Annotated in this window: 99 protein-coding genes, 2 tRNA genes and 1 pseudogene (1 of these 102 only partly in view); 42 read left to right on the top strand and 60 right to left on the bottom strand. The window is 70.7% G+C overall.

The genetic code is table 11. The features are described from left to right. Nucleotides 1–338: 338 nt before the first annotated feature. The 4 genes from E3328_RS16145 to E3328_RS16130 form a co-directional block, all read right to left on the bottom strand. Nucleotides 339–1,073, bottom strand: a complete 735-nt coding sequence (locus E3328_RS16145) for a hypothetical protein (RefSeq protein WP_135365638.1) — start codon at nucleotides 1,071–1,073, stop codon at nucleotides 339–341. Next, the gene (locus E3328_RS16140; protein WP_135365637.1) at nucleotides 1,063–2,613 is read right to left on the bottom strand and encodes a protein kinase domain-containing protein; all 1,551 of its coding nucleotides are present in this window, start codon (nucleotides 2,611–2,613) and stop codon (nucleotides 1,063–1,065) included. Before E3328_RS16140 ends, E3328_RS16145 begins: the two co-directional genes overlap by 11 nt. 104 nt (nucleotides 2,614–2,717) lie before the next feature. Then, nucleotides 2,718–4,190, bottom strand: a complete 1,473-nt coding sequence (locus E3328_RS16135; RefSeq protein WP_135365636.1) for an MATE family efflux transporter — start codon at nucleotides 4,188–4,190, stop codon at nucleotides 2,718–2,720. Continuing rightward, the gene (locus tag E3328_RS16130) at nucleotides 4,190–4,957 is read right to left on the bottom strand and encodes a TetR/AcrR family transcriptional regulator (protein ID WP_135365635.1); all 768 of its coding nucleotides are present in this window, start codon (nucleotides 4,955–4,957) and stop codon (nucleotides 4,190–4,192) included. The genes E3328_RS16135 and E3328_RS16130 overlap by 1 nt, the downstream gene beginning before the upstream one ends. Nucleotides 4,958–5,124: 167 nt before the next feature. Between E3328_RS16130 and E3328_RS16125 the strand changes: the two genes are divergently transcribed. Next, entirely contained in the window at nucleotides 5,125–5,433 is a 309-nt protein-coding gene (locus E3328_RS16125; protein WP_135365634.1) for an Hsp20/alpha crystallin family protein, read from the top strand. A gap of 78 nt (nucleotides 5,434–5,511) precedes the next feature. Here the strand turns inward: E3328_RS16125 and E3328_RS16120 are convergent, their stop codons facing one another. After that, a complete protein-coding gene (locus E3328_RS16120) occupies nucleotides 5,512–6,474 on the bottom strand; it encodes a C-terminal binding protein (protein ID WP_135365633.1) in 963 nt (320 codons plus the stop codon). A gap of 153 nt (nucleotides 6,475–6,627) precedes the next feature. On the opposite strand from E3328_RS16120, the gene E3328_RS16115 reads away from it, so the two are divergent. From E3328_RS16115 to E3328_RS16100, 4 genes are all read left to right on the top strand, one after another. Continuing rightward, nucleotides 6,628–7,902 carry an AGE family epimerase/isomerase gene (locus E3328_RS16115; RefSeq protein ID WP_135365632.1) on the top strand — a complete coding sequence of 425 codons (1,275 nt, stop codon included), beginning with the start codon at nucleotides 6,628–6,630 and terminating at the stop codon, nucleotides 7,900–7,902. 130 nt (nucleotides 7,903–8,032) lie between these two features. After that, nucleotides 8,033–9,364, top strand: a complete 1,332-nt coding sequence (gcvPA, locus tag E3328_RS16110) for an aminomethyl-transferring glycine dehydrogenase subunit GcvPA (RefSeq protein WP_135365631.1) — start codon at nucleotides 8,033–8,035, stop codon at nucleotides 9,362–9,364. Between the two features lies 1 nt (nucleotide 9,365). Then, entirely contained in the window at nucleotides 9,366–10,820 is a 1,455-nt protein-coding gene (gcvPB, locus tag E3328_RS16105; RefSeq protein WP_135365630.1) for an aminomethyl-transferring glycine dehydrogenase subunit GcvPB, read from the top strand. A gap of 84 nt (nucleotides 10,821–10,904) precedes the next feature. Then, complete coding sequence (locus E3328_RS16100; protein ID WP_167837430.1) at nucleotides 10,905–14,030, top strand: PAS domain S-box protein; 3,126 nt, start codon at nucleotides 10,905–10,907, stop codon at nucleotides 14,028–14,030. Nucleotides 14,031–14,106: 76 nt separating this feature from the next. Here E3328_RS16100 and E3328_RS22125 read toward each other — a convergent pair whose 3' ends face one another. Continuing rightward, entirely contained in the window at nucleotides 14,107–14,280 is a 174-nt protein-coding gene (locus E3328_RS22125; RefSeq protein WP_167837429.1) for a DUF7838 family putative zinc beta-ribbon protein, read from the bottom strand. Nucleotides 14,281–14,395: 115 nt separating this feature from the next. On the opposite strand from E3328_RS22125, the gene E3328_RS16095 reads away from it, so the two are divergent. Then, entirely contained in the window at nucleotides 14,396–14,932 is a 537-nt protein-coding gene (locus E3328_RS16095; RefSeq protein WP_135365628.1) for a cob(I)yrinic acid a,c-diamide adenosyltransferase, read from the top strand. Between the two features lie 22 nt (nucleotides 14,933–14,954). Here E3328_RS16095 and E3328_RS16090 read toward each other — a convergent pair whose 3' ends face one another. After that, complete coding sequence (locus E3328_RS16090) at nucleotides 14,955–15,905, bottom strand: MBL fold metallo-hydrolase (protein ID WP_135365627.1); 951 nt, start codon at nucleotides 15,903–15,905, stop codon at nucleotides 14,955–14,957. A gap of 232 nt (nucleotides 15,906–16,137) precedes the next feature. Between E3328_RS16090 and E3328_RS16085 the strand changes: the two genes are divergently transcribed. Together E3328_RS16085 and E3328_RS16080 are read left to right on the top strand one after the other, a co-directional pair. After that, entirely contained in the window at nucleotides 16,138–16,404 is a 267-nt protein-coding gene (locus E3328_RS16085; protein WP_135365626.1) for a DUF7553 family protein, read from the top strand. Nucleotides 16,405–16,450: 46 nt separating this feature from the next. Next, a tRNA-Val gene (locus E3328_RS16080) sits at nucleotides 16,451–16,525 on the top strand. 246 nt (nucleotides 16,526–16,771) lie between these two features. Here the strand turns inward: E3328_RS16080 and E3328_RS16075 are convergent. From E3328_RS16075 to E3328_RS16070, 3 genes are all read right to left on the bottom strand, one after another. Next, the gene (locus E3328_RS16075; protein WP_135365625.1) at nucleotides 16,772–17,689 is read right to left on the bottom strand and encodes a hypothetical protein; all 918 of its coding nucleotides are present in this window, start codon (nucleotides 17,687–17,689) and stop codon (nucleotides 16,772–16,774) included. Between the two features lie 152 nt (nucleotides 17,690–17,841). After that, entirely contained in the window at nucleotides 17,842–18,018 is a 177-nt protein-coding gene (locus E3328_RS22120) for a hypothetical protein (RefSeq protein ID WP_167837428.1), read from the bottom strand. A 326-nt stretch (nucleotides 18,019–18,344) separates the two neighbouring features. Beyond that, the gene (locus tag E3328_RS16070) at nucleotides 18,345–19,565 is read right to left on the bottom strand and encodes an MFS transporter (RefSeq protein ID WP_135365624.1); all 1,221 of its coding nucleotides are present in this window, start codon (nucleotides 19,563–19,565) and stop codon (nucleotides 18,345–18,347) included. Between the two features lie 147 nt (nucleotides 19,566–19,712). Here E3328_RS16070 and E3328_RS16065 point away from each other — a divergent pair, with 147 nt between their 5' ends. Beyond that, nucleotides 19,713–20,900: a pyridoxal-phosphate-dependent aminotransferase family protein gene (locus tag E3328_RS16065; protein ID WP_135365623.1), complete on the top strand. Its 1,188-nt coding sequence runs from the start codon at nucleotides 19,713–19,715 to the stop codon at nucleotides 20,898–20,900. Between the two features lie 384 nt (nucleotides 20,901–21,284). Here E3328_RS16065 and E3328_RS16060 read toward each other — a convergent pair whose 3' ends face one another. Continuing rightward, on the bottom strand, nucleotides 21,285–21,635 hold the full coding sequence (locus tag E3328_RS16060; protein ID WP_209452215.1) for a hypothetical protein: 351 nt from the start codon (nucleotides 21,633–21,635) through the stop codon (nucleotides 21,285–21,287). A gap of 192 nt (nucleotides 21,636–21,827) precedes the next feature. Between E3328_RS16060 and E3328_RS16055 the strand changes: the two genes are divergently transcribed. After that, a complete protein-coding gene (locus E3328_RS16055) occupies nucleotides 21,828–22,949 on the top strand; it encodes a DUF7350 domain-containing protein (protein WP_135365622.1) in 1,122 nt (373 codons plus the stop codon). Between the two features lies 1 nt (nucleotide 22,950). Next, nucleotides 22,951–24,000: a DUF7282 domain-containing protein gene (locus tag E3328_RS16050; RefSeq protein ID WP_135365621.1), complete on the top strand. Its 1,050-nt coding sequence runs from the start codon at nucleotides 22,951–22,953 to the stop codon at nucleotides 23,998–24,000. Here E3328_RS16050 and E3328_RS16045 read toward each other — a convergent pair. Next, entirely contained in the window at nucleotides 23,991–26,219 is a 2,229-nt protein-coding gene (locus E3328_RS16045) for a glycoside hydrolase family 3 N-terminal domain-containing protein (RefSeq protein WP_135365620.1), read from the bottom strand. The genes E3328_RS16050 and E3328_RS16045 overlap by 10 nt on opposite strands. 133 nt (nucleotides 26,220–26,352) lie before the next feature. Here E3328_RS16045 and E3328_RS16040 point away from each other — a divergent pair, with 133 nt between their 5' ends. Next, a complete protein-coding gene (locus E3328_RS16040) occupies nucleotides 26,353–27,258 on the top strand; it encodes a HEAT repeat domain-containing protein (protein WP_167837427.1) in 906 nt (301 codons plus the stop codon). A gap of 30 nt (nucleotides 27,259–27,288) precedes the next feature. Here the strand turns inward: E3328_RS16040 and E3328_RS16035 are convergent, their stop codons facing one another. The 5 genes from E3328_RS16035 to E3328_RS16015 form a co-directional block, all read right to left on the bottom strand. Further along, nucleotides 27,289–27,492: a hypothetical protein gene (locus tag E3328_RS16035; RefSeq protein WP_246023028.1), complete on the bottom strand. Its 204-nt coding sequence runs from the start codon at nucleotides 27,490–27,492 to the stop codon at nucleotides 27,289–27,291. Between the two features lie 193 nt (nucleotides 27,493–27,685). After that, on the bottom strand, nucleotides 27,686–29,926 hold the full coding sequence (locus E3328_RS16030; protein WP_135365617.1) for an ABC transporter ATP-binding protein: 2,241 nt from the start codon (nucleotides 29,924–29,926) through the stop codon (nucleotides 27,686–27,688). Then, nucleotides 29,927–30,955: an ABC transporter permease gene (locus E3328_RS16025; RefSeq protein ID WP_135365616.1), complete on the bottom strand. Its 1,029-nt coding sequence runs from the start codon at nucleotides 30,953–30,955 to the stop codon at nucleotides 29,927–29,929. Further along, the gene (locus tag E3328_RS16020; RefSeq protein WP_135365615.1) at nucleotides 30,933–31,937 is read right to left on the bottom strand and encodes an ABC transporter permease; all 1,005 of its coding nucleotides are present in this window, start codon (nucleotides 31,935–31,937) and stop codon (nucleotides 30,933–30,935) included. Before E3328_RS16020 ends, E3328_RS16025 begins: the two co-directional genes overlap by 23 nt. Before the next feature lie 114 nt (nucleotides 31,938–32,051). Next, nucleotides 32,052–33,896, bottom strand: coding sequence for an ABC transporter substrate-binding protein (locus tag E3328_RS16015; protein WP_167837426.1), 1,845 nt, complete (start codon nucleotides 33,894–33,896; stop codon nucleotides 32,052–32,054). Between the two features lie 524 nt (nucleotides 33,897–34,420). Here E3328_RS16015 and E3328_RS16005 point away from each other — a divergent pair. After that, complete coding sequence (locus E3328_RS16005) at nucleotides 34,421–35,779, top strand: DUF7405 family protein (protein WP_135365614.1); 1,359 nt, start codon at nucleotides 34,421–34,423, stop codon at nucleotides 35,777–35,779. Continuing rightward, nucleotides 35,776–37,497, top strand: a complete 1,722-nt coding sequence (locus E3328_RS16000; protein WP_135365613.1) for a CRTAC1 family protein — start codon at nucleotides 35,776–35,778, stop codon at nucleotides 37,495–37,497. The genes E3328_RS16005 and E3328_RS16000 overlap by 4 nt, the downstream gene beginning before the upstream one ends. 34 nt (nucleotides 37,498–37,531) lie before the next feature. Here the strand turns inward: E3328_RS16000 and E3328_RS15995 are convergent, their stop codons facing one another. The 3 genes from E3328_RS15995 to E3328_RS15985 all read right to left on the bottom strand — a co-directional run bounded on the left by E3328_RS15995 (nucleotide 37,532) and on the right by E3328_RS15985 (nucleotide 38,511). After that, nucleotides 37,532–37,894 carry a hypothetical protein gene (locus E3328_RS15995; RefSeq protein ID WP_135365612.1) on the bottom strand — a complete coding sequence of 121 codons (363 nt, stop codon included), beginning with the start codon at nucleotides 37,892–37,894 and terminating at the stop codon, nucleotides 37,532–37,534. Between the two features lie 70 nt (nucleotides 37,895–37,964). Further along, the gene (locus E3328_RS15990) at nucleotides 37,965–38,231 is read right to left on the bottom strand and encodes a type II toxin-antitoxin system RelE family toxin (protein WP_135365611.1); all 267 of its coding nucleotides are present in this window, start codon (nucleotides 38,229–38,231) and stop codon (nucleotides 37,965–37,967) included. Then, entirely contained in the window at nucleotides 38,224–38,511 is a 288-nt protein-coding gene (locus E3328_RS15985; RefSeq protein ID WP_135365610.1) for a ribbon-helix-helix domain-containing protein, read from the bottom strand. Before E3328_RS15985 ends, E3328_RS15990 begins: the two co-directional genes overlap by 8 nt. Nucleotides 38,512–38,662: 151 nt before the next feature. Between E3328_RS15985 and E3328_RS15980 the strand changes: the two genes are divergently transcribed. The 3 genes from E3328_RS15980 to E3328_RS15970 all read left to right on the top strand — a co-directional run bounded on the left by E3328_RS15980 (nucleotide 38,663) and on the right by E3328_RS15970 (nucleotide 42,062). Then, nucleotides 38,663–39,616 (top strand): M48 family metallopeptidase, encoded by a 954-nt coding sequence (locus tag E3328_RS15980; protein WP_135365609.1) that lies wholly within the window; start codon nucleotides 38,663–38,665, stop codon nucleotides 39,614–39,616. 151 nt (nucleotides 39,617–39,767) lie between these two features. Continuing rightward, a complete protein-coding gene (gene gap / locus E3328_RS15975) occupies nucleotides 39,768–40,787 on the top strand; it encodes a type I glyceraldehyde-3-phosphate dehydrogenase (RefSeq protein WP_135365608.1) in 1,020 nt (339 codons plus the stop codon). Between the two features lie 60 nt (nucleotides 40,788–40,847). Then, the gene (locus tag E3328_RS15970; protein ID WP_135365607.1) at nucleotides 40,848–42,062 is read left to right on the top strand and encodes a phosphoglycerate kinase; all 1,215 of its coding nucleotides are present in this window, start codon (nucleotides 40,848–40,850) and stop codon (nucleotides 42,060–42,062) included. 285 nt (nucleotides 42,063–42,347) lie between these two features. On the opposite strand, the gene E3328_RS15965 is transcribed toward E3328_RS15970, so the two are convergent. Next, nucleotides 42,348–43,184, bottom strand: coding sequence for an NAD-dependent epimerase/dehydratase family protein (locus E3328_RS15965; protein WP_135365606.1), 837 nt, complete (start codon nucleotides 43,182–43,184; stop codon nucleotides 42,348–42,350). 124 nt (nucleotides 43,185–43,308) lie between these two features. On the opposite strand from E3328_RS15965, the gene E3328_RS15960 reads away from it, so the two are divergent. Beyond that, entirely contained in the window at nucleotides 43,309–43,836 is a 528-nt protein-coding gene (locus E3328_RS15960; RefSeq protein ID WP_135365605.1) for a metallophosphoesterase, read from the top strand. Nucleotides 43,837–43,857: 21 nt separating this feature from the next. Here E3328_RS15960 and E3328_RS15955 read toward each other — a convergent pair whose 3' ends face one another. From E3328_RS15955 to E3328_RS22760, 3 genes are all read right to left on the bottom strand, one after another. Beyond that, complete coding sequence (locus tag E3328_RS15955; protein ID WP_135365604.1) at nucleotides 43,858–44,940, bottom strand: type II glyceraldehyde-3-phosphate dehydrogenase; 1,083 nt, start codon at nucleotides 44,938–44,940, stop codon at nucleotides 43,858–43,860. A 144-nt stretch (nucleotides 44,941–45,084) separates the two neighbouring features. Continuing rightward, the gene (locus E3328_RS15950) at nucleotides 45,085–46,089 is read right to left on the bottom strand and encodes a DUF7537 family lipoprotein (protein WP_135365603.1); all 1,005 of its coding nucleotides are present in this window, start codon (nucleotides 46,087–46,089) and stop codon (nucleotides 45,085–45,087) included. Further along, nucleotides 46,086–46,964 (bottom strand): DUF7537 family lipoprotein, encoded by an 879-nt coding sequence (locus tag E3328_RS22760; protein ID WP_135365602.1) that lies wholly within the window; start codon nucleotides 46,962–46,964, stop codon nucleotides 46,086–46,088. Before E3328_RS22760 ends, E3328_RS15950 begins: the two co-directional genes overlap by 4 nt. A gap of 142 nt (nucleotides 46,965–47,106) precedes the next feature. On the opposite strand from E3328_RS22760, the gene E3328_RS15940 reads away from it, so the two are divergent. Both E3328_RS15940 and E3328_RS15935 read left to right on the top strand, forming a co-directional pair. Further along, entirely contained in the window at nucleotides 47,107–47,850 is a 744-nt protein-coding gene (locus tag E3328_RS15940) for a ribonuclease H-like domain-containing protein (protein ID WP_135365601.1), read from the top strand. A 134-nt stretch (nucleotides 47,851–47,984) separates the two neighbouring features. Then, nucleotides 47,985–49,658 (top strand): aryl-sulfate sulfotransferase, encoded by a 1,674-nt coding sequence (locus tag E3328_RS15935; RefSeq protein ID WP_135365600.1) that lies wholly within the window; start codon nucleotides 47,985–47,987, stop codon nucleotides 49,656–49,658. 616 nt (nucleotides 49,659–50,274) lie between these two features. On the opposite strand, the gene E3328_RS15930 is transcribed toward E3328_RS15935, so the two are convergent. From E3328_RS15930 to E3328_RS15915, 4 genes are all read right to left on the bottom strand, one after another. Continuing rightward, nucleotides 50,275–52,218: an archaea-specific SMC-related protein gene (locus E3328_RS15930; RefSeq protein WP_135365599.1), complete on the bottom strand. Its 1,944-nt coding sequence runs from the start codon at nucleotides 52,216–52,218 to the stop codon at nucleotides 50,275–50,277. A 127-nt stretch (nucleotides 52,219–52,345) separates the two neighbouring features. Next, the gene (rdfA, locus tag E3328_RS15925; protein WP_135365598.1) at nucleotides 52,346–52,966 is read right to left on the bottom strand and encodes a rod-determining factor RdfA; all 621 of its coding nucleotides are present in this window, start codon (nucleotides 52,964–52,966) and stop codon (nucleotides 52,346–52,348) included. Nucleotides 52,967–53,443: 477 nt separating this feature from the next. After that, the gene (locus E3328_RS15920; RefSeq protein WP_135365597.1) at nucleotides 53,444–56,053 is read right to left on the bottom strand and encodes a heavy metal translocating P-type ATPase; all 2,610 of its coding nucleotides are present in this window, start codon (nucleotides 56,051–56,053) and stop codon (nucleotides 53,444–53,446) included. A 102-nt stretch (nucleotides 56,054–56,155) separates the two neighbouring features. Continuing rightward, nucleotides 56,156–56,404, bottom strand: coding sequence for a DUF7996 family protein (locus tag E3328_RS15915; protein WP_135365596.1), 249 nt, complete (start codon nucleotides 56,402–56,404; stop codon nucleotides 56,156–56,158). Between the two features lie 112 nt (nucleotides 56,405–56,516). Between E3328_RS15915 and E3328_RS15910 the strand changes: the two genes are divergently transcribed. The 3 genes from E3328_RS15910 (at nucleotide 56,517) to E3328_RS15900 (ending at nucleotide 59,634) form a co-directional block, all read left to right on the top strand. Then, a complete protein-coding gene (locus E3328_RS15910; protein WP_135365595.1) occupies nucleotides 56,517–57,758 on the top strand; it encodes an ornithine cyclodeaminase, nickel-pincer nucleotide-dependent in 1,242 nt (413 codons plus the stop codon). 107 nt (nucleotides 57,759–57,865) lie between these two features. Beyond that, complete coding sequence (locus E3328_RS15905; protein ID WP_135365594.1) at nucleotides 57,866–58,306, top strand: hypothetical protein; 441 nt, start codon at nucleotides 57,866–57,868, stop codon at nucleotides 58,304–58,306. Nucleotides 58,307–58,503: 197 nt separating this feature from the next. Then, nucleotides 58,504–59,634: a BGTF surface domain-containing protein gene (locus E3328_RS15900; protein WP_135365593.1), complete on the top strand. Its 1,131-nt coding sequence runs from the start codon at nucleotides 58,504–58,506 to the stop codon at nucleotides 59,632–59,634. A gap of 223 nt (nucleotides 59,635–59,857) precedes the next feature. On the opposite strand, the gene E3328_RS22370 is transcribed toward E3328_RS15900, so the two are convergent. From E3328_RS22370 to E3328_RS15865, 7 genes are all read right to left on the bottom strand, one after another. Further along, entirely contained in the window at nucleotides 59,858–60,988 is a 1,131-nt protein-coding gene (locus E3328_RS22370; protein WP_209452214.1) for a hypothetical protein, read from the bottom strand. Between the two features lie 252 nt (nucleotides 60,989–61,240). Continuing rightward, nucleotides 61,241–61,504 carry a DUF7553 family protein gene (locus E3328_RS15890; protein WP_135365591.1) on the bottom strand — a complete coding sequence of 88 codons (264 nt, stop codon included), beginning with the start codon at nucleotides 61,502–61,504 and terminating at the stop codon, nucleotides 61,241–61,243. 57 nt (nucleotides 61,505–61,561) lie between these two features. Then, nucleotides 61,562–61,870, bottom strand: coding sequence for a hypothetical protein (locus E3328_RS15885; protein ID WP_135365590.1), 309 nt, complete (start codon nucleotides 61,868–61,870; stop codon nucleotides 61,562–61,564). A 130-nt stretch (nucleotides 61,871–62,000) separates the two neighbouring features. Beyond that, entirely contained in the window at nucleotides 62,001–62,405 is a 405-nt protein-coding gene (locus tag E3328_RS15880) for a universal stress protein (RefSeq protein WP_135365589.1), read from the bottom strand. Nucleotides 62,406–62,511: 106 nt separating this feature from the next. Continuing rightward, complete coding sequence (locus E3328_RS15875) at nucleotides 62,512–63,072, bottom strand: NAD(P)/FAD-dependent oxidoreductase (RefSeq protein ID WP_135365588.1); 561 nt, start codon at nucleotides 63,070–63,072, stop codon at nucleotides 62,512–62,514. A 125-nt stretch (nucleotides 63,073–63,197) separates the two neighbouring features. Beyond that, complete coding sequence (locus tag E3328_RS15870; RefSeq protein WP_135365587.1) at nucleotides 63,198–63,593, bottom strand: DoxX family protein; 396 nt, start codon at nucleotides 63,591–63,593, stop codon at nucleotides 63,198–63,200. Between the two features lie 2 nt (nucleotides 63,594–63,595). Continuing rightward, nucleotides 63,596–64,636 carry a WD40/YVTN/BNR-like repeat-containing protein gene (locus E3328_RS15865; RefSeq protein ID WP_135365586.1) on the bottom strand — a complete coding sequence of 347 codons (1,041 nt, stop codon included), beginning with the start codon at nucleotides 64,634–64,636 and terminating at the stop codon, nucleotides 63,596–63,598. A gap of 195 nt (nucleotides 64,637–64,831) precedes the next feature. Between E3328_RS15865 and E3328_RS15860 the strand changes: the two genes are divergently transcribed. Next, nucleotides 64,832–65,842, top strand: a complete 1,011-nt coding sequence (locus E3328_RS15860; RefSeq protein WP_135365585.1) for a TatD family hydrolase — start codon at nucleotides 64,832–64,834, stop codon at nucleotides 65,840–65,842. A 67-nt stretch (nucleotides 65,843–65,909) separates the two neighbouring features. Here E3328_RS15860 and E3328_RS15855 read toward each other — a convergent pair whose 3' ends face one another. From E3328_RS15855 to E3328_RS15840, 4 genes are all read right to left on the bottom strand, one after another. Then, nucleotides 65,910–67,394 (bottom strand): glycoside hydrolase family 43 protein, encoded by a 1,485-nt coding sequence (locus E3328_RS15855; RefSeq protein ID WP_135365584.1) that lies wholly within the window; start codon nucleotides 67,392–67,394, stop codon nucleotides 65,910–65,912. A gap of 120 nt (nucleotides 67,395–67,514) precedes the next feature. After that, the gene (locus E3328_RS15850) at nucleotides 67,515–68,357 is read right to left on the bottom strand and encodes an alpha/beta fold hydrolase (protein ID WP_135365583.1); all 843 of its coding nucleotides are present in this window, start codon (nucleotides 68,355–68,357) and stop codon (nucleotides 67,515–67,517) included. Between the two features lie 165 nt (nucleotides 68,358–68,522). Continuing rightward, entirely contained in the window at nucleotides 68,523–69,404 is an 882-nt protein-coding gene (locus E3328_RS15845; protein ID WP_135365582.1) for a fumarylacetoacetate hydrolase family protein, read from the bottom strand. Between the two features lie 82 nt (nucleotides 69,405–69,486). Beyond that, nucleotides 69,487–70,842: an amidohydrolase family protein gene (locus tag E3328_RS15840; RefSeq protein ID WP_135365581.1), complete on the bottom strand. Its 1,356-nt coding sequence runs from the start codon at nucleotides 70,840–70,842 to the stop codon at nucleotides 69,487–69,489. A gap of 127 nt (nucleotides 70,843–70,969) precedes the next feature. On the opposite strand from E3328_RS15840, the gene E3328_RS15835 reads away from it, so the two are divergent. Continuing rightward, nucleotides 70,970–71,599 carry a TetR/AcrR family transcriptional regulator gene (locus E3328_RS15835; protein WP_135365580.1) on the top strand — a complete coding sequence of 210 codons (630 nt, stop codon included), beginning with the start codon at nucleotides 70,970–70,972 and terminating at the stop codon, nucleotides 71,597–71,599. Between the two features lie 12 nt (nucleotides 71,600–71,611). Here E3328_RS15835 and E3328_RS15830 read toward each other — a convergent pair whose 3' ends face one another. Then, complete coding sequence (locus E3328_RS15830) at nucleotides 71,612–72,820, bottom strand: CaiB/BaiF CoA transferase family protein (protein ID WP_135365579.1); 1,209 nt, start codon at nucleotides 72,818–72,820, stop codon at nucleotides 71,612–71,614. Between the two features lie 255 nt (nucleotides 72,821–73,075). On the opposite strand from E3328_RS15830, the gene E3328_RS15825 reads away from it, so the two are divergent. Further along, nucleotides 73,076–74,038 (top strand): alpha/beta hydrolase, encoded by a 963-nt coding sequence (locus E3328_RS15825; protein WP_394345914.1) that lies wholly within the window; start codon nucleotides 73,076–73,078, stop codon nucleotides 74,036–74,038. A gap of 3 nt (nucleotides 74,039–74,041) precedes the next feature. Here E3328_RS15825 and E3328_RS15820 read toward each other — a convergent pair whose 3' ends face one another. Together E3328_RS15820 and E3328_RS15815 are read right to left on the bottom strand one after the other, a co-directional pair. After that, nucleotides 74,042–75,160, bottom strand: coding sequence for an NADH:flavin oxidoreductase/NADH oxidase (locus E3328_RS15820; RefSeq protein WP_135365578.1), 1,119 nt, complete (start codon nucleotides 75,158–75,160; stop codon nucleotides 74,042–74,044). A gap of 159 nt (nucleotides 75,161–75,319) precedes the next feature. Further along, nucleotides 75,320–75,592, bottom strand: a complete 273-nt coding sequence (locus E3328_RS15815) for a DUF7571 family protein (RefSeq protein ID WP_135365577.1) — start codon at nucleotides 75,590–75,592, stop codon at nucleotides 75,320–75,322. Nucleotides 75,593–75,746: 154 nt separating this feature from the next. Between E3328_RS15815 and E3328_RS15810 the strand changes: the two genes are divergently transcribed. Continuing rightward, entirely contained in the window at nucleotides 75,747–76,403 is a 657-nt protein-coding gene (locus tag E3328_RS15810) for an HAD family hydrolase (protein WP_135365576.1), read from the top strand. On the opposite strand, the gene cruF is transcribed toward E3328_RS15810, so the two are convergent. The 3 genes from cruF to E3328_RS15795 are packed head-to-tail and all read right to left on the bottom strand — an operon-like array spanning nucleotide 76,404 to nucleotide 79,779. Then, entirely contained in the window at nucleotides 76,404–77,327 is a 924-nt protein-coding gene (gene cruF / locus E3328_RS15805) for a bisanhydrobacterioruberin hydratase (RefSeq protein ID WP_135365575.1), read from the bottom strand. Then, nucleotides 77,317–78,195, bottom strand: a complete 879-nt coding sequence (locus tag E3328_RS15800; RefSeq protein ID WP_209452224.1) for a prenyltransferase — start codon at nucleotides 78,193–78,195, stop codon at nucleotides 77,317–77,319. Before E3328_RS15800 ends, cruF begins: the two co-directional genes overlap by 11 nt. A gap of 30 nt (nucleotides 78,196–78,225) precedes the next feature. After that, nucleotides 78,226–79,779, bottom strand: coding sequence for a phytoene desaturase family protein (locus E3328_RS15795; RefSeq protein ID WP_135365573.1), 1,554 nt, complete (start codon nucleotides 79,777–79,779; stop codon nucleotides 78,226–78,228). Between the two features lie 112 nt (nucleotides 79,780–79,891). Between E3328_RS15795 and E3328_RS15790 the strand changes: the two genes are divergently transcribed. Both E3328_RS15790 and E3328_RS15785 read left to right on the top strand, forming a co-directional pair. Further along, nucleotides 79,892–80,767 carry a ZIP family metal transporter gene (locus E3328_RS15790; RefSeq protein ID WP_135365572.1) on the top strand — a complete coding sequence of 292 codons (876 nt, stop codon included), beginning with the start codon at nucleotides 79,892–79,894 and terminating at the stop codon, nucleotides 80,765–80,767. Nucleotides 80,768–80,857: 90 nt separating this feature from the next. Next, nucleotides 80,858–81,721: a hypothetical protein gene (locus tag E3328_RS15785; RefSeq protein WP_135365571.1), complete on the top strand. Its 864-nt coding sequence runs from the start codon at nucleotides 80,858–80,860 to the stop codon at nucleotides 81,719–81,721. Between the two features lie 76 nt (nucleotides 81,722–81,797). Here E3328_RS15785 and E3328_RS15780 read toward each other — a convergent pair whose 3' ends face one another. Next, nucleotides 81,798–83,663 carry a receiver/sensor box histidine kinase gene (locus tag E3328_RS15780; RefSeq protein ID WP_135365570.1) on the bottom strand — a complete coding sequence of 622 codons (1,866 nt, stop codon included), beginning with the start codon at nucleotides 83,661–83,663 and terminating at the stop codon, nucleotides 81,798–81,800. A gap of 102 nt (nucleotides 83,664–83,765) precedes the next feature. Next, nucleotides 83,766–84,221, bottom strand: coding sequence for an SHOCT domain-containing protein (locus E3328_RS15775; RefSeq protein ID WP_246023027.1), 456 nt, complete (start codon nucleotides 84,219–84,221; stop codon nucleotides 83,766–83,768). 132 nt (nucleotides 84,222–84,353) lie between these two features. Here E3328_RS15775 and E3328_RS15770 point away from each other — a divergent pair, with 132 nt between their 5' ends. Next, the gene (locus E3328_RS15770) at nucleotides 84,354–84,614 is read left to right on the top strand and encodes a MarR family transcriptional regulator (protein ID WP_135365569.1); all 261 of its coding nucleotides are present in this window, start codon (nucleotides 84,354–84,356) and stop codon (nucleotides 84,612–84,614) included. A 33-nt stretch (nucleotides 84,615–84,647) separates the two neighbouring features. Here the strand turns inward: E3328_RS15770 and E3328_RS15765 are convergent, their stop codons facing one another. The 5 genes from E3328_RS15765 to E3328_RS15745 form a co-directional block, all read right to left on the bottom strand. Then, nucleotides 84,648–84,971, bottom strand: coding sequence for a transcription factor S (locus E3328_RS15765; RefSeq protein ID WP_135365568.1), 324 nt, complete (start codon nucleotides 84,969–84,971; stop codon nucleotides 84,648–84,650). 114 nt (nucleotides 84,972–85,085) lie between these two features. Continuing rightward, a complete protein-coding gene (locus E3328_RS15760) occupies nucleotides 85,086–85,919 on the bottom strand; it encodes a DUF8135 domain-containing protein (protein ID WP_135365567.1) in 834 nt (277 codons plus the stop codon). Nucleotides 85,920–85,923: 4 nt separating this feature from the next. Next, complete coding sequence (locus E3328_RS15755; protein ID WP_135365566.1) at nucleotides 85,924–86,853, bottom strand: hypothetical protein; 930 nt, start codon at nucleotides 86,851–86,853, stop codon at nucleotides 85,924–85,926. 123 nt (nucleotides 86,854–86,976) lie between these two features. Further along, nucleotides 86,977–87,819, bottom strand: a complete 843-nt coding sequence (locus E3328_RS15750) for an RAD55 family ATPase (protein WP_135365565.1) — start codon at nucleotides 87,817–87,819, stop codon at nucleotides 86,977–86,979. Between the two features lie 84 nt (nucleotides 87,820–87,903). Then, nucleotides 87,904–88,872 carry a beta-ribofuranosylaminobenzene 5'-phosphate synthase family protein gene (locus E3328_RS15745; protein ID WP_135365564.1) on the bottom strand — a complete coding sequence of 323 codons (969 nt, stop codon included), beginning with the start codon at nucleotides 88,870–88,872 and terminating at the stop codon, nucleotides 87,904–87,906. Between the two features lie 176 nt (nucleotides 88,873–89,048). On the opposite strand from E3328_RS15745, the gene E3328_RS15740 reads away from it, so the two are divergent. Beyond that, nucleotides 89,049–90,137, top strand: coding sequence for a hypothetical protein (locus E3328_RS15740; RefSeq protein WP_135365563.1), 1,089 nt, complete (start codon nucleotides 89,049–89,051; stop codon nucleotides 90,135–90,137). Between the two features lie 19 nt (nucleotides 90,138–90,156). Here E3328_RS15740 and E3328_RS15735 read toward each other — a convergent pair whose 3' ends face one another. After that, entirely contained in the window at nucleotides 90,157–91,155 is a 999-nt protein-coding gene (locus tag E3328_RS15735) for a glutathione S-transferase family protein (RefSeq protein ID WP_135365562.1), read from the bottom strand. Between the two features lie 677 nt (nucleotides 91,156–91,832). Between E3328_RS15735 and E3328_RS15730 the strand changes: the two genes are divergently transcribed. Further along, on the top strand, nucleotides 91,833–94,136 hold the full coding sequence (locus E3328_RS15730; RefSeq protein WP_135365561.1) for a hypothetical protein: 2,304 nt from the start codon (nucleotides 91,833–91,835) through the stop codon (nucleotides 94,134–94,136). Between the two features lie 98 nt (nucleotides 94,137–94,234). Further along, entirely contained in the window at nucleotides 94,235–94,765 is a 531-nt protein-coding gene (locus E3328_RS15725) for a 50S ribosomal protein L16 (RefSeq protein ID WP_135365560.1), read from the top strand. Between the two features lie 57 nt (nucleotides 94,766–94,822). On the opposite strand, the gene E3328_RS15720 is transcribed toward E3328_RS15725, so the two are convergent. Further along, entirely contained in the window at nucleotides 94,823–95,254 is a 432-nt protein-coding gene (locus E3328_RS15720) for a universal stress protein (protein WP_135365559.1), read from the bottom strand. A 211-nt stretch (nucleotides 95,255–95,465) separates the two neighbouring features. On the opposite strand from E3328_RS15720, the gene E3328_RS15715 reads away from it, so the two are divergent. Next, nucleotides 95,466–96,329, top strand: a complete 864-nt coding sequence (locus tag E3328_RS15715) for an ATP-grasp domain-containing protein (protein ID WP_135365558.1) — start codon at nucleotides 95,466–95,468, stop codon at nucleotides 96,327–96,329. Nucleotides 96,330–96,335: 6 nt separating this feature from the next. Here the strand turns inward: E3328_RS15715 and E3328_RS15710 are convergent, their stop codons facing one another. Next, nucleotides 96,336–96,842 carry a macro domain-containing protein gene (locus tag E3328_RS15710; RefSeq protein WP_135365557.1) on the bottom strand — a complete coding sequence of 169 codons (507 nt, stop codon included), beginning with the start codon at nucleotides 96,840–96,842 and terminating at the stop codon, nucleotides 96,336–96,338. A gap of 101 nt (nucleotides 96,843–96,943) precedes the next feature. Between E3328_RS15710 and E3328_RS15705 the strand changes: the two genes are divergently transcribed. Further along, nucleotides 96,944–97,018, top strand: a tRNA-Ile gene (locus E3328_RS15705). Between the two features lie 88 nt (nucleotides 97,019–97,106). Here E3328_RS15705 and E3328_RS15700 read toward each other — a convergent pair. The 4 genes and pseudogenes from E3328_RS15700 to gcvT form a co-directional block, all read right to left on the bottom strand. Continuing rightward, nucleotides 97,107–97,469 (bottom strand): hypothetical protein, encoded by a 363-nt coding sequence (locus tag E3328_RS15700; protein WP_135365556.1) that lies wholly within the window; start codon nucleotides 97,467–97,469, stop codon nucleotides 97,107–97,109. Nucleotides 97,470–97,592: 123 nt separating this feature from the next. Next, a pseudogene (locus E3328_RS15695) lies at nucleotides 97,593–100,135 on the bottom strand (DUF5059 domain-containing protein). Nucleotides 100,136–100,402: 267 nt separating this feature from the next. After that, the gene (gene gcvH / locus E3328_RS15690; RefSeq protein ID WP_135365555.1) at nucleotides 100,403–100,786 is read right to left on the bottom strand and encodes a glycine cleavage system protein GcvH; all 384 of its coding nucleotides are present in this window, start codon (nucleotides 100,784–100,786) and stop codon (nucleotides 100,403–100,405) included. Continuing rightward, complete coding sequence (gcvT, locus tag E3328_RS15685; RefSeq protein ID WP_135365554.1) at nucleotides 100,783–101,877, bottom strand: glycine cleavage system aminomethyltransferase GcvT; 1,095 nt, start codon at nucleotides 101,875–101,877, stop codon at nucleotides 100,783–100,785. Before gcvT ends, gcvH begins: the two co-directional genes overlap by 4 nt. A gap of 550 nt (nucleotides 101,878–102,427) precedes the next feature. Between gcvT and E3328_RS15680 the strand changes: the two genes are divergently transcribed. Beyond that, on the top strand, nucleotides 102,428–104,956 hold the full coding sequence (locus E3328_RS15680) for an efflux RND transporter permease subunit (protein ID WP_135365553.1): 2,529 nt from the start codon (nucleotides 102,428–102,430) through the stop codon (nucleotides 104,954–104,956). A gap of 34 nt (nucleotides 104,957–104,990) precedes the next feature. On the opposite strand, the gene E3328_RS15675 is transcribed toward E3328_RS15680, so the two are convergent. Next, entirely contained in the window at nucleotides 104,991–106,472 is a 1,482-nt protein-coding gene (locus E3328_RS15675; RefSeq protein ID WP_135365552.1) for an aryl-sulfate sulfotransferase, read from the bottom strand. Between the two features lie 193 nt (nucleotides 106,473–106,665). Here E3328_RS15675 and E3328_RS15670 point away from each other — a divergent pair, with 193 nt between their 5' ends. From E3328_RS15670 to E3328_RS22105, 6 genes are all read left to right on the top strand, one after another. After that, complete coding sequence (locus E3328_RS15670; RefSeq protein ID WP_135365551.1) at nucleotides 106,666–107,217, top strand: NYN domain-containing protein; 552 nt, start codon at nucleotides 106,666–106,668, stop codon at nucleotides 107,215–107,217. Between the two features lie 255 nt (nucleotides 107,218–107,472). Further along, nucleotides 107,473–108,339 (top strand): CAP domain-containing protein, encoded by an 867-nt coding sequence (locus E3328_RS22110; RefSeq protein WP_167837425.1) that lies wholly within the window; start codon nucleotides 107,473–107,475, stop codon nucleotides 108,337–108,339. 57 nt (nucleotides 108,340–108,396) lie between these two features. After that, nucleotides 108,397–109,245 carry a TatD family hydrolase gene (locus E3328_RS15655; RefSeq protein ID WP_135365548.1) on the top strand — a complete coding sequence of 283 codons (849 nt, stop codon included), beginning with the start codon at nucleotides 108,397–108,399 and terminating at the stop codon, nucleotides 109,243–109,245. A gap of 38 nt (nucleotides 109,246–109,283) precedes the next feature. After that, entirely contained in the window at nucleotides 109,284–109,505 is a 222-nt protein-coding gene (locus E3328_RS15650; RefSeq protein ID WP_135365547.1) for a hypothetical protein, read from the top strand. Between the two features lie 455 nt (nucleotides 109,506–109,960). Next, a complete protein-coding gene (locus tag E3328_RS15645) occupies nucleotides 109,961–110,542 on the top strand; it encodes a DUF2150 family protein (RefSeq protein WP_135365546.1) in 582 nt (193 codons plus the stop codon). Nucleotides 110,543–110,645: 103 nt separating this feature from the next. Then, nucleotides 110,646–113,284, top strand: partial view of a beta strand repeat-containing protein gene (locus E3328_RS22105; RefSeq protein ID WP_167837424.1) — the 5' portion only. It continues 250 nt past the right edge of the window; only the first 2,639 of its 2,889 coding nucleotides appear in the window; the start codon lies at nucleotides 110,646–110,648; the stop codon falls past the right edge of the window.

Raw genomic sequence — 113,284 nt, 5'->3', positions numbered from 1 at the left:
GCGCCCGCTAGCTGGAGGGTCAACCGCGGGAAACAGTTAGCGATGAAAGCCCTCGGCGCGCTCGCGGTCGCTGAGCGACATATCCTCGCGGCCCAAGGGCCGCTTCGGATACGGGTCGCTCAGACGACTGAACTGCACGCGAGCGCGCCTCGCCCGTTCAGTCCACCAGAACCGCACGGCACCGCGACCGCCCCGCACAGCACCGCAGGGGGCCTCACGCCTCCCCAGCCTCTTGCGCTCCGCGCGCCTGCGGCGTGCGGTGCTCATCCCTCGCGCGGCTACGGTCGCGCGCATGAACGCGCGCTCCAGCGCGCGCCGATTCGGCAATCCACTGGCAGTCACAGACCCGCGAGGTTCTGTCGGAGTTTGATGGTGGCGGTCATGAGGGCGGTGGCGGTCATGATGACGAAGACGACCTGGACGTGCACGACGACGACGCGGTCGAGGCCGGCGACGGTAGCCAGGTCGACGGCGGGGACGAGCGTGGCGAACGCGAGGACCGGCAGGAGGTGGCGCAGCAGCGAGTCGATCATCGTGCCCTGGACCATCGCGGCGGCGGTCTGCTTGCGGCCGAACCAGAAGCCGTAGCCGGCGAAGGCCAGCGCGCCGACGCCCTGGAGCGCCAGCAGCGGCCGGCGGAGGCCGAAGACGGCGACCCCGAAGACGACGGCGGCGACGACGGCGACGAAGGCGACTTCGACGAGGCGCCGCCCCGGGAACACGCGGTCGGCGCCGGTCGTCGAGAGCGCGGCGTTGAAGTAGACCTCCCGGACGGCGAGCGCGAGCAGGAGGACGACGGCGAGCATGAGGCCGGTCCTGTAGGGGGTGCGGACCGAGGAGACGATCTCGAGGACGCCGACGACGCCGTACAGCGCGGCGACGAGGCCGACGTACAGCAGGTACTCCCAGAGGACCCGCTGGGCGTCGACGCCGGTGGCGCGCATGTTCAGGTAGGCGTAGGCGCCGAACCGGGCGGCGATGACCGTCAGGAGGACGAGCCCGACGAAGGCGACGAAGGTGAGGCTGGGGTCGTCGGCGAGGAGGTAGAGGCCGAACTCGACGTCACCGGCCATCCCCGACCACCCCCTGCAGCTCCCGCCGGAACGCCGTGACCGTCTCGTACCTGGTGAGCTTCCCCGTCGCCGTCGCCTTGCGGACCACCTGGTCGAGCCCGCCGGGGAGGTCGGGGTCGACCTCGCCGGGGACCGGCGTCCGGTCGGAACACACGCCCGCGCGGATCTCCTCGATGGAACCGTCGTAGGGCGGCTCGCCGGTGACGAGCCGATAGAGCAGGGTCCCGAGCGCGTACACGTCGGTCGCGTGGTCGACGCTGCCGAAGCGACCGGAGTAGTGCTCCGGCGCGGCGTAGCGGGGGTCGACGACCTCCGGGAGGCCGAGGTGGTCGGCGTAGACGCGTGCGAGGCCGACGGCGGTCACGCGCGGGCGCTGGCGCTCGCGCTCGGTGAGCCGGGCGCCGGGGTAGGCGACGGTCGCGGGGTCGAGCGCGCCGTGGACGACGCCGCGCTGGTGGGCGTGGGCGACGGCGCCGGCGATCTCGACGGTGCTCGCGACGGCCTCCTGCGGGTCGAGCGCCTCGCCGTCGCGGTCGGCCAGCGCGGTCCCGGTGTGTTCGAGCGCGGCCCACGGCCGCGGTCGCAGGCCCCAGTCGTGGACGCTCAGTACCGAGTCGTGGTCGTCGACGCCGGCCCAGGCGTCGAGGGCGTCCCGGAGCGCGCGGGCGAACGCCGCCCGGTCGTCGTCGGGCACCCGGAAGACGACCAGCGCGAGCGGCGCCTCCTCGTCGGCGACGGTCCCGACGGCGCGGTAGCGGTCGCCGAACCGCCACTCGGCCCGGTCCGAGCGCACCGACAGGTCGTCGAAGCGGCTCCGCTCGATCACCGCCGAGAGCCGGCGCGTCACGAGCGCCAGCCGCCCCCGCGTCAGCTCCCGTCGGTCGTCGCCGCTCCCCCCGTCGGTACCGTCCGCGTCTCCGCCGTCGTCTTCGGTTCCGTCGCCGCCCTCGGCGAGCGTGGAGGGGTCGAAGTCGGCGCCGGGCGAGCGGTCGGTGTAGACGCGCTGGCCGCCGGTGCGGTCGCCCTCGGCGCCCGCCGCGCGGGTCCGGCCGACGCCGCGGTCGCCGGGGGACGGCGAGAGGTACTCGCTGCGGGCGAACCCCCCGCCGGACCGGTAGAGGTGCTCGCGTGCGCGCAGTTCCCGCTCCTCGTCGAGGTCGGTGACGGCCTCGTCGACGGCTCTTGGCCGGCGGCCCGCGAGGTAGTCGAGCGCGTGGGGCACCTCGACGGGCGGGTCGCCGTCGAGCCGGTCGACCAGCCGGCGGACGACGGGGTCGAGCAGGTCCGGGTCCGCCTCGACGGCGAGACAGAGCGCGAGCGCCGCCCGCAGCCGCTGGGAGCGGTCGTCGGCGTCGAGCGCGCCGAGCAGCTGCGGCAGCCGCTCGCCGCCGCGGTCGGGGTCGGCGACGACGGCCACGAGCGGGTCTTCGCGCCCGGGTCTCTCGCCCGGGTGACGACCGCCGTCGCGGTCGTCGCCGTCGCGGCCGCTCCCGTCGGCTCCGGTCCCCGCTCGGCTCGCTTCGTCGGTGTCTTCGGCCATGTGGTCGGTCGCCGCGCCCGCGCGGTACGTCTCGGATAGTTTACCGGTCGTCTACCAAGACTGTTTGGGTCCGCGCGAGGCCTGGAAGCCCGCGACGGGCGTCGTCAGTCGTCGGTGGCGGGTTCGGCCTCGGGGTCGGGCGAGGGGCCGACGCCGGGGGCGGTGTCGGTGAGCGAGGCGTCGCGCCAGGTACCCCGAGAGTACCACGCGAAGGCGATGGCGGCGCCGGCGACGTTCGAGACGGCGAACGCGAGCCAGATGCCCTCGTAGCCCATCTCGCCGGAGGCGAAGTAGGCGACCGGGAGGCGCACGAGCCCGAGCATCGTGATCGAGATGGCGGCGGCGGTCAGCGTCTTGCCGGCGCCGCGGAACCCGCCCTTGTACGAGTGGAAGATACCGGTGAATCCGAACGTCGGAGCGACGTACCTGAGGAACAGGCGGCCGATCTCGACGACTTCGGGGTCGTCCGAGAAGATGGCGACGATGTTGGGGGCGCCGAGCCACGTCAGCACGCCGACGGCCGCGAGGGTGCCGAACATGGCCTTGGCGGCGAAGTTGGTCGCGCGGCCGGCCCGCTCCTGCTCGCCGGCGCCGATGTTCTGGCCGGCCATCGTCTCGACGCCGCGGCCGACGGCGATGGCGGGCAGGAAGATGACCGAGAACATCCGGACGCCGACGGTGTAGGCGGCGATGACCGTCTCGCCGAAGGGGGTGACGATGGTCAGCATGAGCACGACGGCGATGGAGTTGCCGGTGTTCTCGATGGAGGCGGGGACGCCGACCCGGAGGATCTTCCGCAGGTACCCGAGGTCGGGCCACATCTCCGAGAGGTGGATCTGGACGCCGCGGTTGCCCCGGAACATGATCGCCATGCCGATGACCGTCGCAAGCGCCCGCGAGAAGATGGTGGCGTAGGCGGCGCCCTCGATGCCGAGCTCGGGGAAGACCCACCAGCCGAAGATGAGGAACGGGTCCAGCACCATGTTGACGACGACGGTGACGAACATGACCAGCATCGGGGTGATCGTGTCGCCGTAGCCGCGCATCAGCGACATGAACACGAAGAACGCGAACATGAACACCATCCCGAGCGAGATGATCTGCAGGTAGCCGGTCGCGCCGGCGACGACGTTGGCGGGCCCGCCGATCAGGGCCAGCAGCCGCCCGACGTTGAGGTAGCCGAACGCGCCCAAAAGCAGCGACGCGACGATGGCGAAGGTCACCGTCTGGGAGGCGGCGAACTCCGCCTGGTCCTCGTCGCCGGCGCCGATGTTCTGCGCGACGAGGATGCTCCCGGCGATCGATATCCCGAGCCCCAGCGAGATGAGGAAGAAGACGAGCGGGAACGCCATCCCGATGGCGGCCAGCGCCGTCTCGCTGTACTGGCCGAGCCAGATGGTGTCGACCAGGTTGTACGCCGTCTGCAGCAGGTTCGTGACGACGATGGGCAGGGAGAGGTAAAAGAGTGGCCGGGGGATGTCGCCGGAGGTGAGGTCGAACTCCTCGCGGTCCTTGAACACCATGTTCACCCGCCTGCGGACGCCCGCGACGAGGCGGTCGAGCGGCGAGTCGGCCATCAGTCGTCGCCTCCCGTGGCGGCCGCCCGAGTGTCGCCGTCCGTGTCGCCCGCCGATGCACCGTCGGTGTCGTCGCCGCCGAGGTCGACCGCCACGTCGGCACCGGGGGCGACGAGGTTCTCGCGGACGTACGCGAGGAAGGTGTCGCGGACGCTCCCGTCGGTCTCGCCGAGGGCGACCCGGCGCGTGTTCACGCCGTCGACGAGCGTCGCGACGAAGGCGGCGGTGTCGTCGGGGTCCACGTCCGCGCGGACCGTCCCTTGCTCGATCCCGTCGGCGACGATATCCCGGACGCGCCCGCGGACGAACGCGTCGACCCGCTCCAGTTGCTCGCGGTAGGACTCGACGTAGGGTCCCTGAGCCTTGATCTCCAGCAGCGCCGTCTGGAACTCCTCGAACTCGTCGGTTCCGTCGTCCGTGTCGTCGGCGTCGTCGGGGGCCGATCCGCCCCGGGGCTCGTCCGCTCGCTCGGCCGGGCAGAGCAGCTCGTCGACGAACGTCACGAGCCGCGCGACGGCGTCGTCGCCGTCGGTCTCCCCGACATCGTCGGTGAACGCGTCGTAGAGGTGGTCGAGGAAGGCGAGCAGCAGCTCCTCCTTGGTGTCGTAGTGGTAGTGCAGCGACGCCTTGCTCTTGTCCGACTGGTCGGCGATGTCCTGCATCGTCAGGTCCGCGTAGCCGTGTTCGCACAGCGCGCGGTAGGTGGCCCCCATGATGGCCTCCGGCGTGGAGCCGTCCGCCGCGGCGCTGTCCGTCGTGCCGGTCATTGGCGATCTTAACTGACCGGTCAGTCAAAAACGTTCCGAACTGACTGACCGGTTAGTCAACGGATCCCACGGCGGGCGGAGGCGACGGGTGACTCGCTCCCGGCGGACGGGAATCGCTGTGGAGATTGAAATAGCTCGGCGCCGTCGTCTGAAGTGGAGGGAATCCCGTGACACACCACCCGGACCACGAGGTCGAACTGTTCAGGGACGAGGGCGCCTACGAGGTGTACGTCGACCTGCCGGGGTACGACCGCGCCGACGTCGACCTGCGCTGGCACGACGGGCGGCTCCACGTCACCGCCGAGCACCGGACCGACGAGGGCGAGACGCGCGTGTTCAACCGCCACGTCTCGGTCCCGCGGCGGATCGACGCCGACGATATCACGGCCACCTACCGCGACGGCGTGCTGAACGTACGTCTTCCCGTCTCCGAGGACGACGCCCGGCCCGGGACGCGGATCGAGGTCGAGGAGTAGGGCGCGACCGTCGGACGACCGACCGGCGACCGCGGGTGACCGCCCGTCGGCCCCCCCGCCCGCGCCCGCCGGCCCGTCTCACACCCAGTCGAGGTCGGGGTCGATCCGGTCGGGCGGCCGCTCGCCGGCCAGCGCCGCCCGGACGTTGGCCGCGACGGTCCCGTGGAGGTCCGCGCGGGCCTCCTCGGAGTACCACGCGGCGTGTGGCGTCAGGACCGCGTCGTCGCGCTCGAACAGCGGCGAGCCCTCGGGCGGCTCCTCGGCGAACACGTCCAGCCCGGCGGCCGCGACCTCCCCGCGTTCGAGCGCGTCGGCGAGTGCGGCCTCGTCGACGACGCCGCCGCGCCCGGTGTTGACCACGACCGCGTGGTCGGCCAGCCGCTCGAAGGCCGCCCCGTCGACCAGACCGCGGGTCTCCCCGGTCAACGGCGCGTTCACCGAGAGGAGCTCGGTCCGGTCGAGCAGTTCCTCGAAGTCGACCTTCTCGACGCCGTCGGCGGCCATCTCCGCGGCGTCGACGTACGGGTCGTAGGCGACGAAGTCGGCGTCGAACCCCTCGGCCAGCTCGCGGACGCGGCGGGCGATGGGGCCGTAGGAGACGAACCCGAGCGTGAGCCCCGACAGGCGGTGGATCTCGCCGCCGGCCCGCCAGTCCCACCCGCCGGACTTCACGTCGCGGTCGTACCGGCCCAGCGACCGGAGCGCGGCCAGCGCGAGCGCCACGGTGTGGGTCGCCACCTCCTCGGTGCAGTACTCCGGGACGTTCGTCACGACCACGCCGCGCTCGGCGGCGGCGCCCACGTCGACCGTGTCGATACCGACGCCCGCCCGCGCGACGATCCGCAGGTCCGGGCACGCGTCCAGCACGTCGGCGGTCACCGGCGTCGACACGTTCGCGACGAGCGCCTCGGCCTCGCTCGCGGCCTCGCGGACTGCCTCCTCGGAGTCCGTCTCGGCGACGGTGACGGTCACGTCGTCGCCGAGTCCCTCGGCCAGCAGTTCCGCGTCGATCATCGGGTCGTCGCTCGCGACGACTTCCATACCGGGACACGGGACCGGACCGAAATAAGGGGGTCGGCCGTTCCCGCCCGCTGGGTCGGCACCGGCCGTCGTCGGTGGTGGGGATCGGGGAACTCGAACCCGCTTGCTTCCGCGTTGAGAGCGTTCAAGTGCCGGCCGGGAGAACCCCGGACCATGACACGGGACCCCGACGCACTCGCCGAGGCGTACCTGCCCCGACTCCGGGAGAACCTCCGGGAGACGGTGATCGACTTCTGGTACCCCCGCGCGGTCGACACCGAACACGGCGGCTTCCTCACCAGCTACGACGCCGAGGGGGAGTTCGCCGGCAACGACCGCAAGATGGTCGTCACCCAGGCGCGGATGCTCTGGTTCTCCGCCCGGCTCTACCGGGCGGGCTACGGCGACGAACTGCTCGACGCCGCCGACCGCGGGTTCGACTTCCTCACCGAGGAGATGCGCGACGACGACCACGGCGGCTACTACTGGGAGGTCGAACGGGACGGCGACGTGGTGAAGCCGAACAAGCACATGTACGGCCAGTCGTTCGTCCTCTACGGCCTCTCGGAGTACTATCGGGCCAGCGACGACGAGGCCGCCCGCGAGGCCGCCGTCGACCTGTTCGAGCGGTTCGAGGCCGAGGCCTACGACGAGGACCACGGCGGCTACGTCGAGTACTTCGAGCCCGACTGGACGCCCATCACCGAGGGCGGCACCTACCTCGACAACATCGAACCGGACTGGTCGCCCAAGGAGGACGTGGACGCCGACCTCGACCCGACGACGAAACTGATGAACACCCACCTCCACCTCATGGAGGCGTTCACGACGTTCTACGAGGCCACCGGCCACGACGTGGCCGGAAAACGGCTCTCTGAGCTGCTGACGATCAACACCAACACCGTCGTCCGCAAGAAGCTGGGCGCCTGCACCGACAAGTACGCGCCCGACTGGCAGCCCCTGCTCGACGACGAGGACTACCGGGTCGTCTCCTACGGCCACGACGTGGAGAACGTCTGGCTGACGATGGACGCCGCGACGGCGCTGGACCAGCCCCTCTCCTACTACCGCGACCTGTACGAGACGCTGTGGGACTACTCGCTGGAGTACGGCTATGACGACGACCACGGCGGCTTCTACTTCTACGGCCCCTTCGAGGAGCCCGCGACGAGCCGGATCAAGGCGTGGTGGGTCCAGGCGGAGGCGCTGACCAGCGCGCTCCGGATGTACGAACTCACCGGCGACGACCGCTACGCCGACGTGTTCGCCGAGACCTACGACTTCGTCGACGAGTACCACGTCGACAGGGAAGTCGGCGAGTGGCACTCCGGCGTGACCGAGGACCTGGAGCCCGTCGGCCGCAAAGGCGCGATGTACAAGGGCGCCTACCACAACGGCCGCGCCCTGCTGGAGTGCATCGAGGCGCTGGAACGGCTGCAGGACGCGTAGCGGGCGACCGCCGTCGCTCTGGGGAACGGGTGACCACCTGCGGTACGCCGAAACGGGAGGCTCATGTGCGAGCGTCCGATAGGGTCGTCCATCCCCGACGGGAGCCTACTATGACACGCGAGGGACGACGATGACACGAGAGACGCGCGGGAGCCCGTACGCGCCGGGCGACGCGGCCGACACCGAGGCGATGCTGGACGCGGTCGGCGCCGACGATATGGAGGCGCTGTTCGACATCCCCGAGCCGGTCCGCTCCGACGGCGAGTTCGGCATCGACGCGCGGAGCGAGCGCGACGCCGCCCGCCTGGTCGAGCGGACGCTGGGGCGCAACGACGACCTGACCGAGTTCATGGGACGCGGTCACTACGACCACTACGTCCCGGCGCTGGTCGACGACCTGGCGAGCCGCCAGGAGTTTCTCACCTCCTACACCCAGTACCAGCCCGAGGTCGCCCAGGGCTTCCTCCAGGCCCTCTTCGAGTACCAGTCGATGCTGGTCGAATTGACGGGGCTGGACGTGGCGAACTGCTCGATGTACGACGCCGCGACGGCGCTGGGCGAGGCCGCGACGCTCTCCCAGCGGGTGCGGCCGGTCTCGGGCGACAGGATCCTGGTGCCCGACCATCTCAGGGAGGGCAAACGCGAGGTGCTGGAAGCCTACGCCGACGGTCCCGGCCTCTCCGTCGAGGCGTATCCGACCGACGAGGGAACCGTCGACACCGAGGGACTGGCCGACGCGCTCGACGACGACGCGGCGATGGTCTACGCCGAGAACCCGACTATCTGCGGTGCCATCGAGCCCGAACTGGACGCGGTGGGCGAACTGGCCGACGAGCACGACGCGCTGTTCGTCCTCGGGTCGGACCCGGTCGCGCTGGCGCTGCTGGAGCGGCCCGCCGATGTCGGTGCCGACGTGGTCGTCGGCGAGGCGAGCGCGCTCGGCGCCGGCACCGCCTACGGGATGGGCGCCGGTCTGTTCGCCACCCGCGAGGCGTTCCTCCGGCAGGTCCCCGGCCGGCTCGTCGGGGTTGGCGAGGACGCCACCGACCGGCGGGCGTTCACCCTCACTCTGCAGACCCGCGAACAGCACATCCGGAAGGAGCGGGCGACGAGCAACATCTGCACGAACCAGGCGCTGCTGGCGCTGCGGACGGCGATCCACGCCGCGACGCTCGGGCCGGACGGTCTCGTGACCCTCGCGGAGGACTGCGTGACCCTCGCCCGCGACCTCGCCGCCCGGCTGGACGAGGTGCCGGGCGTCCGCGCGCCGGTCAACGACCGCCATCACTTCCGGGAGTTCCAGGCCCACACCGACCAGCCCGCCGCCGCGGTGGCGAGCGACCTCGAATCGGAGGGGTTCGCCGTCCACGTCGTCGGCGAACACCGGGTCCAGGTCTGCGTGACCGACGCGAACGAGCCCGCCGTCGACCGGTTCGTCGACGCCGTCGCGGAGGTGGCCTGAGATGAGCGAGGAGGACCACGCCCCCGAGGCGGGGACGCTGTACGACCAGGCGCGCTGGACCGACGACGGCGAGTACGAGCCGCTGCTGGCCGAGAAGGGCACCTCCGAGGTCGAGATCGGCGACGACTCGCCGCTGCCCGACGAGCTGACGCGCGACTCGCTGGAACTGCCGGACCTCGCCGAGCCCGAGCTGGCGCGCCACTACACCCGCCTCTCGGGGATGAACTACGGGGTCGACAGCGGGCCGTTCCCGCTCGGGTCCTGTACGATGAAGTACAACCCCAAGTTCACCGAGCGGGCGGCTGCGGACCCGAACGCCGCCGTCCACCCGGACCGCTCCGCCGAGAGCGTCCAGGGGACCCTGGAGCTGCGGGCGACACTGCAGGACTACCTCGGACGCATCGGCGGGATGGACGCGGTGACGCTCCAGCCGCCGGCGGGCGCGGCCGGCGAGTTCACCGGCATCCGGATCGCCGCCGCCTACCACGAGGAAAACGGCGAGGACAGGACCGAGGTCGTCATCCCGGACAGCGCCCACGGGACGAACTTCGCGACGGCGGCGATGGCGGGGTTCGACGTGGTCGAACTCCCCAGCGGCGAGGACGGCCGCGTCGACATCGACGCCCTGGAAGCCGCCGTGGGCGACGACACCGCGGCGCTGATGCTCACCAACCCCAACACCCTCGGGCTCTTCGAGCGCGACATCGAGGAGGTCGCCGATATCGTCCACGACGCGGGCGGGCTGCTGTACTACGACGGCGCGAACCTCAACGCCCTGCTCGGTCGCGCCCGGCCCGGCGACATGGGGTTCGACGTGATGCACTACAACGTCCACAAGACGTTCGCGACGCCCCACGGCGGCGGCGGCCCGGGCGCCGGCCCCGTCGGCGTGACCGGGGAGCTGGCCGAGTTCCTGCCGACGCCGCACGTGCGCGAACAGGCCGACGGGAGCGGCTACGAGCGCTACGAACCGGAGCAGTCGATCGGCAAGGTCCACGGGTTCGCCGGCAACTGGCTCGTCCTGGTGCGCGCGTTCGCTTACATCGCGCGGCTGGGCGACGAGGGACTGGCCGACGCCAGCGCGCGGGCGGTGCTGAACGCCAACTACCTCGCGAGTCAGATCGACTACGAGGTGCCCTACGGCCCCTTCCACCACGAGTTCGTCGCGAGCGCGGGCGAGCAGGACGCGGCCGACGCGGCCAAGCGGATGCTCGACTACGGCGTCCACCCGCCGACGACCAAGTGGCCCGAGATCGTCGACGAGGCGCTGATGACCGAGCCGACCGAGGCCGAGACCAGGGAGTCGCTCGACGACCTCGCCGCGGCGTTCGATGCCGTCGCCGGCGAGGACGACGCGACCCTGGAGGCGGCGCCCGAGCGGACCGCGGCCCGGCGGATCGACCAGGTGCGGGCCGCACGCGAACCGCGGCTGTCCTGGCAGGCGCTGGACGACTGAGCCGCGCCGTTCCCGTTCGCGCCTCAGTTTCGATAATCGGGGGGAAGCGGATATATGGGGGGATTTCCTTGGTTCGGGTCACGAATGGGAGCGACGGTGCTGGCTGTCTGTCCGGTGCGCGAACGGCCGTGGGTGGACGGGCTCGAAGCCGAGGGCTGGGAGGTGGAGTGCGCCGGCTCGACGCGGGCCGCGCTGTCGGTGCTGGGGCAGACCGACGTGCGCTGTGTCGTCGTCGGCGGGGGCGATGGTAGCGACAGCGGTGACGGGGGTGTCAACCCGCTCGACGTACTCGCCGGCGTCCGGGAGTTCGGCTACGACCAGCCCGTCCTGCTGACCTCCGCGGAGCCCGACGGCGAGCTCGCGGCGGGCGCGACCCGGCTCGGCGTCACCGAGTACGTCCCGCGGTCGGCTGTCGAGGAGTCGCTCGCCGACCGCGTCAGGGCCAACACTCACGGCGAGACCGACGCGTCGACCGACCGGGCGGGCGACAGCGACCCGGGCGACGACGGCGCGGGCGACACCACGGGGGACGGTCCCCTGAAGACCGTCCCCTCGAGGAGCGACGCGAGAGCGGGCGGCGGCGGGGAGAGCGGCGCCTCGACGGCGGCCGTCGAGGCGGCGGCGGCGCTCGACGCCGTCGACGACGGGCTGTACGTGCTCGACCTGCGGGGCAACTTCGCCGTCGTCAACGAGTCGCTCGCGCGGATGACGGGCCGCGACGCCGACGCGCTCGTGGGCGAGCACGTCTCGGCGATCACGACCGAGGCGGCCGCCGAGCGCGTCTTCCCGGCGGTCCGGCGGGTCGTTCGCGGGGAGACGACCGCCGAGACCGTCGAGACGACCGTCGTGCCCGCCGACGGCGAGCCGTTCCCCGCCGAGGACCACCTGACGGCCGTCGAGGACGGCGGCGAGGTGGTCGGCGTCGCGGGCGTGCTCCGGGACGTGACCGACAAGCGCGAGCGGACCCGCGAGCTCGAACGCTACGAGTCGATCATCGAGGCGGTCGACGACGGCGTCTACGCGCTCGACGATGAAGGCCGCTTCGAGGTGGTCAACGACGCGCTGGTCGAGCTGACCGGCTACGACCGGGCGGAGTTGCTCGGCGAGCACACCTCGATCGTCAAAGACGAGCAGACCGTCCAGCGGGCGGAGAACAAGCTCCGGGACCTGATCCACGGCAACGCCGTCGAGACGACCTTCGAGCTGGACCTGGTCCCGGAGTCGGGCGAACCGGTCGACGCCGAGGACCACATGGTGATGCTGACCGACGAGGACGGGGAGTTCGCGGGGACGGCGGGCGTCATCCGGGACATCACCGACCGGAAGGAGCGGGAGCGACAGCTCCGGGCGGCCCGCGAGCAGTTCGCCGAGCTGCTCGACACCGCGCGGGCGCTGCTGGGCGCCCACAGCCCCGAGCGGGTCGGCGAGATCGTCGTCGACGCCGTCGCGCACACGCTCGGGTTCGACATGAACGTCGTCCGCAGATACGACGCCGAGCGCGACCTGCTCGTCCCGCTGGCGGCCTCCGACAGCGACGCGGTGTCGGTCGCCGACCGCCCGGACTACGCCGTCGGGGCGGGCGGGCCCGGGCGCACCTTCGAGGCCGGCGAGATCCGCCACGCGCCGAGGGACCTGGCGATCCGGCCGGACGAGATGCCCGGCGACGCCGTCGAGACGCTGTACGTCCCGCTGGGCGACCAGGGAGTCGTGAGCATCGGCGCGACGGAACCGGGCGCGTTCGACGGTCGGGCGCGCGATCTGGCGGAGATCCTCGCCTCGAACGCGGCGGTCGCGTTCGACCGCGTCGCCTACGAGGCGGAGCTCGCCCGCTACCGGACGGTCATTGAGAACGTCCAGGACATGGTGTACGTCGCCGACGAGGACGGGCGGTTCTCGCTGGTGACCGACCCGCTGGCGACGTGGCTCGGCGTCGACCGCGCGGACCTGGTCGGGCGGCCGGTCGGCGCGGCCCTGGCCGACCCGGGCGCGCTCGACGAGGCCGTCGACGCCGTCGGCGACGACGGGATCGACAGCCGCGTGCTGGAGGCCGACTTCCAGCGGACGGACGGCGTGTCGCTCCCGGCGGAGGTCGAGGTGTCGTCGCTCCCCGCCGACGAGGCCGCCGGCACCGTCGGCGTGGTCCGCGACCGGACGGAGCTGGTCGAGACGCGCGAGCGGCTGGAGACCCAGCGCGACCGGTTCACCTACCTCTTCGACAACCTCCCGGACGCCGTCGTCGAGGCCACCCACGTCGACGGCGAGCCGGTCGTCACCGCCGTCAACGACGCCTTCACCGACGTGTTCGGCTACGACGCCGCGGCGATCACCGGCGAGCCGCTCAACGACTTCGTCCTCCCGGACGACGACTACGAGAACGGCCGCGCGCTCGACCGGCAGGCCGCCGACGGCGAGACCGTCCAGAGCGAGGTCCGCCGCCGGACCGCCGACGGCTACCGCGACTTCCTCTTCCGGGGGATCCCCTACGACACCGGCGACGGGACGGTCAACAGCTTCGGCATCTACACCGACATCACCGAGCAGAAGGAACGGGAACGCAGGCTCCAGGTCCTCAACCGCGTCCTCCGGCACAACCTGCGCAACGACCTCAACGTCGTTCTGGGCTACGCGGAGATGATCGCCGCCCGCGTCGACGACGACACGGTCGACGAGTGGGCCGAGACGCTCATCGAGACGGCCTCGGAGGTGGCGTCGCTCGGCGACCGCGCCCGTTCGCTCGACCGCACGATGCGCGAGGGGTCGCTGCGCGACCACGAGGTCGACCTCGGGTCGGTCGTCGACGCCGCCGTCTCGGAGTACCGCCGCGAGTACCCCGACGCACGCATCGAGACCGACGTGGACGACCGCCGGGTCGTCGGCGACGGCCGGATCGAGCTCGCGCTGACCGAGTTGCTCGAGAACAGCGTCGAGTACGGCGGCGAGGGCGTCCACGTCCGCGTCACGACCGAGCGCGCGGCGGGGCGCATCGACCTGCGCGTCGACGACGACGGCCCCGGGATCCCCGACTACGAGCGGACCGTCGTCGACGAGTCCTCGGAGATCACCCAGCTCGAACACGGCAGCGGGCTCGGGCTCTGGATCGTCCGCTGGGTCGCCGACTCCTGCGGCGGCCGCCTGCGCTTCGAGGAGAGCGACCTCGGCGGGACCGCCGTCGTCCTCTCGCTGACGCCCGCCGACGCGGACGACGACTGACCGACACGACCGACGGGCGGCCCGCCGACGCGGTCGCTACGGGGTCGACGGCTCCGGAACGGGCCGCGAGAACAGCTTACGCCGTGGCCTTGCTCGTGTCGACCGTCTCGTCGATGCGGACGAACCCGTAGTCGCAGTCCCAGCAGTGCCACTTGACCTTCTCGCCGATGTGGACCTGCATGCTGGCCGCCTGGTAGAACTCCGTCTCGGTCCCGCAGTTCGGACACTCGTGGGTGATGACCTCGCTCATACGTCCGTCTTCCGGGCCGCGGTAATTTAACGTCCCGATCTCTCGCCGGAGCGGCCCGTCGCCGGCTCGCCCGTTCGGACCCGGAGTTAAGTCGCTGGCCGCCCGAGCGGCGGACATGAAGATCTACACCGGCCGCGGCGACGAGGGCCAGACGGACCTGCGGGACATGTCCCGCGTCTCGAAGGCCAGCCCGCGCATCGAGGCCTACGGCACCGTCGACGAGGTCAACGCCATGGTCGGGTCGGTCCGTCCCACCGGCCACGACGACGTGGACGACCTCCTGCGCGAGGTGCAGAACCACCTCCACGTCGTCCAGGCGGACTTCGCCAACCCCGACCCCGACGAGGACGACCCCCGCGTCCGCGAGGGCCACGTCGAGGCGGTCGAGGACAGCATCGACGAGTTCGACGCGGAGCTCGAACCCCTGGAGAACTTCGTCCTCCCCGGCGGGTCCGAACCCGGCGCGCGGCTCCACCGGGCGCGGGCGGTCTGCCGGCGCGCCGAGCGCCGCGCGGTCGCGTTCGCCGAAAGCGAAGACGGCGTCAACGAGACGGCCGTCGTCTACCTCAACCGGCTGTCGGACCTCCTCTTCACGCTCGCCCGCGCGGTGAACCAGCGGGAGGGTGTCCCCGAGGAACAGCCGACGTACTGACTCGCCGACTCCGCTGGACCGGTCACCCGGTTCGCTCGTAGACGATCTCGCCGTCGCGCTCGGTCGCGGTCGCGCGGCCGGCGGCGTCGAGCACGTCGAGGTGGCCGACCGCCTCGCTCATGCCGGGGAACTGCTCGGTGACCGGCAGGTCCCCGAACAGTTCGTGCATGACCGCGACCGGCGTCGTGGGTTCGTCCAGCAGGTCCGCGACGCGCTCGGTGCGGTCGTCGTGCTCGGCGAGGATGGCGTCGATGCGCCCGGCGGGGTCGTCGATCCGACTCCGGTGGCCGGGGTGGAGGCGGTCGTACCCCTCCTCGCGCAGGTCGGCGAGACAGTCGTTGTACGCCGGGAGGACGCGCGGGCGGTCGGCTCCCGGACGGGGCGGCGGCTGGAGGAACGGGTTGGGCGTGATCTCCGCGAGGACGTTGTCGCCGACGAGCGCCTCTCGCCCCGCCGACCCGTCGAACGCGAAGCTGATCTCGCCGGTGGCGTGGCCCGCCAGGTCGTCGACCAGCAGCTCGACGCCGTCGACGGTGACGCGGTCGCCCGCGGCGACCTCGCGGTCGACCGGCACGCTGGGCGCGTAGTGGACGAACGCGCCCGGTAGCTCGGTGACCGTGTCGGCCGTCGAGGGCGCCATCCCGCAGCGTTCGAAGAAGTCGCGGAAGAAGGCCTGCTCGGCGTCGAGTCGCCCGGGGAAATCCGCCACGATCGACGCCGCGTCGGGGTGGGCGACGACCGCCGCGCCGCGGTCGCGGAACCGCTCGGCGAGCCCGAAGTGGTCGGGGTGGGGATGGGTGATCAGCAACTGCTCGATATCGTCGGGCGCGAGGTCGCGCTCGGCCAGCGCCTCGGTGAGGTGCGACCATGCCTCCTCGCTGTCGGGGCCGGGGTCGACCAGCGTCCGCCCGGCGAGGTAGGCGTTGACCGGGCCGACCTGGAACGGCGTCGGCACCGACACCTGTTCGAACATGGCACCCGCTACAGGGCGCGAGTGTAAGGGTGTGGCGGGTGGACGCTCCCGTTCGACCCCCAACCGGCCGCACACGGCGATGCCCACCGTCGCGTGCAAGCCTGACAGTATGGGACAGACAGCGGCGCGGGCCGGAGCGGCCCTGCGCCGACATGTTTTAGGTTGGCCTAAACCAATATAAACGTTCCGATGGGGGAGAAAGCATATATCCGTCGGACGCGAAAGGACAGATATGAACCGGCACTTCGAAGACACCCTGTACTACCTGAAGCGAGCGGGTCAGACGGCCCGGAAGGGCGTCCGAGAGGCCCTTTCGCCCGCGGAGGAGCGGGTCAGGGAACTGGTCGGCCGCGAGCGCGAGCCCGAACCGGGGCGGGCCGAGTCCCTCCGGTCGAAACTGGAGGAGGTCCCGACGCGAGCCCGGAGCGAGGCCGAGGACGCCGCCGCGGCGGCGCGCGAGGCGGTGGACTCGTTCCGGCGCCGCGGGACCGGGCAGTAACGGAAAGCAATTCTTAAGGGCGGTGCTGGATTAGCGACGAGTGGCCGGGTTGGTGATCTAGTCCGGTTATGATACCTCCTTCACACGGAGGAAGTCGGCGGTTCAAATCCGCCCCAACCCATCCTCTGTCGGAACCGACAAGCGAGCGCCAGCCATGTCGTTCACCGTCGCACTGGCTGTCGTTGGTTCCACGGAGTCGAACCCTGGCGGATACGTATAGCGGATCGAGTACGTCTGCATTCGGTTCGACTCCGTTCCAGTCTACCGCTACTGGCACATATCGGACAGGATTCTATAAATTAGACTATATTTCAGGAGACAAATCTGAATTCGTCCTACCGGCTTCCACCGGGAAGGTCAACGAGCGCTATCCGCCACGGGCTTCAGCTTCTTCCGATGAATGCACCTGTGACTCAAGGTCGATAACGAACGAGATAGCGCGTCGCTCTTCGAATTTGACGTGTTGATTGTACGTGAGGAGAAATCCCGCGAGCAGCGCGAGCAGGACGACTACTGCCGGATAGGGTGACGAAATACCACTCACGAAGTTCGTCCAGAGAGTCGGGTATCCGATTCCTGATTCGATCTCGGTGGCGCCAAATACGATCGCGTAGCAGAAAAAGAAAATAAAAAAGCTGTTCATAAGTCCCTTATAGAACTCGCTGACGATCGTATACCGCTTGTAGAGCGTATTGGTCCCATAAAGTGTCGTAAAACCGTGGTATTTCATCTGAGCGAGTCCACCTTCCACATTCGGATTGACTTCGTGACTGTCCTGATAATACCACAGAATCGACCGCGTGATTTGCGGAGGAACAGTGCTCTGATCTTCCAATTTCTCGTCTGAGATGTCCATGATCGATTGGACCTCCGATTCGAAAATGTTTCCGCCCAGATCCGGGGTGTGCCGGTCAACGAAACCGTATACTCTGATACTTGCGCGCTGGACCAGAACCGCTACGTAGTGTAGGATATCTTCGCTCTCGTCGTCAGTTGCTGTTACCGGGAATCGGGACCTTTCGTAAATCTGATTCAGTGCCCAGATGACCCCAACTGCGGCGAGAGTATCGTATAGCAACTGATATACAGAGACGTTCCTGACGATCCGTCCGATCACGTATGAAACACCGATTATTACGACTGCGCCGCCCATTCCCCCGAGAGACTGAGGGAATTGCTCAGTTGCTTTATGGGGCATAGAGAGAACAACTAGCAGGATCGTCCCGACTGACCCCGGCACTATGTCCGTTAAGATATCGTAGAGGTCGAACGATCCGAGTGGCATAAAGCGAACTTGAATGTCTTTATTTATAACTAATTCGTCTGGAACCTGTTCTCTTCATAGAGGTGGTGTCGGGGCTGCACACAGCCGAATGGTTTCGTCGCTGGATCGGGTCCGTCGAAAATTGCGGTCCGGCGAGGTCTCGTTCGAGTCGATTACCGCATCTGGTCGAGCGCGACGACGGTATCGGACATCAGATAGGCCGTGTCGCTGTCCTCGCGCTCGATGCTCAGCGCGTAGAAGGAGTCGCGTCCGCCGTCGACGGTGACGTGGTAGGCGGCAGTCGTCAGCGGATCCAGCTCCGCCGGATCCTCGGTTTCGGTGGAGGTCACACCCACTCTCACCGATGGCCACTGATAACCGACTCGATCTCCGATTCCCGGTCGAAACGGCAGACATATCAGGTATAGATTATACACTGGATACGGATACAGTCGAGATACGGATTCGAGTCGTTCGAAGGAGCCGTTTCGAACCGCTATGAATGCATATTTTGAGTTGCTTCAGACATGCCAGTATCGAATCCGATCGGTATGGGCCCTGGAATCGCCATCAGACCGCCGGATGCACCAGTTTCATCCGAGATCGATTATTCATATAAATTTCCAAGTAAAATCGGTAGAATATTCGAATTAAATACTGTGTGTCTAGATTTCAGTTAGTCGTTGGAGATGGTCGCGGTCCGGGGGTTGAGGGTGCCGGTCAGGGAGTAAACGCCGCCGACGAGGAGGCCGCCGGCGACGAGCGGGATCAGGGCGCAGGCGGCGTAGACGGGGGCGAAGCCGATCGCCTCGACGACGGGCAGGGAGACCATCGGGCCGAGGCCGCCGCCCAGGTCGCCGAGGACGTTGTTGGTGGCCATCGCGCGGCCGGTGCGCTCGTTCGGGGTGAGGTCGGCCAGCAGCGCCATCAGCGGGCCGTTGGCACCGCCCTGGCCGGTCCCGATGAGGACGCAGGCGACGACGAGTCGCTCCAGCGACGCGGCCGTCGAGAGGGCGAGGAAGCCGAGGAAGGAGACGGCGAGAAAGCCCAGCAGGGTGGGGACGCGCGCGCCGAGGTCGTCGCTGAGTTTGCCGCCGGCGAGGGTGAACACGGCCGCCGCGAGGACGGTCACGGCCATCAGCAGGCCGGACATGCCCTGGGGTCCGTAGCCCCAGACGCTGATCCCCTCCGCCTCGACGAAGAGGACGAGCGTGGCGAAGAGGGCGCCGAGGTAGGCGAAAAAGAGGCCGAAGTTGACGAACCCGACGGTCAGCGTGGGGACGGCGGTGTCGATCTCCCAGGGCTTGACCGCGGTGCGCTCCTCGTCGACGTGGGTCTCCGGGATGGTGCGGTAGGCGACGGCGCTGGCCAGCAGCGCGAAACCGGCGGCGACGGCGAAGGCGGCGAACACGGAGTAGGCGTCGCTGACGACGCCGCCCATGACCAGGCCGGCGGGGAACCCCAGCGTGATGCCGCCGCGGACCACGCCCATGTTCGTGCCGCGGTCGCCGCCGTCGCTCACGTCGGCGGCGATGGTGTAGGCGGTTGCGAACACGAGCGCGCTGCCGATCCCCCAGAGGATCCGCGCGAGGAGGAACCACGCCTCCGGGAGGGGGGCGCGCAGCGCGACGACGTAGCCGGCCGTCGCCAGCCCCTCGACGAACAGGCCGACGACGAAGGGGGTCCGGGTGCCGACGCGGTCGACGAGCGAGCCCGCGGGCGCGTTGGCGAGGATGCGCGTGAAGCGGTTCGCGCTGAGGATGAACCCGACGAGGAACGGCGAGATGCCGAGCACGGCGCCGAGGTTCGGCAGGATGGGGAAGACGACGCCGCCGCCGAGCCCGACGAGGAACGTGCTGACGATGACCGACGCGACGACCGTCCGGCGGCGCTCCATGGCCCCAGTGTGTCCGCCGGGCGAATAAGGACTGTGAGTTCGCGCCGGCGGACCCGGAACCTGTTGCGCTCGCGAACCGTCCGCAGCGGCGTCGAGCGGTCGGTTCCCCCCGCAGTCTTTTTGTCCGTCCGCGCGGTGCGTCCACGCATGACACGACCCGAGGTCGGCGAACTCGCGGTCCCGGACCGGACGCTGATGGGCCCCGGCCCGAGCGACGTACACCCCCGGGTGCTCCGGGCGATGAGCACGCCGCTGGTCGGGCACCTCGACCCCGCGTTCGTCGAGATCATGGACGAGGTCCAGGAGCTGCTGCGCTACACGTTCCGGACGGACAACGAGTGGACCATCCCCGTCTCCGGGACGGGCTCGGCCTCGATGGAGGCGGCCATCGGCAACCTCGTCGAACCCGGCGACACCGTGCTCGTGCCGACGAACGGCTACTTCGGCGGCCGCATGGAGTCGATGGCCGAGCGCGCCGGCGGCGAGGTCGTCCACGTCGACGCGCCGTGGGGCGAGCCGCTGGACCCCGCCGACGTGGCCGACGCCTTCGCCGAACACCAGCCCGACGTGTTCGGCTTCGTCCACGCCGAGACCTCGACGGGGGTCCGCCAGCCCGACGTGCCCGAGCTGACGAGCATCGCCCGCGAGCACGACGCCTACGTGATCGCCGACTGCGTCACCTCGCTGGGCGGGGTCGAGCTGCGCGTCGACGAGTGGGATATCGACGTGGCCTACTCCGGGCCTCAGAAGTGTCTCTCCTGTCCCCCGGGCGCGAGCCCGCTGACGCTGAACGACCGGGCGATGGACAAGGTGCTCTCCCGCGAGGAGCCCGCGCGGTCGTGGTACCTCGACCTCTCCTTGCTGGAGGGATACTGGGGCGACGAGCGGGCCTACCACCACACCGCGCCGATCACGAACGTCTACGCGCTCCGGGAAGCGCTGCGGCTCGTCGCCGAGGAGGGCATCGAAGACCGGTGGGCGCGCCACCGGCGGGTCGCGGCCGCGCTGAAGGAGTCGCTGTCGGCGATGGGGCTCGCGCTGAACTCCGACGAGGCCCACTGGCTGCCGAGTCTCAACGCGATGGAAGTGCCCGCCGGCGTCGACGACGGCGCGGTCTGCGAGTACCTGCTCGACCGCTACGACCTGGAGATCGCCACCGGTCTGGGCGACCTGGAGGGGGAGATCTTCCGGATCGGCTGCATGGGCTACTCGGCTCGACCGGCGAACGTGACGCTGCTCGTCCCGGCGCTGGCGGAGGCACTGGAGGCACAGGGCGCCGACATCGACCCCGACGCCGGCCTGTCGGTGCTCCGGGACCGGCTGGGGGAAGTATAGGGAACGGCGACGTGTCGGTCGGACGGCAACGCCGGTTCAGGGACGAACGGAATGGGTGTCCGGGTCCGCGGGCGACGGGCCCGGACGGGCGAACGGGCCGCCCCGCGGGCGACGGGGCGGTCCAGGACGGACGGCGGGCGGCCGCCCGTGTCGGGTCGCGGGTGGGGTTGTCGGGTACGCGGTTGGCCCGCCAGGTGGAGGGCGCGCCGACCGCATTCGACGTGTGGGCCCCCGCCACAATAACCCCTCCTGTGACTAAAACAACGATTTAACTTTCGGTCGAACCCACAGCGGACCGGTTCCCGGGACGAGTCTCGAACGGGCGGGCCGTCGGCGGAACGCGACGGCTCGGCGTCGCGTCATCGCCGCCGCGCCGTCGCCGGCTCACTCGTCGTCGGGCGTCGGCGTCGAGACCGGCCCGTCGGCGTGGTCGGGCTCGCCCGTCGCCGGCTCGTCGACCGTGCGGTCCGTTTCGAGGTCGACCGCGACGGAGTCGTCGCCGCCTGCGACCCGCCGTGCGACGAGCGTCGCGGCCACGGAGACGACGACGCTCGCGGCCGCCAGCTTGAGGAACCGGCCGCGACCCCCCGACGAGTCGGCCGTCTCGCGGTCGTCGTCGGAGTCGGTCTCGGGGAGCGCAACGTCGGCGTCTCGCTCGTCGGAGCGACCGCCGTCGGTGCCGAACTGCGCGTCGTCGAGGTGCACTTCGAACAGGGTGAGGTTCTCGAATACCATGGGACACCTACGACCGCTGACGGCTTAACTACCCACTGAGCCGTGCTGACAGGTGGTAGTGGCCGGCAGGGAGTGTGACCGTCGAGAGAGCGTGGCCGACGAGCGACTGGCGAACCGTCCGGGGGACCGGCCGCGGACCTATCGACGGACCGACCAGAACGGTTAACCGCGAGATGGCCCAACTCCCGGGCGATGAACCGACGGAGATTCCTCCACTCCGCGACGGGCGCCGCGGCGGTCTCGGTCGGTCTCGCCGGCTGTCTCGGCGGGGACGACGCGACCGAAACCGCCCCGGCCGACCCCGGACCGACGACCGAACCGCCCCGGTCCCCGACCGCCGACCCGACGGCCACCCCGACGCCCGACGGTCCCGGCGGCGTCTACGTCCAGTCGTTCCGCGAGACGATGGTGCTGTCGGGGACGGCGACGGCCGGCGACTACCGGGTCGCCCTGCTGCTCGCGGTTCCCCACCGCTTCTGGACGGTCACCCTCGACGAGCGCTCGGTCACCGAGATCGAGGACGGCGACGACGTCCACCTGATGGCGACCGTCTGGGACCCCGAGACCCGGACGGTCCTCCCGGGCGCGAACCTCTCGGTCGAGGTCACCCGCGACGACGAGCTGGTCACCCAGGAGGTCATCTACCGGATGCTCTCCCAGCGGATGGGGTTTCACTACGGCGGCAACTTCCGGCTCGACGGCGACGGGACCTACACCGCACGGCTCGGCGTCGGCGGCGTGAGCGCGCGCACGACCGGCGCCTTCGCGGGCCGGTTCGACGAGAGCGCGACGATACCCGTCGAGTTCGAGTGGTCCAAGCGGGTGCGCGAACGGCTCAAGACCGAACAGCTCGACCAGGCGGGCCAGCGGGGCGCGCTCCGGCCGATGGAGATGGGCGAGCTGCCCCAGCCGCGCGCGCCGAAGCCCGCCGACCTCCCCGGGGCCGTCCTCGGGACCGGCCGCAGCGACGACGCGAAGCTCGTGACGCTCCAGCTCCCCGCGGCCGACGCCGACCGGTTCACCGACGGGCGGCCGTACCTCGCCGTCTCGGCGCGGACGCCGTTCAACCGGCTGGTCCTCCCCGCGATGGGGCTGTCGGCGTCGGTCGCCCGCGGCGGCGAGACGGTCTTCGAGCGGTCGCTCGACGCCACGCTCGACCCGGAGCTGGGCCACCACTACGGCGCGGCGCTGCCCGAGCGGGTCCGGTCCGGCGACGAGGTGACCCTCTCCGTGGGGACGCCGCCGCAGCTGTCCCGCCACGAGGGCTACGAGCGCGCGTTCCTGCAGATGGACCCCGCGACGGTCACCGCCTGAGATGTCGGGGATCGCATCGCGTCGGGTCGTCGCCGCCCTGGCGATCGCGCTCGCGCTGGCCACGCCGCTGGCCGTCGCGAGCGTCCAGGCCCACGGCAACCACGTCGCCGCGGACTCGCAGGTGACCGACGACGGCACCGTCCTCGTCGAGGCGGTGTCGTCGATCCGGCCGGGGTTCGTCGTCCTCCGCGCGGACGCCGGCGGCCGACCGGGCGAGCCGCTCGGCTCGGTCTACGTCGGCCGGACGCCGGACCTGACCTACCGGACGAGCGTCCCGGTCCCGCTCGAGGAGTCCGTCTGGGCCGAGTGGGACGGCAACCGGACGATTTGGGCGGTGCTGCACGGCGACGCCAACGGCAACGAGGAGTTCGACTACGGGACCGACCTGGCGGTGACGAACGTCAACCCCGCGGCGAGCACGCAGGTTACGGTCCGCAGGAGCGAGTCCGGCCGGGCCAGCGTGCTCGCGGCCGGGTTCGACCCCCAGCCGATAGACGACGGGACGATCACGGTCCGCCGGGCCGACCTGCCGACGGCGGGCCACCTCGTCGTCTACCCGACGGGGTCGAATCGCTCGGTCGGCTCCCGGTCGCTCCCGGCGGGGACCCACCGGAACGTCACCGTCCCGCTGAACGAGTCGTTCCTCGCCGACCGGACCCGCGACTTCCGGGTCCGGGTCGCCGCCCACCGCGACCGCGGCGACGGCGTCTTCGGCCCGTCGGACCCGCCGATCACCGCCGGCGACCGGGTCGTCGACACCTACTTCGCCGTCGCGCCCGGGAACGCGACCGACGACCGGCCGCTCGTCAACACCCCCACGGTGACGACCGCGCCCGAACGGTCGGCGACGGACGGACCGACCGCGGAGGGCGCCGCTCCCGGAACTGACACGGACGCCCCGACGAGCGCGCCGGCCGACGGGACGACCGACTCGGCGCCCACGACGGACGGTACCGCAGGTTCGGGGGCAGGCTTCGGCGCCGCGCTCGCCGCGCTGGCGGTCGGCCTCGCCGCGCTGGTCGCGGTCGCGCGGTCAGCGAGTCAGAGGTAGTCGCCCTCGACGGTCACCGTGACGGCCTCGCCGTCGACCACCAGGTCGTAGTCGCCGGCCTCGACGCGGTGGCCGTCGCCGGGCGCGTAGACGCCCAGGTTCTCGACGGGGACCTCGACGGTGACGGTCGCCCGCTCGCCGGCGTCGAGGTCGACCCGCTCGAACGCCTGGAGGCGCCGCTCGGGCATGACGAGCGTCTTCGCCTCCGTCCGGCTGTACACCTGGACGACCTCCGTCCCGCGGCGGTCGCCGACGTTCTCGACGGCCACGTCGAGTTCGACGGTGTCGCCGGGTCCGACGACCGGCTCGTCGACCGAGAGCTCGCCCGTCTCGAACTCGGTGTAGGAGAGGCCGTGCCCGAACGGGTAGAGCGGGTCGTAGGAGTCGGGGTGTTCGGAGTCGCCGATGGGACGGGGCTGGTGGAGGTGGTCGTGGTGGGCGTCGACCTGGGTGCCCGAGCGCGGGACCGTCACCGCCAGCCGGCCGCTGGGGTTGTTCTCGCCGACGAGCGTCTCGGCGACGGCCTTGCCGCCCATCGTCCCGGGGAAGTAGGCCATCAGCACGGCGTCGGCCCGCTCGTCGAGGTGCTCGACCGCCAGCGGGCGACCGGTGACGAGGACGCCGACGACGGGCGTGTCCGTCTCGGCGACGGCCTCGACCAGTTCCTGCTGGGCCTCGGCCAGCGCGATCCGCTCGCGGGTGGGGAACTCGCCCGTCTCGGTGCGGGGGTCGCCCGCGCCGAACTCGTGGAGGTACCACCCCTCGCCGAGCGCGAGGACGGCCACGTCGGCGTCGGTGGCCTTCCGGGCGGCCGCGTCCACGTCGAGGGTCTCGCTGTGGGTCGCCCCCTGCTCGTGGGTCACCTCGCCGTCGACGTGGGCGCCGACCTCCTCGCGGATCGTCGTCCCGTCGACGTGCTCCGCGCTCTCGACCGACCAGCCGCCGACCTGACTCACCAGGTCGTCGGCGTTCGGCCCGCCGACGAACACGTCCTCGTCGCCAGAGAGGGGGAGGATCCCGTCGTTCTTCAGCAGGGTCATCGCCTCGCGGGCGGTCTCCAGGGCGGCCGCCTGGTGGTCGTCCGCGCCGACCGTCTCGACGGCCTCCTCCGTCTCGACGTAGGGGTCCTCGAACAGCCCCATCCGGAACTTGCGTTCGAGGACGCGCTCGACGCTCGCGTCGAGCACCGACTCCGACAGGTCGCCCGACTCGACGAGGTCGACCAGCTCCTCGGCTTCGGGGTCGTTGCCCACGGAGGCCACGTCGAGGCCCGCCGTGCGGGCGTCGTAGGTCGCCTCCCGGAGGTCCGCGGCGGTCCTGTGGTCGTCGGTGAGGTGGCGGACGCCGCCCCAGTCCGAGACGATCGTCCCGTCGAAGCCCAGGTCGCCCCGGAGCAGGTCCGTCAGCCACCGCTCGGAGCCGTGGACGGGCTCGCCGTTGATGGAGTTGTAACAGGGCATCACCGACTCGACGCCCGCCTCCAGGGCGGCCTCGAACGGCGGGACGAACGTGTTGCGGAGCTTGTACTCCGAGACGTCGACCGGCGCGGCGTCCTCGCCGCGCTCGGGCTCGCTGTAGGCCGGGAAGTGTTTCGCCGTCGCGACGACGGTGTCGTCGGCCTCGATCCCCTCGCCCTGGTAGCCCCGCACCTTCGCGGCGGCCAGCTCGGCGACCAGCCGCGGGCTCTCGCCGAACGTCTCGAACACGCGGCCCCACCGGGGGTCCCGGCCCACGTCGCAGGTCGGCCCGTAGTTCTGGTGGGCGCCGGTCGCCGCGACCTCCGTCGCGGTGACCCGCGCGCCGGCCTCGACCAGGTCGGGGTCCCACGTCGCCGCCGCGCCCAGCCCGTTGGGGAACACCGCCGAGCCGGCGACGTAGGCGTGGCCGTGGACCGCGTCGACGTTGAAGAAGAGGGGGATCCCGAGCCGCGTCTCCTCGGTCGCCACCCGCTGGAGCTCGTTGACGATGTCGACGATCTCGCCGACCTCGGTCCCCGCCGACCCGCCCCAGCCAAAGGGCGCCGCGCAGCCGAGGTGTTTCTCGCGGACGAGTTCCTTGACCTCGGCCACGTCGACCTCGCGGTGCATCTGCCCGGCCCACGTTCCGACTAGCTGACCGGCCTTCTCTTCGACGGTCATCCGATCGAGCAGATCCGAGACCCGCCGGGATACGGGGAGATCCGGGCGTTGATACTCGGGATCCGCGTCACTCGATGGCATGTTCGGACTGATTTCCGACGCCCACATAAACATTGCGAGGTGAATCCCGCCGCCGGCCGTCCGAATGAGCCGAACGTCCGTCCGTGCTATCGATATCCACACGTATTTGTCGCTCGGCGGGCTGGAGTCGGGTATGACCGACGAGCAGTCCGCGCCGCTGGAGGGGGTCGACATCGGATCGGGTTCGCTGGACGACGACGAGCGCGAGCGGGTCCGCGAGGCGCTGACCTCGGAGACGAACATCAGGCGAAACGAGGCCGCGCAAACGCTGTCGCGGCTCTCCGCGGAGGACCCGTCGGCGGTGCGCCCGTTCGTCGACGAGCTCCTGGAACTGCTGGACGACGAGCGGGCGACGATCGCACAGCAGGCCGGGACGGCGCTGCTGGCGGTCGCCCGCGAGCACCCCGAGGACCTCGCGGGCTCGGTGCCCGCGGTGTTCGGGCTCATCGAGCGGGAGTTCAACTCGCTGGAGCTGCTGGGGACGCAGATCCTCGTCCAGGTCGTGCTGGACCAGCCCGGGGCGGTGGCGCCGCACCTCGACCGCGTCGCGGCGGTCCTCGACGGCCGCTCGCCCGCCTACGAGAGCGCCGACGGCATCGACATGGTCGACGACGAGGAGGCGCGCCAGACGATGCTCGAACACGACAAGCAGGAACACCAGTTGCTGGTCCAGTCCCAGGGCCGGCTGGCGAACGTGGTCACCGCCGCCGCCGAGGGCGCGCCCGGGGCGGCCGCCGACCACGTCGACGCGATCGTCGGGCTGTTCGACACCCCCGACGTGACGGTCGTCGGCGCGGCCGTCGACGCCGTCGGCGAGATCGCCCAGGCCGACCCCGAGGCGGCCGCCGAGGCCTACGACGGCCTGATCGCCTGTCTCAACCGCGACCACGAGACCGTGCGGGCCCGCGCCGTCCGCGCGCTCGGCCACCTCGGCGACGACCGCGCGGTCGGCCCGCTCGAGGACCTCGCCCGCGTCGAGGACGACGAGGAACTCGCCGAACTCGCCGCGGAGACGGCCGCGTTCCTCGACGAGCAGTAACTTCTGCGGTAGTCGGACCTACTCCGGGTCCTAGTCGTCCATCGCGCGCCTCGTGCAGAGGTAGTACGTCACGAGGAAGAAGACGGTCGACCCGACGATCAGCACCGCGTCCATGACGAGGACCGTGAACGCCTCGTCGCCCGGCGAGACGAAGACGAACGAGAACAGCAGCAGGATCCCCATCGAGGCCATGACCGCCAGCGCTATCGGGATCTGGTCGCGCTGACCGCACACGAAGTCGATTACCGTCTTTCCACCGGACACGTTCGGACGTGTCGACCGACGGTATTCAAGCCCCCGGTTGCCGCCCGGGCGTCACGATACCGGGGCGGGGACAGCGCGCGATGGGACTCCGCGAGTGTGCGGCCCGAACGGCGAGCGTCCGCGAAAAATCGGCGGTGCGCTGGTCGGGCGGCCGCGGGCGCGGTCAGTCGCTGGCGCTCTCGGCGCCGAACTCGCCCGAGGTGGCGTCGGTGTCGAACTCCTCGTCGGGGCCGACCAGTTCGGCGCCCTCGAGGGGCTCGCTGTCCCAGTACTCGTGGTCGGGGTCCTCGCGGAAGCAGGCCGCGCCGCTGCCCTCGCCCTCCACGTCGTACAGCGGCGGTTTCTCCTCCGTGCAGGCCTCCCTGGCGACGGGACACCGGGTGTGGAACCGACAGCCCGACGGCGGGTCGACCGGGTCCGGCACGTCGATCGAGCGCATCGGCGGTTCGCCCGCCTCCACCGCGTCGAGCTGGAGCGACGGCGTCGCCCAGCGCAGTACCTTCGTGTAGGGGTGGCGCGGGTCCTGGATCAGCCGCTCGGCGGAGCCGATCTCGACGATCTCGCCGAGGTACATCACCGCGATGCGGCCGTCGCCGTGCTCGGTGAAGTAGCGGGCGTTCGAGAGGTCGTGGCTGATGAACAGGAACGAGGTGTCGAACACGTCCTGGAGTTCGAGCATGAGGTCCATCAGCTCGACGCGCAGACTCACGTCGACGGCGCTGATGGCCTCGTCGGCGAGGATCGCGTCGGGGTTCATCAGCAGCGCCCGCGTCAGCGCGACGCGCTGTTTCTCCCCGCCCGAGAGCTGGTGGGGGTACCGGTCGGCGAAGTCGTCCGGCGGGTTCATCCCCACGCGGTCCAAAAGCGAGTAGATCCGGTCGCGGCGCTCGTTGGGGTTGATGTTCGGGTGGGTATGGCGCAGCGGCTCCGAGAGGATGTCGACGATGCGGCGGTTCGGGTTGAGCGAGCTCCCCGGGTCCTGGTGGATGATCTGCAGCGCCTGGCGGATCTCGTCGTAGTCGATGTCGCCGTCGCCGTCCTTGGCCTCCCAGATGTCCTGGCCGCGGTACTTGACGCTGCCGCCGGTCGGCCGCTGGAGGCCGATGGCCGTCTTGCCCAGCGTCGTCTTCCCGCAGCCGGACTCGCCCAGCAGCGCGACCACGTCGTTCTCGTAGATGTCCAGGTCGACGCCGTCGACCGCCTTGACCACCTCGGGGTCGTCGCCGAAGAGGTCGAACAGGCCCTGGTCCTCCTCGAAGTGGACCTCGACGTCCTCGAGCGACAGCACCGCCTGTTCGTCGGTCCGCGCGGTCACGTCGCGGTCCGGGCTCGACTGGACCTCGGCGTCGGCCGTGCTCTCGCCGTAGTTGAGGGTGATTTCCTCGCGGGCCTGTTCCCAGTGGTGGCAGGCCGTCATGTGGTCCTCGCCGATCTCCTCGAGGGGCGGGTCGTCGCTGACACACTCCTCGGTCGCGAGCGGACACCGCGGGTGGAAGCTACACCCCTCCGGGACGTTGACCGGCGCGGGGCCCTCCCCCTCGATGGGCTGCATCTCGGACAGCGGCGCGTCGAGGTTCGGCGTCGCGTTCAGCAGCGCCCGCGTGTAGGGGTGGCCCGCGTCGGCGATGATCCGGTCGCGGGGACCCACCTCGACGAACTCGAACGCGTAGATGATGCTCATCCGGTCGGCCAGCGCCGTGATCAGCGGCAGGTCGTGCGTGATGAAGGCGAGCGTCAGGTCGTAGCTGTCCTGCAGGTCGTTCAGCAGCATCAGGATCGACCGCTGCATCAGCAGGTCCAGCGCGGCCGTCGGCTCGTCCATCACCAGCACTTCGGGTTCGAGCACCAGCGACAGCGCGATCAGCGCGCGCTGCTGCATGCCGCCGGACAGCTCGTGGGGGTAGGCGTCGAGCACGCGCTCCGGTTCGAGGTACAGGTCCTCGAGCAGCTCGCGCGCGAAGGCCATCCCCTCGTCGACGTTGGCGTCGTGGGCCTTCAGCGTCTCCTTGAAGTGGGTCCCGACCTTCATCGTCGGGTTGAACGAGGACATCGCCCCCTGGAAGACCATCGAGATCTCCTCCCAGCGGAACTGTCGCAGCTCCTCGTCGCTCTGTTCGAGCACGTCGATCGTTCGGCCGTCCTCGGCGTGGTAGAGGATCTCGCCGGTGAGCACCCCGGGGTCGGGGATCGAGTCCAGCAGCGCCGAGGCGAACATCGACTTGCCCGAGCCGGACTCGCCGACGATACCGAGCACCTCGTCGCGCTCGATGTCGAGGCTCACGTCGTCGAGGACGTAGGTGTCGCCGCCGTCGAAGGTCACCTTCGCGTCGGTGACCTCGACGATCGGGTCCTCGACCGTGGACTGTACCGCCGCGTTCGCCGTGGATCGTTGGTCGGTTGCCATCTAGATCATCCCCTTCGTCGTCGTCTCGTCGCCCTCCGCGGTCGATTCGGACTCGCCGGCCATCCGGGTGCGGACCCGCGGGTTGAACACCCGGTCGAGGCCCTGACCCATGAGGATCAGCGCCAGCGCCAGACCGACGATGAAGATCATCGGCGCGATCAGCCAGTGAGCGGCCTCCGGGACGAACAGCGCGCCGTTCTCCTGGGCCCGCGCCAGCGTCACGCCCCACGTCGGGTCGCTGTAGGGCAACACGCCCAGGAAGTACAGCCCGACCGAGGCGAAGATGGTGTAGCGGGCGGCGAACACGAAGTTCACCGTCACGTACGGCATCAGGTTGGGGATCACGTCCTTCCGGAGGATCCGGAACGTGCCGGTCCCCATCGTCCGGGACGCCTCGACGTAGCTGTCCTCGCGGATGGTCAGCACCTGCGAGCGCAGCGACCGGCCGAGGCCGGCCCAGTAGTTGATCGTCAGGATGACGCCGACGAAGATCGGGTTCTCCGGGCTGAACGTGATCGCGAGGATGATCACCAGGGGGAGCCCGGGGATCGCCATGAAGAAGTCCGAGATGGACATCAGCACGTTGTCGACCCGGCCGCCCTTGTACCCCGCGAGCGTCCCGACGATGACCGCGAGGCCGGTCGCCCAGACGCCGCCGGCCAGCACCATCAGCAGGATGTCCGGCGTCGCGTGGACGAGCTCCGCGGTCAGGTCGACGCCCGAGGAGGTCGTCCCGAGCGGGTACGACCAGTTCTCGAACATGCCGATCAGCCGCGGCGCCTGGCTCGTCGAGGGCTCGCGCCACAGCCCGAGGACGGAGACCCCCGCGATCGCCAGGTAGACGGTGAGCAACAGGAGTCCGACGCGGGTCCGCAGGTCGGCCCAGGCGACGATGGCGGGCTCGTAGATGCTCCGCTCGTAGAACTCGCGGAGCCGGTCCCCTCTCGTCATGTCCGTGCCGGTACTCTCGCTCTGCCAGTCGAGCCCCTCCGTGGGGGAGTCGGATTCAGTATGCTTCACTGGAATCACCCGAACTGATCCGCGGGTCGATCAGGCTGTAGGTCAGGTCGGCGATGTACACGCCGATGACCAGCGCCACCGTGATGACGAGGAAGGTCCCCATCATCATCGGGTAGTCGTTGGAGTTGACGGCGTCGAGCAGGTACAGCCCCAGGCCCGGATAGTTGAAGATCTGTTCGAGGATCACGGTGCCGCCCAGCCGGAAGCCGAGCAGCAGCAGGAACCCGGTGTACATCGGCAGGATGGCGTTGCGCGCGACGTACCGGAGCGCGATCCGACCGTCGGAGAGGCCCCGGAGCCTGGCGACCTCGACGAAGTCCTCGCCGAGCACCTGGATGCTGTTGCCGCGCATCGCGAGCGCCTGCCCGCCGATCCCCACGATCGTGTACGACAGGATGGGCAGGGCGCCGTAGCGGAGGACGCTGATCGCGTAGTCCAGGCTCCAGTGGTTCTCGATGTTGGGGTTGGCCGTCCCCGACGCGGGCAACAGCCCCCAGCGGTACGACACGAACAGCAACAGCAGGATCGCGGCCACGTAGAACGGGATCGACATCCCCACGATCGACAGCGACGAGGTGATGGTGTCGAACTTCGACCCCTCCCAGTAGGCCTGGACCGCCCCCAGAACGATCCCGATCGCGAACATGAGTATCGTCGACATGACGACGACGAATATCGTCCACGGCGCCGCCTCGGCCACCACTGCCGCGACGGGTTCGCTGTACTGGATCGAGGTGCCCAGGTCGAGCTGGGCCGCCGAGATCATGTAGTCGATGTACTGTTGCCACAGCGGCGCGTCCGGCCGGACGTTCTGCAGGTTCGCGATCTGCTCGTTGACCTGCTCGGCTGGGACACCCTGTCGTTGCAGTTGCACGCGGAGTTGCGTGAACGGTCCTCCCGGGAGCAGACGGATCAGCCCGAAGGTGAGCGACATGACCCCGAAGATCGTGACGAACACCCGTGCTGTCCGTCGCACGTAGTAGTTAACCATGCGTCTTGTTAGCGGTATTTACAGCCAGTACCCTAAGGTCTAACGACTCGCATCGCCAGAAACGGTTCGGTCAGTGACCGGTCGGTTCGTCCGTCCGGATGGTCGTGGAGCGCGTTACTCCTGGGCGGTCAGCTTGCCCTCGCGCGGCCACCAGAACGGGGGCCACTTGATACCGCGAGCGGGGTCGCCCTCCTCGATGGAGATGTTCCACTCGTCGGTGGTGACCCACGACTGCTCGAACTTCGAGACCAGCGAGAGCATCGGCAGGTCGTAGTTGTTGTGCCAGGCGGCCTCCTGGACGATCGGCCGCGCTCCCTCGGTGGTCGGCTTGGTCGCGATCTCCTCGACCTTCTCGAGCGGGTTGAGCGTCATCTCGCCGTCGCCGCTCATGGCCGGGATGGTCTGCTCGGACTCGGCGTCGTAGTTGTGTCCGCCGTTGAGCGCGTCCAGGGCGATCTGGTGGCGCAGCGGGAAGTACGGGAACGACGACCGCGCCTGGCCGGGCAGCCAGTAGAAGGTGCCGACCTGGAAGTTCCCGTCGATGAACGCGCCCTGCCAGTCACTGGTGGGCCGCGTCGCGACCGACATGTCGAAGCCGAACTCGTTGAGGCGGTCGACGATGGTCTCGGTCATCGTCGTGAAGTCGGTCCACCCGCCGGGACTGAGGTAGTCGGCGCTGACGGGCTCGCCGTCGGGGCTCGTCCACGTGCCGTTCTGCTTCGAGTAGCCCGCGTCCTCGAGGATCTGGGTCGCCTCCTCGGTGTTGGTCGAGCCGACGCCGTAGTCCTCGAAGTTGCTCTTGGTGTCGCCGAGCCAGGCGTCGATGTCCTTGGGCGCGATCCCGCAGGGGACCGACGCCGGGAACTTCGTTCGCGGGCCCGCGTTCGCGACGAGCTCCTCGCGGTTGACGATGTGGGCGATCGCCTGGCGGACCGCGCGGTCGCCGAAGATGGGGTCGTCGTGGTTGAAGATCATCCCGTAGCCCCACTTGGCCGGGATGGTCTGGATCTCCATGACGTAGTCCTGGAAGGAGTTGACCGTCTCCGGCGCGGCGAACATGCTCCAGACGCTGTCGAAGCGCTTGCCGCCGGTGGTGAAGTCCTGCTGGGGCGCCGAGGCCTCCTGGTAGGAGTCGAACCGGTAGGTCGAGAAGTTGACGTTGTCGATGCTGTGGAACTCCTCGTTGCGCTCGAAGTTCCACTGCTGCTGGTTCTTGTCGACGTAGGCCCAGGCACCGCTCGTGATGACCTCGGTGTCGCTGGACTCCCACTGCCAGGTCTGGATCTCGGAGGCGTCGGCGTCGAGGAACTGCTCGAAGGCCGCGGCCGGCGTGTCGATCCACATGTTCCCCAGCTGGTGTTTGACCATCACGGGGTTGGTCGGGCCCGTGAGGTTCAGCTGGTAGGTGTAGTCGTCGACGACCTCGGTGCTCTCGACGTAGCCCCAGATCGCGCTGCCGACCTTCTCGAGGATCTGGAACTGCACGTCGATGTCCTCGGTGGTCACGTCGCTGCCGTCGGACCACGAGAGGTCCTCGCGGAAGGTCAGTGTGACCGTGTCCTCCTCGAACTCCCAGTCGTCCAGCGCCGCGAGCTGGAACTCCTGGGTCTCGAAGGAGTACGCGGCGTAGCGGTCGAACGCCAGCCGCCGCGCGGGCTCGGAGGAGATCTGCGTGTTGTGCGTGTTCAGCGTCCGGTTGGTCGGGTCGGCCTGGAGACCGCTCGCGTGGGTCTGGTCGACGACGTTGGTGCTACCACCGTCACCGCCGTCGCCGCCGTCTCCGCCGTCGCCGCCGTCTCCACCGTCGCCGCCGTCTCCGCCGTCGGATCCGGACCCGTCGGTCGGTGTTCCGCCCCCGCCACCACACCCTGCGAGTGCAGCGGCACCGGAGGCCCCTGCGAGTGTCAGGAACTTCCGGCGGTCTACGACATCGCTGTACTCATTGGTACTGTCAGACATGCCTCTGGTTGGTATACAATAACAGGTAATAAATGTTTTGGAAGGGGTCGAACCTGTCCGGCCGATTTCAGTCTCCGGTCGGGCGGGGAAACGGGCACACGACCCTTCAATACCCCCGAAATCGGGGTTTCGGTCGTCGAGTGCTCGACGCCGCCGGGACCACTGCCCGCACGACCCGTTTCACTGCCCCCCGTCGCCCCTGTTTCGGAGAACGGAACCCGATCGACGCCGCTCCCGCGCTCCCGGTCCGTATCCTACACCGATTATCATCGGAATTCCGCGCCGCGAAGGCCGGCAGTCCGGGACTGGGGGACCCGACCGACAGTCCCGTCCCAAAACAGACGTTCATCATAACCGAACAAAGTCTCGGCGGTGGATAACGAAAGTTTCGCCGACGCGCTCGCGCGCGAGCGCTCCCGGAGCCACCAGTTCGAGTCGGACCGGCGTCAGCGCCCGCGGGACGTGCCGCTGGGCGTGATCGTTCGTGGAAGGGTTTTTCACCCGGAGCGACTAACCTCGTGCAAATGTCACCGGACAGCGAGCGCGGTATCGGCCGCCGCGAGTTCGTCGCGGCCGCCGTCGCCATCGGTGGGGCGAGCGCGCTCTCGGCGTGTCAGGAACGGGAACGGGAGCTGGTGGGGACCGCCTCCGACACCGCCGGGGGCGGCGGGGGTGCCGACGGGACCCCGACCGGGACGGACACGGCGTTCGACCTGTCGGTCCCGTCGGGGAACCCCGACGCCCTCTCGGAGCGCCAGCACGCCTGGAACTACGCGGTCGTCCACGACGCCCACGGCAACACCGTCATCCCGCAACAACAGCTGATCCTCGGGCTCTCCTACGAGGGGTCGACGCCGCCGACCGAGGCCGAGCGCGAGCGGGTCGAGGGCGCCCTGCGGACGCTCGAAGAAGCCTTCCAGTGGGGCACCGGCGGGAACCCATCGGCGTCGTTCACCCAGGGACTGCTCTTCATGATCGGCTACTCCGCCAGCTACTTCGAGCGGACCGGCGACGTTCCGAAGCAACTGGTCCCGGCCGAGGACGTGCTCCGCGAGGTCGGCGAGGACCCCGCGAAGGCCGACGACTTCGACGCCGTCCTGCTCATGAACAGCGACATCGGTTCGGTCGTCATGGCCGCCGAGGCGGCGCTGTTCGGCGAGATCGAGACGGTCAACGGCGTCGAGGTGACCGACACCCTCGAAGGGGTGTTCTCCAAGACGGCCCGCCGAACGGGGATGGTCGGCAAGGGCATCCCCGCGGACGTGCTGGACAACGAGGAGATTCCGGAGTCGGCCCCGCTGTCGATGGGGTTCAAGTCCGGCTACCGCGACAGCCAGCCCTCCGAGGACCGGATCACCATCCGCGAGGGGCCCTTCGCCGGCGGGACGACGATGGCCGTCTCCCGGCTGGGCATCGACCTCGACCGCTGGTACGACCAGCCCCACGAGGAGCGGGCCGCCGAGATGTTCTGTCCCGCCCACGACACCGACGAGATCGGCGAGATCGGCGAGAAGCTCGGCGCCGAGAGCGGGATCACCGAGGAAAACGCCCACAGCGTCGAGGAGTTCGCCGAGGAGTACGGCCGCGTCGGCCACACGCAGAAGGTCGCCCGCGCGCGCGACGACGAGTTCGTGCCGACGATCCTCCGGCGCTCGGAGGGGGTCGCCACCGACACGGACCGGACGGAGTTCAACTTCACCGGCCTCCAGCGCCACGTCGAGGACTTCGTCGAGACCCGCAAGGCGATGAACCCCGACCAGTACGACGACGACTTGCCGGCCGACGACCACGGCATCATCGACTACCTGGAGACGCTCAACCGCGCGACGCTGCTCGTGCCGCCGCGTCCCCAGCGCGCGCTCCCGACGGGGACCGACACATGACAGGGAACTCGCTCCGGCGGGCCCTCCTCACCGTCGCCGTCGCGGCGGCGCTCGTCGTCTCCGGCTGCTCGGCCGCCCCCGGTTTCTTCGACGGCGGGGACGACGAGACGGCGAGCGCCGAGATCGGGTTCGTCGACGCCACCGACGAGGCCGGCCTCGCGTACAACGGGACCGGCACCGGCGCCGCGGGCAACGGCAACAACGGCGTCTTCGTCGCCGACATCGACAACGACGGCTGGCAGGACCTGCTCGCCGTCGGCGGCGAGCGCCCCGCCCTCTTCCGCAACACCGGTGGCGCCTTCGAACGCACGGGCGAACTCTCGGGGCTCGACCGCGAGTTCAAGAGCGCCGCGTTCGTCGACTACGACGGCGACGGCTGGCGCGACCTGATCCTGCTCGCCAAGGACGGCCCCGCGGTCGCCTTCCACAACGACGGGGGAAGCTTCGAGCGGACCGACATCGGCCTCGGCAACTTCACGCACCCGCTCGGGGCGGCCGCCGCCGACTACGACGGCGACGGCGACCGCGACCTGTTCGTCTACCAGTCGGGCGACTGGGCCGACGACCGCCCGGCCGGGTACTTCTCGACCAACAAGTCCGTCGAAGACGACAACGGCAACCCCAACGTCCTCTTCGAGAACACCGGCGAGTCGGGCGCCGACCGCTTCGAGCGGGTCGACGGGACGGGCATCACCGGTGACCGCTGGAGCCTCGCCGCCAGTTTCGTCGACCTGACCGGCGACGGTCGCCCCGACATCCACGTCGCCAACGACTACAACAACGACACCGTCTACCTCAACCAGGGGGACGGCACCTTCCGGCAGATCCAGCTCGGCGGCGCCACCGCCCGCAACGGCATGGCCTCGGAGATAACGGACGTGAACGGCGACGGCCGCCCGGACGTGTTCGTCACCAACATCGACATCCCGGCCTCCCGGGAGACGCTCTCGCCCGACCGCTACGAGCGGCTCGAGCGGTTCCTCCAGTACGTCATCCACTCCGGCCGGACGAAGGGCAACACCATGCTCGTCAACCAGGGGAACGGCGAGTTCGTCGACCGCGCCGACGCCTACGGCGTCCGCGAGGGCGGCTGGGGGTGGGCCGCCAGTGTGACCGACCTCGACAACGACGGGGATCGGGACCTGTTCCACACCACCCAGACGGTCGTCGCGCTCAACCAGTCCGACCCGGTCTTCACGCTCCCGATGGTCTGGGAGCGCGGCGGCGACAACTTCACCCGCCTCGACGCCTCCGAGCGAGGCCTCCGCGAGCAGGACGGCCGCGGGATGGTCACCGTCGACTACGACCGCGACGGCGACCGGGACGTGATCATCGCCGACTACCACGGCCCCTACGCCGTCTACGAGAACACCGTCCGGTCGCCCGACACTGACAGGGGAACCAACGCGTCGGCGCCCGCCGGCGCCGTCCAGTTCGAGATCGTCGACGGCGAGGGCGCGGTCGCCATCGGCGCCAACGCGACCGTCACCGTCGACGGCCGGGAGACGGCCGTCTGGCAGAACTCCCGGAGCGACTTCATCTCGCAGGGCTCGCCGGTCACCCACGTCGGGCTCGGCGACGCCGAGGGGGCGACCGTCGACGTGACCTGGCCCGACGGGACCGAGCGGACGGTCGAACTCGACGCCGACCGCCGCTACCGGGTCGGTCCCGACAGTATCGAGGTCGTCGCCAACTTCACCAGCGCGGACCCGGGCTGACGACAGTTCCGAGCCGTTCGGCCCGTCTCCCGTTTCAGACCCGCTCGCTGTGCATGATCACGTCGTCGCCCCGTCCGGGACTCCAGACGATCCGGACGATCGACCCCTCGCTCGCCTGGACGACCGTACTCTCGGACTCGGTCACGGGGTCGCTCCAGTCGGTCGCCCGCCGGTAGCTCTCGACGCGCACGGTGAGGTCGTCGGTCCGCACCGGCTGGCCGCCGGCGTGGGTGATCCGGACGGCCGTGTCGTTGACCCGCTCGACCGTCCAGTTCGCGTCGGGCGCCTCGGTCCCCCCGCTCCCGCCCGCGATGTTGAGCCCGACCACCACCAGCCCGCCGACCACGGCCACCACGATGGCCGCCCCGACCAGGTTCAGCATCGTGTCCCCGTCCATGCGCGCTACGTGGACGCCGAGCGGTATGAGCGTGTGGGCTCTCGGAGCATCCTGTTCGGTTTTTGGCCGATCAATCGTCGTCACCGCGATACGCGTCGTCACCGCGTTTCCGGATCCGCAGGACGTAGAGGATATCTTCGGTGCGGTCAGCCCGACATCCGAGCCGAAACGGGCCGACGCGGAGCTTCTGGTGGGGGGCGCCCTGTAGCGGTTCGAGATGTTCGGGCGGTTCTCGCCACTGATCCGTCACGATCTCGTCGAGTTTGCTGGCGACCCGGTCGAGCGCGTCGAAGTCCCGCCGTGCCGTGTCGGTGAGTTCCCAGTCCCACTCACTCATCGCTGTCGCGCGTCGTCCCGTCGAGACCGTACTCGGCCTTCACCTCGTCGCTGCTGTGCGTTCGCCCCTCACGGATCTCCGCTTCGCTGGTGAGCATCGCTTTCAGGTCGGCGCGGTTGAACTCGGGATGTTTGAGCGCGTCGCGGAGCACGGACCGGACGAACTCGCTCCGGCTGTTGAAGCCGTGTTCCTCCCACGTCGCGTCGACGTCCTCCAGAAACGTCTCCGTCATCCGGATGTTCACGGTCTTCTTCTCGGGCGAGGATTCCGCTTCTGCCATACTTCGTGTTGAATTTGTGTGTGGATAAGCGTTACGTCGGTGTCGTTCTCCCGTACCGAGCGTCACAATTCGGGGCAACAGACGCGTCGTTCGCACCGGACCGGCCCCGTCGCTGGCAAGCGTTTTGGGGCACCCGCACCGACGATCAGGTATGCGCTGGGTGCTCCGCGGGCTGATGGTCGTCGTCGGCGTGCTGACGCTGGCGGTGTACCTGGCCGGGGCCTACCTCGTCTACGAGCTGGCGCGGGCCGTCTGGGCGGTCAGGCCGCCGCTGTCGACGCTGGCGCTGTACCTGGCGGTCCTGACGGTCGTGTTCGCCTTCGTCAGCTACCGGGTCGGCACCGCCCAGATCCTCCGGAGCCTGCGGGTGTGGGAACTGCCGGAGGGGCGGGCGCCGACCCTCTACCGGCGGCTGGCCGGGTTCAGCGACGAGATGGGCATCGAGCGACCGGACGTGCTGGTCGCGGAGATGGGCAAGCCCAACGCGCTGGCGCTGGGCGGGGGGTTCGGCCCCGGCCACGTCGTCGTCGACCGGCGGCTGTTCTCGCTGCTGACCTTCGACGAGCTGTCGGCGATCCTCGCCCACGAACTGGCCCACATCGAGCGCAAGGACAGCCTGGTCCAGACGTTCGGCTACAGCGTGTTGCAGACGCTGTCGGGGGTGGCGGTCCTGGCCCTCGCGCCGGTGTTGCTCGTCGTCGCGGGGCTCGGCCGCGGCGTGGCGTGGATCCGCGGGCGGCCGGAGGCGTGGACGCGGACGGTCCCCGGCAAACTCCAGCGGGCGGTCGTCGGGGCGGTGTCGCTGGTCTTCTTCGCGCTGACGCTGGCGCTGCTGGCCCACTCCCGACGGCGGGAGTTCGCGGCGGACGACCGCGCGGCCGAAGTGACGGGCGACCCGCTGGCGCTGGCGCGGGCGCTCCGGAAGATCGAACGCGCGAGCGAGGGGCCGTGGTCGCTGCTCTCCCCGCTGTACGTCAACGGCGAGGAGGAGGGGCCGCTGACGCGGATGCTGTCGACCCACCCGGCGACCGACGAGCGGGTCGAACGCCTCCGCGAGCGGGCCGAACGCGACCGGCGGATCCGGGTCGAACGCGGCCGGCCCTGACGAGCACGTCACGGACGGCTCGGTCCGGGGCCGTCGCGAACGTTCCGGGCGGCTGCGGCGGCCGGGACCGCGGCGTTCGCCGGTGAACGGACGCGCCGCGTGTTCCGTATTCGAAAACCCTATACTCGTCTCGGGCGACAGTGCATTCAGCATGAGTGAATCCGACGAGGGGACCGTGCGTATCGGTCTGAACGGCTTCGGCCGCATCGGACGCAACGTCTTCCGCGCGTCGCTCGGGGACCCGCGCGTGGAGGTCGTCGGCATCAACGACGTGATGGACGACGACGACATGGAGTACCTCGCGAAGTACGACACGGTGATGGGGACGCTCGACGGCGTGACCCTCGACGAGGGCGTCATGACCGTCGACGGCACGGACTTCGGCGCCTCGGTCCACGGGGAGACCGACCCCGCCGAGCTCCCGTGGGACGAGCTGGACGTGGACGTGGCCTTCGAGGCGACCGGCATCTTCCGCAACTACGACGACGCGAGCAAGCACCTCGACGCCGGGGCGGACAAGGTCGTCATCTCCGCGCCGCCGAAGGGCGAGAAGCCGGTCAAGCAGATCGTCTACGGCGTCAACCACGACGAGTACGACGGCGAGGACGTGGTCTCGAACGCTTCCTGCACCACGAACTCCATCACCCCCGTCGCGAAGGTGCTCCACGAGCGGTTCGGCATCGAGGCCGGCCAGCTGACGACCGTTCACGCCTACACCGGCTCGCAGAACCTCGTCGACGGCCCCAAGTCGAAGACCCGCCGGGGCCGCGCGGCCGCCGAGAACATCGTCCCGACCTCGACCGGCGCCGCCCAGGCCGCCACCGAGGTCCTGCCGGAGCTGGAGGGGCGACTCGACGGCATGGCCATCCGCGTCCCGGTCCCCAACGGCTCGATCACCGAGTTCGTCGTCGACCTGAACGAGGAGGTCACGGAGACCGACGTGAACGACGCCTTCCGCGAGGCCGCCGCGGGCGAGCTGGCGGGCGTGCTCGGGGTCACCGACGACGAGGTCGTCTCGACGGACATCCAGGGGACGCCCTACTCCTCGCAGGTCGACCTCCAGTCGACCAACGTCGTCAACGGCATGACGAAGGTCCTCACCTGGTACGACAACGAGTTCGGCTTCTCCAACCGGATGCTCGACGTGGCCGAGTTCGTCACCGACTACTGACTCCCGGCGAGCGAACGGACGGGTTTTTTCTCGCCGCCGGGCGACGGATCGAACACACCAATGGCCTCGTTCAAGACGCTCGACGACCTCGGAGACGGACAGCGCGTGCTCGTGCGGCTCGACCTGAACTCCCCCGTGGAGGACGGCGAGGTGCAGGACAACCGCCGGTTCTCCCGCCACGCCGAGACCGTGCGCGAACTCGCGGAGCGCGACTGCGCGGTCGTCTGCATGGCCCACCAGGGCCGCCCCGGCCGGGACACGTTCGTCTCGCTCGAACAGCACGCCGACATCCTGGGACGGCACGTCGGGAAACCGGTCGAGTTCGTCCCCGACACCTTCGGTGACCGGGCGATCTCGGCGATCAACGACCTCGAAGGCGGGGAGATCCTCCTGCTGGAGAACACGCGGATGTGCGACGAGGAACTGCCCGAGGAGTCCCCCACGGAGAAGGCCGAGACGGAGTTCGTGCGCGCGCTGGCGCCGGAGTTCGACGCCTACGTCAACGACGCCTACTCGGCGGCCCACCGCAGCCACGCCTCGCTCGTGGGGTTCCCGCTGGCGCTGCCCGCGTACGCGGGTCGGGTCATGGAGGCCGAGTACGAGGCCAACACGGCCATCGCCGAGCGGGAGTTCGAGGGGAACGTGACGATGGTCGTCGGGGGGACGAAAGCCTCCGACGTGATCGACGTGATGACCGCCCTGGAGGACAAGGTCGACACGTTCCTGCTCGGCGGCATCGCGGGCGAACTGTTCCTCCGGGCGACGGACGTGCCCGTCGGGCGCGACATCGAGGGGATGGATCTCTTCGACGACCAGTGGGCGGAAAACGAGACGACGATCCGGAGTCTCCTCGACGACTACGGCGACCAGATCCGGCTGGCGCTCGACCTGGCCTTCGAGGACGAGGACGGCGAGCGGTCGGAGATCGAGGTGCTCGACATCGAGGAGAAAGACCGGGCGTTCCTCGACGTGGGGTCGAACACCGTCTCGGAGTACGCCGCCGTGATCGAGAGTTCGGAGGCCGTCTTCGTCAAGGGGGCGCTCGGGCTGTTCGAGGACGAGCGGTTCGCCGACGGGACCGTCGGCGTCCTCGAAGCCATCGCCGAGACGGACTGTTTCTCGGTCGTCGGCGGCGGCGACACCTCGCGGGCCATCGAGATGTACGGGATGAGCGAGGACGACTTCGGGCACGTCTCGATCGCCGGCGGCGCGTACATCCGCGCGCTGACGGGCGAGCGGCTGGTCGGCGTCGAGGTCCTGCGCGAAGGGGAGTGACCGGCGTCAGGCCCGGCGACACCAGGCGTGGCGCGCGGTCCAGTCGTCGGCGGGCGGGTCCGCGCTGACGACCCGCCCACCCGAACCCCCTTCCGGTGGCGTGCCATCCCGTTGACCCTCCCCGGTGAGCCGTGCGTGCCGCCGCGTCCAGTCGCCGCCGATCTCTCCCATGTACCCCGCTCGGTCCGCGGCAATAAATTTCTTTCTCCAGTACGTGAAATAAAGTAACTCGGCGGCGAGTTAATCTCTCGGGCGAGAGGGTCGCACGGGCCGTGGTCCCGGCGGTCAGGAGGGCGGGGCGTCCCACTCGTCGGCGGAGTCGCGGGGGTCGTAGCCGAGCACGTCGCGGGCGTGGTCGATGTCGAACCATCGGTTCTCGTTGTCGCTGACGCCGTAGAACACGTCGAACTCGACGGAGCCGTCCGCGAGACACCGCTCGACCATGTGGGCGATGTCCCGGCGGGACTGCCACATGCAGCGCATCCGGGCGACCTGCTCGTCGTAGGCCGCCGAGTCGGGTTCGAAGCGCCCCTGGTCGACCCCGCGCTGGGCGTCGCCGTAGGGGTGGTCGTACTCGGGGTCGCGGACCGCGCAGATCCGGAGGGCGTACACCGCCAGGTCGCTCGCCTCCGCGGCGAGCCGGCCCAGCCCCTCGCCGTAGACCTTCTCGACGCCGTACATCGAGTCCGGCCGCGGCTGGACGGCGTGGTCGACCTCGAACTCCGACCCGTAGTAGATGTCCGGCGCGTTCTCGATCTCGTACATCCCGACGGCGTGGTTCGAGGAGGCGTAGACGAGGGTGTCCAGCCCCGTCTCGATGGCCGCCTCGTAGACGCTGGCGTGCAGGCGCAGATTTTCGAGGTGTTCGTCGCTCCAGACGACGGTCTGGTCGGAGGTGCCGCCGACCTCCATGGGGACCCGCGCGAGGTGGACGACGGCGTCGGCGTCGGCCACGTGCTCGCGGACGACGGCCGCGTCGGTCGCGTCCGCGACGACAGATTCCACGTCGTCGTCGGGGTGTTCTTCCACGTCGAGGCTGGTGAACGAGTGCTCGCCGTCGCCGAGGTGGTCGGTGATCGCCGTGCCGATGGTGCCCGCGCCGCCCGTGATGAGTACGTCCATGCGGGCCGTTCGACGCGGGCGCTCTTGAACCCGCGCCTCCCGGAAGCGGCGCCGGGGGACGGCGACGCTCCGGGACGCGGCGCCGAGGGACACGTTGATTGTCCGTCCGCGGGAACGACCGGGCATGCGACTCGGCATCGTCTCAGACACGCACGACGACCTCGACGCCGTCGAGGCGGCCGTCGAGACCTTCGAGCGCGAGGACTGCGACGCCGTCGTCCACTGCGGCGACATCGTGGCACCGTTCTCGGCGACGCCGTTCGCCGCCGGCTTCGAGTTCCACGCGGTCCGGGGCAACAACGACGGCGAGTGGGCGCTGGCCGACACCGTCGACGACTTCGGCACCTACCACGGCGAGACGGCCGAGCTGACGTTCGACGGACGGGAGATCGTCGTCTACCACGGGACCAGCGGCGCGGTCGTCGACGCCCTGGTCGAGTGCGGCCGCTACGACTACGTGCTGCACGGCCACACCCACGAGTTCGTCCACGAGACCTACGAGGACACGGTCCGGATCAACCCCGGCGGCGTCCCCTTCGAGGGCGCGCCCGGCCCCCACTACGCCGTCGTCCTCGACACGGGGTCCGATCGGGTCGTCGACGCCGGGTCCGACGACCTCGAACGGTTCACGCTGTCGGACGGGGTCGAATAGGAGAGCAGGAAAACGGCGGCGTCAATCGTCGTCGAGCGCGCCGTCGGCGACGGCGGGCGAGCGGGCGGGGTCGCGGAGCGACCCGCCGATCCCCCCGTCGAGACCGAGCGCGTCCTCGGTGAGTGTCGTGCTCTCCTCGCGGTCGGCGGTGTCGGCGACGGCGCGGACGGCGTCGACGTTCTCCGGCACCACGTCGGCCTCCTGGTGGATGGCCTGGAAGAGGTAGAGGTCGCGGCCCTCGACGGTCACCGACTCGCCCCAGATGCAGTTCTCCCAGCAGTCCCCGCGGGGGCGGCCGGCGTCCCGGGCGAACTCCTTGAGCTTGCCGGCGCCGTCGATGTCCAGTTCCGGCGGGAGGACGGCGAGCCGCGACTCCGCGCCGAGCAGCTCGCGGACCGACTCGGCGTCGGCCTCGCTCTCCAGCGTCACGTTGACCGAGTGGGTGTGCATCAGCGTCGCGGGCACCTTCATGCCCATCGTGTCCACGTCCAGGTCCGGGAAGACCGTGTTCAGGTCGGGGCCGTGGTGGGAGGGGATCTCGACGGGGTCGGGCAGCGTGTCGTTGATCGGGCCGCGGTCGGTCTGGCCGGGGTCGCCGCCGCGGCGGACGAGCGTGACGCGGGCCTTCTCGATCCCGTACTCCTCCGCGATGGGCGCGAACAGCCGCGAGAGCCCGGTCGTGTTGCAGGAGACGACACGGACGTAGTCGGCGCCCCGGGCGGCCTCGTAGCTGGCGCGGGCGTTGAAGCTCACCTCGGCCACGTCGGCGTCCTCGCCGCCCTGGAAGACGGCGGGCGTGTCGTGCTCGCGGTAGAGCTCGGCGTTCTCGGCGCCGATCCCGGCCGGCGTGGCGTCGACCACCACGTCGCTCTCGGCGACGAGCTCGTCGACGGTGCCCACCGTGTCGAAGCCGGCCGCGGCGAAGGCGTCCGTGCGGTCGCCGTCGACCGCGTAGAGGGGATACCCCCGTTCGAGCGCGACCTTCGCCTCGAAGTTCGGGCTGGTCTTGGCGACGCCGGCGACCGCCATGTCCGGCTGGGCCCGTATCGCGTCCGCGACACGCTTGCCGATTGTGCCGTACCCGTTGACGCCGACCTGTATCATACCTCCCGGTTCGCCGGCGACGGGCATAATTCTTTTCACGACATTTTCCGAGAAATTAACTCGGAATCGAAAAAGGGATTTCGGGAAGAGCGTCGCTGACGCGCGTATTGAGAGGGTATGACACGGGGGTGGGTAGCGAGGCGGTCAGCCGCCGGCGGAGACGTTGGCGGCCGTCTCGGGCGGGACGCGAGCGGGGTCTGCGGTGGGCGTCGGCGAGGGGCTGGCTGTCGGCGGCGGTCCGGCGGTCCCCGAGGGGGTGACGGTCGACGAGGGGGCGGCCGTCGCCGACCGGTCGGTCGCGGCGTCGGGGACCCACCCGGGGCGGTCGACCGTCGTCTCGCCGACGCGGTCGTAGGTGTAGCGCCACTCGACGGCGATCCGCTCGTCGACGTTGCGGAGGACGAACTCGTAGTGGACCGCGCGGACGTACCCCTCGGGGGCGACCCACAGCGTCGCCCGGAAGTCGTGGACCGCGTAGGCGCTGTAGGTCTCGGGGATCTCCGGCGGGACGTGGTCGGAGACGATCCGCGCGTACGTGCGGCCGTCCCTGGTCACCGCGTCGACCGAGTCGTACCCCGTCTCGACGAAGGCGAGCACCTCGAAGGAGACGGCCTCGGCGTACCGCTCGCCCGCCGGGCCGGTCGACCGCACCGTCGCGGGCGACACCGCGGTCCCGTCCGGGGCGACGACGCGGCGGTAGGCGCCGTCGCGGTCGCCGTAGGTGAGCGTCAGGTTCGTGCCGCCGTCCTCGTTGCGGACCAGGAAGCTCCCGTCGGGTCCGACGGCGATCCGCCGGTCGTACTCCCGGGTGATCGCCCCGTCCCCGCCCGCGGTGCGACGCTCCCACGACAGGGTGTAGGAGTGCGACGACAGGTAGTCGACGTGCGCGGCGTACAGCCCGGTGGCGTTGACCGTCCCGCCGGCCGAGACGGCCGGGAACGCCCCCAGCCGCTCCCCGGGCGTCGACGGCGCGGGCGTGTCGGTCGGTCCCGGGTCCGGCACGGGCGCGGGCGTGACTGTGTCCGCGGGCGTGGGCTCGCCGCCGCCCGCGAGCGCGCTACAGCCCGCGAGGACCACGAGGAGAGTCGTGGCGACCAGCAGCGCGCTCCCGCGCACTCCGTCGCGGTCCGCTCCGGCCAGCGGGCTCACCGCTCGCTCCCTCCCTCGGTCGCGGTCGCGGACGACGCGCTCGTGGTCGGCACCGATGCGGTCGCGGTCGCCGTCCCGCCCGGCGGGGCGACCCAGTCGGGCCGGGACACGTCCGTCTCGCCGACGCCGCGGTACGCCGAGCGCAGCGACACCGCGACCTCGTCGCCCCGGAGCGCGTACTCGTACTCGACGACGACCGCCCGCACGAGCCCCCCGGTGGTCACGTACGCGGTCGCGGTGTAGTCGGTGATCCGCTGTTTCGCGTGGCCGTCGGTGATGGTCGACGGCGGGGCGGTCACGTGGAGGCGGTAGTAGGTCCGGCCGTCCCGCTCGACCGTCGAGACCGAGGCGCCGTCGACCGGGAAGTAGCGGCCGAGCGTCTGGCCCGTCCGCAGGTAGTGTCGGTGGTCGGGGTCGCCGCCGCCGACGCGGTACCCCGAGCCGTTCGCCAGCGAACTCCGGACGTAGCGGCCGGTGTCGTCGGCGTAGACGGCCCCGCCCGTCGTCCCGGTCATCCGGCGGGTGAGCAGATACGAGCCGTCCTCGTCGACCCGCAGCCGGCGCTCGGCGATGTCGACGGTGGCGTCGGCCGTCCCGTCGCCCGACGGGCGGACGGTGCGGCTGTAGTTCAGCCGCCAGCGGAACGACCGGCCGTCGAGGGCCGCGAGGTGCGCCCGCGTCAGCGCGCCGGGCGAGACGCTCCCGTTCGGCGCGATCCCGGGCGGCGGCGTCGGCGTCGTCGCGGGCGTGTCGGTCTGGACCGGCATCGGCGTCACGGTGTCGGCGGGCGTCGGCCCCGCGTCGCCGGGGGCGAGGGCGCTACACCCCGCCAGCGTCACCGCGAGCACCGCGACCAGCGCGAGCCGTCGGACCATTGGCGGACGTTAGGACGAGACGCACATAAGGGGCGCGACGAGGTGCGGGTCGGCCGGACAGCCGCGCCGCGAGCGCGGCACTCGCGCGGGGTCGCCGGTCGCTCCCGAAAGGGACAAGGCGGCCGGGACGAACCTGTGGGGTGTGCGAATCGAGAACAGCTTCATCCCGGTCGACGGCGTGGGCGAGCGGACCGAGCGGTCGCTGTGGGAGGCCGGAGTCACCCACTGGGACGCGTTCGACCCGTCGGCCGTCGGCGCCCGGCAGGCCGAGAACATCGAGTCGTTCGTCGCGACGGCCGCCGAGCGCTTAGACGACGGCGACGCCGCGTTCTTCCGCGAGCGGTTCCCCTCCGGCAGCCACTGGCGCTGTTACGAGAACTTCCGCGAGGAGGCCTGCTTCCTCGACATCGAGACGACGGGGCTCGACCAGCAACGCGACGACGTGACGGTCGTCGGCCTGCACACCCCCGGCGAGACCGAGACGCTGGTCGCCGGCCGAGACCTGACCGCCGACCGCCTCCAGCGCCGGCTCGACGACGCGAACCTGCTCGTGACGTTCAACGGCAAGCGCTTCGACGTGCCCTTCCTCGAGTCGGCGTTCGGCGTGGACGTGGACGTGCCGCACGTCGACCTGATGTACCCCTGCCGGCGGCTGGGGCTGACCGGCGGGCTGAAGGCCGTCGAGCGGGAGACGGGCATCGACCGCGACCGGCCGGACCTGTCGGGCGAGGACGCCGTCCGGCTGTGGCGCGAGTACGAGCGGGGCGACGACTCGGCGCTGGAGACGCTGGTGTCGTACAACCGCGACGACACGGAGAACCTCCGCGCGCTCGCCGACCGCGTGACCGACCGCCTCGACAGCGACGTGTTCGTCGGCCGGGAGTAAGCCGGCCGTTCGCCGCCCCGGGGAGTGGGGCGCCGCGCGGGGAGTGCGGTTCCACCGGAGCGCACCCGGCGAATGTGACCGGCTCGCAAGCGGGATCTAAAGAAACTTAACGGTTCATTACGCACGTGAGGGACATGGACGGCCCCTCCAAACGACTCGCTCGCGCGCTGCTGGCCGCCGTGCTGGTCCTCGCGGCGGGAGCGGTCGCGAGCAGCTACGCGACGGCGGAGCCGAACGTCGCGCGCACACACGGGTCGCTCGCCGGCGCCGACGACCCCTCCGCGCTCGCCGGCGCCGACGGGTCCCCCGCACCCGGCGCGACCGGCGTCGCGAGTCCCGAAGCGTCGCCCACCGAGGTCTCGCCGGGCCCCGACGGCGCCGGCCTCACCGACCCCGGCGGGTCGCCGGACGGCGCGGCAAGCGACGCCGACGGCCCCGCCCTCGTCGACCCCGCCGAACACGACCACGACGACCTGACCGTCGTCGGCACGCAGGGGTTCTACGCCTCCGACGAGCAGGCCGAGCTGGTCGCGTTCGACCGCTCGGGCGAGGTCGCCTACTACGAGGACGACTACCGCGTGTACTTCGACGTCGACCCCGTCGAGGGGCAGCCCTACACCGTCGAGTACCTCGCCGCCGAACACCGCGACGGCGAGGCCTGTGCGAACGTCAGCACCGAGCGCTGCACGTACAACGTCTTCGAGCGCGTGAACATGACCACCGGCGAGACCCGGACCGTCTACGGCGAGCTCACGCCGAAGATCTACTCCGGGCGCTGGCACGACGTCGACCGGATCAACGACACCCACGTCGCCGTCGCGGACATTCTCCGGGACAGCGTCCGCGTGGTGAACGCGACGACCGACGAGACCGTCTACGAGTGGAACGCCTCCTCGTACTTCGACCCCGACGCCGGCGGGGCGGCCGGCGACTGGACGCACATCAACGACGTGGAGGTGCTGGCCGACGGCCGACTGATGGTCAGCGTCCGCAACATGGACCGGGTCGTGTTCGTCGAGCCCGGCGAGGGCGTCGACCCCGACTGGACGCTCGGCGAGGAGGACAACTACGACATCCTCTACGAGCAGCACAACCCCGACTACATCCCGCCCGAGCGGGGCGGCCCCGCCATCACCGTCGCCGACTCCGAGAACAACCGCGTGCTGGAGTACCAGCGGGTCGACCCGGAGACGGGCGAGGCGACGACGGCGGCCGACGGCGAGTGGCGCCGCTCGTGGGGCTGGCGGGACAGCCGCGTCCAGTGGCCCCGCGACGCCGACCGGCTCCCGAACGACAACACGCTGGTCGTCGACACGCACGGCGACCGGATCGCCGAGGTCGCGCCCAACGGGAGCGTGGTCTGGGACGTCACCGTCGGGATGCCCTACGACGTCGAGCGGCTGGGCACCGGCGACGAGAGCACGGGCGGGTACAGCATGCGGTCGATCCGCGACGACCGCGGCACGACCGCCGGCGGGTCCGGCGCCCGGTCGGGCGTCGGCGTCCCCCTGGTCCAGCCGGCCAGCGAGGACATCGACCCCGGCGCCGTCCCGCCCGCCGGCCGCATCACCCACCCCGACCGCGGCCCCGCCGAGACCGTCTGGGTCGCGCTCAAGGAGCTGACGCCGAGCCTCGTGGTCAACGGGATGCTGTACGCCGCCCCCTCCTGGGTCCGGTTCACCGACCTGGCGTTCGGCGCCCTCGCCCTCCTGACCGGCCTCACCTGGGCGGGGACGGAACTCTACTGGTCGCGGTACGCCCCGTTCGCAGCCCTCCGTCGACGGCTCCGGCGCGCCCGCCGGTCCTGACGCCACACCGTTCCTCCCTCCGCTCGACGCGACGCCCGGGAGCCCGTCACCCATCCTCCGACCGCCCGACGCGACACTCGCGTCCGTCCCTTCTCCGACCGCCCGACGCGACACTCCCGGCCGCGTCCTTTCTCCGCCCGCCCGCGATCGGGAGCCGTCCGTACCGCACGGTCCCGCCGGTCGTATCCGTCTTACAGAATACTACGCGATCTGTTCGTTCCGATGAAGTACGCATTCTTCGCTTTTTTCGAAAGGGTCGTTCAGCGATTCGAAACGCGGGTTCAAGGTCCGTACGCCGTGCCGTACGGCGATCTCCAGTTCCGGTACGGTCGGCGGGACCGCCGACAGGTCGGCCCGCGAGGATAGTCGAAGTGCCGAAATTTCGCTCCTGTGTGCTTTTCACGTATGATGTCTCCGGATCGGACCCCGTTCGCCGTGCAGGGGCTCCGCGGTCCCACATCCTAACAGAATTAGTATATAACGACAGAAGTCTATGATCACAAATATTCACTACGGTTCGAGTAAACATCTCCGGTGAGCGGTCGGAGCCGGTTCGGCGAGCCGTCGTCGGGCGGGACGGGAGCGAGTGCGGGGGCGGAGACCGGACGGGTCGGGTTCAGACCTCGGTGACGCGCTGGTAGCCGTCGTCGAGCGCCTGGGCGTCCTCCTCGAGGAGGGCGACGACGACGTACTCGGCGTACTCGGCGACGTAGTCGACGAGACGGGCGATGCGGTCGGAGTCGATCGCCTCGATCGAGTCCAGCAGGAGGAACGGACAGGTCTCGTACACGTCGTGGGTGAGGTAGCCGGCGAGCGCGAAGATGAGCCCCGTCACCTCGCGCTCGGACTCGCTGAGGTGGTCGATGGAGTCCTCGTAGGTCGTCCCGTCCTCGGTGCTCCGGACGACGTGGAGGTCGAAGACCGACTTCTCGACGCGCCGGCGCCCCTCCTTGACGCGCTCCTGTTTGCGCTCGATCCAGATCCGTTCGAGGTTCTCGTAGCCGAGCATCTCCAGCACCGACTCCATGTGCTCGTTGAACTGCTCGACCGCCTCCGTCTCGATGCGGTCGATCCGGGTGCGCAGGTCCTCGATCCGGTCCTGGATCTCCTCGCGTTCGGCCTTCAGGTCCTCCCGGCGGTCCAGCTCCGCCTCGATGCGCTCGATCTCCTCGGAGACCTCCTCCAGTTCGTCCTGCCGGCGCCCGATCTCGAACTCCAGTTCGTTGGCCTCGCGGTGGAGGTCCAGCAGGTCGCTCTGGGTCTCGTCCTGGAGCTCGTTGACCTCCGCCTCCAGCTCGTCGATGCGCTCCTCCAGCCGGTCGCGCTCGTCCTCGAGGTCCGCGACGCGCTCGCGGCGCTGGGCGAGCTCCGACTCGGCGCGCTGGCGGCGGTCCTCGAGCTGGGAGCGCTGGCGCTTCTGCTCCTGGTAGGTCGCCTTCTCGGTCTTCAGGTCGTCGATCTCCGACTGCAGGTCCTGCCGCTCCGAGAGCTTCGACTGGCGCAGCTCGCGGATGCGGTCGAGGGTCTCCTCCACGTCCGCCTGGTCGACCTCGCTCCCGCAGGTCCAGCAGACCACCCGGTCGTCGACGAGCCGCTCGGTCAGGTCCTCGGCGTCGTCCTCCCCCCGTAGCGCGGCGACCACGTCCGAGCTCGTCCCCTCCAGCATCTCCTCGTTGAACTGGATCACCTTCTGGAGCTCGTTGACCGTCGAGTCCAGCGTCTGGCGCTGGTCGCGCAGCCGGCCGATGCGGTCCTCGACCTCGCTCACGTCGCCCGACACCTCCTCGGGGAGGTCCTCCAGCTCCGACTCGACCTCCTCGATCTCCGACTCCAGCGCGTCGATGCTCTCGCGCTCGCTGTCGAGGTTGTAGCGCACGTCCTCCAGGTCCGAGCGGGCCTCCCGGAACGACTCCAGCGCGTCCTCGAGTTCGGCCTTCTGGTCGCGTGTCGTCCCCAGGTCCTGGTCGGCGTCGTCGATCTGCTCTTTCTTCTCGGCGAGCTCCTCGCGCTTGTCCTCGATCTCCGCTTCGAGGTCCTGGCGGCGCTCCTCCAGCTCCGGGAGGGAGCTGCGCAGCGACTGGAGGTCGTCGAGCCGCTGCTCCAGTTCGTCGCGCTCGCTCTGCAGCTCGTCGATCTCCGACTCGATCGCGGCCGTGTCCACCGGCCGCATGATGAGCTCGCGGAGGTTCTCCGTGCGCTCGACGGCCCGGCGGGCCTCGTTGGACTCCAGCAGGAAGACGAAGAGGTCGGCGATCTCGGAGTCGTCCAGGTAGGGGTCGCCGTCCGTGACCACGGTCCCGTTCTGGCGGGTGAGCGTCCGCGTGTACGTCTCGTCGCCGACGGTCAGCTCGACGCGCCCCTCGTCGGCGTCGCCCTTGAGCGAGACGTTGTCGCTCCCGAGCCCCGCCATGATGGCCTGTAACAGCGACGTGCGGTTCGTCGCGTTGCGGCCCGTGAGGATCGTCACGCCCGCCGAAAACGACACCTCGGTCCTGTCGATCCCGCCGACGTTCTCCACGGTAACGTCTACCGGCTTTGCCTTGCTATCAGTCGCTCCCATGTGTACCGGTGGCCGTCAGTGGCGGATAAAAGTACTGCATCGCCGCTCGCGTTCCGGCCCTCCCGGACGACGAGACCGCCCGGTCCCGGCGCCGTCCGGCCCGATTACACACATACGAGTGTAATGCTTACTCGTCGACTCGACAGCGGCAGCCGCCGCGCTCGATGAGGTCGATCGGGTCCTCCTGGCGGCCACACTCCTGGCAGACGACCTGCACGTCCGCGATCACGTCGACGGGGCCGATGTCCAGCCGCTCGGTCGACCGGAGGTTCTCGACGTTGCGCCGCGTGACCGCGTTCAGCCGGCTGGTGAGCCGCTGGATCGTCTCGACGGACTTCTCGCGCTGGTCGCCGTCGTCGCCGCCCTCGTACTCGGCGTCCCGGTAGTCGCGCAGATAGGTGTGGACGGCGTAGTGGCTCACGAAGTCGTTCTGGAGGTCGTCGACGTCGATCCCCTCCCGTTCGAGCCGGTTGCGGGCCTGCGTGCGGGCCCCCTCGGTCACGTCGTCGCCGGTGAGCAACTCGTAGATGTTCTCCAGTTCCCCCTGCAGCGTCACGACCCCCGCCTCGTCCATCGCACTCTCCAGCACGCGCCGGTTGAAGAAGTCCGCGAGGTCGCGCAGGCTCTGGCGCTCCCGGCCCTCGCCCGTCCACCGCCGCTCCAGTTCCCGGCCCAGATCCCCCAGGTCGTACTTGCGCACGACCCGCTCTACCTTGTTGTCCGGGCGCTCGTCCTGTCGATTCGTCATGCACACTGGCTACCACGGACTCGCTGATAGGTCTTCCGCTCGCCGCTCCGTCCCCCACTGCGACACCCTGAAGGCCGAACGACGACACCCGTCGCCGGAACGGCCCCGACCTGCGACCACCCCACCTCGACCCGATCGTCGGCTTCGACCTCGCCCGCTCGACCACAAGTATCCGTTTCCAATTATTGAAATTTTTCTTTGACTTCTGGATCGGTCCGTCTCCGAGAGAGATATTCGATCCGGCGCTAGAAACCCCAGTTCCCCGTTTTTCCCGCACATCGTACGAATACGATATCCTGTCAGAATTTGCGATTTCTACCAGCCGAACAGAGTCGAATCCGCATTTTAGACGCTCTTATCCCCGATACCGAATATAGAGGATCAATATCACGGAAACAGTAGTTTCTGTGTTTACTCCCTGTTTTTGTACGATCTCTTATTATTCTGGGCGGCACCGACCGGGCCGGCGGACCGCGCTCAGGCGGTCGCGGGGTCGGGGCGGAGGCGGGCGAGGCGCATGGCGTTGGCTGTGACGGCGGTGGTCATGCCCACGTCGCCGGCGAGGACGACGAACCAGAGGGGGACGGCGACGAACGGCAGCGGGATGGCGACGGCGAGCGCGGCCTTGACGAGGAGGCTCCCCCAGACGTTCTGGCGGATGATCCCGTTGCCGGTCCGGGCGAGCCGGTGGAGGTAGGGGAGCTTCGAGAGGTCGTCGCCCATCAGCGCCACGTCGGCGGTCTCGAGGGCGGTGTCGGTCCCCGCGGCGCCCATCGCGATCCCGACGGTGGCGGTCGCCAGCGCGGGCGCGTCGTTGATACCGTCGCCGACCATCGCGACGGTGTCGTACTCCTCGCGGAGCGCCTCGACCCGGTCGACCTTCTCGTCGGGGAGCAGGTCGGCGTGGAACGCGTCGACGCCGACCTGCTCGGCCGCCGCGCGGGCCGTCCGCTCGTTGTCGCCGGTGAGCATCGCGAGGTGGTCGACGCCCTGCTCGCGCAGGCGCTCGACCGTCCAGCGGGCCTCCGGGCGCACCTCGTCGGCGATGGCGACCAGCCCCTCGATCTCCTCGTCGGTGCCGACGAGCACGACCGTCTTCCCCTGAGACTGGAGCCGCGGGACCGTCTCCCAGAGGTCGACGCAGTCGTCGCGGTCCGGGCAGGGCCGCTTCGCGCGCTCGACCGCGACCCCGCCGTCGGACCGGCGGTCCGACGAGGTCTCGTTCCCGTCGCTCGCGAGACCGCCGTCGGTCATCGTCTCGTCGCCGCTCAGGTGGACGTGGTCCAGCTCGAACCCCAGGTCCTCGAAGAGACCGGGCTTGCCGGCGTAGTGGGTCCGACCGTCCAGGTCCGCGCGGACGCCCCTGCCGGTGATCGACTCGAAGTCGGTCACCTCGCGGTCCGCGACTCCCCGTTCGTCGGCGTGGGCGACGATGGCGTCGCCGATGGGGTGTTCGCTCCGGCGCTCGATGGCGCGGGCGCACTGCAACACGTCGGCCTCGTCGTTGCCGTTCAGCCCCACCACGTCGGTCACCGACAGCTCGCCGGTCGTCAGGGTCCCCGTCTTGTCGAAGGCGACGGCGTCCACGTCGCCCATCGCTTCCAGGTGGTTGCCGCCCTTGATCAGCACGCCGTTCTTCGCCGCGCTCGTGACGCCCGAGACCACCGTCACGGGCGTCGAGATGACGAACGCGCACGGGCAGGCGATGACCAGCAGGGAGATGCCGCGGACGAACCACGTCGCCCAGCCGCCGCTGAAGACCAGCGGGGCGACGAACGTGGCCAGCAGGGCGGCGACGACCACCGCGGGCGTGTAGTAGTCGGCGAACCGCTCGACGAACTGCTCGCGCTCGGTCTTGTTCGCCTGTGCGTCCTCGACGAGTTCGACGATCCGGTCGATGGTCGTGTCGCCCGCCGCGGCGGTCGTCTCCACCGCCAGGAACCCCTGCTCGTTGATCGTCCCCGCGAACACCTCGTCGCCGGGCTCCTTGTCCACGGGGACGCTCTCCCCGGTGATCGGCGCCTGGTTGACCGCGCTCGATCCCTCCGTCACGGTGCCGTCCATCGGGATCTTCTCGCCGGGCTCCACGAGGACGGTCTCGCCGACGGCCACGTCCTCGACGGGGACCTCCTCCCGCTCGGGCTCGCCGTCGGGTCCGGTCCGGCGGACCGTGGCGATGTCCGGGGAGAGCGTCAGCAGCTCCTCCAGCGAGTTGCGGGCGCGGTCGACCGAGTACCGCTCCAGCAGCTCGGCGACGTTGAAGAGGAAGGCCAGCGACGCCGCCTCGACGTAGAAGTGCAGGCCGGGGACGGCCAGCGAGATCCCCGCCGCGCTCAGGATGGCGACCGACATCAGGAAGTCGATGTCGAGGCTGAGATTCTTCGCCGAGTAGTAGCCGTTGCGGACGATCACCTGGCCGCCGGCGAGGACCGCCAGCAGGTACAGCGCGTCCGCGACCAGCAGCTCCCGGCCCGCGGCCGCGACGAGAGCGGTGTTCAGCCCGGGGAGCCCGAACTGGACGAGCAGGCCGAGCCCGAGGGCGAGGCCGCTGAGCGCGGTCTTCTTCGCGCGGGCGGTCCGGAAGACGCTCCCGGTCCCGACCGCGTCGTCCGCATCGCCGCCGGCGCTTCTGCTCCCGTCGTCGGCGACCGGATAGCCGGCGCTCTCGACCGCAGCGACGAGGTCCGAGCGGGAGGTCTGGCTGGTGTCGAAGGTGATCTTCGCCGTCCCCGTCGTCGGCTGCAGGTCCGTCGCGGCGACGCCCTCGCGGTCGGACAGCGCCGCGTCGACCTTGCTCGCACACGACGAGCAGTCCATCTCCGGGACCGAGAACCGCACCGTCGTCCCCTCGGCGACCCCGCCGTCGTCCGCGTCGGCAGCCGGGGCAGCCGACCCCTCGCAGCCGTCGGACTCGCAGCACGCCTCCCCGGTGTCGGCGGCGTCCGCGGCGTCGGCACTGGCACCATCGGTGCCGCCGGAGTCGTCACTGACGCCGCCGGCGTCGTCGGCGCGACGAGGGTCCCCGGCGCCGGTTCCGGCGCTCTCGGGGCCGCTTCGGTCGCCGGACCGGTTCGGGTCGTCCGTCATTACTCGGACCTAGACCGCCGGGACGTATTAACCCCGCTGCTACGAACCGGGGGTGAATTACTACAGTTTGCTAAAACGAGCGCGTTCGGTTAACAACTTCGCCTATCGGTCCGGGTCGGTCGACTCCTCGTCGGCCTCCCAGAGGTCGGTGCCGTCGGGGTCGCGGGCGCCCAGGTCCATCGGGCGGATCCAGACGTACCACGCGGCGAGGACGACGCTCCCGTAGCCGACCGGCCAGACGAGGCTACCGAGGCCCTCGAAGCCCGCCGACTCGACGAGGCCCGCGACCTGGCCGGTCAGCGCGATCCCGACGAGCAGTGCGAGCGCGAGCGCGATGTCTCCGTAGTCCATCGTCCGGAGTTGGGGCGGGCCGGACGTAAGCGGATCGATGCGGGCGGGGACTCGGCGGTCGCGGTCGGCGCCCATCCAAAACGACTTACTCGCCCCCGCCGTGGCTCCGGGCATGACTGCCGCGCGCGAGGTCGAACTGGAGGGTCACATCATCGACTCGGGGATGATGCAGGCCTGTTTCGGCATCATCATGGACATGGGCGGCTCCTTCGAGGTCGAGGAGTTCGCCATCGGCCGCGAGAAGACCGAGGAGTCCTACGCCCGCCTGCTCGTCGAGGCCGACGACGAGGAGACGCTCCAGTCGATCGTCCACGAACTCCACCAGAACGGCGCCAACCCCTCCGACCCGAAAGACGCCACGCTCCAGCGCGCCCCCAAGGACAAGGTCGTCCCCTACGGGTTCTACTCCACCACGAACCACCCCACCGAAGTCCGCATCGACGGCGAGTGGGTCGAGGTCGAGGACATCGAGATGGACTGCGCCGTGATCGTCGAGGACCGCGAAGGGGAGGACGGTGGCCCCCGCGCCTACACAGAGGTCCTCAGCGGCGTCGAGGAAGGCGATGCCATCGTCACCGGCGAGACGGGCATCCGCGTCAGCCCGCCCGAGCGCCCCCGCGACCGCGAGGGCGCCTTCGGGTTCATGCAGGGCGGCGTCTCCTCGGAGCGCCCCTCCGAGTCGACCATCCGCCAGGTCGGCGACGCCATCGAGGAGACCAAGCGCGAGGGCGGCGACGTGCTCGCGGTCTGCGGCCCCGCGCTCATCCACTCGGGCGCCCGCGAGGACCTCGCTCGCCTCGTCCGCGAGGGATTCGTCGACATGCTCTCGATCGGCAACGGCTTCGCCGTCCACGACCTCGAACGGGACCTGTACGGCACCTCGCTGGGCATGGACACCGAGAGCCTCGACCACCCGCGCAAGGGCCACAAACACCACATCTACACCATCTCGGAGATCATCCGCGAGGGCGGCATCGAGGAAGCCGTCGAGAGCGGCACCGTCGAGTCGGGGGTCATGTACGAGTGCGTCGAGAACGACGTGCCGTTCGTCATCGCCGGCTCCATCCGCGACGACGGCCCCCTGCCGGACACCATCACCGACTCGATGGAGGCCCAGAACGCCATCCGCGAGCAGGCCCACGAGGCCGACCTCGTGCTCATGCTCTCGACGCTGTTGCACTCCGTCGCGGTCGGCAACTGCCTCCCCTCGACGACCCGGACCGTCTGCGTCGACATCAACCCGGCCACCGTCACCCAGCTGCTCGACCGCGGCAGCGACCAGGCCGTCGGGATGGTCACCGACATCGGGACCTTCGTCCCGATCCTGGCGGACCATCTGCTGGACGAGGGGTAGAGGTCGCCCGACGGGGGGCAATCCGACGGGCGTCTCGGTACCGTCCGCCGCGGTCTATATATCCCTCATAGCGGTTTTTAACAGCCGGCCAGCGCCCGATCCGGTCGATGCCCTCCCTGGATCGCCGCTCGTTTCTCGCGAGTTCGACCGCGGCGCTCGCCGGCGCCGCCGGCTGCAGCACGGCCGAATCGTCCCCGCGGCTCGCCCACTGGGTGACGGTGTATCTCGCCGACCGCGAGGAGACCTACGAGGTGTCGGTCACGGTCACCGACGCCTCCGGCGAGACCGTCTTCGAGAGGGCGTACAGCCTCTCGGACGACAACGAGGCCGACGAGGACGCGCCGTTCCCCGACTCGGCCGAGCCCGAGGCCGTCGTCGTGACCGTCGACGGGTCCCGCTTCGAGCGCGACTGGCCCGGCTTCGAGCAGCCGGAACTCCCCTGCGACGACCCGAACCGGTCGGGGATCGAGGTCTGGATAGAGACCGGCGAGGACGGGTCCCCGGGTATCCGGGTCGAGGCGGACTGCCAGCACGTCACGATGGAGTGAGCCGCCGGACGAGGCCCCGGTAGCTCGTCTGACGCCGCTCAAACCGAGATTTAACCATTCGTCGGGGATACTTACCGGTCGGCCGTAGCCGGTGGTGGGATGCACGCAGACCGCCCACCCCGCGACCGAACCGAGGCGGTCGGCCCCCTGTGGTCCGACCGCGGACAGCCCTCCCGCGTCACAACGGGGGTGATCCGGTGAACCGCACCTACGGCACCGTCGGCGCCGTCGCGGTGGTCCTCGTGGCCGCCGTCGCCGCGGTGTCGGCCGGCGGCGTCCCGCTCGGGGGCGACGGCCCCGCCGACTCGACCGCGACGCCCGGCCCCGCCGGGAACGGGACGACCGTCGCCCACGACGGCGCCCATCTCTCGCTGGACGGCGCGCCGAACCAGACCATCGCCGGCGAGACGGACCTGTCGCCCGAGACGGAACTCGCGGTGCGGGTCGTCTCGGACGGGGACAGTCCGTTCCTCGTCTCCGAGTCGACGACCGTCGCCGAGGACGGCGCGTTCTCGGCGACCGTCGACCTCTCACACGTCTCCGAGGACGCCTCTGCCTGGGTGACGGTCGTCCGCGACGGCGCCGAGCTGGCGAACGTGAGCGCCCGCGTCAGCGCCGTCGCGGGCGTCACGCCGACAGACGGTTCCGGGGACGCCGAGTCGGGCACCGCCTTCGTCTACGACGGCGACCGGCTCGCGGTCGCGGCGCTCGAAAACGCGACCGTGCGCGGCGAGACGGCCCTGGCGCCCGGGAGCGAGCTGACCGTCCGACTGACCTCGACGGCGGGCGCGTCGCCGTTCCTCGTCCAGCGGACGGCGACGGTCGACGAGGACGGCACCTTCGTCGCCGAGGTCGACCTGGTCGGCGTCGACAACGGGACGACCTTCGAGGCCGTCGCCCGCCACGACGGCGCGGACCTCGCGTCCGCCGAGGGCGTCGTCATCGGCGGGGACAACGTGGTGTCGACGACGAACACGAGCCAGGGCAACCTGACGATGGTGCCCGTCAACGACACCAGTCCGGTCGCCGACGAGGACCACAACACGACCCTCGACTACGACGGGGACGCGCTGACGCTCGAACCGGCGTCGGACCGGTCGATCGCCGGCGAGACCGACCTGCCGGCGGGGACGGAGGTGACCATCCGGCTCCGGTCGGCGGGCGACTCCAGTCCGTTCCTCAAGAGCGCCGCGGCGACCGTGACTGAAGACGGTCGGTTCAGCGCCGCGGTGAACATGAGCGCTGTACCGGCGGGTTCGACCTTCGAGGTCACGGTTCGCCACGACGGCGACACGGTCGCCACCGCCGACGGCGAGGTGGTCGAGTAAGTCTGGCCCGTTTCTCGGAGGTGCTGTCAGACCGCGAGGCTTCCGCTCTTTTCCCCTTCGGGTGTTGGCTTGTCCGATATCCGCCGTTTCCGTTCGACGTGCGAGTCGTTCGCTCTGTTCTGCGTGCGTATTGAGCGATTCGGTGAGGAGAAATTCGGGATATCAATTTTTCCGAGTTGCTCTCTGGTTGGCGGTATCTTCAAAGACAACCCGATAGGGAACATTAGGAGGAAGTTGTTGTCGTGGGTGATCCTTCTCTCGGCCATTCCAAGTTCTGGAATGGATTCATCTCTTCGTATTCACTGTCGTCGTAGACTGCTCCGACAGTGAACCCATCCGCTTCCTCGTCATATCCAAATGCGAAGTTTCCTGCTGGCATTGCATTCGCTATCTTGGTTATATCGTCAAAGAAGTCCTTCGCGTTGCCTTCTGTAACTTTTTCTTCAGCAACGTACCAAGCATCCCAGCTATATGGCATAATCCCGACGTCAATTTTATTACTATTGTATGGTATTGCACTGAATTCTTCTTTCGGAGATTCTGGTTCTGCCCAGTTCTGAGGGGATATTTGTTCAAATCCAGCTTCATACACACTCGCATCTAAAATGTGGCTTTCTGCTGGATGGTCGTTCCAAAATCCGTCGTTTTCTGTTGTCCAGTTTGTGTCGAGGTGTTGGTTTCGGCTGGTTCTGTCGCCTATTGGTGTGAGGAGGTCTTGGTGTTGTTCGTCGGTGTCTGGATTAGTGTATTCGAGGATGAGTCCTGGTTGTTGACCGACTGCGTAGACTCTGTGTGCTGCTGCTATGTTTCCATCTTCAAAATTGAAGTCTTCTATGTTTTCGACGACTGCGGCCATTGCTGTGATGTGTGTGGAGACTGGGAAGTCTGTTGAGTCGTCTCTGTTGACTGAGTGGAATCCGATTTTTGCTCCTTCGATAGCGGCTTTTCGTACTTGTTCCTCGTAGGCTTGGTCTGTGTCGATGTCGATGTCGAGAGCGTGGCTATTGGCTACTTCGTTGACTGTGGAGTCGTAGTACTCCTGTGGTGTTTGCCCCACTTCGATTTCAGAAGCGGTCTTGCCCACTAACTGGTCGTAGAGAGAGTCAGAATCAGTCGGTGTGGCAGTGGGCGTATCAGTCGGCGTCGCCGTCGCTGTCTCCGTCGGTGTAGCAGTGGGTGTCTCCGTCGGTGTGTCCGTCTCGGGAGATATTCCCGACGTTGTTTCGGTGGGACTGCTCTCACTCCCAACGGTTTGTGAAGTAGTATCACCCATATTTTGACAGCCGACTGTAGAGCCGACCGCAGCGAGAGAGAGTACTCTGAGAAGTCGACGGCGGCTCCAGTCTCCAGTCATATCGTACTCCAAAATCGACAACAGTGAAGAAATTTCCTATCGGCATCAGCTGCTTCTCTGTTGAAGCCTCAGGCTGTACTGAACGTTACGTTTACTACCTGCACTGAGCATCCGGCGCGGAGCGCCGGTTCGCCGGACGCGAGGGAGCGACGCGACCGAGTCGTCCGGTTTTTCACCCATGTTTTTGCCGCCCGGGTTCCCCGCAGGTCGCCTTTGGCGACCGAGGAAACCCGGGCGGGAAAAAGATGGTTCCTAGACGCCCTCGACGGTCTCGCGGAAGGCGACGACCGACTCGTGGGCGGACTGGACCTGTTCGCCCACGTCGGAGTCTTCGAGGTCGTTGAGCGCGTTCTCGATGCGGGCGAGGCGGCCGTGGTCGGGGTCGCGGTCGCGGGTGGCCAGCGTGTCGAGCTGGTCGGCGAGGCTGGACAGGCGCTCGGCCGCGTCGTCGTCGCTCGTCTCGTCGGCCGCCGATTCGAGTGTCGTGCTCGCGTCCGCGAGGTTCTCGCGTGTCATGGCCGACGCTTCACGGGTGCCCCTCCTAATCCTTGCGGAGAACGCCTTCGGGCGGGGTCAGCGCGCCTCGTCGGCCGCGCGGCGCCGCTCTGCCTCGGCGTGGAACGCGAGGAACCCGAGGAAGAACGTACAGAGGGCGACGGGAAACCACATCGCGACGAGGACCTCCACGACCGGCCGCACCTGATCCATACTCGCCTGCGGGACGCCGGGGACCGTCCCGTGGAGCGACCAGGCCACCGCCTGGAGGCGGCTCATCAGCCGGAACCGGTTCGTGTAGACGAGGACCCACATCGCGAGCGAGACCAGGGTCGCCGCGTGCCAGACCTGCCAGTCGGTCGGGAACCACCGGGGGGCGGAGGGCATGTGTCGACGTGGCCACCGCTTCGAAGAACCGCGGAATCAGTCTTGTGGCGGACTGGTGGCGCCTCGGCGGCGCGGCGTCGCCGCCGACCGCACGCGTCCCGCGCGTTGCGGGCCCGCCGGGCGCTGGGCCCTACGATTCGACCAGCGGGACGCAGCGCACCGGGCGGTCGGTCCCGAGCAGGAGGTTCTGGCCGGTCGAGCCGAAGACGACCTTCCCGACCGGCGTGCGCTTGCGGATGCCGACGACGAACTCGTCGGCGTCGACCTCCCCCGCGAAGGTCATCAGGTCCTCGACGGGTTCGTTGCCGCGGACGAACTGGTGGGTCTCGACGGTGACCGCCAGGTCCTCCAGGGCGTCGACGACGGCCTCGATGGCCTCCTCGCCGGCGCGCACGTCGTCGCCGCTCGTGTCCTCGCCGCCCTCCAGGGAGTTGACGACGTAGATCGTGTCCTCCGGTTCGACGACCCGCCGCAGGTACGACGACAGCGCCTCGCTCGATTCGACCGTGTCCGTCCCGACCACGAGATCGGTCATGGCGCTACGTTCACGGACGACGATGATAAATCCAGGCGGTCGTACGGGGCGCCGATGGGGCGGCGAGTGGGGGGACGGAAAGGGAGGGCGGGGGGCGACGGTCGACCTACAGGTCGGGCACGTCCGACGGCATGTCGAAGTCGTGGTAGTACTCGCCTCTCTCCTTCGAGAGGATGTCCAGCACCGCGGCGGCGCCGTCGCCGGCGGCGATGACGGCCTGCCACTTCTCGGCGCGACCCATCGCGCCGGTGGCGTAGACGCCGTCGACGGAGGTCTCCATGTCGACGGTCACGTCGACCACGTCCTCGTCGGTGAACTCGCAGCCCAGGTCCTCGGCTAGGCTCCGGTCGCCGCCGGTCGCCAGCACGACGTAGTCGGCGGCGTGCTCCTCGTCGTCGGTGTGGACGGCGAACCCGTCGCCGTCCGCCTCGACGGCCGTCACCTCCGCGTCTTCGAGCTCGGCGCCCCGGTCCTCGACCTGCCCGCGGGTGACTTCGAGGAATTCGTCGCCGCTGATCGAGCGGATCGCCGGGTAGTTGAACAGGTGGGCCTTGTGCATCCACGACTCGTCGGTGTCGAAGACCACGGTCTCCAGGTCGTTTTTCGCCGCGTACAGTCCTGCGCTCAGGCCGGCGGGACCGCCGCCGACGACTGCTACGTCTACCATACCCGACCCTGCGGACCGTCGCGGGATATGTTTTACCATCCAGTAAAAACCGGCAATCGCGGCCGGTTCGGCTGGCTGGTAGTTGCGAACGGTCGTGAACGGCGTGTCGAGAGGCCGTCAGCCGGTCACTCCTCGCGTTGCTGGCGGTCGGCCGCCTCGAGGAGGACGACGGCGCCGCCGAGCAGGGCGAGGTTCTTCAGGAAGTTGATCTTGTTACCCTGGCGCTCCGTGCCCTCCATCGTCCAGAAGTTGTGGATGACGGGCGTGGTCCCGAGGAAGAAGACGACCAGCGCGCCGGCCGACGCTCGGGGGTACTTCCAGAGGGCGATCCCGAGGTTGGCGACGAACAGCATCCCGGTGACGAACGGGACCATCACGTCCGGCATCGGGACGCCGCTCTCCTCGGCGACCGCGACGCGTTTCTCGTTGTTCCGGAACCCGTCCAGTGCCATGTACGCCAGTACCCCGCTGTACAGCAGGCGACCGAGCGCCGAGGGCGGGGAAGACTGTGCGTCCCCCATACTCAGATCGCCTCGATCCGGCTGACGTTGGCGTCGACGCGGCCGACGGTCTCGTACTCGCCGTCGGTCCGGCGCATGACCCGGCCGCGCACGTCGTCGCGGGCGTCGGGCACGTCGAACAGCCCCGACCCGCAGACGACGCTCCCCTCGTAGACTGCCCAGGTCTCGATCACCTCGTGTGGTTCGCCGGGGAACGCCACCCGCTCGAAGTCGCGGCCGAAGTTGGTCGACTCGAACAGCGCCACCTCGTGTTCGTCCTCGACCCACGCGGGCGGGGCCTCCTCGCCGCCGCAGAAGAACACCCGGCCGTCGTGGACGAACACCCGCCGGATGTACGAGAAGTCGTTGCCCCTGTCGAGGCGGGTCCAGGAGTCGCCGGCGTCGACCGTCCGCCAGAGGCCCCCCTCCCCGACGGCGTGGCCCAGTCCCAGGTTCTCCAGGTTGTGGTCGAGGTACCCGGTCGTCGCCAGCCACACGTCCTCCGAGATGGGGAGTACCTGATGCACGTCGTCGACGATGGTGTCCCGCCTGTCCGTCCAGGTCTGGCCGCCGTCGTCGCTGAGGTGGATGCCGCCGGCCTCGACGCCCGCGATCAGTCGCTCGGGGCGACCCGGTACCTGTTCGAGCACCCGCAGTCGCGCGTAGTGGGGGTCGATGGGCGACTCCCAGTGGCCCCGCGACGGGAGGTCACGGAAGCCCTTCAGTTCCGACCACGTCTCGCCCTCGTCGGTCGAGCGGAAGACGTAGGGGTCGTTCGTGCCGGCGTAGAGCGCGTCGTCGGTCCCGAGGATCGACCACACCTCGCTCGTCCCGGCGTGCCAGAAGCGGTCGCCGATGGGCACCCCGAGATCCTCCCACGTGTCGCCGCCGTCGGTCGACCGATACGCTCCCTCGGAGGCGGCGACGAACACGCCGTCGACGGCGTCGAAGGTCTTCACCGCCGTCACCACCCCGCAGTCGAGCACCCGCTCGGCCTCGCCCTCGTCGAACGGCAGGTCGTCGACCCGGTGCAGTCCCGCGTCTGTCCCGATCAACAGTGTCATACAGTACCACAAAAGGATCGGCCGCTCATAAAGGTTTACCAGGCTGTAAAACGCTAAGTGCGAGGCGAGCGAAGGGACGGGAGAGGCGACACCCGCGCGGCGACTCGCCCGCTGCCGGAGGACCGGCGAGCGGACCGGGCGACCGCCGAGCGCGGCGTGCGACCGCCGCGCAAGCCGGACGACCACCACACCACTATGACACGACCACAGCCGACGCGGCGGCCGACCGACGCGTCGTATCTCGACGACGCCGACCGGGTCGACCCGCCGACGGAACTGCTGAACCTGCCGTGGATCGACGCGCACAACCACGCCCACACGCTCTCGTGGGCCGACCGCGAGCGCTACGCGCTGTCGGGCTGCGAGGGGATGATCATGGTCTCCTCGGGGTACCACTGGACCCCATACAAGCCCGTCCGCGCCGAGGACGTGCGCTACCTCTGGGACGACGCGATCAACCGCCGGGCGGCCATCGAGCGCGACCACTTCTTCGAGGCGAAACTCGGGCTGGGCATCCACACCGGCGTCCGCATCGAGAACCCCGACGAGCTGCTCGACGCGATGGCCGACTACTGCGAACTCGACGAGGTCGTCACGGTCGGCGAGACGGGCGTCACGCCCGCCCAGCACGCGGAGGCCTGGGGCCTGGACGAGCAGCGTGCCGTCGTCGAGGCCCAGATGGCGCTGGCGGCCGACCACGACCTGCCGGTCATCCTCCACACGCCCAACACCGGGACGGACTCGAAACGGGAGTACACTCGGCCGACCGGCGGCACCCCCGGCTACGAGAAGAACACCGCGCTCGGGCAGGAGCCCGTCATCGAGGGCGAGAACCCGCACCTGGAAGCCGTGAAGATCGACGTGGAAGCCGCCAACGACGCCGGACTGTCCGAGGAACGGGTCGTCGCCTCCCACGCCGATCCAGACAACATCGAGTACCTCATGGAGGAGACCGACTGCTACGCGAGTTTCACCATCGGCCACTCCTGGCTGGTCGGCGTCGACGCGGCGGACGTTGCCGACGCCATCGACCGCTGGGGCCCCGACCGGGTCATGGTCGACACCGACTGCGCGAACGTCCTCAGAACGGACCCCTTCGCGCTCAAGCGAGCGATATTCGAACTGTACCGCTACGGGATCGACCCCGCGGACATCCGGCGGGTCGTGTTCGAGAACCAGCGCGAGGTCTTCGGGTTCGGGGAGTAGTCCCGGACCGGCCCCGACGACTGCTCACGGCGAGCGACCGCCGGCGGGTCCGAGGCGCCGACTCCGCTTACAGCGATTCGTAGACGAACTGCTCGACCAGGGCGGGGTCCTCGCAGGTCCGTCCGCGACCGGTGGCGTACGGGCCGACCGTGACGCCCAGGAATCCGTCGGCCACCTCCGTCGAGACGTACCGCGTCGACGCCGTCGCGAGTTCGTCCCCGTCCGCGAGGAACCGGTACCGTTCGGTCTCGGCCGCCACCGCGAGGTCGGCTCTCGCGCCGACCGGCCTGCGCGCGACCACGTCCGTCGCGTCGCCGATCCGGAGTCGGACGACGGCCTCCCGGCGGCCGTCGCGTCGCGTGACGCCTACCTGGTAGTGGTGGCGGTCGTTCGCGAAGACGGCCAGGCCGGCCTCCTCGCCCTCGGCGGGGTCGAACGCGAGCGTCGCCTCGGCGCGACAGTCGAAGGCCGTCTGTCGCCGGCCGACGAACGTGGCGCCCGGTTCGTCCAGCGTCTCCGGACCCCCGTGGAGGGTGAGGCCCTCCGCGCCCGTCTCGAAGCGCTCGCGATCCGGGTGGCCGCGGAACTGCCACTCGACGCCCAGACCGCCGTCGAAGGTCGTCTCCGTGCGTTCGACGGCCGTCGGCTCCGTCCGCCGCTCGCCGGGGAGCGGCGCCGCCATCTCCGTCTCGATGGGCTCCCCGCCGTTGACCACCGGCCACCCGTCCTCCCAGGAGACGGGCGCGAGGAACGTCTCGCGGCCGAGGTGGTGGTAGCGCGGCCACATGCTGTGCTGGCGGATCCCCAGGCAGACCAGCCACCACTGCCCGTCGCCGTCCCGCACGAGGTCGGCGTGGCCGACGGCCCTGATCGCGTCGCGCGGCCGCCCCCAGTGGGTGAGGACCGGGTTGTCCGGGTGCGGTTCGTACGGCCCGGTCGGGTCGTCGGCCCGCGCCGCGACGACCATGTGGCCGGCGTGGGTGCCGCCCTCCGCGGCGAGCAGGTAGTAGGTGCCGTCGCGCTCGTAGACGTGCGGCGCCTCGGCGTAGGGGTCCCGGTACCCCGTCCAGACCGTGTGGGACTCGCCGAGTTCGCCCGTCTCCGGGTCGATTTCGGCCTGCTGGACGGGCGCGTCCGGGTCGTCGACGTGGTAGGTGAAATAGCAGGTCCCCTCGTCCCAGAAGAGATCGGGGTCGAACCCCGGCGCGTCGACCCAGGTCGGCTCCGACCACTCCCCCGCGGGGTCCTCGGCGGTCACGAAGAAGTGCCCGCCCCCGCTGACGTTCGTGGTGACGAGGTAGAAGGTCCCCTCGTGGTGGCGCAGCGTCGGCGCGAAGATGCCTCCCGAGGCGCCGGCCTCGTCCAGCGGGAGCTGGGACTCGCGGGTCAGCGCGTGCCCGATCGGTTCCCAGTCGGCGAGGTTCCGGCTCCGGTACAGCGGGACGCCGGGCGCGTACCCGAAGGAACTGGTCGCCAGGTAGAACGTATCGTCGACTCGGCAGACCGTCGGGTCCGGGTGGAAACCCGGGAGGACGGGGTTCTCGTACGACATGCGGGAGCCGTCTCGCCGGGGGGAAGTCACTCTGTGGGTATCGGCAGTCCGTCGCACCGGTGGTGGCGCCGCGCCGATGGTGCCACCGCACTGTGGCCCGGACGCCGCTCGCGCCCGCGTTCAGACCGTCCCGAGGAACGACCGGAGTTCCTCGGTCGCGCGCTCGCGCTCGTCCCAGAAGACCGTGTGGCCCGCGCCCTCGACGTGGACGAGTCGGCCGTCCGGCAGGTGGTCGGCTATCGCCCGTTCCCGCTCGCGCACCGCCCCCTCGGCGTCGGCCTTCAGGACCAGCGTCGGCGCCTCGATGTCTCCGTTGACATCGGCGTGGTCGAGCATCCCGGCCTCGAAGACGCGCGTGACCTCGGGGCGGAGCCGACGCCTGGCCTCGGCCAGTCGGTGCGCCAGGCCGGGCCGCCCCGACTCGGCGAGGTCGCCGAGCCACGCCTCGTCCTCGAAGACCGCCTCGACGCTGGCGTCCTGCCACCGTTCGATCTGCGCCGCCAGGTCCGCTCCGCGTCCCTCGTCCTCGGACCCACCGCCGGGACCGTCGCTGCCCTCGACCCGCCAGACGGGGTCTTCGAGGACGACGGCGCGCGGCCGGTCCGGTTGACGCGTCGCGGCCGCCGCGACCGTGTCGGCGCCCATCGAGTGGCCGAAGAGGACCGGGTCCTCGACAGCGAGCGCGTCGAGCAGTCCGAGCAGGTCGGTCGCCCGCTCGTGGGGCCCGTAGGCCTCGTCGGGGGCGCCGGACCGGCCGTGGCCGCGAGCGTCGTACAGCACCACGTCGTAGTCGTCCGCGAGTTCGCGGGCGAGGCCGAGCCGACAGTACCCGTCGTCGGAGAACCCGTGGGAGACGACGAACGGCGGCCCCTGCCCGCCCGCGCGACAGTAGTGTAGCTCGACGCCGTTCGCCTCGGCGAATCCGCGCTCCCAGTCGTCCGGGATCTCGGTGCGTTCACCCATGGGGACGAACCTGTCTACCGGAGATTATAAATCGTTCGACACCGGCAGGCAGCGGGTACGAGAATCGCCCCGGCAGGGCGTCCGGCCCTCCGGACTGTCCCCCTCGTCCCGGCGCGCGACTCGATCAGCGACCGACCGTCGCCGACGCTCGACGCGCCACCGGCGTCACTCGTACGCGAAGTCGTTCGTCAGTTCGCCCAGCCCCTCGATACCGATCGTCACCTCGTCGCCGTCCTCCAGCAGGACGGGCGGGTCGCGGTAGACGCCGACGCCCGGTGGCGTCCCCGTGAAGAGGAGGTCGCCGGGCTCGAGGGTGAACGCCTGGCTGCAGAAGGAGACCAGCTCGTCGACGCCGAAGATGAACTCCTCGGTCGAGGAGTCCTGCAGGCGCTCGCCGTTGACCTCCGCCCAGATGTCCAGGTCGTGGGGGTCGTCGACCTCGTCGCGGGTGACGAGATCCGGGCCGGTGGGGGCGAAGCCGTCGAGGCTCTTGCCGCGGATCCACTGGCCGTCGCCGTGTTGCAGGTCGCGGGCGGACACGTCGTTGCCGACGGTGAAGCCGGCGACGTACTCGAACGCCTCGTCGGGGTCGACCCGGCGGGCCTCCTCGCCGATGACGACGACCAGCTCGGCCTCGTAGTCGACCTTCCCGGTGAGGTCGGGGTCCCAGCGGACGGTGTTACCGGGCCCGTTGACGGTCGTCGGGAACTTCGAGAAGAGGACGGGCGTGTCGGGGATCGGGTTGTCGCCCTCCTCGGCGTGGTCGCGGTAGTTGAGCCCGACGCAGACGACCTTCTCCGGGTCGCTCACCGGCGCGTGGCGGTCCAGGCCGTCGGGGTCGCGCAGTCCCTCGCCCGTCTCGGTCGCGTGCTCGACGGCCAGTTCGGCCTTGCGGCGCCACTCCCAGGTCGCCAGCAGTTCGCCGGTCGTCCGCGGGATGTCGACGCCCGCGGCCGCCCCGGCCTCGGGGAGGGCGACGACGCCGTCGTCGGTTTCGATGCCACACCACGGCTGCTCGCCGTCCGCGCTGAATTGTCCTACTCTCATGGTCGGGTCGCGATTGGGGCTCGCGTCGCAAAGTCGGGTCGGTTCGCGCTCGGGGACGCCGCGGTCGCGAGGGCGGCTCCGCTCACAGGTCGATGCCGGCCTCGTCGAGCAGCCGTTCGCCCGAGGCGACGAACCGGTCGAACTCCTCGTCGACGAGGGGGTTGGTCAGCCGGCCGTCGCGCTTGACGACCTCGCCGTCGACCATCACCGTGTCGATGTGGGAGGGGTCGGACTGGAAGACGGCGGTCTGGACCGGCGAGTGGGCCGGCGCGGTCAGGAAGTCGTTCGTCCGGACCGTGATCAGGTCCGCGCGCTTGCCCGGCGTGATGGTCCCGATCTCGTCCTCGAGGCCCAGCGCCCGCGCGCCCTCGATGGTCGCCATCTTCAGGGCGTCGCGGCAGGAGATCGAAACCCCGGTGACCTCCTCGTGGCCCTCGAGGACCTCCTGGTTGTCCAGCATCCGCTGGACCTGCATGCCGACCCGCATCTGGCTGCTCACGTCGCCGGCGATGTTCGAACAGACGTCGACGCCCCAGGTCGGGCGCCCCCCGGCTTCCAGGACCTTTCCGGTGACCGGGATGCCGTGGCCCATCTGCATCTCGACCTCCGGCGTCGACGAGAACGAGACGCCCTGCTCGACGGCGTGGTCGACGTCCTCCTGAGCGAAGTGGTTGCCGTGGGCGACGTTCACGTCGGGGCCGAGTTCGTCCTCGAGGCACCCGAAGCCCTGGTAGTCCTCGCCGTAGACCGAGGAGGGCCACAGTGCAGCGCCCATGTGGACGGTCGCGAGCGCGTCGAGCTCCCGGGCGAGTTCGAGGTCCGCCAGCGCGGTCTCGTCGACACAGAAGTCGGGCCCCCGGAGGCCGAGCGCCAGGTCGAGCAGGTCGTCGTCGCGGATCTTCGCCTCGTGGAGCTCGCGGATGTTCCCCTCGGGGAGACCCACGTCGCTGTCGAACCACCACTTGGCCGCGTCGTCGCCCGGCGGGCCGTAGGTGTACACCGCGCGCAACCCGGCGTCCTGTAGCGCGTCGACGGCCTGCTCGCCGTGTTCGAGCGTGTTGGGGTACGACCAGTCCAGCGCCGTCGTCGTCCCCGTGTGGAGCTTCTCGAAGGCGCCGAAGAGGCCGCCGAGGTACATGTCCTCCGGCTGGTAGAGGCCCGTGATGTTGCCGAGCATGTGCTCGAAGTACTCCCCCATGAGCGACCAGTCGCCGGCGATGCCCCTGACCTGCGTCTGGGCGAGGTGGATGTGCGAGTCGACGAACCCCGGCAGGACGACGTGGTCGGTGGCGTCGATGACCTCCGCGTTGTCGGTGCTCAGTCCGCGCCCGACCTCGACGATCTCGCCGTCCTCGACCAGTACGTCCGCGTCGTCCAACTGTCCCACGTCCGGGTCGAGGGACACGACCGTCCCGTTCCGAATGATCGTTCGTGTCATGTTCACCCGTACCGTTCGACCGAGCCGGCATAAGTTTACCGGGCAGTAAGACAGCGCGGTAAGACAGTGCGGTAAACCCGGCCCGCCGAACCGGTATTATAAGTAGGGGAGTGGACAGAGTGGATGTATGGGCAGTACCGAGGAGACGGTCGGGTCGAAGGACACGCGGGAGGTCATCATGGAGGCGACCTTCCGCGCGCTGAGCGAGCGCGGGTACAGCGACCTCCGGATGCGCGACATCGGCGAGGAGATGGAGCTGACCCGGCAGGTCATCCACTACCACTTCGACGGGAAGCGGGACCTGATGTCGTCGTTTCTCGAGTACGTGGCCGAGCAGTACGAGGGCGCGATCGACGTCGAGGAGTACGACGACCCGCGGGCGGAACTCGAGGCCCGCATCGAGCAGTGCCTGTTCGGGCCCGGGTTCGACGAGTTCGGCCACTGGGAGCGGATGAAAGTCTACCACGAGCTGTTCGCCCACGCCCAGAACGACGAGGAACACCAGGCCATCCTCGACGAGCACTACGACGCGATCAAAGACAGCATCGTCCGCGTCGTCGAGGACGGGATCGAGGCGGGGGTGTTCCGCGACGTCGACGCCGAGCGCATGGGCCAGTTCATCACCGACGCCATCCACGTCGGCCGCGAGCGGCGCCTCTCGCTCGGCCACGACGACGCCCCCGAGGAGACGCGGGCCGCCATCGAGGCGTTCGTCCTCGACTCGCTGTACGTCGACGACGAGCCCGGGGCCGCCTGAGCGGCCGGCGACCTACTCGTCGCCGCCGAAGACGCCCATCGCTGCCAGTTCGTCGACCTCCTCCTCGCTGTACCCCAGGTCGCGGAACACCTCGCGGTTGTGTTCCCCGAGCAGCGGGGGCGGCAGTTCGAACCCGCTGTCGACGTTCTCGAACTTCAGCGGGTGTTCGACCACCGGTATCTCGCCGATCTCGGGGTGTTCTATCTCCGAGATGGCGCCTCGGGCCTCGACCTGCGGGTTGGTGAGCGCCTCCTCGACGCTGTAGACCGGGCCGGCCGGCACCCCGTTGTCCTCGGCGATGACCTCGATCCACTCGTCGGTCGACTTCTCGGCCAGGGTCGCCTCGATCTCGGCCTCCAGCTCGTCCTGGTGTTCGACCCGGTCGCTGTTCTGCGCGAACCGCTCGTCGTCGACCAGGTCCGGCCGGTCGATCGCCTCGCAGAGCTCGCCCCAGAGCTTCTCGTTGAGGATGCAGACGTTGATGTAGCCGTCGCCCGTCTCGAAGGTCTGGTACGGCGCGAGCACGGGGTCTTTCGTCCCCATCCGCCTGGGGGTCTCGCCGGCGAACACCTGCCCGGCCTGCTTGGTCAGCCACGGCAGCACCGACTCTAACATCCCGAGGTCGATGTACTCGCCCTCGCCGGTCAGCTCCCGGCGGTACAGCGCCGAGGTCGCGCCGAACGCGGCCCACATCGCGGTGATCAGGTCGGTCATCGGCAGCCCGACCTTCACCGGCTGGCGGCCCTCCTCGCCGGTCACGTCCATGATCCCGCCCATCCCCTGGATCAGCAGGTCGTAGCCCGACCGCTCGCGCCAGGGGCCGGTCTGGCCGAACGCCGAGATGGCGAGGTAGATCAGGTCGTCGTTGCGCTCGGACAGCGTCTCGTAGTCGACGCCGAGCCGCTCGGCGGTCCCCGGCCGGAAGTTCTGGACGAAGATGTCCGTCTCCTCGATCAGGTCGTACAGCGCCGCCAGCGCCTCGTCGTTTTTCAGGTCGAGTTCGACGCTGCGCTTGCCGTAGTTGACCGTCCAGTAGTACGGCGACTCGCCCTCGATAAAGGGCGGCCCCGTGTGGCGGATCGCGTCGCCGTAGCCCGGCTGCTCGACCTTCACCACGTCCGCACCGAGGTTCGCCAGCATCGACGAGGAGAACCCGCCCGTCACGAACGTCGAGAGGTCGACGACGGTGACCCCGTCGAGGATCTTGCTATCGGCTGCCATACCCGCCGTTGGGTTTACCGCGTGGTAAAACTACCGCCGGCCGCGCTCGCCGCTGTTTACTAGATGGTAAACCACGGCACTTAACGGTTGGTAGCGCGGTCCTCGGGGGTCGACCGGACGACCGCTCGGGGTTCCGAGAGCGATACGCTATTGACAGGTCGGTCCATCACGCCGGTCATGGACGCCGAGGAGTTCCTGCGGACTGGCGACACGGGCGCGAGCGACGGTACCGGACGGGACGGCGACGGACCGCGGCTGGCGACCGACGAACCACACCCGGACGTGCAGTCGGTGCTGCGCTCGCGGCGCTGGCTCCGGTCGATCCCCCTGTCGACGCTGGGCGCCCGCGGCGCCCGGCTCCTGTCGAAACTGGGGCTGTGGCTCCAGGACGACGACCCGCCAGCGGTCGGGTCGGTGGTCGACCGCTCGATCCCGGGACCCGACGGCGAGGTCCCGGTCCGGCGCTATCGGCCGTCGGAGTCGGGGCCGTACCCGACGGTGGTCTTCTACCACGGCGGCGGGTTCGTGGTCGGGAGCCTGGACACCCACGACCACCTCTGTCGGCGGCTGACCGTCGAGAGCGGCTGCGAGGTCCTGTCGGTCGACTACCGCCTCGCGCCGGAACACCCGTTCCCGGCGGCCGTCGAGGACGCCTACGCTGCCCTGGAGTGGGCGGCCGACCCGGGGACGAGCGCCGACGTGCTGGACCGGGACGGCGGCCTGGCGGTCGCCGGCGACAGCGCCGGCGGCAACCTCGCGGCCGTCGCGGCGCTGATGGCCGCCGAGCGCGACGGGCCCGACCTGGACTACCAGAGCCTGGTCTACCCCGCGGTCGGGACCCGCGAGGAGCAGGATTCGATGCGGGAGTACACCGGATACGTGCTCACCGAGGACGACATCCGCTGGTTCGACCGCTGCTACTACGGGACGGAGACCCACCGGCGCAACCCCTACGCGGACCCCTCGCGGGCCTGCGACCTGTCGGGCGTCCCGCCGGCGACGGTCGTGACGGCCGGGTTCGACCCGCTGCGGGACGGCGGGATCGCCTACGCCCGGCGACTGGTCGGCGACGGCGTCCCCGTCCGCTTCCGCAACTACCCCGACATGGTCCACGGGTTCGTCGGGATGCTCTCCGAGGACGAGGACGTGGACCGCGCGGGCGAGGCCGTCGACGAGGTCGCCGCGGACCTGCGGCGGGCGCTGGACGCGGACGACTGAGAGCTAGAACCCGAACGCCCGGCGGTACTGGGGCGGCCCCGAGACCTCGTCGGTCGCGTCGAGCGCGTCGGCGGCCCGGAGGCCGAAGTAGGGGTCCCGGAGGAACTGCCGGCCGACGATGGCCAGGTCGGCCCGGTCGTTGGCGACGACCGCCTGGGCCTGTTCCGGGGTGGTGATCCCGCCGACCGTCCCGACGGCGATGTCGCTCTCGGACTCCTCGCGGACCGTCTCGGCCAGCGGGAGCTGGTAGTTCGGTCCCGCCTGCTCGGGCCAGGAGCCGGGCGCGATCCCGCCGCTGGACACGTCGATCAGGTCCGCGCCGATCCCCGCCAGCCGGTCGGCCAGCCGCGCCGACTGCTCGGCGGTCCACGACTCGCGGTCGTCGAACCAGTCGGTGCCGGAGATCCGGACGAAGACTGGCTTGCCGTCGGGCCACACCTCCCGCACCGCCTCGGTGACCTCCCGGGTGAGGCGGGTGCGACCCTCGAAGTCGCCGCCGTAGTCGCCCTCGCGGCGGTTGGTCACCGGCGAGAGGAACTCGTGGAGGAGGTAGCCGTGGGCGGCGTGGACCTCGGCGACCTTGAACCCGGCGTCGCGGGCCCGCTCGGCCGCCCGGCGGAACGAGTCGATCACCTGCTCGATGTCGCCCTGGTCCATCTCCCGGGTCGGCGGCGCGTCGACGGGGTCGCCGTCGTCGTCCTCGTAGGGCCACGGGTCGGCGCTCGGGCCGATCACCTCCCAGCCGCCGTCGTCGGGGTAGAGCGGGCGGCTCCCCTCCCACGGCCGGCTCTTCGAGGCCTTGCGGCCGGCGTGGGCCAGCTGGATCCCGGGGACGGCGCCCTGCTCTCTCACGAACCGCGTGGTCCGGGCGAGGGCGTCGGCTTGCTCGTCGTTCCAGATCCCCAGGTCCTCGGGGGTGATCCGGCCGCGCTTCTCGACGGCGGTCGCCTCGGCCATGACGAGGCCGGCGCCGCCCACGGCCCGCGAGCCGAGGTGGACGTGGTGCCACCCGGTCGCGCGCCCGTCGCGGGCCTCGCAGGAGTACTGGCACATCGGCGACACCATCAGCCGGTTGGGGATCGTCGTGTCCCGGAGTTCGAGCGGGTCGAACAGATCGGTCATCGGCGTGCCTAGCCGCCGGACCCCCAAGTATCGCCCGCCCGCCGCGGGCCTTTCCGGTTTCTCGGTCGCGCGTGCGAACCGGGCTTCGGGACCGCCCGGCGGGAGCCGAGCCCGTCGCGGCCGCCCACCGGGAACCGTGGCCGTCGGGAGCGCCCGCCGTCAGGTCGTCGAGGGCGATCCGCGGTGCCAGCCGGGGTCCCGGCCGGTCCGCTCGATGCGGTCGGAGCGACACGCCGGGCAGAAGTCCGGCCTGGCGTCCGCGCTCCGGGGGACGTAGACCGCGCCGCCGCACTCCACGCACGCGCCGTCGGCGACCGTCACGCAGTCGCTACAGAGGTTGAAGTCGTCGACTGTCAGCTCGCGCAGCGGTTCGAGTTGTTTGTCCAGGGTGTACTCGTCGATGACCGTCTGACAGTTCTGGCACGCTTGCATTGCGATACGATCACACCCATGAGACACTATCACAAAGGTCTGCCGCTGCCGCGATATATCGCCGGCGGGCGGTCGGGTGCGGCGGCGCGGACGTGGCGGACGCCGGCTATCCGACGGTCGGAAGCCCTTTCACGGTCGGCGACGCAGTGGTGCTATGACCTACGATACCGTCGTGTTCGACAACGACGGTGTCCTCGTCGGCAGAACGCGGTTCGACGTCCTCCGGGAGGCGACCGGGGAGACGTTCGCGCAGCTCGGTGTGTCCGACCCGGACCCCGACCACGTCGAGGACATGACGATCGGAGCGACCCCCCAACAGGTGAACGCGGTCTGCGATACCTACGGCTTCGAGCCCGCGGAGTTCTGGCGCATCCGGGACGGCACGGTCTCGGGCGCACAGCAGGACGAGGCGCGCGCCGGACGGAAGACGCCCTACGGGGATATCGACACGCTGGCGGACCTGGACGTAGCGACGGGGATCGTCAGTTCGAACCAGCAGGAGACCGTGGACTTCCTCCTCGACCACTTCGACCTCGGCGGCCACTTCGACACCGCCTACGGCCGCGAGGCGACCGTCGAGAGCCTCACGCTGCGGAAGCCCAACCCCCACTACATCGAGCGTGCGCTCGCCGACCTGGACGCCGACTCGGCGCTGTACGTCGGCGACAACGAGTCGGACATCGAGGCGGCCCACAACGCCGGCATCGACTCGGCGTTCATCCGCCGGCCCCACCGCAGCGACTGGGACCTGAACGTCTGGCCCACCTGGGACATCGACTCCCTCGACCGCCTGCACGACATCTGCGGCTGACTACTCCGCCCACCGCGGCCGCGTCGGCACGTCGAAGCGGTCGGTGACAGCGAGCCCGAGCCCGAACAGCCCCGCGAGCGCGACCGGGAGCCAGTTGCCGAACGCGGCATTGACCCCGCCCCAGAGGATGACGAAGCTCACCATGTCGTCGAGCATGAACGGACAGGCGTCCAGCCGCGCGAGCAGCGCCTCCCGGTCCAGTCCCCAGTCGAAGGCCGCCACGGCGACGGCCGCGGAGAGCACCCAGCCGGCGTAGTTGCTCCAGGGGACGCCGTAGAAGGCGCCGCCGCCGTCGTAGGTCCAGAAGCCCAGCGCGACGGCGCCCGGGTCGAGCACGAGGTCGATTCCCACCACGGTCGCGACGACGACCGGGAGCCTGACCCACGGCGAGCGGGCCAGGTCGCCCAGCAGGAGCAGGCAGAGCAGGTAGCTGTTCAGGACGAGCGGGAAGAAGAAGACGGGCAGCGCGAGCGGGACGCCGCCGAGCATCGGCCCGAGGGCGACCCCGTACTCGAAGGCGCCGTAGGGCCAGCCCGTCGAGACCCCGACGAACTCGATCCCGTAGGCGTAGGCCGCCAGTGCGAGCAGGGCCGCGGTCGCCCGGCGGTCGACCAGCGGCGCGACGCCGGCCGCGAGCGGCAGGCGCATCACGACGACGCCGACGAGGACGAGCCAGGGGTTGAACGCGAGCGCATCCGGGAGCCACGCGAGTCGGGTCGCCATCGCCGGCGGGAGCGCCCCGACCGCGGGCGCGAACCAGCCGAGCGCGCTGGCGAGCAGGAGGACAGCACCGGTGACGGGGAAGACGACGGCGATGGTGAACCGGTTCCGGCGGACGAGGCCGTCGAGGCGGGCCTCGACGCGGTCGCGGTCGAGCGCGCCGCTCGCGGGCAGTCCCGCCCGCTCGACCCAGTCAGGCGCCATAGAGCATCACCCAGAGGCCGCCCATCGTCAGGGCCGTCCCGACGGCGGTGTTGAGAAGCGGGAACCACCAGTAGGCGCGGTCGACCGACACGTCCGACAGCGCGACCGCGGCGGTGAAGGCGGGGTAGACGGCGAGCAGGCCGCCCCAGTAGGGGTGGACCCGCCAGAAGACCGCCGCGGCGGCCGCCCAGACGACCGCGCAGTAGCCGTAGGTGACTTTCTCGCCGAGGAGGGTCGCGGTCGTCTCGATGCCCGCGGCGCGGTCCGGTTCGATGTCGGGGATGGCCGAGAAGGTGTGCATCGCCATCGTCCACAGCCACGCGCCGGCGACGGCGGCGGTCGGCGGGAACGCACCGGCGACGGTCGCGTAGGCGACCACGCCCGGCAGGACGTACAGCCCGTTCGACAGCGAGTCGAGGAGCGGCGTGGTCTTGAACCGGAACGGCGGGGCGCTGTACTGGACCGCCAGGGCGAGGAAGGCCAGCATCGCGAAGACGGCCTCGGTCGGCAGGACCGGCAGTATCGCGATGCCCAGGACGCCGCTGGCGAGGACCGCGGCGACGACGGCGCGGCTCCCGCGGTAGCGCACCTCCTTGTCCTCCTTCTTGGGGTTCTCCTCGTCGATGTCGGCGTCGAACACGTCGTTGACGCCGTAGAGGAAGACGTTCGCGGGGAGCAGGAAGTACGCGGCCAGCGCGACCGTCAGGGGTGTGAACAGCTCGGCGGTCGACCGCGCGGCGAAGACGGTCCCGACCATCGCCGGGCCCGCGAGGTACAGCCAGAACCGCGGCCGGGAGAGCCGCAGGAGGTACCCGACGGTGGTGTCCGGGGGCGCGAGCGCGCCGAGGCGTGCGGTCAGCGAGGCCATCGCGTCGTCGGACATACTACTCGGAGGGGCTTAGTTGGCGTCGTCGACCAGCGCCTGTGCGGTGTGCTGGCCGCTGATCAGACACATCGGCACGCCGATACCGGGGGTCGTGAACGACCCCGTGAAGTAGAGCCCGTCGACCGCCTCCGAGCGGTTCGGCGGCCGGAGGAGAGCGGTCTGGCGGAGCGTGTGGGCCAGCCCCAGCGCCGTCCCCTCCGTCGCGTTGTAGCGGTCGACGAACTCGGAGACGCAGAACTCCTCCTCGAAGACGATGCGGTCCCGGAGGTCGGTGTCGGCGTGTTCGGCCACGTCGTCGAGGATCTGCTCCCGGAAGCGCTCGCGCTGGGCGGGCGTGTCGTCGAGGCCGGGCGCGATGGGGACGAGGACGAAGAGGTTGCTGTGGCCCTCCGGCGCCACGGTGTCGTCGGTCTTCGATGGCACGCAGAGGTAGTAGGCCGGTTCGTCCGGCCACGCGGGCTCGTCGAAGATCGTCTCGAAGTGGAGGTCCCAGTCGTCCGGGAGGACGAGCGTGTGGTGGGCCAGCTCGGGCACGTCGCCCTCGACGCCGAGATAGAGGAGGTACGCCGAGGGCGCGTACGTGCGGTCGTCCCAGTAGTCGGCGTCGTACTGCCGCTCGTGCTCGGGGAGCAGCTCCTGCTCGGCGTGGGCGTAGTCGGCGTTGACGACCACCCGGTCCGGCCGCCGTTCGGCCCCCGTCTCGTCGACCACGAGGAAGCCCCGCTTGCGGCGGGTGATCTCCTCGACCTCGACGCCCGTCTCGAAGCTCACCCCGAGTTCGCGGCAGAGGTCGACGAACGCGTCGACCACGACGCCGATGCCGCCGGGGTGGTTCCCGTCATCGTCGGCCTCGTTCGCGACGGGGTAGTACACGCCCATGTTGAAGTCGACGTGGCTCATCATGTTGTACAGCGCCGGCGTGTTTCGGGGCGATCCCCCGAGGAAAACCAGCGTGTACTGCATGATCTGCTGGAGCTTGGGGTTCTCGAAGTAGTCGTCGACGTGGCTCTGCATCGATCGCATGAGCTTGACCCCGATGGGCGCCGCGCGCATCACGTCCAGGTCCACCCAGTCCCGGAGTGAGGACCGATCCTGATAGACGAACTTCTCCATCGCCGTCTCGTAGTGCCGTTCGCTGGTCGCGAGGTACTCGTCGAACGCCTCGCCGGCGCCGGGCTCGATGGACTCGAACAGCTCGCGGTTCTCGGCGCGGTCGGCGGCGACGTCGACCCGCTCGCCGTCGCCCGCTGCGGGCCCCTCATTTTTGAAGAAGATCCGGTAGTGCGGGTCGAGCCGTTCGAGGTCGTAGTAGTCGCCCGGGGTCTTCCCGAAGTGGCCGAAGAACCGCTCGAACACGTCGGGCATGAGGTACCACGAGGGCCCCATGTCGAAGCGGAAGCCGTCCGCTTCGAGGCGGCTGGCCCGGCCGCCGAGCTGGTCGTTCTTCTCCACGAGCGTCACGTCGGCGCCGGCGTCCGCGAGATAGGCCGCCGCCGAGAGGCCGCCGACGCCGCCGCCGACGACCGTCACCGACTCGCCGTCCGCGCGTCCCGAGAGCCCTGCCATTACCCGTCCATCGGCGCCCGCCACTGAAAAAGGGGGTGCCCAACCCGTTGCGGTCGCCGGCCGGCCACCCGAGCGACAGCCTTATTAACAACAGTGTCCGTTTTGGTAAATAATGGGTATTAACGAGACTTCTGAGGTTAATAACGGCGCCGGGCGGCTCTCGCTGGTCGGGGGCGCTGGCGTCGCGGTCCTGATCGGGCTGTCGGTCGTGGCGGGCCTGGCCGACACGTGGAAGGTACTGGTCGTCGGGTGGGTCGCGTTCACGGCGATGGCCGCGGGGACGTACCTCGGGGCGCGGGCGACCGAGACCGACCCCCAGCGGCTCGTCTGGGGCTACGGGCTCGCCAGCGGCGCGATGGTGACCAGCGCGGCGATGTTCCTGGTCCCCCAGGCCATCGGCATCGGCGGCTCGGCCGGCGCGCCCCAGATCGGCGGGATCGGCATCGCCGCGGGGATCGTCGTCGGCTACAGCGGTCACGTCGTCGGCCACCGGCTCTCGCACTACGACTGGCCGATGGACGTGACGACCGCCCAGATCACCGCCCACGCGCTCTCGGCGGGGCTGATCATCGGCCTCGTCTACGGCTCGATGCCGACGCTCGGCCTGCTGCTCGGCCTCGCCATCGTCTCGCACAAGGGCCCCGCCGGCTACGCCGCCGCCCGCCGGATGCAGCGGGCTGGCAAGCCCGTCTCGGCGCTCCTGCTGCCGGCCGCCGGGGTCGGCATCACCGCCATCCCGACGGCCGCGCTCCCCGTCCCCGAGATTCCGGTCCTCAACGCCGTCGTCTTCGGCTTCGCCGCGGGCATCTTCCTCCACGTCGCGATGGACTTCCTCCCCCACTGCGACGCCGGCTCGGAGATCGACGAAGTGTGCTCGCTCAGCGAGGAGTCCCACGAACTACTGGATCGGTTACGGTTCCACGCGGTCGGGAGCACCGTCGTCGGCGCGGCGGCCGTCGTGGTCGCCTGGGTCGCGGTCGCGCCGTAAGTTCCGGCCCTCGTCGTACTTCCGGCCGCTCGGCGGTCCGCGTGCGCTCTCGCCACCAGACCTTTACTGTCGCCGCCGCAAGCGCGCCGTATGGCCTCCCCGCCGGTGTATCGTCCGAGTGACCCGGACCACGGCCGCCGGGTCGGGTGGGGGCTCGTACTCGTGACCCTCGGCGTGCTCGCGCCGCTTCTCTACGCCCGAGCCGCCGGCCCGTCCGTTCTCTGGGCACCGTCGATCTACTGCGCGGCCGCGGACTGTCCGACGCTCGTCCAGTGGAGCGCCTATCTCCTCTCGATCCCCCTTTCGCTCGGCGTTACCCTGCTCTGGTGGTCCGGCAGGGCCCGCTCGCGCGCGCTCGTCGGCGCTCACCTGTGCGCGATGGGCGCGCTCGCCGGGTGGGCCTTCGTCGTCCCGGTCTCCTTCTGGGCCTGGCCCCCGCTGGTCGCCGGGGGCTTCCTCGTCGCGAGCGGCACCGGCGGGCTGTTCGAACGGGCGTCCCACGACCGCGAGGACATCCCGGGTCGCCTGGCGACCGTCGGCGGCGTCTCGGTGTTCGCGGGGTTCGCGGCCGCGACGGCGCTGGGCTACTGGCCGCTGGTCACGCTCGTCCCGTTCGCGCTCGCGCTCGGCGCGTACCTGCTGGTCGTCCGCGCGCCGCTGGGCTGGCTGCGCGCCCACGCCGTCTGGTTCCTCGCCGCGGCCCTGCTCGCGGTCCCGCCGTGGACCTACGTCCGCCCGGAATCGATCGGCGTGACCGACGTGGTCCCGCCGCCGGACGACCTCCCGCCGCAACCGCCCGACGGGAGTCCGGTCTTCCTGGCCGACGAGGTGATCACCGCGTTCGTGCTCGCCGGCGTCGCGGCGATGGCCCTGGCCGCCGGCGCGGAACTGGTCTGGCGGCTCGCCGACGAGGGCTCCGGAGGGTCCGCCGCCGGGGCCGACGCCGCGGAGTGATCGCCGAAGCGGTCGCTCCCGAGTGGTCGCGTTCCGATACTCCGGACGCTCCCGGGTGCCCGGCGTCGAACCCGCTTCAGACCGTTTCGACGCCGGTGAACTCGAAGCGCGCGCCGCCGCTCTCGCTCTCGCGGACCGCCACGTCCCAGCCGTGGGACTCGGCGATGCCCGCGACGATGTTCAGCCCGAGGCCGGTGCCGTCGTCGGCGTTCGAGTAGCCGGCCTCGAACACCCGCTCGCGCTCGCCCTCGGGGATCCCGGGGCCGTCGTCGGCGACGGAGAACCCGCCCTCGCAGTCGCCGACCGTGACCGTCACGTCGTCGCCGCCGTGCTCGACCGCGTTGCGGACGCAGTTTTCGAGCAACTGCTGCAGGCGACCGGGGTCGGCCCGGACCGTCGACGAGGTCTCGACGACGAGCGTCGCCTCGCCCGTCTCGACGTGGTCCCAGCACTCCCGCGCCGCGGCGGCGAGGTCGACGGGCTCGGGGTCGGTCGCCTGTTCGCCCTCCCGGGCGAGCGCCAGCAGGTCCCCGATCAGGGCCTCCATCCGCTCGTGGGACCGCTCGATGGCCGCGACGTGCTCGTCGTCGGCCTCGTCGGCGACCAGTTCGAGCCTGCCCTTCGCGACGGTGAGCGGGTTGCGCAGGTCGTGGCTGACGATGCCGGCCAGGCGTTCGAGCCGCTCGTTCTGCCGTTCGAGCGCCTCCCGCTCGGCCCGGAGCTCCCGCTCCGAGCGGATGCCGTCCAGCGCCGTCGTCGCGTGGACCGCGAGCGTCCCGGCCAGCGTGACGTCCACCTGGTCGAACGCGCCGGGCTCGGCCGAGCCGGCCAGGAGGACGCCGTGGTCGCCCAGCGGGAGGATCAGCTCGCTCCGGATCGGCGTGTCCTCGGCGAACCGCCCGGGGGCCGTCGACACGTCGTCGTACACCCGCCGTTCGCCCGCCTCGAAGACCTCCCACGCGAGCCCCTCGTCGCGCGGGATCGAGGGGATCTCCCCCAGTAGCTGCTCGCCCTCGTCGGTCCAGGCGACCGGGACCAGCGCCTCGGCGTCCGCGTCGTAGCGGTGGACCGCGCTGTTGGACAGGCCGACCACGTCGCGGACCGCCCTGACGAGCGTCTCCGCAACCTCCTCGACGGTCGTCGCCTCCATGAGCCCGCGGACGGTGGTGTGGATCCCCTCGATTGCGTCCTCGTGGCCCCCGCGGTCGGTCTTGTCGAAGACGCTGCAGACGAGCCGCTCCCCCTCGGTCTTGGTGAGCGTGTGGTCCTCGACGAACGTGGTGCCGTCGGCCCGGAGCCCGGTCGTCTCGCCGCGCCAGAACCCCGTCCCCTCGACCGCGGGCATGACGTCCGCCCTGACCGTCTCCAGGGCCCCGTCCGGGTACGTGATCTCGAACGACTCGCCGACCATCTCCTCGGGCTCGTAGCCGTAGAGGTCCGCGTACTCCTCGTTGACGTAGCTGAACGTGCCGTCCGCCTCGATGATGGCGATGCCCTCCTCGGCGGCGTCGATCGCCTCCAGGCGGCGTCGTCGTTCCCGCTCGGCCCGGGCAGACTCGACGGCCGCCTCGACCCGGTCGGCCAGCTCGGCCGCGCGGTCGGGGTCGGTGTCCTTCCGGACGTAGTCGGTGACGCCCGCGGCGATGGCTTCGCTCGCGACCGCCTCGCTCCCCTCGTCGGTGAACAGGACGAACGGGAGGTCGGGGTGGTCGTCCCTGACGGCGTCGAGGAGCGCGAGGCCGTCCCGACCCGGCAGGTCGTACTCGGAGACGACACAGTCGACGTCGCCGTCGCCGAGGCGCTCCAGCGCCGCCTCGGCGTCCGTCACCGTCTCGACGGCCAGGCGGTCGCTCGCCGCCGCGACCGCGTCGCCGAACTCGGCGTACTCGGGGTCGTCGTCGACGTGGAGGGCCCGGATCGGATCCGGTGACGACCGGTTCATCAGCGATCCAACGGACAGGCGACGCATAACGGTTTGGGAGCGCGTATCGATCGGAAAAACGACTCCGCTAACGACCCGCGGAGGCCGGGCGCTCCACCCGGTTCACTCCCGTTCGCGCTCGCGCTCGGCGTCGGCCGACAGGTCGACGCCCGCGCCGGCGGAATCGGTCAGGTCGGCGCCCTCGGGCACCTCGACGCCCTCCGTCTCCAGCAGGCGTTCGAGCCGGCGCTCGAACTCCACGTCGTCGATCTCGCCGGCGGCGTAGCGCTCGCGGAGCCGCTGGAGGGCGTCGTCCCCCTCCTCGCGCTCGCCGCGAGTCCCGCCGACCGACCGGTCGCGGTCCCCCCGCTCGCCGAGGTACTCGCGCAGGTCGACGTGGTCCGAGAGGATCCCCAGCACCGGCACGAGGAAGAACCACCCGACGATGGCGACGACGGCCGCCGCGTCCCCGCCGATAAAGATGGCCGCCAGCGCCGCCAGCGGGAGCGTCGCGACCGCGACGATCCCGACGAGCGCCTCCATGGGGTCCTCGCTCGCGTCGTCCGTCCCGTCGCTCATGGCCGACGCTACCGGGCCGGGCGCCATAATTCTCGGGGACGACCGCGCCGGTCGGCCGCCGCCCCGGGCGGCGCCGAGCGCGCATCCCGTCGGCGCCGACAGCGCTATGCTCGCAGCCGGCGTAGAGACCCTATGCCAATCAGTATCGACCAGTTCGAGGAGACGCCCGAGGGGAAGCTCCGCCCGCCCGCGGCCGGTTCGGAGAACGCCGACCGCGTGCTCGCCTTCCTCACCGAGCGCCGCGCGGAGGCGTTCACGCCCGCCGAGATCTGCGAGGGCACCGGCGTCCCCCGCGGGAGCGTCGGGGTCGTCCTCGCTCGCCTCGAAGACCGGGGCCTCGTCCGCCACCGCGGCGCCTACTGGACCGTCAGTCCGGAGGCGACCGCGCGATAGCGGGCCGGTCGCTGTCTCCGGGTCGCACGGCGCTCAGTTGTACTCCCGCCAGCGGTGGCCACACTCCGTGCACTTGAAGAATCGCGTCGGCGGCTCGTCGGCGGAGCCGGTCTGTTTGATCGTGTACCAGGCGACGCCGTTGCCGCAGTCCTCGCAGGTGACGCTCTTGTCCTTGGGTTTGCCCTCGAAGTTGGCTCCCTCCTCGGTCTCGACGACCTCGTCGCCGGACTGCTCGGCGGTGCTGACGAACTGCTCGGCCAGTTCGTCGTCGCGGCCCGCCGTGGCGCCGCAGCTCTTGCAGACCATCTCGCCGCCCTCGGAGTGCATCATCGATCCGCAGTCGTCGCAGAACTGCATGGTACCACGCCCGTTGGCCGCCCGGCCGTAAGTATACCCCGCTCTCGCGGTCGTCGCCAGTCGTCCGGTTCCCCGGTCGCCTGTCCCGCCGGCCGTGAACCGCTGCGGCGCCCGTCAGGCGTCGTCTTCGAGTTCGCGCCGCTCCTCGACGACCGGGCAGTTGCTCACCCGGACCTCGTCGACGCCGACGAACGCCAGGATGTCAGTGCCCTCGTGGGTGCAGGTCACGTCCGGCGGCGGCGAGAAGTGCTCGCAGCCCTCGCAGTAGCCGTGTTTCGACACCGTGACCACGTCGTCCTCGTCGCCCTCGGGCGGGCCGCCCTCGCCCCCCGTGTCCGCGCCGGGCTCGGCGGTGAGCCGGTCCCAGACCTCGTCGGGGTCGATCCCCTCGACGCCCGACCGCTCGAAGGCGCTCGACGCCGACTCGAAGGGGTCGCCCTCCGAGACCGCCACGTCCGCGAGCGGGTCCTCGCCCCGCTCGCCGAACGAGTCGTCGGCGCTTTCGCCGTCGAACGGTTCGCCGCTGGCCCCGCTTTCGCCCCGCTCGCCGCTAGCCTCGCTTTCGCCCCGTTCGCCGCCGGCCCCGCTGTCGGCCCGCTCACTGCCGCCGTCCCGGTCGTCCACGTACTCGAACGGGTCCGGGTCGGCGCCGGCGGCTGGCTCCCGGCCCGCGGCGTCCTCGTCGGCCGGGGGGTCGTCATCCCCGGCCCCGCCGCTCCGGTCGCCGTCCGGATCCTCGCCCAGCGAGTCGAAGGGGTCGCCCTCGCGGTCGCGGTAGTCGTCGAACGAGTCGAACGGGTCGCCGCGGTCGGCCGACGCCCCGGCAGACTCGCCGGTGTCGTCCCCGGGCTCGTCGGGATCGTCCGCGGGCGCCCCCGAGTCGGCGGCGGCGCGGTCAGCGTCGTCCCCGGGCTCCCCGGAGTCGTCGGTGTGCCGGTCGTCGCTCACGGTATCAGCTCCCGTCGGCGGCGTCGGGGACGTTCGAGCGGTCCTCGTCGCCGGCCTCCAGCTTGCGCGCGACGGTCAGCTTCGGCTTGCCGAACAGCCCGCTCGGCAGCGCCACGTCGCTGACGGTCGCGTCGCAGTGGGGACAGTTAGGCTCGTGTAGCAGCGCGATGTCGACGGCCTGCGAGCAGTTCCCGCAGACCGCCCGGTCCACGTCCAGTTCCGCCGCGGTCGCCTTGAGCCGGTCGATGGCGTCGGTACCCGTCGAGCGGGCCTGCTCGGCCTCGCGGAGGTCGCTGACCACCCAGGCGACCGTCCGCAGTCGCTCCTCGACCTCGTCGAGGCGGTCGGTCGCCCGCTCGATCTCGCTCACGCGGTCGTCGAGGTCGTCGACCCGCCGCTCGGCGTCGGCGGCGTCGTCGGCCGCCTCGTCGACCCGCGACTCGAGGGCGGCGAGCGACGACTCCAGGTCGTCGACGGCCGTCGAGAGCGTCGCGAGCTCGCCGAACTCCGGGTGGGTGTGGTCGGCCTCGGCCTTGCCGTCGGCCTCGCGTTTGACCTGGACGACACGCTCGCGCACGTCCTGGATCTTGTCGGCGAACTCCGACTCGACGCGGTCGATCTCCGCCGACAGCCCTTCCTCGACGGCGTCGACGTCTTCGCTCCCGCCCTCGACGCGCTCGGCGACGGCATCGGCGATGTCCGGGAGCCGGTCGGCGATCACGTCCCGGACTTCGTCTTCCACGTCGCGGCCGCCGAGGGCGGCGGCCACGTCCGCGTCGTCGAACTCCTCGGCGGCGCGGTAAGCGGCGAGTAACTGGACGACGACGGCCTCGCGGTCGACCCCCAGGTCGGCGGCCTTGCGGTCCAGCCAGGCCTCTACGTCCGGGGGGAGCGACACCGACACGCCGGCGTCGTCCGACGACTCGCTCGCCATTAGTTCCCCTTGACGCGAGTAGGCAGTTAAGGGTTTGCCACCGGTTCTCGAAAATCGAACTCGGAGTACTCGTCGAGAGCGACGCTCTGAGCGGCGATCGTGCGGACCCGGGTCCGATACCCGTTATCGGATCTTGCGCACGTCGCTGATGTCGAAGCCGCCGTCGCCGATCTCGGTCTCGAACTGGACGATGTTCTCGTCGTCGATCCCCGAGAGGACGCCGCGGAACTGCTTGACGACGAGCGTCCGCGCGCGGGAGGACCCGCCGCTGGCCCACTCGAACTCCAGGGTGCCGTCGACGCTGTCGACGAGCTGGCCGTACTCCGTGTCCGAGACCGTCTCCCGGCCGACGTGGGCGAGGATGACGCCGTTCCACTCGTTGGCGCCCTTCTGGAGCCCCTTGATGAGGAAGACGACGTCCGACCAGTTGACGTTCTCGTCGCGGCCGGCCGTGCTGATGAGGTCCGACAGCGAGTCGATGACCACGAGGTTCCCCGGCGCGTGCTCGACGAGCAGGCGCCCGAGTTCGCCGAGGATGTCGTCGCGCTCCTGGCGCGCCCGGAGGTCCTTGATGTCGGCGGTCTCCTCGGCGTACCAGTCCCGCGGGACCGGGCTCTGGTGGAAGTACTGCTCGGAGAGGTCGTGGTACCGGACCGCCTCCATGCCGGCGTCGACGATGTCGTCGTCGATCGTCATCCCCACCTCCTCCGTGAAGCGCCGTTCGCCCGCGGTGAACGAGACGAAGTGGACCTCCCCCGGCGTTTCGGCGTCCGCCGCCACGTCGCCGTAGTAGAGGTCGTGTAACTCCCCGTCGGTCTCGGCGAGGGCGTTCATCAGCGTGCTCGTGTGCAGGAACTCCCGCGACCCCGCGCCGCCCTCGCCCGCGACGAGGACGACGCTGCCCGTCGGCGCCCCGCCGCCGAGGGTCGTGTCGAGCTGGCGGACCCCGAAGGGTATCCGGTCCATGCGACCACCATCCGCCGCCGGCCGTTTACCTGTTGCCCCGCGATTCTCGCTCGCTGAAACGGGATCCGCCGGCTGCGACGGTCCTCAGGCGTCCCCGACCGTCGCGCCCTCGTTGCGCGGGCGAGCCACGACGACGCGGCCGCCCTCGCCCACGTCCGAGAGTGCTGTCCGGGCCGCGTCGGCCACGTCGGGCGCGTAGTCGGCGTCGGTCAGCGCGTAGACGGTGGGGCCCCACGAGGACTGGCCGGCGCCGGCGACCGCCGGGTGGTCCGAGAGGGCGTCGATGATCGCCCCCGCGGGCGGGCGGTAGACGCCGCCCTGCTCGTCGGCGTACCAGGCGCCGTTGAGCCGGCCGAGCCGCGCGACCGCGTCGCCGAACGCCGCCCGGTCGCCCGTCGCGGCCGCCGGGAGCAGCTGCTGGGTGACCACGACCGCGATGTCCTCGGCGATGCCCGGGTCGGCGCGCTCGACGACCGAGCGCATGCTCTCGTCCTCCTCGTCGCCGCTGCGGCCCGGCCCCGCCTCGGGGACCGCGAGGACGAACCGCCAGGATTCGGGCAGGTCGTGGCGCGCGACGACCGGCGGGACCGCCCACTCGCCCTCCGCGGGCGGCGCCGTCGTGAACCGCTCGGTCGGGTGGCCGCCGTCGACGACGAACCCGCCCGATTCGAAGGTGGCGACGCCGATGCCGCTGCGGCCGCCGCGGCCCAGCGCCGGCGCGCGCTCGCGCGGGTCGACCTCCATCTCGTATGCGCCGGCGACGGCGACGAGCGCGGCGAGCGCGAGCTGGGTCCCGCTGCCGAGTCCGGCGTGGCGGGGGAGCCGTTCCTCGACGCGGACCGCCGCGCCGGGCACGTCGAGGTGGTCGACGACCCGCTCGACGTAGGGGCGGGCCGCGTCGTCGTCGCAGTCGACGGCGTCGGCGCGCTCGGCGCGCAGGTCGAGCCGCGGCTCGGCGAGCGCGAGGCCGACGCCGCCGTAGAGGCGCTCGTGCGCCAGCGAGAGGTTCTGGAAGCCGACGTGGAGGCGCCCGCCGACCGTGACCCGGGTCATGCCGTCACCGAGGTCCCCCCGGTCCTACGGCCTTTCGACAGCGGCCGGCGTCGCCGGAGTCCGCGACGGCGGCGCTCGGCCGTCGGCCCGGTCGCACCCGCGAACTGCCCGCGTCCGGGCCCTCCGGGCCGATAAGCCGTCATTTACAATCGGTGTCGGGCGGCGTAGCCCCTGGCATGAGTGAGCAACGACCGCCCGGCGACGGCCGGGACGAGTCCGCTCGCGACGGGGAGGCGACGCCGGATGCGTCGGCGGCGGGTGACGGTGGCCCGTCGGTCCCGGAGGCCGGCGGCGGGAACGGCGTGGGACCGACCGACGGCCGGTTCCCGGCCGAGAGCCCGAGGGGGGGCCACGACGACGCCACGGGCGGCGGGACCGGCGGAGAGGGTCCGGGGCCCCTGGCGGCGGTCCTCGCGGACGCGACGACCGTCGAACCGTGGACCGCCCCGTCACCGCCCGGGCGCGGGACCGCCTCGCTCCGCCGTCAGCTCCGCCCCGACGAGTCGCTGCAGGCCGTCGACGGCGCCCGCCTGCTCGACGGCCGCGGCGAGCGGGCGACGGTCGGTCTCACCGCCGACCGCCTGGTCGCCGCGACCGACGACGGCCTCGTCAGCGTCGGCCTCGACCGCCTCGCGGGGGTCCGCAGCTCCGTCGACGCGACCGTCGGCGTCCGCGGCCGGGACGCCCGGCTGCTCGGCGCCCTCGGTTACTGCGCGTCGGTCGTCGCCTTCCTCGGCGTCCTCGGGACGGCCACGGTCCCCCTGACGCCGGCGCTCGCGCTGGCCGCCGTCGGTGGCGCGCTCGCCGCAGACCACGTCCGCCGCGAGGGAGTCGCCCCGAACGACCGGACGCTGACCGACCGGCTCCGCCGCTTCGGCCCGTTCGCGACCCTCGCCGACGCGCTCGCCCGCGTCGAACGGCGCGTCCGCGGTCGCGCGGGCGCCGACCCGCTCGGTCGCTGGGGGGCCGGGGCGCTCGCGGTCGGCCCGTTCGCGGCGCTGGTCGCGCTCGAGGGGACGGTGCTCCCGCCGCTGTTCGCGCTGGCGATGGCCGGGAGCTTCGGGCTGGTCGTCCACGCCGTCCGCAACGGCGACGACTTCGAGGGGATGGAGGTGGTCCGGCGCCGCCGCCGGACGGTCACCGCGCGGTTCGACGACGGCTCGACGCTCGCCGTTCGCACGCACCCCGACTCGCCGCTGGACCGCGAACTCGCGGCCCGCGTCGGCGACCTCTCGGAGCGGCCGGTCCCCGGCGACGACGACTGACCGGGCTCGAACCGCCCCGTCAGGCCAGCGGCAGCAGCTCCGCGGGCGGGCTGCCCGGCAGTTCGTCGCGGTCGTGCTCGGCGTCGAAGTCCAGGTCCGGCCCGCGGGCGATCAGCCGCTTGGGGTTGACGTCCGGGTGGGTCGTGTAGTAGTGTTCCTTGATGTGGTCCGTGTTCACCGTCTCGGCGACTCCCGGCGTCTGGTAGAGGTCGCGCAGGTACGGCCAGAGGTTGTCGTACTCGTGGATCGCCTTCACGTTGCACTTGAAGTGGGTGTGGTAGACGTTGTCGAACCGGACCAGCGTCGTGAACATGCAGATGTCCGCCTCGGTCAGGCGGTCGCCGGCGAGGTAGCGCTGGTCTGCCAGCACCTCGTCCCAGTGGTCCAGCGCCGAGAACAGGTCGTCGACGGCCCGGTCGTACGCTTCCTGGGAACTCGCGAAGCCCGCCCGGTAGACGCCGTTGTTGATCGGCTCGTAGATGTCGTCGATGATCCGGTCGACCTCCTCGCGGTAGCCCTCGGGGTACAGATCCACGTCGCGCTCGGCCACGTCGTCGAACTCGGTGTCGAGCATCCGCAGGACCTCCTCGGACTCGTTGTTGACGATGGTCTCCTCCTGTTTATCCCACAGCACCGGCACCGTCACCCGGCAGGTCGCGTCGGGGTCCGCTTTCTGATAGACCTCCCGGAGGTAGTCGCTGCCGTTGACGGTGTCGGGGGTACAGCCCTCCTTCTCGGGGGTGAACTGCCAGCCGCCGTCGTCGCGGTAGGGGTCGACCACGTCGACCGAGACGGCGTCTTCCAGTCCCTTCAGCGACCGGATCAGCAGGGTGCGGTGAGCCCACGGACAGGCGTAGGAGACGTAGAGGTGGTACCGGCCGGCCTCCGGCTGGAACCGGGCGTCCGGGTCGTCCTCGACGCGGTCCCTGAAACTCGTCTCCTCGCGCTCGAACTCCCCGTCGTCGTTCGTGTAGTCCTCGACATCCGTCCGCCACTCGCCGTCGACGAGTTTGTTCATGGCTGGTCGTCCCTTGGGCCGCGACACCCAAAAGGACACCAGTGACACACGAGTAACCGGACGCCCGTCCACCCCGCGATCCCCCGACGCGGACGCTCGACGACCGAATGCGGTCGGCGCGCGCTGTCGCGAGTCTCGTCTCGCGACAGCATCGCGCGAGGGATGAGCGAGCGAGCGCAGCGAGAGAGCGAATCGGCTGGGGAGGGTCGTGGTCGTTTGCGGTGCCGTGCGGTGCGGTCGCGGTGCCGGGCGGTGCGGTCCCTGGTGTCCGCGCGAACGTGTGAGCGCGGGCTCGGGAGAGCTTGCTCTCCCGGTGGACTGAACGGGCGAGGCGCGCTCGCGCTTGTTCAGTCGTCTGAGTGGGCAACTATCCGCGCGGTGCGAGGCGCTGGGCGCCTCGAAGCGAACGGCGCTGCCGTGAGCGGGCGGTGCCGAGAGCGCGGATATCCCGCCTCAGCGACCGCGAGTGCGCCGAGGGCTTTCAACGCTTACCGTCGAGTACTGTCGCAGTCACTGCTAGCGAGCGCGTCGAGGGCGTTCAGCACAGCTGTCCGCTGCGGCCGGGTCGATCGTCGGGGACGCGTCGCGAACGGGAGCGCGAACGTCGATCGGGACCGACGCAAGCGTTTAGTATCACCCATTCGACGGTTACGCCAGTCACGCGCGGTGGGGGCGACATGGAACACGTCATCGAAGTCGAGGACGGGGACGCACAGGTGCTCACGGAGACGGGGAGCGGCGGGCTCATCGGTCGGGGGCTGTTGCACGAGCGGCCGCTCGCCGAGTACGTCGAGGGGGCCGAGACGCCGCGGTTCGTCGTCCGGAACAAGAAACGGGGGTTCACCGTCGAGCGGACCGAGGGAGACGCGAACGACGGCGGGGACCGCGGGACTGTGAACGCCGGGGCGGAACAGGGGGTCGCGAACGGCGCCGCCGGGGCCGTCGACACCGGGCAGGTCGCGCCGGACGGCGACCACAGCGCGGCGGCGCTGGTGACCGACACGCGGGTACTGTTCGCCGCCGGGCGCGCGGGGGGCGACCGGACGCGCTCGGTCCCGCTGGCGGACGTGGTCGACGCCCGGACGGAGGCGGGGCTGCTCGACGAGACGCTCGTCCTCGACCTCGTCTCGGGCGCGCAGTACCGGTTCCCGTCGCGGGGGGACCTGACCGCGGTCCGGGAGTTCGTCGACGCGGCCGCGGGGATCTGGTCGAGCGCCGAGCGCCGCCTCGAGAGCGCCGCGGAGACGCTCGACCGGATCGAGCGGGCCTTCGAGGCCGGCGACGCGGACGTGGTGCTGGCGGCGGTCGGCGACGTGCGCGAGACGCTGGACGAGGCCCGCGAGGCCGCGGCGCCGCTGGACGGGGCCGCCGCGTCGGTCGCCGACCGGGCCGGGGACTACCGGGAGCGGCTGGCGGCCTTCGAGCGCCGCGCCTACGCCGAGCAGGCCGAACAGGCCCGCGAGCGCGGCCACACCCGCTGGGACGACCACGCCTACGAGGCGGCGGCGGACCACTTCGAGCGGGCGGTCGACAGCTACGCGGCGGCGCTGTCGGTCGACGCCGACCGGCCGGACGACGAGCTGATCGAGCGCCGGCGGGCGAACCTGGTCGCCGAGCGCGAGCGGCTGGCCGCCGCGCCGCTCGAACGCGCCGAGCAGGCCGTCGAGATGGCCCGGGGGGCCGACGACCTCGAAACCGCCGAGGCGTGGTGGGAGCGGGCGCTGGAGCGGTACGAGCGGGTCCACGCGCTCGACTGGGGGCGCGACGAGCCGCGCTTCGAGGGCGACCGCGAGGCGGTCCGCGAGCGGCTGGCGATGGTCGCCCGACAGCTGGTCGAGACGCGCTGCGAGCGGGCCCGCCGGGCGCTCGACGCGGCCGAGGACGCGCCGCCCGGCGCGGCCGCGGCGGCCTGCGAGCGCGCCGAGTCGTCGCTCGACGCCGCCCGGTCGGTCGCCCGCGAGCGGGTCCCCGACGCGCTCGACGGCGTCGAGGCGCTCGACGAACGGCTCGCCGACTGCCGCCCCGGCCCCGACGACAACGAGGTCTCCGACGCCGGGACGGTCGTCGTCTCACCCGGCGAGGGCGGCCGCAACGCCGACGGAGACACGGATGCCGCAGAAGACGCGGACGCCGACGGCGGCGGCGGTACCGTCAGCGGAGGCGCCGACGCGGCGACGGGCGAGGCCGACGACGACGCGTCCGCGGCGATGGGCGACGGCTGGATGCTCGCCGACGACGGCGGGGACGACGAGTGGCTGTCCGCCGAGCGGACAGGGACCGCGGACGACGCCGCCGGGGCGACCGACGCCGACACGGCGAGGAGCGATGCCGACGCCGCCGATACCGACGCGACCGGCCAGTCGCTCGACGCCGACGCCGGCGCGGACACGACCGACGCGGAGAGGGTCGCCGACGCGGCCGAGTCGGCTGACACCGTCCTCGGGAACGGGGCGGACGGAGCGGACGGGGCGGACGAACCGCGGGACACGAGCGGGTGCACCACGAGGGGCGGACCCGAGGGCGGCCCCGGAGCCGGTGTGTCGGACGGGTGGACGCCGGCGGCGCTGGCGGCGCTCGGCGCCGAGGCGTTCGGGGAAACCGTGGCCGACTGCCTCCGTGCGACCGGGTGGACTGTCGAGACGGCCGGCGGCGGCGTGGTCGACGACGGCGCGACGGACGGCCCCGACCTCCGCGCGACGGCGCCGGGGCCGGTCGACGTTCGCGCGGGCGTGCTCGCGGTCCCTGCGGACGAGGCGTCGACGCTCGACGAAGCGGCCGTCGACCGCCTGGCCGCCGCCGTCGAGCGCGACGACCGACTGGACGCGGCGGTCCTCGTCGCGGGCGCGACGCTCCCGCCCGCGGTCCGCGAGCGCGCCGCCGCGGCCGGCGTGGACGTGGTCGAACCGGACGCGCTGGTCGACGAACTCGACGGCTTCGGGGTCCCGGCCCCCGACGACGAGCGGGACCCGGACCGCGAGTGAGGGTCCGCGAGCGCGGCGGGCGACTGTCACCAGTTCGCAGGGGGCCGGGCGGGTTCGAAGGCTTTATCCACGCGCTCGGACTCGTCTACGACAAGACTATGGCCGACAAACCTGCCTCGATGTACCGGGACATCGACAAGCCCGCGTACACCCGACGGGAGTACATCACGGGTATTCCCGGCTCGAAGATCGCACAGCACCAGATGGGCGACAAGAACGCCGACCCCGAGGACTACCCGGTCCAGATCAGCCTCATCGTCGAGGAGTCGGTCCAGCTGCGCCACGGCTCCATGGAGGCCTCGCGGCTCTCGGCCAACCGCCACCTGATCAAGGAGCTCGGCGAGGGCAACTACAAGATGGTCCTCCGGAAGTTCCCCCACCAGGTCATCCGCGAGAACAAACAGGCGACCGGCGCCGGCGCCGACCGCGTCTCCGACGGCATGCGCCAGGCGTTCGGCAAGATCGTCGGCACCGCCGCGCGCATCCAGTCCGGCGAGCGCCTCTTCACGGCCTACTGCGACGTCGACCAGGCCGAGGAAGTCAAGGAGGCCTACCGCCGCGCGTACAACAAGATCACCCCGCCCTGCCGCATCAAGGTCGAGCGCGGCGAAGAACTGCTGATCGCCTGAACCGGCCTTCCTCTCGGTTGCTCCCCCGTCGGCGAGCGGCAGGGCTTCCCGGTCCCGTCAGTCCCCGTCGTCGAGGCGGACCGTCAACACCGGCACCTCGGCCGCGCGCACGACCTTCTCGGTGACGCTCCCCAGCAGGTACCGGTCCAGCCCGCGCCGCCCGTGGGTCCCCATCACGACCGCGTCGACGCCCGACTCCCCGGCCGCCGCCAGGATCTCCTTGTACGGTTCGCCCTCGCGCACCTCGCCGGTCGCCTCGACGCCCCGGTCCGCGAACGCCTCGACCGTCTCCGCGACGACCTCCTCGCTCGCGGCCCGCAGCGACTCGACGGTCGTCCCCTCGGCCGCGGCGCTGCCGAGGTACGTCGTGTCGACGACGTACAGCACGCGGACGGTCGCGTCCATCGCGCCCGCCAGCGTCAGCGCGTGCTCCAGCGCTGCGTCCGCTCCCTCGCTCCCGTCCGTCGGGTAGAGTATCTCGTCGTACACACCCAACCGTTCCGCCCCCGGAGTCATCCCGGTTTCCGGCATTCCCACCGCCCGGGGGGCGAACAAACGCTTATGGTGAATTATTTTCAACAATGTTCGATAATTCACCCGATTATCGACTATTCGTTCTGTGCTTCGGGCCCCTCGCGGCGGGGCTCGTTCGCGGGGCGGCGGTCGGCGGGTTTTTGTCGAAACCCGCCAACCGACAGGTATGCGCAGGCTGGCGGTCGCCACCAACGCCGAAACGTACGAGCGGATGCAGGGGCCGCTCGCCGACCGCGACATCGCGGTCGAACACGTCCGCACCCGCGAGCGGACGGTCCACCTGACCGACCCGCCCTGGGCGGCGTTCGACGCCGGGTTCGTCTTCCCGCCCCGGCTGATGGAGGGCGGCGTCGCCGACGCCGCCCTCGCCGTTCCCTGGGTCAACGACCGCGAGGCGGTCCTCCGCTCGCGGAACAAGGCGGGGGCCATCGCGCGCCTCGCCGCCGCCGACGTGCCGGTCCCCGAGACGGTGATGGTCTCGAACCCCGTCGACGAGTCCGACCTCGTCGCCGCCTTCGAGCGGCTGGACCCGCCGGTCGTCGTCAAGCCCAACTCCACGACCCGCGGCGTCGGCGTCGCGAAGGCCGGCGACCTGGACTCCCTTCTGGGCGTCGTCGACTACCTCGACCTCGTCCACGACTTTCGAGCCACTGGCGACAAGTCCTTCCTCCTCCAGGAGTACCTCCCCGGCGCGACCGACTACCGCGTGATGGTGCTGGACGGCGAGTACGTCGGCGCCGTCGAGCGACGCCTCCCCGACGACGCCCTCGCCGCCGGCCAGTGGAAGCACAACGTCCACCGCGGCGCCGAGGCCAGCCGCGTCGATCTGGACCCCGAACTCCGCGAGCTGGCCGAGCGGACCGCCGACGCGCTGGACATCCCCTTCCTCGGCGTCGACCTACTCGTCACCGACGACCGCGCGGTCGTCAACGAGACCAACGCCCGCCCGACCATCGACGACGCCGACAAGTACGTCGACGGCTTCTGGGACGACCTCGCCGACCTGGTCCGGCGGACCGCGGACGCGTGAGCCGGTCTAGTCCCGGACCTCCTCGGCGACCCGCTCCAGTTCCGCGAACTCCTCGTCGGCGTAGGCGATGACCCGTACGTCCGAGAGCGTGTCGGGCTCGTACTCCTCGACGGTCTCGCAGACGATCCGCGCCCCCTCGGCGAACGCGAAGCCGGCGGCGCCGGTGCCCAGCACGGGGACGACGACCGACTCGCAGTCGAGTTCGTCGGCGGCGGCGAGCGCGTTGCGCGTCGCGTCGCGGATCGATTCCTCGGTCGCCCGACCGTCGCCGTAGTGGGGCATCGCGGCGGCGTGGATCACGTGGTCGGCGTCGAGGTCGTAGGCGTCGGTGACCGCGGCGGCGCCGAGGTCGACCGGTCCCTTGTTCATCGCCTCCTCGTTGATCGGGCCGTCGGCGGCCCGGCGGAGCGCGCCCGCGACGCCGCTGCCCATCCGCAGGCTCGTCCCCGCGGCGTTGACCAGGGCGTCGGCCGACCGGGCGGCGATGTCGCCCTGTACGGTGTCGAACTCCATACCCGAGAGTCCGGGCGCGAGCGGCTAAAAGGCGTCCCCGGGCCGTGGGGCGTGCGAACCCGGTAGGCTAAAGGGCGGGCGTCCGGAACCGCTAGACGCGAGGGCCCGTATCTCAGTCTGGTTAGAGAGAGCGGCTCATAACCGCTTCGTCCCTGGTTCAAATCCGGGCGGGCCCACTCCAGAATAAAGGAAAGCGGCCGTCTCTGCCGGTTTTTCGACAACCGAGGTGGTCGTAGTGAGCGACGTGGCACTCGGGCCGAGTGGCTACTTGTACGACTCCCCGGACGCCTCGGCGGCAGCCTCCGTCAGCCGTGCCCGGACCTCGCGCTCGGAGTCGGCGAGCGACAGGGTGTCCTCGGCTGCGTCGTACTCCACCAGGCCGGCCGCCTCCATCGGCGGGATGCGCTCCTCGACGAGTTCCGTCCTGAGGGTATCGAGGGTGATCGCGTCCATCGTCTCGCCGTCGCTGGCGGCCTTGAAGCGGGCGGCCTCGTTGACCAGCAACACCATCCCGCGCTCGCCGTCCGGCTCGTCAAGCAGCGTCCGGACGACCAGCCGGGCGAGCGGGTGGTCCAGCCCGTCGTCGCGGTCCCGCGGCAAGGCCCCACCTTCCTTCGTTCGGTCCATGCGGAGGGTGAGCGCTACCGGGTAATAACGGTGTCTGCCGGTGGCGCCCACGGAGCGAAACCGCCCGATTACGACGGGACGGCGCCGTCGAACCCGAACCCGGCCGCGCGGGCGGCTCTCGGGTTACTCGACGGTCACGGAGCCGACCATCCCGGCGGCCTCGTGGGGGACGCAGTAGTACTCGTGGGTGCCGGTCGCCTCGAAGGTGTGGACGAACGACTGGCCCGACCGGACGGCGCCCTCGCCGTCCTCCCAGCCGGAGACCGCGGCCTCCTCGGAGTCGAAGCCGCCGGAGGCCCAGTACTCGGCGCCGTCGGGGACGCCGTCGGCGTAGGCGGTGACGCTGTGGGGTTCGCCGCCGGCGTGGGCCCAGGCCACCGTGTCGCCCTGCGAGACGGTCAGTTCCGCCGGCTCGAAGGCGACGGCGGTCATGTCGACGACGTGGTCGGCGTCGTCGGGGACGCCCTCGACGACGTCGGGGCCGCCCTGCAGGTTCGACCCGCCGCCGTCGCCGCTACCGCCGCCCTCACCGCCACCGCTGTCACCGCCGCTCTCGCCGCTCGCTCCGGGGACCCGCAGGTCTATCGGGAGCTGTTCGACGCCGTCGACGAGTGCGAACTGGGCGTACAGCGAGGCGTCGGCGAAGGTGTCGGCGGCCGCCCGCACGTCACCGCCCTCGTCGAGCGCGGTGAGGTATGCGTCCAGCTGCCGCTCGAAGCTCTCGTAGGCCGAGCGGCTGGCCCCTTCCAGCATGTCGTGGACGCGCGCGGTCTCGAAGTGGGTGAAGGCGTCCTGGAGGACCGTCGCGGCGGCGCCGCTGGTCGAACCGCCGGCGTGCTCGACGATCGCATAGGCTGATTCGACGGCCCTGGCGTTGAACGACTTGCTCGCCGCGTAGACGTCCTCGCCGTTCCCCGCGGCCGCGGAGACCGCCCCCAGCCGGTCTTCGAAGGCCTCGTAGACGGACTCGTCGGCGACTTCGAGCGCCTCGTGGTAGCCGCCGGCGCCGGCCTCGAAGTGCTCGAAGGCGCCCTGCGCGACGGCGCCGGCGCGGCTGTCCTTCCCGAGCGCGTCGAGGGCGCCGGCGTCGAACCCGCGGGCGCCCATATAGGCGGCCTCAGCGCCGCTGACGGTCGCGGTCGAGCCGGCGGCCGTCTCGAACTCCAGCAGCGCGGACTGGACGCCCTCGTAGTGGGTGGCGACCGCCCCGTCGTCGGTGTTCTCGAAGGCGTCGATCAGCCCCGAGAGGTGCTCCTCCTCGAAGGTGTGATAGAGGTCCTCGTCGGTCGACTCCAGGGCCTCGTGGACGCCGAGCTCGTCGGCCTCGAAGCGCTCGAACAGCCCCCGGGCGAGGCCCGCGGCGACGTTGTTCTGCCCCAGCCGGTACAGTTCACGCGCGTCCGCGAACCGGGCGCGGAAGAACGCGGCCGCCAGCAGGGGCGCCTGTTCGCCGGCGAGCGCCTCGACCCCGGCGACGAGGTTCCCGTCGACGGTCGCGAGGGCCTCGTCGATCCCGGCGGAGTCGCCGTCCTCGATGGCCGACCGGAGCGCGGACAGCCCCGACTCGAACCCTCGTAGGCCTCGCCGTCGGCCTCCTCCAGGGCCTCGTGGGCGCGGGCGCCCTCGAAGTGGGCGAAGACGTCGCTCGCCACCGTCGCGGCGCGGTCGGTCTCGCCGCGGGCGGCCAGCCAGGCGGCGTCGGCCGCCCGGGCGCGGTAGAGCGTCAGCGCGGCTGCGTGGGCGTAGTCGGTCGAGGGCCCGCCGGTCGCGGCGAGCGCCGCGGCGTCCCACCCGCGGGCCTGCAGCGTCGCGATGTGGCCTGCGGCCGCGGCCGCCTCGGCGTCCGCCAGCGCGTAGCTCCCGTCGACCGCGGCGACGTAGGCCGCCCCGACCTCCCGGCGGACCGCCTCCCGGTCCCCGTCGTCCGCGGCCGACGCGGCGGCTTCGAGCGCCCCCTCGAAGGCCTCGTAGGACTCGGCGTCCGCGGATTCGAGCGCGCCGTGGACGCCCGCCTCCTCGAAGCGCGCGAGGACGGCCTCCGCCGTCGCGCCCGCGCCCTCGAAGTTGCCCGCCGCGGCGAGCGCGCCGGCGTCGAGGGCCGCCGCGCCGAACAGCTGGAGGGCGAGGGCCTGCGCGGTAGCCTCGCCGACGAGCGCGCGCTGGGCCTCGGCCAGTTGCGTGCTCGCCGTCGCGGCCGTCTCGCGCGTGCGCTCGATGTCGCCGGCGTCGAGGCCGTCGCTCCGGAGGTCCCCGAGCGCCGCCTCGAACGCCTCGTAGTTCGACTCGCTGGTCGACTCGAGGGCCTCGTGGGCGCCGTGCTCGCCGCCGGCGTTCTCGAAGCGCGCGAACGTCGACTGCGCGACCGAGGCGCCGGCGGCGAACTCGCCGGCGCGGCCCAGCGCCGCGGCGTCCCATACCCGGGCGCGCATGGCGTTCCACTCGGCTGCGACCGCCGCGTCGACCGACGCGGAGCCGCCCGAACCGTCGTCGCTCGGCGAGCCGCCCTCGGCCGTGCTGTCCGGGCCGTCACCGTCGCCGTCCTCGCCGCTCGACGTTTCGGCCGGCGCGTCCGTCCCGTCGCCGCCCGACAGCCCGTTGCATCCTGCGACGCCGAGCGTCGCGAGCGCTGCCCCTGTCGCCAGTACCTCGCGTCTGCGCCGTTGCATCGTGTTTTAGGCCCACCTAAAGAATGTTAAGCGCTGCGGATTTTAGGCGAGCCTAAACATGTTCGGGCGGGCCCTTATCGGCCGGTTCCGGGGCTGAACCGACGGGTTCGGTGTCGGACCGTGCGTGGGATCGATGCCGGACCGGTACCCGTTTCGTATCGCGGTATGCGGTGTACGGCGGGCGGTTCGGATCCGTACGGTGCTTCGAGCACGCGTCGCTCCCGGAGAGGCGGCGGAGAGAAAACAGCGAGGGCCGGAGACGGCGTCTCAGGCGATCTGGTCGCGGTACTCGTCCGCCGACAGCAGGTCGTCGAGCTCCGACTCGTCGTCGAGGTCGACCTCGATCAGCCAGCCGTCGCCGTAGGGAGCCTCGTTGACGAGTTCCGGTCGGTCGGCCAGGTCGTCGTTGACGGCCGTGACGGTGCCGGAGACGGGGGCGTAGATGTCGGAGACGGCCTTGATCGACTCGACGACGCCGAAGTCCTCGCCGGCGGCGACTTCTTCGCCCTCGGCCGGGAGGTCGACGAAGACCACGTCGCCCAGCTCGTCCTGGGCGAACTCGGAGATGCCGATGCGCGCGCTGCCGTCGTCGACCCGCGCCCACTCGTGGGAGTCGAGGTAACGCAGGTCGTCGGGAACGTCGAAGCTCATCTGTCGAGGAATGGGGTCGCGGTGGTACGTGCTTTCTTCGGTTCGCCCCGCACCGAGACGCGGACGGGCTCGTCGAGGCCGACCTCGCTCGGGAGGTACGCCAGGCCGATCCCCCGACCGAGCGTCGGGCTCATCGTCCCGCTCGTGATCTCCCCCAGGCGCTCGCCGTCGGCTGACTCGACGGGATAGCCCTCCCGGGGGACGCCGCGGTCGACGAGTTCGATCCCCCGGAGTTTCTCCTCGACGCCCTCCACGTCGACCCCCTCCAGCGCGTCGCGGCCGACGAACTCGCTGTCGAGGTCGACCGCGAACCCGACGCCCGCCTCGTAGGGGTTGCGGGGGTTGTCCTCGGGGTCGAAGTCCTGCCCCGAGAGGAGAAAGCCCATCTCCAGTCGGAGCGTGTCGCGGGCGCCGAGCCCGCAGCGCTGACAGTCCAGGGCCGACCAGACCGTCTCGGCCTCGTCCCAGGGGTAGATCAGTTCGTAGCCGGGTTCGCCGGTGTAGCCCGTGCGGGAGACCAACGTCTCGACGCCCGCGACCGACCCGACGGTCGTCTCGAATCGCCCCAGTTCCCCCAGGTCGGCGTCCGTCTCGGCCGCGAGCAGATCCCGAGAGTCGGGGCCCTGGAGCGCGACCATCGCCAGCGACTCCGTGCGGTTCTCGACGGTCGCGTCGAGTTCCCAGGCGTCGCGGTGGTCGACCCAGCGGTCGGCCATCTCGGCGTCGTGGCCGGCGTTGGGAACGACGAGGTAGTCGGCCTCGACCGACCAGTCCGCGGGCGGACGGGAGACGACGGTGTCGTCGAGCATCACCCCGCGGTCGTCGGTGATCGCGGCGTAGTTCGCCTCGCCCGGGTCGAGGTCGGACACGTCGTTCGTCACCAGCCGGTTGGTGAGCCGGCCGGCGTCCGGCCCGGTGACGGCCAGCTGGCCCATGTGCGACACGTCGAACCGCCCGACCGACTCGCGGACCGCCTCGTGTTCCGCCCGGATGGAGTCGAACTCGACGGGCATCTCCCAGCCCCCGAACTCGGTGAGCGTCGCGCCGCTCGCCTCGTGCGATTCCGCGAGCGGCGGCTGTCTGAGCGCCATATCCGATCCCCGCCTGCCAGCGACGTAACTGTTGCCGTCGCGCTCGCGTGCGCGCTCGCGTTTCCCGTCCGCACCGACAGACTCCACCCCCAAGCGACGGATCCCGGCCTCGACGGAGCCCTCCCGTCGACCCTGCGTCTGACGCTCTCAACCGACAGCCGCTATATCAAACAGCGGTCCGACGCGGAGAGCCGCGCGGCTGTCGCCCGCATCCGCGAGTCGGCGCCCCCTGGGTCGACAGTTCCGGGTCGGTGGCCCCCGCGGTCGACGCTCCGGATCGGTGGTCCCCGCGGTCGACGCTCCGGATCGGTGGTCCCCGCGGTCGACGCTCCGGATCGCGCCCTCCCGGTCCGCTCACCGATCCGCCGCGTGCGGCCGGTTGCCGGTCGGTTTCCCACAGTTTCCGACCCTGAAACTGTGTTCCCCTTTATATGCTGGTCCCGGTTCTCGGCTCGAACGCAATGGTTCCCGCACCGCCAGCACGATCGAACGCCCTCCCGTCCGGCGAGCCGCCGGACGGCGCACCGCACCCGCCCGCGGAGGTGGCGCCGTGAGCCGCTTCGACCGCCCGTTCCGGTTCGTCACGGAGCACAACCTCCTCGTGCTCCTGGTCATGCTGCTGGTGAGCGCGGGCGTCGTCGCCGGGATCGGTCAGCTACAGACCCAGAGCCAGATGAACGGGTCCAGCGCGGTCGGCGACACGGAGGTCGCCCAGAAACTGGACTACATCCGGGCGAACTACGGGACGAACGACAGCGAGTCCGACGCCCCCGAGGTCAGGCCGGCGCCGGTCTACGTCCGGAGCGACGACAACGCCCTCTCGAAGGCCGCCCTGCTGGACTCGCTCGAGTTCCAGCAACGGGCGCTGGACAACGAGTCGGTCGCCGCCGCCCTGGGCGACCGCGAGCCGGTCGGCGTCGCGAACCTCGTCGCGGCGCGCGCGGCCGGCGACCGGGACGCGTCGCTCGACCAGCAGACCGCCGCGCTCGAATCGGCGAGCGCGAGCGAGGTCGAGTCGCTCGTCGCGGAGACCCTCTCCGCGGGCTCGGCCGCGGCCCGGTTGCTCCCGGGCGACTACGAGCCCGGGACCGCGACCGCCGAGAGCCACCGGATGCTGTTCCGGTTCGAGAGCGCCGACGCCGGCGACGCCGCGGCCGAGCGGCGCGCGGCCGCGACCGCGGCGCTGTACGAGCTCGCCGGCGACCGCGAGGGCCCCGAATACTTCACCCTCGGTGAACACGCGGTCGCCGAATCGAACGCCAACTTCAACCGGCAGACGATGCAGCTGATCGTCCCGGTCGCGCTGCTTGCGATCCTCGCAGTGCTGGCGTTCGCCTACCGGGACCTCGTGGACGTGGTCGTCGGGTTCGCCGGCGTCGTCCTCTCGGTGCTGTGGATGTTCGGCATCCTCGGCTGGATGCAGATCCCGGCCGGCATGACGATGATCATCGGCCCCGTGCTCATCGTCGGACTCAGCGTCGACTACGGGTTGCACGTGTTCATGCGCTACCGCGAGGAGCGCGGCGAGAGCGAGGACGTCCGCGAGCCGATGGCCCGCGGGCTCTCGTCGGTCGCCGTCGCGCTCGGGCTGGTGACGCTGACCGCCGCGGTCGGGTTCATGTCGAACGTCACCAACGAGTTCGCGATCATCGAGCAGCTCGCGATCGGCATCACCCTGGGCGTCGTCTCGACGTTCGTCGTCTCGCTGACGCTCGTCCCGGCGCTGAAGGTGACCGTCGACCGCCTCCTCGAACGGGTCGGGCTCGACCGGCGCAAGCAGCCGCTCGGGGAGACGCGTCTGCTCGAACCGTTCCTCACCGGCGGCGTCCGCCTCGCGAAGCGGGCCGCGCCCGCCGTGATCGTCCTCGCCCTGATCGCCGGGTCGGCCGGCGCCGTCGCGTGGACGGACCTGGACCGCCAGTCGGTCCAGCAGGACACCGACGGGATCGCCGAGTGGAAGCAGAACCTGCCCGGCCCGCTGGGCTGGGAGACGAGCGAGTACGACGCCCGCGCCGACTACGTCGACGCCCACTACCGCGCGGCCGACGAGGACGCCCGGAGCAGCTCGCAGGTGCTCCTGGAGGGCGACGTGACCTCGCCGTCGGCGCTGGCCGCCGTCGAGACGGTCCACGACAGCGCGGGCGAGCAGGGGGCGGTGTTCCAGCGCGCGGGCTCGGTCCCGCTGCGCTCGCCGCTGTCGGTGATGGAGTCGGTCGCCGCCGAGAACGACGAGTTCGCGGCGACGGTCGCCGAGGCCGACACCGACGGCGACGGCGTCCCCGACCGCGACGTGGCCGAGGTGTACGACGCGCTCTACGCCGCCGCGCCCGAAGAGGCGAGTCAGGTGGTCGAGCGGACCGACGGCGAGTACCGCTCGCTGCGCGTCGTCGTCCCGATCGAGGGCGGTACGACCATCGCCCAGCAGGCCGACGCCATGCAGGCGGTCGCGAGCGGCGTTTCGGCCGACGGCGTCGATGCCACCGCGGTCGGCGTCGGGACGCTCAACGAGGCCGAGCTGGGCCAGACCGCCGACAGCATCCTGACGACGCTGACCGTCGCGCTCGCGGCGGTCGGGGTCCTGCTGACGCTGGTCTACCGGGTCGCCACCGGGAGCGCGGCGCTCGGCGTGGTGACGGCCGTCCCCATCGCCCTCGTCACGGCGCTGGTCGTCGGCGGGATGTACCTGCTCTCGGTCCCGCTGACCCTGCTGACCTCGCTGCTGCTCAGCCTCGTCGTCGGGCTCGGCATCGACTACAACATCCACGTCAGCGACCGCTTCGCACAGGAGCTGGAGCGGGGACAGACGGTCACCGGCGCGCTGCGGACGGCCGTGACCGGCACCGGCGGCGCGCTGCTGGGCAGCACGCTCACCTCCGTCGGCGCGTTCAGCGCCCTGCTGCTCCACCCCCACCCCCAGATCACGAGCTTCGGGACGCTCGTCGTCCTCGCGCTGTCGCTGTCGTTCGTCGTCGCCGTGTTCGTCCTCCCCAGCCTGCTGCTCCTGTGGGCGAACCACGGCAGCCCCGACGCCGTCCGCAGCGAGTCGTCCGCTCGCGACCGGCCGGTCGCGCAGGACTGACGGGCCGCCCCGGCTCTCGGTGGCCGTCCGGAGCTCACTCCGGCCGGCGCCGAGCGAGCGCTCCCGCGACGGCCGCGACGACCGCGACGACCGCGAGGACGGCGCCGAGCGGCGTCGGTCCCGACCCCGAGGTGGTCGTGCCGAGCAGGCTGTCGTCGCCCGAGCCCGATTCGGTGTCGTCGCCGTCGCCGCCGTCGGCGGTGTCGCCCTCGCCGTCCGCCCCGTCACCGCCGGAGCCGTCGGCGATGTCGCCGTCACCGCCCGTCGCGGTCCCCGACGCGCCGATGGCCGCCAGGTCCTCGTCGGGGATCAGCCGGGTGTCCTCGAACCCGGTGAGGTGGTCGTAACAGGCCGCGATGGCGTCGGCATCGAAGTCCGCGCTGCCGGTCGCCTCGGCGACGCCGCCCGCGCCGATGTCGGCCATCGTCGGGCCCGACGACTCGTCGCCGGTGCCGACCCGCTCCACGTCGTAGGGCTGGTACGGCGAGTACACCTCCCAGACGACCTCGCCGTCGGGCGTCACCTCGACGATGCGGTGGGCCCGCCGGTCGGCGACCAGCGTGTTGCCGTTCGGCAGGCGGTCGGCGTCCCGCGGTTCGTCCAGGTTCCCGCCCCGCAGCACCCACGTCCGGTTCCACTCGTCGCCCTCGCGCTCGTACTCGACGACCCGGTCGTTGAGGCTGTCGGCGACGATGACCGTGGCGTTGCCGTCCTCGCTCTCGAGGTAGTCGGGGTTGTGCTGCTCGTGGAGGATCGAGGTGTTGTCGTCGCTGCCGAGCGTCCACTCGACCTCCTTCGTCTCGCGGTCGATGGCGACCACCTTGTCGAAGTTGCGGACCGAGACCATGATGGTCCCGTCGCCGATCTGCTCGACGTCGTTGTTGTGGGTCCAGTCCCCGCCGAACTCGCCGCCGCCGGACTTCGGGTAGTGCTCGGTGTAGTTGGCGAAGTAGTACTCCCAGGTGATCTCCTCCCGGGTGAGATTGTAGATCAGGACGCGGTCCTCGCCGTCCTGGCTCATGTCGTTCATCAGTAACTCGTCGCCGTTGATCAGGTCCACGTCGTGGGTGTCGTAGACCTCGTCGAAGTGACGGACCGAGACGTGTTCGCCCGTCTCGGGGTCGATCTCCTCGATCTGGGTGTCTCGCTGGTACGTCGTCGCCTGGAGGATGTTGCCGTTGTCGAGCACGTCGATGTCGTAGCTCCACCAGCGGCCGGCCGCGGTGTCGTTGTGGACGCCGACGATGGAGCCGTTCGGCCGCGCGCCGACGACCATCGCCGAGGTCTTCTCGCCCTGGTAGGCGCCCTGGATCGAGAACAGGGTCGTCCGCTCGGGCGTCCGTTCGACCGTGCCGACACACGGGTTCGACGCCCCCTGGAGGCCCGCGGTCGCGAGACCGGCGCCGGGCGCGGCGCCCGCGCCGGGATCCGCGCCCGCGAGGCCGCCGGTGGCGCCGGCGACCGGGACCGCCAGCAGGAGCGCGACGAACAGCGTAGGGAGGACGGTTCTTCGCATCTGTCAGGGGTATCGACCGAGGCGGTTAACTCCGTTACGACTCCCCGGCGGGTCGCGACGGCCGCGACGGCGGCCGGGGACGGTTCGTCTGGCCGCGGCGGCGACCACCGGCGCGGCCGCTCGCTCGGACGCGGTCGGCAGCCGGCCCCCGCGAAACGTCACGCCTATACTCGGCGGTGGGGAACGGCGGGGTATGAGCTGGCTGGGGCGGCTGTTCGGCGGCGACGAGGCGGCGGGCGCGGAGGGGTCGGCGGGCGCGGACGGGCCGGGACCGTCGGGCGCGGTCGGAGACGCCGCGGCCGAGGCTGGAACTGACCTCGAAGCGCGCGGCCACGACCAGCCGCGGGTGGGGCTGTTCGTCGACGGGCCGAACGTCCTGCGCGACGAGTTCGACGTGGACCTGGACGACGTGCGGGCGGCCGCCGAGCGGTACGGCCAGCTATCCTTCGGCCGCCTCTACCTCGACGAGAACGCGCCCGCCGGGCTGATCCAGGCAGCGGAGGCGCGGGGGTTCGAGGTGGTCACGACCAGCGGCGACGTGGACGTGAAACTCGGCGTCGACGCGGCGGCGGCGACCGTCGAGGAGGCCATCGACGTGCTCGTCGTCGCCTCCCGGGACACGGACTTCAAGCCGGTGCTGGAGGCGGCCGCCGAGCGCGGCCTGGCGACCATCGCCGTCGCCCCCGGCGAACACGGCCGCTCGGACGCGCTCCGCAACACCGCCCACGAGTCGATCACGCTGTAGCGGCGACCGAGTGGTGACGGGGGGACCCGGGGGCGTCCCGCCGCTCGCCAAGAGTTAACTCGCCGGGGGCGTACCGGCCGGTATGCGCAGAGTCGACGGTCGGAAGCTCGTTGCCGGGCTGGTCGCGGCGCTGCTGGTCGGCCTCCTCGTGGGGTACGCGCTCGCAGTGGTCCTGTGAGCGCGTCTCGGTGGGTCGCGTTCAGCCCGTGATAATCGGGGGCGAGTCTTTAACCGGGCGAGCGGGAATCCCCGGACATGCTCCGGATCGACGGGCGCGTGCTCGCGGCGTCCGTGCTCGGCGTGTTCCTCGTCGGCGCGCTCGTCGGGTTCGCCGTCGGCGGCGGGAGCGGCGCGCCCGGCGTCCCGGCGACGCCGACCGACGCCGGTCCGGGCGACGGCGCCGTACCCTCACCGACGCCCTCGCCTGCGCCGACCGCCACGCCCACCGCGACTGCCACCGCGACGCCGACGTTGACGCCGGTTCCCACGGCGACCCCGACGGCCACCCCCACGGCCGTGCCGACGCCGACCGCGACGGCGACGCCGACGCTGACGCCCGAGCCGACGGCGACGCCGACGCGCACGCCGATGCTGATCCGGCGGTTCGACACCGAGCGGATCGAGCACCGCCTCCGCGGGCTGATCAACGACTGGCGCGTCGAGCGGGGGCTCGACCCGTTCGCGCAGGCCGACGGGCGGGTCGTCGAGCGGCTCGACAGGATGGCGACGGCCCACAGCGTCGACATGGCCGACATCGGTCAGACGATCCACCGGATCGACAACCGCTCCAGCGCCGGGCGCTACCGCGACCACGGCCTGTTCGAGACGTGCAAGTTCAAGCGGTCGGGCGCCCAGTACATCGTGACGCCGACGCGCAACCGCATGGAGGTGCTGGGCAGGACCTACGCCGGGGTGACCTACCGCGGCCCCGACGGGCCCCGCTACAACGGCAACGAGTCGGCGGTCGCCCGCGCGATCTTCGAGGAGTGGCGGACCAACCGGGTGTTCAGCGAGCGGCTCGCCTACCCCAACGCCACCCGGCTCGGGATCGGGATCGAGACCACCCGGGACAACGAGGTGTACGTGACCGGCAACGTCTGCGGCGTCTCCGGCTCCGACTGAGGGGGGCCGGCGCCGGACAGCGAACGGTTTTTTCGGCCGCGCGCCGGAGGGCCGGACATGAACGCCGAGATCGACGGCCCGGTCCTCGACGACCACATGCACCTGGACCCCGTCCACGGCCGCGGCGTCGACGCCGCGCGGGAGTTCGCCGACAGCGGCGGGACGCACCTGCTCGTCGTCAACAAACCCTCCTGGCACCTCCTCGATTCCCTGCCGGAGGGCGCCGAGGACTTCCGCAAGGTGTTCGAGCTGACCGTCGACGTGGTCGAGCGGGCGAGCGACGAGTTGCCGGGACGGGCCTGGCCGGTGCTGGGCGTCCACCCCGGACTCGTCTCGCAACTGGTCGACGACGGGCGCGACCCCGAGGACGCGCGGGACCTGATGCAGACGGGGCTGGACACCGCCGCCGAGTACGTCGCCGAGGGGCCGGCGCTGGCGCTGAAGTCCGGCCGCCCCCACTACGACGTGAGCGACGCCGTCTGGGACGCCTCGAACGACGTGATGAGACACGGGTTCGACCTCGCGGCGGAGACGGGCTGCGCGATCCAGCTCCACGCCGAGAGCAGCGAGGACTTCACCGAGGTCGCCGAGTGGGCCGAGGCGCGGGGGCTCCCGCCCGAGCGCGTCGTCAAACACTACGCCGGTGGCCGGCTGGCGGGGATCACCAAGAGCGTCATCTCCCACAAGGACGAACTGGAACTCGCCATCGAGGAGGACGAGCCGTTCATGATGGAGACGGATTTCATCGACGACCCCGACCGGCCGGGCGCGGTGCTGGGCGTCGGGACGGTCCCCTCGCGGGTGCGCTGGCTGCGCGAGGAGGGGTACGACGAGGCAATCGAGCGCGCGCACGTCGACACGCCCGCGGCGGTCTACGGCATCGACACCGAGGCGACGCTGGAGTGAGCCGATACCTTTTCACTCGCTGACGGGAACGGCGGGGTATGGACGACCACCGCTGTCCCGACTGCGGCGTCTCGATGGAGTCCGTCGAGTTCGGCATGAGCGACGCCTGGAACCCCCACGTCAGGACCGGCGAGAAGCGCGAGGGGGTGCTCGGCAAGCTCGGAATGGGCGAGACCGAGGACGTGACGACGCTGATGTGTCCCGAGTGCGGTCTGCTTCGGTTCTACGCCGACATCGACGAGGACGAGGAACCGTACTGAAGTCGGGCCGTACGGCGCGGTTTCGGTGCGGGCGTAGTCGCGGAGCGGTGCAGAGCGGTGCGGTTGCGGCCGCGGTGCGGCTGCGGAGCGGTGCAGAGCGGTGCGGCTGCGGAGCGGTGCAGAGCGGTGCGGTTGCGGAGCGGTGCGGTTGCGGAGCGGTGCAGAGCGGTGCGGTTGCGGCCGTGGTGCGGTGGCCGGGAGCGCGTGCCCGCGCATCGGCGCGGGCCGCGCGACCCGGGGAAGGGCAGGCTCGCCGAAGCGGCGGTTCCCGAACGTCCGGCGCCGTGGCGCCGGTTCCCCGGACGCGAGGGAGCGAAGCGACCGAGTCGTCCGGCTTTTTTCGCCCACGTTTTTTCGCCGCGGGGTACCCGCAGCGCGCCCACGGCGCGCGAGGACACCCCCGGCGAAAAAAGGTGGGTCGAAAGCCATATGACCGGAGCGACGAACGACGTTGTATGAGCAATCAGCCGGGGGAGTACTACACGCCCGAACGCTGGCAGAACTGGCTGGACAGGATCGACGAGGAGGACCTGGACCCGGAGGACGACGACACGGCGCAGCTGCTGTGGAACATGCAGGACGACACGGCCATCGCCGTGGTCAAGGTCGTCTCCGACTTCGAGGAGGGCATCCTCGACGAGGACGAGGCCCTCTCGGAGATCGAGGACATGCGCGAGGTCGTCCTCGCCGAGCCGGCGTTCGACGACGAGGAGGCGCTGATGCTGGTCGACAGCGTCCAGACCTCGCTGGTCTGCGTGTTCTACGCCGCCGAGGAGTTCGTCGTCGGCGGCACCGCCGAGGACGCCGAGATCGGCGAGTACGTCGGCGCCGCGGCCGACGCCGAGGCCGAGGAGGACCTGGACACGGCGCTGTCCTACTGCGTCCAGGCGGGGACGCTGGTCATCGACGGCGCGGAGTTCGACCCCTCCATCGCCGAGGAGGTCGAACCCGGGCTGGTCGTCCAGTGGGTCAACGGGCTCGACAGCCTCCAGACGGCGATGAAAGACCCCGAAGTCGTCGAAGAGGACGACGAGTAGGCGCGCGGCCGCCGTCGGCCGACCCCGGCTCGGCGGGTGGGCGTTATCAGGGTGGAAAATCGGGGACGCAGGTTTTTGCACGCCGAGCCGGTAGTCCGGCGACATGGAGCCGTGGGACGACAGGGGCCAGTCCATCCAGATCGGAGCCGTGCTCCTGTTCGCGGCGCTGATCCTCCTGCTGTCGCTGTACCAGGCGACGGTCGTCCCACAGCAAAACGAGCGGGTCGAGTTCGACCACAGCCAGCAGGTGCAGGCGGACCTGCTGGACCTGCGGAACGCGGTGGTGTCGACGTTCGGCGAGTCGGCGAGCCGCGCGGTGTCGGTCCAGCTGGGGACGACCTACCCCTCGCGGGTGCTCGCGGTGAACCCGCCGCCGGTGTCGGGGTCACTGTCGACGGCGGGGACCGCCGACGGGGACGTGTCGTTCTCGCTGGCGAACGTCGAAGCGCTGGACGAGGAGACGGACGACTTCTGGGAGGCCGGCGGGTCGCCGCGGACCTACTCGACGGGGTCGGTCGTCTACCGACCGCGGTACAACGAGTACGGCCAGCCGCCGCGGACGGTCTACGATTCGACGGTGCTGTACGACAACTTCACCTTCGAGGGGGCGACGCTGGCCCGCAGCGGCCAGACCATGGTCGACGGGTCGACCGTCTCGCTGGTGGCGCTGAACGGGTCGCTACAGCGGTCGTCGTCGGACGCGGCGTCGGTCGACGTACGACCGGTGAGCGCCTCCAGCACGACGGTCGCGGTGACCAACCGGGCGTCGGGCGACCCGATCACCGTCCGGACCGCGACGCGGTTACCGGAGTCGACCTGGGAGGAGCTGCTGGCCGGCGAGTTCGCGGCCGAGGGCGGGAACGTGACCGGCGTGCGGACGAGCCCGCTGGCGGTCGAGGGGTACCGGACGCTGGCGATCGACCTGCGTCCCGGCACGTACGAGCTGCGGATGGCGAAAGCCGGTGTCGGGACGCGCGTGACCGGCACGTCCGCCGCGTACATGACTGAAGTGGACGGCAACGGGTCGGCGGTGCCGGAGGGCGGGTCGACGCAGGTGACCGTCGAGGTGCGCGACGCGTACAACAACCCGGTCCCGGGGGTGACCGTGAGCGGCGTCGCCGCGGGCGGGACGTTCGAGGACGGCTCGGTCACCACCGGCTCGGACGGCCGCGCGCAGTTCGTGTACGCCGCCGGGGACGACGCCGGCGGGGACAGTTACTCGCTGCAGTTCAGCTACGAGGACGCGACGGAGCCGGCGTTCGCCGCGGGCGACCCGGAGGACGTGGGGATGACGGTCAACGTCCGGGAGACGGGCGGCGGTGGCGTCGGCGGGGGCGGCGGCGCCTCCCCCTACGAGCTGCGGTTCGAGGCGCCGACGACCGGTCCGGACTACACGCTCGACGTGGCCGCGGCCGGCAGCGAGTTCGACGTCCGGGCGGCGCTGACCGACGCCCGCGGCGACGTGGCCCCGACGGCGGTCGACCGGGCGGCGGTCGGGTTCGCGCTCAACAACGGAACGGTCGGGGAGCTGTCGACGTACCGGGGGACGACCGACGCGAACGGCGAGGTGGCGACGACCTTCGAGGCGAAAAACGAGGGGACGGTCAGATTGTACGCGACCGCCGGCGGCGCGAGCGACGTGCTGAACGTGACGGTGACGAACATGACCGGCGAGCGCGACCCCGGCTTCCCCTACGAGGACGTCAACCAGGACGGCCGCTACCAGGAGGGGACCGACATCGCGCTGACGAAGGCCGACGTGTCGGGGAGCTACACCGCCGCGGACGGCAACGGGCTGGTCGTCCCGGAGAGCACGGGCGCCATCGACGCGGGGACCGTCGACTGGAACGCCGACGGGATCCGCGTCGGCGTCGACGTGACCGGCGACGATGTCCTGCTGGACGCCGGGAACGGGGCGCTCACCGCCCCGGACCGGCGCTTCGACTCGACGGGCGACCTCGAACTCCGCGGCGCGAGCGTCGACGTGACCGGCGCGACCGCCGACAACTACCGGAGCGGGAACGCCGACGGGCGGCCGCTGACCGTCGCGGCGACCGGCGGCGACGTGAGCGCGGCGGGGTTCACCGCTGTCACGGCCAACGACCTGTCGGTGACGGGGTCGAACGTGGACCTCTCGAACGCGGTCCTCGACGGGTTCGTGAACGGCAACGGGTTCGGGTCGCTGTCGGTCTCGGGGTCCGGGTCCGTCGCCGCGACGGGCGCGACCCTCGACACGCCGGGGACCCTCGACGTGACGGGCGCGAGCGTCGACGTGTCGGGCGCCTCGCTGGACAACTTCCAGAACGGGAACGGCGACGGGCGGCCGCTGACCGTCGCGGCGACCGGCGGCGACGTGAACGCCGCCGGGTCGACGGTCGCGGCCGCCGGCGACGTGTCGCTCTCGGGGTCGGATATCGACGTCACGGACGCGACGCTGAACAACTACCAGAACGGCAACGGGTTCGGGACGCTGACGGTCGACGCCTCGGGGAGCGTCGCGGGGAGCGGGAGCCTGGTCGCGTCGGCCAACGACGTCGACCTCGCGGGCACGGCGGTCGACATCTCGGGCGCGACGCTGAACAACTACCAGAACGGCAACGGGTACGGCTCGCTGACGGTCACCGGGTCGGACGCGGTCACCGGGACGAACGCGGCGCTGGACTCGGCCAGCGCCATCGAGGTCGAGGGGTCGACGCTGGACCTGTCCGACGGGTCGCTGAACAACTACCAGAACGGCAACGG

The organism is Halosimplex halophilum, assembly GCF_004698125.1.
GTDB lineage: Archaea > Halobacteriota > Halobacteria > Halobacteriales > Haloarculaceae > Halosimplex > Halosimplex halophilum.
This window is presented reverse-complemented; position numbering and strand designations above follow the sequence as displayed.

Bases quoted from the DNA above. Each gene is read 5' to 3' on its own strand.
- E3328_RS16145 (WP_135365638.1), bottom strand. From the start codon at position 1,073: ATGGCCGGTGACGTCGAGTTCGGCCTCTACCTCCTCGCCGACGACCCC.
- E3328_RS16140 (WP_135365637.1), bottom strand. From the start codon at position 2,613: ATGGCCGAAGACACCGACGAAGCGAGCCGAGCGGGGACCGGAGCCGAC.
- E3328_RS16135 (WP_135365636.1), bottom strand. From the start codon at position 4,190: ATGGCCGACTCGCCGCTCGACCGCCTCGTCGCGGGCGTCCGCAGGCGG.
- E3328_RS16130 (WP_135365635.1), bottom strand. From the start codon at position 4,957: ATGACCGGCACGACGGACAGCGCCGCGGCGGACGGCTCCACGCCGGAG.
- E3328_RS16120 (WP_135365633.1), bottom strand. From the start codon at position 6,474: ATGGAAGTCGTCGCGAGCGACGACCCGATGATCGACGCGGAACTGCTG.
- E3328_RS16115 (WP_135365632.1), top strand. From the start codon at position 6,628: ATGACACGGGACCCCGACGCACTCGCCGAGGCGTACCTGCCCCGACTC.
- gcvPA (WP_135365631.1), top strand. From the start codon at position 8,033: ATGACACGAGAGACGCGCGGGAGCCCGTACGCGCCGGGCGACGCGGCC.
- gcvPB (WP_135365630.1), top strand. From the start codon at position 9,366: ATGAGCGAGGAGGACCACGCCCCCGAGGCGGGGACGCTGTACGACCAG.
- E3328_RS16100 (WP_167837430.1), top strand. From the start codon at position 10,905: ATGGGAGCGACGGTGCTGGCTGTCTGTCCGGTGCGCGAACGGCCGTGG.
- E3328_RS22125 (WP_167837429.1), bottom strand. From the start codon at position 14,280: ATGAGCGAGGTCATCACCCACGAGTGTCCGAACTGCGGGACCGAGACG.
- E3328_RS16095 (WP_135365628.1), top strand. From the start codon at position 14,396: ATGAAGATCTACACCGGCCGCGGCGACGAGGGCCAGACGGACCTGCGG.
- E3328_RS16090 (WP_135365627.1), bottom strand. From the start codon at position 15,905: ATGTTCGAACAGGTGTCGGTGCCGACGCCGTTCCAGGTCGGCCCGGTC.
- E3328_RS16085 (WP_135365626.1), top strand. From the start codon at position 16,138: ATGAACCGGCACTTCGAAGACACCCTGTACTACCTGAAGCGAGCGGGT.
- E3328_RS16075 (WP_135365625.1), bottom strand. From the start codon at position 17,689: ATGCCACTCGGATCGTTCGACCTCTACGATATCTTAACGGACATAGTG.
- E3328_RS16070 (WP_135365624.1), bottom strand. From the start codon at position 19,565: ATGGAGCGCCGCCGGACGGTCGTCGCGTCGGTCATCGTCAGCACGTTC.
- E3328_RS16065 (WP_135365623.1), top strand. From the start codon at position 19,713: ATGACACGACCCGAGGTCGGCGAACTCGCGGTCCCGGACCGGACGCTG.
- E3328_RS16060 (WP_209452215.1), bottom strand. From the start codon at position 21,635: ATGGTATTCGAGAACCTCACCCTGTTCGAAGTGCACCTCGACGACGCG.
- E3328_RS16055 (WP_135365622.1), top strand. From the start codon at position 21,828: ATGAACCGACGGAGATTCCTCCACTCCGCGACGGGCGCCGCGGCGGTC.
- E3328_RS16050 (WP_135365621.1), top strand. From the start codon at position 22,951: ATGTCGGGGATCGCATCGCGTCGGGTCGTCGCCGCCCTGGCGATCGCG.
- E3328_RS16045 (WP_135365620.1), bottom strand. From the start codon at position 26,219: ATGCCATCGAGTGACGCGGATCCCGAGTATCAACGCCCGGATCTCCCC.
- E3328_RS16040 (WP_167837427.1), top strand. From the start codon at position 26,353: ATGACCGACGAGCAGTCCGCGCCGCTGGAGGGGGTCGACATCGGATCG.
- E3328_RS16030 (WP_135365617.1), bottom strand. From the start codon at position 29,926: ATGGCAACCGACCAACGATCCACGGCGAACGCGGCGGTACAGTCCACG.
- E3328_RS16020 (WP_135365615.1), bottom strand. From the start codon at position 31,937: ATGGTTAACTACTACGTGCGACGGACAGCACGGGTGTTCGTCACGATC.
- E3328_RS16015 (WP_167837426.1), bottom strand. From the start codon at position 33,896: ATGTCTGACAGTACCAATGAGTACAGCGATGTCGTAGACCGCCGGAAG.
- E3328_RS16005 (WP_135365614.1), top strand. From the start codon at position 34,421: ATGTCACCGGACAGCGAGCGCGGTATCGGCCGCCGCGAGTTCGTCGCG.
- E3328_RS16000 (WP_135365613.1), top strand. From the start codon at position 35,776: ATGACAGGGAACTCGCTCCGGCGGGCCCTCCTCACCGTCGCCGTCGCG.
- E3328_RS15995 (WP_135365612.1), bottom strand. From the start codon at position 37,894: ATGGACGGGGACACGATGCTGAACCTGGTCGGGGCGGCCATCGTGGTG.
- E3328_RS15990 (WP_135365611.1), bottom strand. From the start codon at position 38,231: ATGAGTGAGTGGGACTGGGAACTCACCGACACGGCACGGCGGGACTTC.
- E3328_RS15985 (WP_135365610.1), bottom strand. From the start codon at position 38,511: ATGGCAGAAGCGGAATCCTCGCCCGAGAAGAAGACCGTGAACATCCGG.
- E3328_RS15980 (WP_135365609.1), top strand. From the start codon at position 38,663: ATGCGCTGGGTGCTCCGCGGGCTGATGGTCGTCGTCGGCGTGCTGACG.
- gap (WP_135365608.1), top strand. From the start codon at position 39,768: ATGAGTGAATCCGACGAGGGGACCGTGCGTATCGGTCTGAACGGCTTC.
- E3328_RS15970 (WP_135365607.1), top strand. From the start codon at position 40,848: ATGGCCTCGTTCAAGACGCTCGACGACCTCGGAGACGGACAGCGCGTG.
- E3328_RS15965 (WP_135365606.1), bottom strand. From the start codon at position 43,184: ATGGACGTACTCATCACGGGCGGCGCGGGCACCATCGGCACGGCGATC.
- E3328_RS15960 (WP_135365605.1), top strand. From the start codon at position 43,309: ATGCGACTCGGCATCGTCTCAGACACGCACGACGACCTCGACGCCGTC.
- E3328_RS15955 (WP_135365604.1), bottom strand. From the start codon at position 44,940: ATGATACAGGTCGGCGTCAACGGGTACGGCACAATCGGCAAGCGTGTC.
- E3328_RS22760 (WP_135365602.1), bottom strand. From the start codon at position 46,964: ATGGTCCGACGGCTCGCGCTGGTCGCGGTGCTCGCGGTGACGCTGGCG.
- E3328_RS15935 (WP_135365600.1), top strand. From the start codon at position 47,985: ATGGACGGCCCCTCCAAACGACTCGCTCGCGCGCTGCTGGCCGCCGTG.
- E3328_RS15930 (WP_135365599.1), bottom strand. From the start codon at position 52,218: ATGGGAGCGACTGATAGCAAGGCAAAGCCGGTAGACGTTACCGTGGAG.
- rdfA (WP_135365598.1), bottom strand. From the start codon at position 52,966: ATGACGAATCGACAGGACGAGCGCCCGGACAACAAGGTAGAGCGGGTC.
- E3328_RS15920 (WP_135365597.1), bottom strand. From the start codon at position 56,053: ATGACGGACGACCCGAACCGGTCCGGCGACCGAAGCGGCCCCGAGAGC.
- E3328_RS15915 (WP_135365596.1), bottom strand. From the start codon at position 56,404: ATGGACTACGGAGACATCGCGCTCGCGCTCGCACTGCTCGTCGGGATC.
- E3328_RS15910 (WP_135365595.1), top strand. From the start codon at position 56,517: ATGACTGCCGCGCGCGAGGTCGAACTGGAGGGTCACATCATCGACTCG.
- E3328_RS15905 (WP_135365594.1), top strand. From the start codon at position 57,866: ATGCCCTCCCTGGATCGCCGCTCGTTTCTCGCGAGTTCGACCGCGGCG.
- E3328_RS22370 (WP_209452214.1), bottom strand. From the start codon at position 60,988: ATGACTGGAGACTGGAGCCGCCGTCGACTTCTCAGAGTACTCTCTCTC.
- E3328_RS15890 (WP_135365591.1), bottom strand. From the start codon at position 61,504: ATGACACGCGAGAACCTCGCGGACGCGAGCACGACACTCGAATCGGCG.
- E3328_RS15885 (WP_135365590.1), bottom strand. From the start codon at position 61,870: ATGCCCTCCGCCCCCCGGTGGTTCCCGACCGACTGGCAGGTCTGGCAC.
- E3328_RS15880 (WP_135365589.1), bottom strand. From the start codon at position 62,405: ATGACCGATCTCGTGGTCGGGACGGACACGGTCGAATCGAGCGAGGCG.
- E3328_RS15875 (WP_135365588.1), bottom strand. From the start codon at position 63,072: ATGGTAGACGTAGCAGTCGTCGGCGGCGGTCCCGCCGGCCTGAGCGCA.
- E3328_RS15870 (WP_135365587.1), bottom strand. From the start codon at position 63,593: ATGGGGGACGCACAGTCTTCCCCGCCCTCGGCGCTCGGTCGCCTGCTG.
- E3328_RS15865 (WP_135365586.1), bottom strand. From the start codon at position 64,636: ATGACACTGTTGATCGGGACAGACGCGGGACTGCACCGGGTCGACGAC.
- E3328_RS15860 (WP_135365585.1), top strand. From the start codon at position 64,832: ATGACACGACCACAGCCGACGCGGCGGCCGACCGACGCGTCGTATCTC.
- E3328_RS15855 (WP_135365584.1), bottom strand. From the start codon at position 67,394: ATGTCGTACGAGAACCCCGTCCTCCCGGGTTTCCACCCGGACCCGACG.
- E3328_RS15850 (WP_135365583.1), bottom strand. From the start codon at position 68,357: ATGGGTGAACGCACCGAGATCCCGGACGACTGGGAGCGCGGATTCGCC.
- E3328_RS15845 (WP_135365582.1), bottom strand. From the start codon at position 69,404: ATGAGAGTAGGACAATTCAGCGCGGACGGCGAGCAGCCGTGGTGTGGC.
- E3328_RS15840 (WP_135365581.1), bottom strand. From the start codon at position 70,842: ATGACACGAACGATCATTCGGAACGGGACGGTCGTGTCCCTCGACCCG.
- E3328_RS15835 (WP_135365580.1), top strand. From the start codon at position 70,970: ATGGGCAGTACCGAGGAGACGGTCGGGTCGAAGGACACGCGGGAGGTC.
- E3328_RS15830 (WP_135365579.1), bottom strand. From the start codon at position 72,820: ATGGCAGCCGATAGCAAGATCCTCGACGGGGTCACCGTCGTCGACCTC.
- E3328_RS15820 (WP_135365578.1), bottom strand. From the start codon at position 75,160: ATGACCGATCTGTTCGACCCGCTCGAACTCCGGGACACGACGATCCCC.
- E3328_RS15815 (WP_135365577.1), bottom strand. From the start codon at position 75,592: ATGCAAGCGTGCCAGAACTGTCAGACGGTCATCGACGAGTACACCCTG.
- E3328_RS15810 (WP_135365576.1), top strand. From the start codon at position 75,747: ATGACCTACGATACCGTCGTGTTCGACAACGACGGTGTCCTCGTCGGC.
- cruF (WP_135365575.1), bottom strand. From the start codon at position 77,327: ATGGCGCCTGACTGGGTCGAGCGGGCGGGACTGCCCGCGAGCGGCGCG.
- E3328_RS15800 (WP_209452224.1), bottom strand. From the start codon at position 78,195: ATGGCCTCGCTGACCGCACGCCTCGGCGCGCTCGCGCCCCCGGACACC.
- E3328_RS15795 (WP_135365573.1), bottom strand. From the start codon at position 79,779: ATGGCAGGGCTCTCGGGACGCGCGGACGGCGAGTCGGTGACGGTCGTC.
- E3328_RS15790 (WP_135365572.1), top strand. From the start codon at position 79,892: ATGGGTATTAACGAGACTTCTGAGGTTAATAACGGCGCCGGGCGGCTC.
- E3328_RS15785 (WP_135365571.1), top strand. From the start codon at position 80,858: ATGGCCTCCCCGCCGGTGTATCGTCCGAGTGACCCGGACCACGGCCGC.
- E3328_RS15780 (WP_135365570.1), bottom strand. From the start codon at position 83,663: ATGAACCGGTCGTCACCGGATCCGATCCGGGCCCTCCACGTCGACGAC.
- E3328_RS15775 (WP_246023027.1), bottom strand. From the start codon at position 84,221: ATGAGCGACGGGACGGACGACGCGAGCGAGGACCCCATGGAGGCGCTC.
- E3328_RS15770 (WP_135365569.1), top strand. From the start codon at position 84,354: ATGCCAATCAGTATCGACCAGTTCGAGGAGACGCCCGAGGGGAAGCTC.
- E3328_RS15765 (WP_135365568.1), bottom strand. From the start codon at position 84,971: ATGCAGTTCTGCGACGACTGCGGATCGATGATGCACTCCGAGGGCGGC.
- E3328_RS15755 (WP_135365566.1), bottom strand. From the start codon at position 86,853: ATGGCGAGCGAGTCGTCGGACGACGCCGGCGTGTCGGTGTCGCTCCCC.
- E3328_RS15750 (WP_135365565.1), bottom strand. From the start codon at position 87,819: ATGGACCGGATACCCTTCGGGGTCCGCCAGCTCGACACGACCCTCGGC.
- E3328_RS15745 (WP_135365564.1), bottom strand. From the start codon at position 88,872: ATGACCCGGGTCACGGTCGGCGGGCGCCTCCACGTCGGCTTCCAGAAC.
- E3328_RS15740 (WP_135365563.1), top strand. From the start codon at position 89,049: ATGAGTGAGCAACGACCGCCCGGCGACGGCCGGGACGAGTCCGCTCGC.
- E3328_RS15735 (WP_135365562.1), bottom strand. From the start codon at position 91,155: ATGAACAAACTCGTCGACGGCGAGTGGCGGACGGATGTCGAGGACTAC.
- E3328_RS15730 (WP_135365561.1), top strand. From the start codon at position 91,833: ATGGAACACGTCATCGAAGTCGAGGACGGGGACGCACAGGTGCTCACG.
- E3328_RS15725 (WP_135365560.1), top strand. From the start codon at position 94,235: ATGGCCGACAAACCTGCCTCGATGTACCGGGACATCGACAAGCCCGCG.
- E3328_RS15715 (WP_135365558.1), top strand. From the start codon at position 95,466: ATGCGCAGGCTGGCGGTCGCCACCAACGCCGAAACGTACGAGCGGATG.
- E3328_RS15710 (WP_135365557.1), bottom strand. From the start codon at position 96,842: ATGGAGTTCGACACCGTACAGGGCGACATCGCCGCCCGGTCGGCCGAC.
- E3328_RS15700 (WP_135365556.1), bottom strand. From the start codon at position 97,469: ATGGACCGAACGAAGGAAGGTGGGGCCTTGCCGCGGGACCGCGACGAC.
- gcvH (WP_135365555.1), bottom strand. From the start codon at position 100,786: ATGAGCTTCGACGTTCCCGACGACCTGCGTTACCTCGACTCCCACGAG.
- gcvT (WP_135365554.1), bottom strand. From the start codon at position 101,877: ATGGCGCTCAGACAGCCGCCGCTCGCGGAATCGCACGAGGCGAGCGGC.
- E3328_RS15675 (WP_135365552.1), bottom strand. From the start codon at position 106,472: ATGCGAAGAACCGTCCTCCCTACGCTGTTCGTCGCGCTCCTGCTGGCG.
- E3328_RS15670 (WP_135365551.1), top strand. From the start codon at position 106,666: ATGAGCTGGCTGGGGCGGCTGTTCGGCGGCGACGAGGCGGCGGGCGCG.
- E3328_RS22110 (WP_167837425.1), top strand. From the start codon at position 107,473: ATGCTCCGGATCGACGGGCGCGTGCTCGCGGCGTCCGTGCTCGGCGTG.
- E3328_RS15655 (WP_135365548.1), top strand. From the start codon at position 108,397: ATGAACGCCGAGATCGACGGCCCGGTCCTCGACGACCACATGCACCTG.
- E3328_RS15650 (WP_135365547.1), top strand. From the start codon at position 109,284: ATGGACGACCACCGCTGTCCCGACTGCGGCGTCTCGATGGAGTCCGTC.
- E3328_RS15645 (WP_135365546.1), top strand. From the start codon at position 109,961: ATGAGCAATCAGCCGGGGGAGTACTACACGCCCGAACGCTGGCAGAAC.